Raw genomic sequence first — 115,343 nt, 5'->3', positions numbered from 1 at the left:
GACTGCCAGAGGGTGGTGAGCCGGGCCTCGAGCGCGGACCGGGGCGCCTGCTCCGGTGGGCTCTCCGCCAGGAGCGGACGCTGGGGCAGGTTGCGCAGCAGCGCCCGCCGGTCGATCTTCCCGTTGGAGGTGAGGGGCAGACGTTCCACGGAGATGAAGGTGACGGGGACCATGTACTCAGGGAGCTTGGCGGCCAAGCCGCGCTGAAGCTCCTCCGCGTCCAAGTGCGGCACACGGCTCACGACAAAGGCCGTGAGCTGCCGGTCTCCTCCGGCCAGCTCCACCACCGCGGTGGCGGCGGCCTGGACTCCTGGAAGCGACTCGAATGCCGCGTCGATCTCCTCCAGCTCGATGCGGTAGCCACGCACCTTCACCTGATTGTCGATGCGCCGCAGGAACTCGAGCGTCCCGTCCGGCAGCCAGCGCGCCAAGTCGCCGGTGCGGTATATGCGCGCCTCTGGACCCGCGAAGGGATCCGGGAGGAAGCGCTCGTTTGTGAGCTCCGGCCGGTGGAGATAGCCTGCGGCCACTCCGGGACCGCCGATGTAGATCTCTCCCGGTACCCCCAGGGGGGCTGGCTGCATCGATGGCTCCAGCACGTACAGGCGGACATTGGCGAGCGGGCGGCCGAGGATGGGCCGCGGCAGCTCCGGGCTGAGCTGGCAGCAGGTGGCGTCGACGGTGCACTCGGTGGGGCCGTAGACGTTGTAGACGGCGAGGCCCGGCACGCCGGAGAGCGTCTGCCACAGGGCCGCGGGTACCGGCTCGCCGCCCATCAGCACGATGGAGGGATGGGAGGTCGGCTGCTCCAGTTGGCCCGCCGCCACCAGGAGCTGCAGATGGCTCGGCGTGCAGTCGAGCACGTCGATGCGGTGGGTGGCGAGGAACGCCCGCAGCGCGGCCCCGTCACGCCGCACCTCGTCGGGGACGACGAACAGCGCGTGCCCGTCCAGCAGGAGCTGGAGTTGCTGCACCGAAGCATCGAACGCGAGCGGGGCGTTGAGCGTGGCCCGCAGCGGGCCGGGCCCCCGGTAGGCGAAGATGGCGTGCCGAAGTCCCTCGCGCAGGTGGAGCACGGAGCGGTGGCGCACCATCACGGCCTTGGGCTTGCCCGTGGAGCCGGAGGTGTAGATGGCGTAGGCGACGTCCTCGGGCCGACAGGGCGCCGGCGCGGGGGCCGGCCGTGACGCCAGCTCCTCGTCCGTGATGCAGAGCACCTCGCGGCCCGGGCCCGTGATGCGTTCTCGTCCGGCGTGGTCCGCCAGGATGAGGCGGATGCCCGAGTCCTCGAGCATGAACCCGAGCCGCTCCTCCGGGAGGGAGGGATCCAGCGGGACGTAGGCAGCGCCGGACTTGAGCACGCCCAGCACGGCCGCCACGCTCTCCGCAGAGCGCTGCACGCACACGCCGACGAAGCTGCCCGGGCGTGCGCCCCGCTCGCGCAGCAGCGCGGCGATGCGGCCGGCGCGCTCGTCGAGTTGGCGGAAGGTCCAGGAGCGCTCCCGTCCCTCCTGCCAGCCAGTGACGGCGAGGGCCTCGGGGGTGCGCTCCGCCTGTCGCGCGAAGAGCTGGGGGAGGGTGGCCTCCAGGTCGGCCTCCACCGCCGTCCCGTGAAGTCCCTGGGTGAGCAGCGCGTGCTCCTCGGGCGCCAGCATGTCGAGCCGGGAGATCGGCATCTCCGGGGCGCGAATCATTGACTCGAGCAACCTCCGGAAGTGCCCCTGCATCCGGCGGATCGTCGACTCCTCGAACAGGTCGGTGGAGTACTCGAAGGTGCCGGACAGCCCCGCCTGCTCGCGCATGAGGATGCAGGTGAGGTCGAACTTGGAGGTGTCCGTCGAGAGGTCCAGGCTACTCACCTCGAGGCCCGGGAGTTGGAAGCTGGACTGCGCGGCGTCCTGGAGTTCAAAGACCACCTGGACGAGCGGCGTCTGGCCGGGCACGCGCGCCGGACGCACCGCCTCGACGACCTGGTTGAAGGGCACGTCCTGATGGCTCTGGGCACCCAGGGCGACCTGACGCACGCGCTCAAGCAGCGTGCGGGTGCTCGGGTCCCCGGACAGGTCCGTGCGCAGCGCCAGGGTGTTCACGAAGAAGCCCATCACCCCTTCGAATTCAGTGCGGCTTCGGTTGGCGGTCCCCGTTCCGATCACCAGGTCGTCCTGGCGGCTATAGCGGTGCAGCAGGATGTTGAAGCCCGCCAGCAGCACCATGAAGGGGGTAAGCCCGTACTCACGCGCGAGGTTGTCGACCGACGCGAGCAGCCCGGCGGGCCAGATGAAGTGCTGGCGCCGTCCCCGGGTGCTCTGGCGTTCGGGCCGGGGGTGATCCATGGGGAGCATCAGGGGCTGGAGCCCCGTGCCGAGCTGTTGCTTCCAAAAGTCGAGTTGGCGGTCGAGGACGGCGCGGGTGAAGTGCTTGCTCTGCCAGCGGGCCACGTCGGCGTACTGGAGCTTGGGTTCGGGGAGTGGCGAGGAATGCCCCTGGCTCAGGGCCGTGTAGAGCGTCTTGAGTTCATGGGTGAAGATTCCCAGGGACCACCCATCCGTCACGATGTGATGGAAGGTGACGACGAGGACGTGCTCGTGCGCACCGAGCACCAGGAGCTTGAACCGGACGAGAGGGCCCGCGGAGAGATTGAAGGGCCGACGGATCTCCTCGATCACGGCCTGCTCCATTCGGGACTCGCGCTCTGCCTCCGGCACCTCCCGCAGGTCCTCCATCGGAATGTTGATGGGCTGAGCGGGCAGGATGGCCTGATAAGCCTTGTCGTTGACGGAGATGAAGATGGTCCGGAGGGCCTCGTGGCGGCGGATGATCTCCGTGAAGACCTTGTTCAGGACGCGGGCGTCCAACGCCCCCTTGATGCGGTACACCGCCGGCACATTGTAGGAAGTGTCGCTCGCTTCCAGCTGCATCAGGAACCACAGGCGTTGCTGGGCCAGAGACAGTGGGGGGAGTTGCGCCTCGAGGTGGGCGAGCTGTTCTGGGCTGAGCTTGGTGAGCTGCTCTGAGAGGTTCAGCATTGGAGGTGAGCGAAAGCGGTGCGTGGACGAGCTATCCACCCCTGGAAGGGCTCCCTGGGCGTGGAGGTGAGCAGACAACCTAATAGATGATTGCCTGGTTTGGATTTCCTTTGTTTTCCTACTTTCTCGCCCGCGCGGGCGCGAATCTACACTCTTGAGCCCAGAGATTCCTCCCGCACGCCGGGTGTGGTTCGAGGGGGGATGCGAAAGGCACGCACAGGCGGAGGGGGAGCTGCGGCAGGCCGGGCGGGCCGCGGCGAGCAGGAGGGCTGGCGCGTGCGGCGCGATGGCCCCCGCTTCCGGGCGCGGCAGGTGCTCACCGCGCTGCACGGCACGGGCGGCGAGCTGGCCGGGTTCGCCACGAAGTGCGGGAGAGCCACGTAACCGGCGCAAGCCCAGGCGTGTAGGCTACATGGCCCACCAGGTCATCCGCCGCTCGCTCTTCCAGGTCGCTCGAAACTGCGAAACTCGAACCTGGCCTCAGAGCGCGTACGTGGCGTAGCAGGTGCCCACCGGGCCGCTGCCGGTGGTGGGCACGCTCGAGGCGCCCTGCCACGCGCCCTCGGCGCCGCACTGGTACCAGAGCGAGTCCGAGCTCGCCTGCACGCACGTGCGCGTCGGCACGGACTTGCCCAGCGTGGCGGAGCTGCAATAGGGCCACGCGGCCGTGCAGTTGGTGGGCTTCGCCGTGGTGCCCGCCGTGAAGGTGCCGTCGGCCTGGCACTGCCGCCAGATGGCGTCCGAGGAGCTCTGCACGCACACGCCCACGGCCACGTTGGCGTCCACCGTGCCCGAGTAGCACGGGGTGCCGCCGGTGCCCCAGGCGTACTCGCTCTTGAACTGGTTGAACTTCACCGCCACCAGCGATGAGCCGCCGATGTCCGTGCGGCCGCATTGAATGGCATACGCGCCCACCCACGGCGTGTACGTGTAGAGCGCCGCGGTGGCCTTGGTGGCGGGCGTCACCGAGCACGGGTCCGAGGTGCTCTTCGCCACGCCCGGCTTCCACCCGGAGACGGTGGCCCGGCCCGCGTCCAGGTCGGGGAAGTAGCCGCGCATCTTCTTGGCCGAGCATTCAATCTGATTGCCGAAGCCCGCGTAGGACACGGTGCACCCGCCGCTGTCCGGGCAGCCGCAGCCGGTGGCCTTGGCGAGGTTGGCCGAGGTGCCGCTGGTGATGAGGCTCGACTCCGTCTGGATGCGCGCCAGCATGTAGAGCGGGCTGATGGTGTAGGCCTTGGAGCGCTCGACGATGAGCGCCGCCGCCGTCTTGTTGCTCCAGGCCGGGTCCTTGTACGTGGCCAGGTACGAGCCCTTCTGCTGCAGGAAGGCCTGCACCTGCGCGGTGGTGATCCACTGCCCGCCGGTGATGTCCGCGTCCTCGAGCAGCCGGTTCATGTCGTACTCGGTGGTGACGGGCTCGAGCACCTGGCCGGTGAGCTCGTCCACCACGGGCTCCTCCTCGGTCTGACCGCAGCCCACTACCGCCAGGGACAACGCCGGCAACAACAGCCACAGCGGGAAACGCAGCTTCATCACGTGCCTCGAAGAGGGCCGCGGAGCCCGGCGCGGAGAGCCCGGCCCCACGGCGGGGGGAGGCGTGTCATAGCATCCGGAAATGATGTAATCCCTGGATTTCTGGAATGTTGGAAATATCCAACACTCGCGCCGGGCTCCGAGGCAATCACCGAGCCGTGGCACGGATGGCTATCGTGCGGGGCACGCCGTAGCCACCGCCACGGGAGCGCCCATGAGCAGCCCCTCCACTCCTGGAGAGGAAGCCGGTGCGAACATCGACAGCCGCCTCCTCGAGGCGGAGCGCCAGTGCATGGAGAAGGCGCGGTCGAGGCGGCAGGGGGGCACGAAACAGGGCAAGGCGGGCTCCCGGGACGCCCGGCTCGTCAGCGCCCAGCGGGACTTGTGCGGGCTGGCCCTGTCGGGCGGAGGCATTCGCAGCGCGACGTTCAACCTGGGGCTGCTGCAGGGCCTGCACCAGCTGGGGTTGCTGGAGATGTTCGACTACCTCGCCACCGTCTCGGGCGGGGGGTACATCGGTGGCTTCTGGACGGCGTGGCGGCACTACCACGGCAAGCCGGCCGGGGAGGACGCGCCCCGGCTCTTTCCCAGCGACGCGCAGGGCTCTCGCGGGGCGAAGCTCTCCGAGGTCGGCCACCTGCGCGAGTTCAGCAACTTCCTCAACCCCCGGCTCGGCCTGATGAGCATGGACACGGGGCGGATGGTCGTCGCGGCGCTGAGCGCCGTCATCCCCGCGCTCATCTCGTCGCTCTCGCTCATCGTCCTGGCGCTGGTGTGCTGGTGGGGGCTCGCCGGGTGGGTGCTCGTCACGTGGCCCCTGGCCGGCGGCTTCCCTCGGGTGCAGCCGACCCTCTCGTATGCCCTGATGTTCCTGCTCACGTGCGGAGGGCTGTTCCTGGGCGAGTGGATGCTCTCCGTCCATGACCGGCAGATGAAGGAGTCGCGCGGGCTACCGCCTCCCAAGATGGAGGACGCCCAGGAGCTCGAGTTCAGGCGCTTCGGCTACTATCTGCCCACCACGCTGCTGGCCACGGGCGTGGTGATGGCGCTCTGGGTGTGGCTCCTCGGATACCACCCGTACTCCGGCTCCCCCGACGTGTGGCGGCAGGCGCTGGGCGCGAGCTCCCTGTTCGGCCCCCCGCCGCCCTCCATGCCCTTGAGGGAGCGGCTCTACATGTTCTTCCCCGCCCTGCCCTGGGTGGGGGCCGCCGGGGCCCTCGTGATGGTGCGGTGGTTGGGCTCGCGCTTCGTGACGGAATGGATGCAGCGCACACAGATGGCCGCGGTCGAGCGCGTCATCAGCCGCCTGTTGCTGCTGGCCCTGCTCTGGTCGGCCTTCGCGGGGTTCTGGCTCGCCGGGTGGCGCCTGCATGAGCTCATCACCGGCCATCAGCGCTGGGCGGCGGAGGCCTATACGGCCCTCGCGAGCATCGTGGCCGCGCTCACGGCCCTGCTCGCCAAGGCGCACCAGTTCCTCGGCCGGCGCACGAACAAGCCCGTCACACCCACCGCGAAGGACTGGCTCCGCGCGCACCTGCCCCAGTTCCTGGCGTACGTGACGTTGGGGTTGATCATCCTCGGAATGGTGCAGCTCATCCTCGTGGCGCAAGAGGCGGGTGGGCACGGGTTCCTCGGGCTGGTGGTGGGAGCGGCGGCCATCACCGTGCTCACCCTGTTCCTCTTCGATCCCAACCTCCTGGGCCTGCACGTCTTCTACCGCGGCCGCATCGCGCGCACGTTCATCGGCGCGGCCCACGGGGAGGCACCCGGCCAGACCGAGCCCCACACGAAGGATGACTTCCTGTTGCACCTGCTGAGGCCGCGGTCCGGGCCCGTGCACCTCCTCTGCTGCGCGGCGAATGATCTCTCGTCGGCGGACCCCATGGCCAACCTCTACCGGGGGGCGGACAGCGCGGTGCTCTCCAGCGTGGGCTTCTCCGTGGGCAAGGAGTGGAAGAGCTGGGAGGACATTCGCGCGAAGAAGGGCCGCGTGCCCACGCTGGCGGCGGCGATGACGGCCTCGGGAGCGGCCTTCAACTCGCACATGGGCTCCATGTCCATGAGGCTGGGGCCGGCCGTCACCTTCCTCATGACGGCGTTCAACCTCCGGCTGGGGCTGTGGGCCCCCCACCCGACCCGGGCCCACCGGCGCGGGTACGAGCGGGTGCTCGTGGGGCTGCCCTTCTACAAGGAGCTATTCGGACGCTCGCGGGCGCGCAGCCGGGACGTGCTGCTGTCGGACGGCGGCCACTTCGAGAACCTGGCCCTCTACGAGCTGGTGCGCCGCCACTGCCGCTTCATCCTCGTGTCCGATTGCGGCATGGACTCGGACGCCACGTTCGACGACTTCGCCAACGCCGTGCGGCGCGTGCGCGAGGACTTCGGGGTGGAGATCCGCATCGACCTGTCGCCCCTGCGCGCGGACGGGGAGAGCGGCCTGGCGCACCAGCCCATCGTGGTGGGGGACATCGAGTACCCGGACGGGGACACCGGCGTGCTGCTGTTGCTCAAGCCCACGCTGACGGGGAACGAGCCGCCCGACATCACCCAGTACCGGGCACGCAACGCGGACTTCCCCCACGAGACGACCGGGGACCAGTTCTACGACGAGGCGCAATGGGAGGCGTACCGCCGGCTGGGCGAGCACGTCGCGCTCACGGCCTTCCGGCCCCTGCGGGAGACCACGGAGCTGCTCGGGGATCGCGCGGCGCGGCTCTTCACCCGAGCCCGTTACGAGTGGCTGCCCGTGCCCACCGGTTACGAGGAGCGTTTCTCGCGCTTCGTGGCGCGCGCCGCCGAGCTCGACGCGCTGCTGCAGCGCCAGGGTGACGGCAGGCTGTTCCGCGAGGTCTTCAAGGAGCTCAACGAGCTGGACCGGGAGGCCAAGGACCAGGCCCGGATGCACGAGGGCATGCTGCGCAGGGTGTGGCCGAGGCACCCGGCGGGCAGCGGAGACGGCCACCCGGAGGAGCTCGACCCCAGTCCCCAGGAGCTGTCCGAGGCGCTCCACATCCTGCGGCTCGCCCTGCTCTTCATGGAGGAGGTGTTCCTCTCCGAGGAGCTCGCTACCCGCTACAACCATCCGGCCTACCAGGGGCTGATGAACTACTTCGCGCGCTGGGCCTACTCGACGCTCTTCCGCGCCTGGTGGCCGCTGCTGAAGACGCAGTACTCGCAGCGCTTCACCCACTTCCTCGAGCAGCGCTTCTCCCTGCCCCCGATGAGCGGGACGCGCGTCGGACGGCTGTCCACGGAGGAGCACGGCTTCGCCATGTCCTGCTGGAAGTACCAGGGAGGCCGGCCCGCCTGGGACGAGACCCCCGAGGGAGAACATCCCCCGGGCCAGCCGCCCATCGAGCGGCTCATCTCCTATCAGCTCAACCTGCCGTGTGAGGGAACGCCGCGGTACTACATCCAGGCCGCCCAGCTCATCGCGCGCACCCACCACCACGAGACCGGGAGGCCACTCATCTGGGATGAGGACGGCGGCGGGGGCAGGCAGGTGCTCGCGTGGCAGGGCGACAACTTCTACGTACCTCCCGGCCTGTTGGGCTCCGGCATCCGCGAGGACTTCCTGCGGCGGCTCACCTCGACGGACGAGCTGCTCAATCCGGAGATCTTCGGTGAGCAGAAGCGCGGGGAGCGGCACGCGAAGCAGCGTCAGGAGAGCCTCTTCTCGCGTGGGATGCTGCTGGTGGTGCGCATCTTCGTGGACCGGGAGGCCCAGGCCGCCCGGAGGAACGAGTGGGCGGAAGGCGTGCAGTTCTACCGCTCCCAAGGCTTCGAGGAACCCGGGCCCGAGCTCAAGCAGTGGCTGAACGCGAAGATCGGCGGGGAGCTCGATTGGAACCCCGCCCTCCCCTGGTCGCGGAGGGAAGACGAGCACTGGTTGCCGTTCTGGCTGGTGCGGACGTACGAGCCCTCGGAGCCGGCCCGGGAGGACGCGAGCCCCCCGGCCTCGTACGGCTCCGGGGCGCACGAGGGCCCGGCCCCTCACTGAGCCCGTCTCCGCCCGGCGTGCCTAGCGTCCGAGCCGGCGGCGGGCGCGCTCCCGAGCGGCCTCCAGCGCCGAGTCCACGCCGCTCTCCTTCGCGGGCTCCGCTCCTGGCTTCGCGGCTCCCGAGGCCTCGGCCGGAGCCTTGGGAGAGGGACTCGCGACAGAAGGCGCGGGCATGCCGGGCACCGCCACGGCCGCCGTCGTGGAGGGAGCCACCGCGCGCCGGGGCCTCGGGCCGGACAGGAAGCGGCGCACCGCCACCTCCGCCAGCAGCGCCGCCACCGCCAGCCCCACCAGCCACGGCGCGAGCGCCACGCGCCCCTCGGACTCGGGCGCCTGCGAGAAGAGGCCCGCCATGGACAGCCGCTCCACGCCGCCGCCCACCGCCGCCACCGCGTGCAGCACCGCCAGGCCCTCCTTCGCGTTGCCGGGCTCGAACTCGGGCGCGTAGGGCAGCGTCACCGGAGGAGCCCGCAGCACCCGCGCGCCCAGCTTCACCACCGGGTGCCACGAGCCGCTGCCCGGCAGCGTGTACTCGGCCGCCACCCGGTCCTCGTCCTCCCAGCGCATGGGCAGCTCCACCGGCGCGCCCCGCCCGTCTCCCGGCAACAGCACCAGCGAGGGCAGCGCTCCCGGCAACGCCTCGCCCGGCGCGAAGTCCAGCGTCACCCGCAGCTGGTTGCCCCGCCGCTCCGAGCGCGCCACCGCCTCGCCCGCCTCGCCCGCGCCGCCCATGGACCAGCGCACCATGCCCTCGAGCGCCGCGCGCAGGCCGCTCCACGCGCGCAACTCGCCCGTGTACTTGCCATCCACCTCCGCCATGAGGGCCACCACCCGCCCCGCCCCGCGCGGCCACAGCGCCAGCACCGGCGCCGCGTTGTCGTCCAGCGTGCGCATGGCGACGCTCGCGCGCGGCCGCAGGTACGTGAGGTTGTAGCCGCCCACCTGCGGCAGCCCCAGCGCCGGCAGCCGTCCGAGCAACGGCAGGTCCGCCGCCGCCTCCAGCGTGGCGGGCTCGTCCACGAAGGTGGCCCGCGCCACGGCGATGGTTTCCTGACTGAAGATGCGCGGCAGGCTCGTCGCGTCCTCGGCGAAGTAGATGCGGCCTCCGCCCCGGGCCGCTATCTCCTTGAGCAGCGCCGCGTCCGAATCCTTCTCCGTCCCCAGGCCGATGACGGACACCGTCACCTTCTCGCGCTTCAGCGCCTCCAGCGTCTTGAGGTAGTCGTCCGCCTCCTCCGAGTCCGCCGCGTCCGAGAAGAGCAGCACGTGCCGGGTAACCTTGTCGCTGCTGAGAATCTGCGACTTGCCCTCGCGCAGCGCCACGCCCACGTAGATGCCGCCGCCGCCGCTGAAGCCGCGCGACACCTCGTCCAGCGGCAGCCCCTTCTCCACCGGGCTCATCGGGAAGATTTCGTGCACCTCGGTGTCCACCATGGCCACGGACACCTCGTCCTTCTGGTTGAGCAGCGTGAGCGCGCCCACCACGCCCTCGGCGGCCACTTCCATCTTCGTGCGCCCGTCCGGCACCGTGGCGCCCATGGAGCAGCTGCAATCCATCAGCACGCTCATGGCCAGGGCCGTGCGGCGCTGCTCCTCGCGCATCTCCAGCGACACCGGCAGCAGCGGCTCCACCGGCGAGCGGCGGTAACCGCCCTCGCCGAAGCTCGAGCGGCCGCCCGTCATCACCAGTCCGCCGCCGGCCTGCTCCACGTAGGAGGCCAGCACGTTGAGCCCGGGCTCGCCGAGCCGGTTGGCGTCCACGTTCTCCAGCACCACCGTGCCCACGCCATCCAGCGCGTCGAGCGTCACCGGGAAGGGAGCGCGCACCTCGAGCGTCAGCCCCGCCGTGCGCAGGGCCTTGGCGAGCGTGCCCTCGGGCTGGTCGGTGAGCAGCAGCACGCGCGGCGGGCCCTCCACGCGCAGCACCGCCTGGCCCACGTCGTTCTCCACCACCCCGTCTCCCGAGGCCTCCACCGTCAGCCGGTAGGCCACGAGGCCCGGCTCTTCCACGAGGTCGCGGAAGGGCAGCAGGTTGGGCCCGGCGCGGAAGTCGAAGGGGCCCTTCACCAGCACGCGGCCGTTGCGCTCCAGGCGCACCGTGCCGGTGACGGGCGCCGTGGCCCGCACCACGCCGGAGAGCTGGAAGGGCTCGTGCGCCTTCACCACGGCGGGCACGTCCAGGGACAGGACGGCCAGGTCCAGCGGCGAGTCCTCGCGGGCCACATGGCGGAAGTCCACCGGAATGCCCCGGGCCGCCAGCCGCCGCGCCGCGCCCCTCGCGTCCGCGCCCGTGGCCCGCCCGTCGGACACCACCAGCACGCGGCCGGTGCGGCCCGGAGGAATGAGCGCCCCCGCCGCGTCCAGCGCCGCCGACACATCCGACGCCTCCGCGTCCACCGGCCGGGTGAAGCCGCCGAAGCGCCCCGCCTCCGACAGCGGCTGCTCGACACGGGCCTCGCGCCCGAAGGAGATGACGCCCACCCTGTCCCCGGGGCGCCGCTGCGACTCGAGCAGCCCCACCAGCTCCGAGGCCACGCGCCCCGCGTCGGCGGGCATGGAGCGCGAGCGGTCCACCACCACCACCACGTCGCTGCCCGCGTGGCGCAGCGACCACTCGGGGCCGGCGAGCGCGCCCACGACGAGCACCAGCAGCAGCCACCGCAAGGCCATGGGAGGGCCCGGACGCCGGCCGCGCTTCCACAGGAAGAGGCCCAGCGGGACGAGCAGCACCAGCGCCTGGGGCAGGGAGAAGCTCAAGGGTCACCCCATGCTACCCACCCGCCTGGGACCGTGAAAGGGGGGCGCCTCAGGCCCGCACGACGGTGACGCGGCGGCCCGCGGGCGTCGTGGCCTCCAAGGCGTGGGTCCGCTCGGCGATGGGCGGCTGCTCACTTCTCCGGTCGAAGATGACCAGCCATCCGCTCTCGAGCCCCAGTCCCGCCAGGTACCCATCGAGCTGTGCCAGTCCTTCGTCGAGCGGGTCCCTGGCGCCGTCCCTCCACACCTTCAGCTCCAGCGCCAGCGTGTCCGGCCCGTAGCGCAGGCACACGTCCATGCGCCCCGTTCCGATGGCGTACTCGCGCTCCAGCGTCCCGCCACCGTTGGCCACCCGGTGCAGGAAGGCCATGAGGACCAGATGGGGAGCGATCTCGTGGTAGGGCGCGGTGCCGAGCAACGGCTGACCGTGCTGGCGCCAGAAGGCGAGGAATGCCTCCATGAGGCGCCCGGTGTCCAGACGGCCATCGGCGCGCAGCCAGGTCGCGGCGAGCCGGGGCAGAGACGCCACCGCCGTGTACGCCAGGGTCCGGGGAATGATCTCCCGGTAGATGGGATTGGCGGTCTCCAAGCCGCCCGTTGCCGCCATGCGGACCAGGCCCAGGTCCTGGACGAAGCGCAGGTCATCCTCGGGCACATCCCCCAGGGACAGGCCGGCGAGCATAGGCTCCAGGATGCGCCGCACCCGAGGTTCGCGCAGACGCTCGGCGAGGCTGTCCAGGTGCGTCTCCCGGCGCTCGATGAGCAACCGCCTGGCGCGATCGATGTCCTCGCGACGGATGGTCTGGGAGGTGTCGGGGACGAGCTCCTCGACGGCCACCTTGGCCAGGGCGTTGACGAGCCAGGGCTGGCCCTGGGTGAGCTCGAAGGCGAGGGAGAGGGCCTCGGGCTCGAAGCGCTGGCCCGTCTCGGCGGTGTGCTGGGAATAGAGCTCGGCGACCTCGTCGGCGGTGAAATCGCGCAGGGTGAGCGAGCGCACCTTGATGTTGAAGGGGCTGGCGGTGCCCAGGTGGTCCCGCTCGTCCGAGGCCACCTTGTAGTCGCGCACGTCCCTCAGCCCGATGAGGGCCAGCGATACGGGGAAGTGCTCGGGGCGATTGCGGTAGCCGTCACGCAACTGGCGTAGCACGGACACCAGCACGCCATTGCGGAGTGCGTCGATTTCGTCCAGGAAGACGACGAGCGGCCCGGGGGAAGACTCAGCCCAGGCCGTCAGGGCCGAGCCGATGCGGCTGCCCGTGTGCGCCTCCGGGAAGGGCGGAGGGTGCAATTCGGGCGGGAGCTGGGCACGCAGCGCGTTGCGCCAGCTATCGAGCACGGCGAGCTCGGCGGCACCGATGTCGTGAGGGAAGGCGGCGCCCACTTCCATGGAGACGAGCGCGGCGACGTAATGGCCCTCGGTGGCAAGCTCCCGGGCCAGTGAGAGCAGGGCCGTCGTCTTGCCCACCTGCCGGGGAGCATGCACGACGAAATACCCCTTCTGCTCAATGAGCCGGCGCACCTCGGGCAGGCGCCTCATGGCCGGAAGCATGTAGTGGTCGGCCGGGTCGCACGGACCAGCGGTGTTGAACCAGCGGGGCATGGGCGGAAAGGTAACACCGCCCTTCCCCGAAGGCTCATTTCACCTCCGGACGCCGCGTGAGGTGGAAGTCCGCCAGCAGTGCCGCCAGCAGCAGCACCAGCGGCCAGCGCGCCCGGCCAGAAGTGGCGCCCCCCTCGTCGTCCGTGGCTCCCGCCTCCGCGGGCCTGTCGCCCTCACCGCGCCCGCGCAGGTCCGACTCGCGCGCATCCAGCGGCAGCACCTCCACCGCGTCCACCGGCTCGCCGTCGCGCTCCAGCGTGTAGCGGCCGGGCACCGCGGGCGCCGGCAGGCTCAAGTCTCCCGCGCCGAAGAGGGGACGCTCTCCCTCGGGTCCCTCCAGCGTGTAGCGCGCGCCCGAGCGCGTCACCACCGCCAGCGGCTCGCCGAGCGACAACTGCCGCCGGGGGAAGCCCTCCTGCGAGCGCCGCACCTCGCGCAGCAGGTTGCCCAGCAGCACCGGCCACGCGGGCGTGCGCTGCACGTTGGAGCGCGCGAGGTCCACGTTGAGGTGCACCCGGCCCTCCTCCTCGGAGAGCAGCACCACGTCACCCGCCGTCATCAGGGCCCGGCCCGGAGGGGCGTCACCGCCCGCGGCCCAGCGCACGCCCCCGAGTTGCACGTCGTCCAGCAGCGGGTGGCCCTTCTCCGCGAAGAAGGGGCCCACGAAGGTGCGCACGGCGCCGCCCGCCCCCACCGTCACCCGCGCGTCCGAGCCCCGGGGGCCCACGACGAGCGCTCCCTCTCCGGGCCCCAGCTCCAGGCCGGGCGCCACCGAGAGGAAACGCTCCAGTGCCGAGCGCGCCTGTGCATCCAGCCCCTCGGCGAGCGCCACGCGCACCCGGCGCTCTGGAGCGGGGGGCAGCCGGGCCTCGCCGTCCTCGGGCAGCGCGTCCGGGGGCAGCGACACCACCACCTCCCCCGCGTTCTCGAAGGTGAAGCGCAGCGTGGCCGCGCCCTCCTCGGGCAGCCGCACCCGCTCGCGCCGCTCGGTGCCCTCCTTCGCGCCGGGGCCGGGCCGAGCCACCGCGTGCACCTCCGTCTCCTCCGGCCCCGCGCCGAAGCGCGCCACCCGCACCGTCACCGTGGCCGTGGGGCCCTCGTCCCTTCGCCAGGCGGACACCAGCGCCACGTTGTCCCGAGGAGCGCCCAGCGCCGTCCACCGCACCGCCGGGGGCACCGTTACGCCCCGCGCCGGGGGAGCGTCGGTGAAGAAGTGCACGCGCCGGCCCGGGCCCGCCAGCTCCTGGGCCCACAGCAGCGTGGCCGCCGCGTCATGGTCCGCGCCGAGCGCCCGGAAGGACTCCAACGCGGCCAGCGCGCGCGAGGGCTCGGCCTCGGGGCCCGCGAGCACGCGCGGCACCGTGCCACTGGCCAGCACCGTCACGCGCGAGGCCTTCTCCTCCTCCACGCGCCGGGCCGCCTCGGCGCGCACCTTCTCCAGCACGGGGCGCCCGTCCGGGCCGCGCGCGGACAGTGAGAGGCTCCCGTCCACCACCAGCACCACGTGGCGCGTACGCGCGTCCTCGCCCAGCCGCACGTCCGCGAGGAAGAGGGCCGCGGCCACCACCGCCAGCGCCTCCAGCAGCAGCGAGGCCTCGCGGGTGAAGCGCTCGAAGCGCGGGCCGGCCTCGGCACGGGGACGGGGCGTGCGCCACAGGAAGAGGGCGCTCACCACCACCGGCTTCTGCTTGCGCCGCAGGAAGTACGCCGCCACCAGCGGCACCAGGGCGCCCAGTGCCAGCAGTCCCCAGGGGAAGCCGAAGCTCATGCCTCCGAGTATACGAGGGATTGTCCGTCCCGGGTCGGGGCGAGCCGCTCAGGGCCGCGGGGTCCCACCCGCGACCGTCCCGGGAGGGCCCTCTCGCAGGGCGAACGCCGCGCCCTGCGGATCATCACACACCGCGAGCCGCTCGCCGCCCGGCAGAACCATGGGGCCGATGACGAGGCCCCCCGAGGCGCGGACTTTGGCCAGCGCGGGCTCGAGCGCGGCGACGCGGAAATGGAAGAGCCAGTGCGGGTGGACGCCGGGCCGCTGGGTGATGTCGGCCATCGAGCCCACGTTCGCTCCGCCGGGAAGCCACGTGAAGGGGTGGAAGACGCCGAGCGCGCCGAGCTCGAGACGTTCCGTGAAATGCCAGCCGAACAGCTCGCGGTAGCTCGCGATGCAGCGCTCGAGGTCGCCCGTATTGAGCAGATGCCAGACCACGTCGTCGCGCACCGGCACTGGAGGCGGCGTCGCCAACGCGACCACGGCGCCTCCCGGGTCCCGAACGATCGCCACCTCCCCACCGCCGGAAGTGGGCCGCGTCGGACCCAACCGGGTCGCGCCGAGCTCGACGAACGCGCGCGCCGTGCGCTCCACCTCCTCGACGCCGAGGTGGCCGAGCCAGTGGGCCCGTGCGCCGCGCGCCGCCGCCTCCGCGGGCAACGGCACGATGTCCGCGCCCGCCTCGCCGAGGATCGACGCATAGAACGCGCGCGCCGCGGCGACATCGGTCGTACGAAGCTCGAAGCGGCAGAATCGCGTCATCCCGGGCATGGCTCCCTCTACCACCTCGAGGAGAGGAATCGGAGGCGGTGCCGGGAGCACGCTCCGGTGGCGAGCCCTTCTGGCCTCCGCCGCCCATGCCCATGAGGAAGGCCTTGCTGTCGGGGCGGAAGAAGCACCCCAGGGCCCGGGCAGTCAGGAGAGCCCCAAGCGGGAGTGGAACAACCTCTTCCTGCACGTGGTGAAGGGAGGGCCCGTGGGCGGCGGGTACTCGACCGTCGAGGACCTGTGGCGCTTCTCCCGGGCGCTCCAGGCGAACACGCTGCTCGAGGCCCCGTTCACCCAGCGGGTGACCACGGGCAAGGTGAAGCTGGGACCCGAGAGCGAGAACGAGACGTACGCCTACGGCTTCTTCGATGAGCAGGTGCAGGGCACCCACATCGTGGGCCACAGCGGTGGATTCCCGGGCATCAACAGCCAGCTCGATATCTATCTGGGCAAGGGCTACACCGTCGCGGTGATGTTGAACTACGCCCCCCCGGTGGCGCACCGCGTCACCCAGAGGGTCCGCGCCCTGCTGCTCCCGTGAACCGTCCGGCGCACGCCCCCGAGCGGATTTAATGCATCGTTTTTCCCCTCGCCGGCTCATTCAGATTTGGGGGGGAGGACGTGGCTGGCAACGTCCCCACGAGCGTCGTTACTGCCCGGGGGGGTCTGTACGACGCGTTCGTCAGGAAGTTCCACGTCCTCGAGTTGAGGGCGCGGGGGCCGCTCCAGGTCCGGAGCGGCCCCCGCAGCTTCATTTGGAGACGAGCTGCGCCCCGGGCAGGTCCCCCTCGATTCCCGGCGTCTCCCGTGGACAGACACTCCACCCACTACCGTGGAGAGAACGAGGCGCAGACGCGCACGCCGATCCTCGCGTCGCGCGCCGTTGGATCTCCAGGCGAGAGGCTCGCGCTGTACGCGGTGAAGGCGTCGTAGTACCAGGAGCCCCCCCGGAGCACGACGCGCCCGAACTCCGGCGTCGCGGAGCGGGTGAGCTCGTAGGCGTTGCCGGCCATGTCCTCCAGGCCGAACGGGCTCACCGACGCGGGGTGCGAGCCGACCATGTCCGGCCCGAAGGCCGTGGGCAGCCGGCCGTACGTCGCGTCGATGTTGGCATCGTCGCGCAGCAACTGGTCGCCGTGGGGAAAGTGCCGGCCGTCCGCACCCCGCGCGGCGTACTCCCACTCGTTCTGGCCACACAGGCGCGCCCCTGGCAGGCGCCCCGTCCGGTCCAGCCAGTAGAAGTAGCGCTGCAGGTCCACGGCGGACACGCCTGACAGGGGAAACTGGCGCCAATCGACGGTGTCCCGCCGGGTGCGTCCCGGATAGCGGAATGGCTCCCCCACTCCCGCCTTCAAGACGTCCTCCCGCGAGGTTTGAAACGAGAAGAGCCAGCCCTCGCCGGGTTGCCACCGCAGGCTCACGGCCCCCCCATCCCCAAAGCGCGGCTGCTCGAGGAGCCGTCTCGCGGGGTCCGTCGGGGGCAGGTCCTCCAGGTACGCCAGCCAGTCGCCGAACGTCACCTCCCGCCGTCCGATGAGGTAGCCCTCGGTGAGGCAGAAGCGGTGAAGCGGCGAGCTGTACATGAAGATTCGCACCAGCTCGGGCTCGGCGCTGCCCAGGAGGAAGCAGCCCGGCGGGATATAGGCATAGCCCTCGGGCACCGTGGTGGGGAGCGTGAGGCGGAGCTGCTGACGTTCGCCCTGCGCGAGGAGCAGCGGCAGGTCCACCGGTGCACGCCCCGGCCTCGTGACGTGGAGCAGATAGGAGTCCGCGGGCAGGACCACCTGGGCGAGGGGCGTGGGGCCCAACGAGCCGGCCTCCATGACGGGCTCGCGGCGCCGGACCCCCCTCACGTCGGTGTACCGGTAGAGCTCGACCCGAGCCCCCGGGGGCTCGGTCACGAGCTCGAGCCCGGCCGGGGCGCGGAGCCGACGCCGCCACTCCTTGCCCTCCTCCGAGGTGTCGACCATCTGCTCGAGGAGCCGCGTCCATTCGTCACGCTCGCGCTGTTGGTGGAAGCACTCGGCGAGGAGGACGCGCTCGTAGGTGACCTCCGCGAGGAGCCAGTGCGCGCCCGCGTGACCGCGATCCCGATCCAGAGCCTTCTCCAGGCTCTGGCTCGCGCGGGCGTAGGCCCCGTCGGCCTGCTCCCGCAGGGCGAGCACCTCGGTCCATCGCCGCTCGGCGGCGTCCCTCGTGGCATGGACGCCCGGCACGGTGCCGTCGAACAGCGCCAGCGCCTCCTCGCGGCCCTCACGGGCCTGCCGAGCGAAGTCGCGCCCCGCGGCGAGCGCCTCCCGCGCCGAGTCGAGCTGGGCCGAGATGAAGCGCGCGTCCTCCAGGTACGTCTGCAGGCGAAGCCCGCCATAGGAGGAGGCGACGGTGAGCGCGACGACGAGCACGGCGAGCCAACGGCCCCAGCGCTGGCGCGCCACCGCGCGGCGGGAGGCCAGGAGGAAGGCACGCTTGCGCGCCCCCAGGGAGGAGGGCTCGAGCGCACGCGCCTCGTCGAGCTGACGCTGTCCCCAGAGGGCCTCCCGGACACGCCCCAGGCGCTCCCACTCGGTGCTCGCCACCTCGAGCCGCTTGCGCACCACCCGGTGGCCGATGTCGTCGTCGAGCCAGTCGCGCAGCGTGCCCCAGCTCTGGATGAGCGAGTCGTGGGCAATCTCACAGCGCGGCTGGCCGCCCGTGGTGCGCGTGTGCAGCAGGCGGCCCTCGACGAGCGCGCGAAGGGCGGCGCGGGCGGCCTTGTCCGAGGCCTCGGCGAGCTCCTCTTCCCCCCGCTCCACGCGCGTGCCCTCCCCCGTCACGAGCTGGAGCAACAGGCGCCGCGCCGCCTCGCGCTCGGTGGGGCTCAGCCGGGCGAGCACCCCATCCGCATGCCGCGACAGCGCTCCGGCCACGCCGCCCATCTCGTCGAGCGCCCCCCGGGTAATCCGGCCCTGCGCCGGGGTGCACCGCTCCCACAGCTCCGCGAGCGCGAACTGGAGCAGCGGCAGGCTGCCCACGCCCTGCGCCGTGGACGCGACGAGCGTCTGGATGAGCTCGTGGGACTCGAAGGCCACGCCCCGGGCGCGCGCGGGACCGACAATGGCCTCGCGCACCCCTTCGGGCGACATGGGGCGGAGGATGTAGAGCGCGCGCTCGGCCTCCTCTCCCAGGCCGGGCAGCGCGCACAGGCGCGTGAGGAAGTCGCCGCGCACCGCCAGCAGCACGCGCACCCCCGCCGAGGGCAGGGCCAGCTCGCCCAACAGGCGGGCGAAGTGCGCGGCCTGGACTGGCTCGGAGAGGGTGAGGAGCTCCTCGAGCTGGTCGATGAAGAGCAGCAGGCCCCGGCCGTCCCCATGCGCCTCGCGCAACGCCTGCCCCAGCCAGGAGGGCGACTGCGCGAACGCGTGGACGCACTCCGCCTCCCGCTTCCCCAGCAGGGGCGCGAGCGCGGCGGCGAGGGCCTCGAGCGGACGGTGGCCGGGCCACAGCGTGAGGGTGAGCCACTCGCGGCTGTCGTCCAGGAAGCCCGCGGCCACCCGGGGCAACACGCCGGCGCGGCACAGCGAGGACTTGCCGGCCCCGGAGTCCCCCGCGACGAGCACCAGGGGCTGGTGGTGGAGCCGCTCGAGCACGGCGCGGATGTCGGCGTCGCGTCCGAAGAAGAGCGCCCGGTGCGCGGCCTCGAAGGGCTCCAGGCCGCGATAGGGATTGCCCTCCAACAGGGGCGTGTGCGCGAGGGGCCGCGCCAGACGTTCGAGCGCCTCGCACAGGGCCTCGGCCGAGGCGAAGCGCTCCAGTGGCTCCTGCGCGAGACACCGGGCGATGATCGCGGCGAAGTCCGGATCCATCCCCTGCGCCGCCTCGGCCCGCGGGGCCGCCTCCGCCCGGGGGGAGCGGGGAGTGCGCGGCAGCTCGCCCGTACACAGCTCGTGAAGCACGACGCCCAGGGAGTAGAGGTCACTGCGCGGCGTCGCCGGAGCCCGGTCCCACAGCTCGGGCGCGAGATAGGGCAGCGTGCCGGCGAACGAGGACGGAGCGGCGGGCGGCGCGTCCGCCCCGGGCTCGAAGCGCTCGGCCAGGCCGAAGTCGAGCAGCTTCACCTTGCCGTCCTGGGTGAGCAGGGCGTTGGACGGCTTGAGGTCGCGGTGGAGCACGCCCTGGCGATGGGCCGCCGCGAGCCCCCGGGCCAGCCCGACCCCGAGCGCCAGCACCCTGCGCCACGGCACCGGGAGCGGCAGCTCCGCGAGGCTCTGGCCCACGACGTACTCGGAGACGATGTACGGGTGCCCGTGGACCTGACCGACGCGGTACACGGTGACGACGTTCGGGTGTTGCAGACGGGCGATGGCGCGCGCCTCGGTCTCGAAGTAGGCGCGGACCCAGGGCTCGGGCTGACTCGAGGCGATGAACTTCACCGCCACGGACCGGCCCAGAGAGGTGTCCTGCGCCAGGTAGACGACGCCCATGCCGCCGCGGCCAATCATGCGCTCGAGGCGGAACTCGTCGAACACCTCGGGCGGTGTCCAGGCGCCTCCGCCCTCCTCCGCGCCGTGCGTCTCGGGAGCCCGCGGCTCCGCCTCCCCCCACGCTCCGTCCGGCGCCCCGCGAGCCACCGAGGCCAGGAGGCGCCGGCACTCGTCGCATCCGGCGGCGTGGTGGTGGGCACGGGCCAGCGCCTCGTCCGTCAACCGGCCATCGAGGAGATCGACGAGGAGCTCATCCGTCAGACAACCGGAGGCATCCGGTCCGGTATCGCTGGAGCTCAACGGAGACATGGAGTGGAGGTCCTCGGACCATGGGTTGGTTGCCATTCAATGGCCCCCATTGATGGTCTGACGAAGCGCATGGTACAGCGTTGAGCATGGACCCGGCGCCCAAGCTGGCCGCGATGTTTCTGGCGCATGCGAAGGTGCGCTTCGTTTCCCCCGTGGATGCCGCCGCGCTCGAACGCCTGCTGGTCCAGGCGTGGGAGACCTCCCGCGCGAAGTGGCCTGGCGTGGCGCTCCCCGCCGAGCTGTTCGTGACGCACCTCGCCGAGCGGCTGCCCGAAGCGGCTGCCTCCAACGCCCTCGAGCCGCTCCTCGCCTCGCTGTCGCTGGCGGAGCTCTACCTGGCGTGCGCGTGTCTGCATGGGGTGGAGGCCGCCCTGGAGCTCTTCGAGCACCACTACCTCGCGAAGCTCCCGGGAGCGCTCCAGAATCCCAAACACTCCAATGCGATGCTCGAGGACATCTGCCAGCTCGCACGCATGAAGCTCCTCGTGCCCACGCCCGAGGGCCGCCCGAAGATCGCCGAATACACGGGACGCGGCGCGCTGCAGAGCTGGGTGCGGGTCACCACCACGCGCATCGCCATCAAGCTGCAATCCACCCAGAAGCCGGCGCCCGAAGAGGACGCGGAGACCCTCTTGTCGGCGCTGCCGGCCCCGGGAGTGGACCCGGAGCTGGACGCCATCAAGCGGCGCCACCAGGCCGACCTGCGTCTGGCCATGCGCGAGGCCTTCTCCACACTGTCGTCCGAGGATCGCCACCTGCTCCGCCTCTATTTCGTCGACCAGCTCTCGATGTACGAGCTGGCGACGCTCTTTCGTGTCACCCAGCCCACCATCTCCCGCTGGCTGAAGAGCACACGGGAGACGGTCTACAAGGAGACCCGGCGCCACCTGCAGGCACGCCTGGGCCTTTCCCAGCGAGACTTCCAGAGCTTCCTGGCCCTGCTCGACAGCCAGCTCGAGCTGAGCATCAGCCAACTGCTGGGAGCGGAGGACGCCCCGCCCCGGCCGTCCGAGCGGGACTGACCTCCAGGCCCTCTACCGTCCGCCGCCGGAGGTGGCTCCCGCCGCGGCCCCGTACGACCGATTGCGCAACAGGGCCGTGCCCGGGTTCACGTCCGTGCGTTGCACCTCGCACCGGTCCCCCTGCCCCAGCTCCGTCACGCTCGCCGCGCTGAAACGCTGGGGGCACTCCTGGAGGATGGACGCGAGCGCACGGCCATCCCGGGTATGTCCCAGGCAGGTGGCCCCATCGGGCGCCCAGGCCGCCTCGAACGAGCCCCTCGCCGGATCCCAATCCGCCGAGACCTCGGTGGCCCGCTCGATGACGCCGAGCCGATCGTACATGTCGATGGTGGTGTCCTCGTGCGTGTGGTTGCGGCCATTGCCGCAGTAATCGGCGCGCGCCATGCGCGTGCAGGCCTGGTGGAGGTCCGTCAGCGACTGTCCCTCACGGCTCGCCCAGGGCTTGTAGCCCCAGCCGATGCACTTGGAGATGGCGCCGTTCTCACACGCGAAGGTGAGCTTGCCCGGGACGTCCCGCCGTGCCCCACTCACGTCCCAGACGCCGCTCACCGCGAGTGCCCGCGGGTCGGGCACGCGGTCCAGGGCGATGCAGGGATTCTCCCATTCCTGGGCCAGCGCGTTCCAGGCCTCGATGCGGTACCACACCATGCTGGGATCCTCGGGCGAGGGCTCGGCGCCGCAGATGGCCACCTCCACGGGCCTGCCATCACTGGCGGTGCCTTGGAGCACGGTGCCGACAACGCCACCGGAGGAGGGCTCGGCCACCAGGTGCCCGCCCTCGAGGCGCAGGGCCTTCACCGGGGCATCCGCCCGCCGAGGGGGAGCGAGGTCGGCCGAGACGAGCACACTGCCGCGCTCGTCCGCGACCTTCTCGGTGTCCCAGTCCCGCCGGGTGCCCCAGAGCATCGTGCCCTGGGGACGGGCGATGCGGTGGGCCGCCTGGGACTGGCACCGCCGCGAGTAACGCTCCGCGTCGGACGCTCCGGTGGCCGCGCTCACGGACCGGGGACGTGCGGTCTTCTCGACGACTGGAGCAGCGGCATGCGCCAGCGCGGAGAGCAGAAGAACCACGCAGGCAAGCAGACATTCTTTCATGGCGATCACGGCGTTCTCTCCGTTGCGTTCGCATCGCGAGGCCTGAACCACTGGCCCGCAACGGTAGGAGCCGGGGAACCCGGGAATGATGCAGAGAATCCACCCGACAAAGGTGTCCCAACAAAGGTGTCAGACTCGACGGGGGGGTCGAACGCCACGCCGACGGCCGCGGTGACGTCGCGCTCGCGGACCCGCAGGCGCGAGTTGGCCCGCCACGTGCTTCCGGCGCCGCTCGCCATGCCGGGACCCCATGATCTCTTCGCTCGCTTCACCTTCGGCCACCCCGAGCGGGCCGCGGCGGAATTGCGCGCCGCCCTCCCCTCACACCTCGTCTCCGAGGTGGACTGGTCATCCCTGCGGCGGGAGTCCAGCTCCGTCGTGGACCCGGAGCTGCGGGAGACCGAGAGCGATCTGCTCTTCACCGCCCGCCTGCACGAGGGCCGCTCGCTGCTGCTCTACGTATTGCTCGAACACCAGTCCTCGGTGGACCGGTGGATGGCGCTGCGCATGCTGCGCTACGTGGTGCGCCAGGTGGAGCACTGGCGCCAGCAGCATCCGGAGAGCCCGGTGCTCCCGGTCATCATCCCGCTCGTCATGTCCCACGGGCCGGACGGAGCCTGGTCGGCACCCCGCCGGGTGGAAGAGCTCTTCGACCTGCCGGGTGAAGGTGAGCAGCGCGAGCGTTGGCGAGCGTTGGTGCCGCGCTTCGAGTACCTGCTGGATGACCTGACGGCCGAGCGGGCTGAAGCGTTGATGGCGCGTCCGGGTCCACCGCTGGCCCGGCTGGCGTGGCTCGTTCTGCGTTATGGACGCACTGCGGAGCTGGCCAACCGTCTCCCAGAGTGGACGGTCTTGTTCGCACAAATGCGGGCTGGCCCCGATGGCTCCGAGTATCTGGTGGTGGTCATCCGTTACCTCCTCTCGATCGGGGACAAGCGCACCCGTGCGGCAGCGAGGCAGGTGCTACATTCGGTGATGGATGCACGGCAAGCGGAGGCGCTGATGTGGGAATGGGGCGAGGAGATGATTGAGCGGGGTCGCCAGCAGGGACTGGAGCAGGGGCGGGAGCAGGGGCGCGAACAGGGACTGGAGCAGGGGCGGGAGCAGGGGCTGCTCCGAGGGCGTGCCGAGGCGGTGCTTCGGATTCTTTCCAGTCGGGGCGTACAGGTCGGTGAGGAGGCCCAGCAGCGCATCCTCGCGTGCACGGACATGGCCATCCTGGACCGCTGGTTCGACAAGTCCCTGAACGCCACCCGCCTCGCCGACGTGCTGGAGGATCTGGCGAGCTGAAACCCTCCGCGGCCGAACGTCACGGCGACGGCCGCGGGAGAGGCGGGCCTCGGCGAGCCGCCTGCCCTGGCTTCACCTCGCGCGCGTGCTTCAGGTCCTCCAGGAAGAAGGCCTCCATCCGCCGCGCGGCCTCGCCGTCCTGGAGCACCAGCGAGCCTTCCTCGAGCATGTTGAAGGACAGCGCGTCGTAGTTGATGGAGCCCACCAACACGAGCCGGTCATCCACCAGCATCGTCTTGGCGTGCATCATCGACGGCTGGTACTCCCAGATGCGCACGCCCGCGGCCCTCAAGGTGTCGTAGGTGGCGCGCTGGGCCACGGTGATGGAGGTGTGGTCGTTCTTGTCCCCAGGCGCGAGCACCCGCACGTCCACGCCCGCGCGCGCCCGCTCCACCAGCAGCGCGGTGAGGGCCTCGTTGGGCGTGAAGTACGCCTGGGCAATCCACAGCCGCTTGCGCGCGGCGCGCACCATCAATTGCGTGAGGCGCTCGGCGCGCGTGAGCTCGGGATTCGCGGTGCTGCCAACGAAGGCCGCCCAGCCCTCCCCCGCCTCGTCCAATCCCGGCTGTGGAGCGTCGAGCCCGGGAAAGTCGCTCGCGGGCAGCAGCTCGCCCGTCGTCTCCTGCCAGTTCTCCGCGAAGGCCTGCTGGAGCTGCGCCACCACCGGGCCCTCCACCCGCGCGTTCGTGTCGCGCCACTCCTTCTCGTTGCGCGCCTCGCCCAGCCACTCGTCCTGGATGGCCACGCCGCCGGTGATGGCCACCCGTCCGTCCACCACGACCACCTTGCGGTGGTTGCGCGCGAGGTTCTCGTCCGCTGGCAGCGGGCGGAACAGGTGGGCCTTGCACCCGGCCGCTTCGAGCCTCGGCTTCACCTCCTTCTCGAAGGGGGTGCTGCCCAGGGGATCCACGAGCACCCGGCAGGTGACACCCGCCCGGGCGCGCTCGGTGATGACGGAGAGCAACCGCTCGGAGGCGGCGCCCGGGTGCCAGATGAAGAGGACGATGTTCATCGAGGAGCGAGCGCGGGACAGCTCCTCGGCCATCACGTCGAAGACGGCGCCGTTGTTGGCCCAGCGCAGGCGGTTGCCCGGCACCATGCGCACGCCCACCGTCTGGTAGAGCGCCGTGGCGAACCCCGAGCCCCGTGAGTCCACGTCTCCGCGCAACTGGAAGGGTTTGGAGGCCTCCTTCGCGGTGAATACGGAGCACCCCGACATCACGGTGGCCGCCGCCACCACCATCGCCCACCTTCGTCCCCACCCCTTGTGCACGCCCGAACCTCCCGAGGCGGGAAGTTAGGCATGCGCCCGGGCCCGTCATCCCCGGGTACAGGTCGACAGACGGAAGGCCCTACTCGGCCGCCTGGTGGGGCGCGTCTCCCACTCGCGGCCCCATCCGCACACCGCCGCGAACGGCAACACTGTCAGCAACCCGTATCAGGCCCCTCCCGCCGGGAGGAAGAGGGGCCGCAGCGGACCCGTCACCAGGGCGCGCAGGGCCTGGGGCGCGGGGGCCACCAGGTGCGCCGCCCGGGCCCTCATCGCCGCGGCCGAGAGGGACTTCTGGTGCTCGGTGAAGCGCCTCGTGTACGCCGCCAGCACGTCCTCGGTGAGGAGCTCCTCCAGCGCCGCGCCGCTCTCCGCGTCCACCAGCCGCGCGCCCTCGCCGCCCGTGGGCTCCAAATCCTCCGCGTCCAGCACCTGCACCAGGAAGAGCGCCGAGGCCCCCTGCGCCAGCCGCGACACCAACGTGGGCAGCGGAGCCTCGAAGAGGAAGTCGCTCACCACCACGCGCAATCCACACGGGCGCAGCGGCGGCAGGCGCCCGAGGGCCGCGTGCAAATCATCCTTCGCGTCGAAGGTGGCGGCGCGCAGGGCCGAGCGGCACACCTGTCCCTGCACGCGCTCGGGACGCGAGCCGCCCACCCATAGCGTGGGACTGAGTCCCTGCTGCGCGCCCACCTCCGTGGCCAGCAGCGCCAGCTCGCGCGCGCACCCGGCCTTGCGCGGCGACAGCGCCATGCTGCTCGAGCCATCCAGCAGCACCTCCAGGCGCGGGGACACCTCATCCTGGCGCACGCGCAGAATCAGCTCACCGGTGCGCGCCACCGCGTTCCAGTCCATCTGCCGCAGGTCGTCTCCCGGCTGGTAGGCGCGGAAGTCGTGCAGCTCCAGCGAGGCGCCGGCCGAGGCCGCGCGGACCTCGCCCGTCCGGCCGCGCTGGGGCGTGCGGGGCAGCGCGAGCGCCAGGCCCGGGGCCAGCCGCGCCACCTCCGCCTCGTCGAAGTCCAGCGCGAGGCTCATGAGAGGTGGGCCCGGCGCTCGCGCTCGACGAGGGAGCGGTCCGCGGCGAAGGCGGCGAGCACGGCCACCCCCCACACGCAGGCGGCCAGCGCCAGGCTCATCTTCGCCCCGCTCGAGGAGTAGTCGTAGTCGCTGAAGTTCTCCAGGCCGACGAAGGGGTTGAGCAGGTTGAAGAGCGGATCATCCGCGTGCTGGTCGAAGAGGACGGCCACCAGCGGAGGCAGGGAGCCCGCCACGCCCGCGAGCGCGAAGAAGAGGACGCGCACCACCGCCGGGGCGGCGAGCCGGTCCGAGCGCGGCATGCGCCCCACCAGCAGCGCCAGCGAGAGGAAGAGGAGCGCGTAGGCCGGCGCGACGAACAGCGTGAGGAAGTGGGCCTCGGAGTTGCTGCGGTCATCCGACAGGAAGAAGAGGGCGCAGGACACGCCCAGCCAGACGAGCAGCAGCAGCAGGACGAGCCGGAAGCCGCGCACGGCGCCGGGGCGCAGCAGGGACCAGGGGCGGGTGGCGGCGCGCAGGGCGCGGGCCTGGCCGTCCACATCCGAGGCCACGAAGATGCCGGTGAGGGCCACGCACAGGCACCCGGCGACGCCCACCGCCATGGCCGCGCTCGTGGTGGGCTCCCGCACCACCCATACGACAGCCAGGAGGGCGCCGGAGAGCAGCACCTGGAGGACGAACGCCAGCCGCGGGCCCCGGGAGTAGTTCTCCGTGGGCAGCGACAGGCGGGCGGCGGCCGTCTCGAAGAGCAGCCACCCGTAGGTGAGCATGGCCCAGAGGAAGGCGCAGGCGAAGGTGGAGAGGTCCTTCTCGCGGGTGAGGAAGCGGTAGCCCTGCTCGCTCAGCACGAAGGCCGAGGTCAGCCCGTACATCACCGCCAGGCCGAGCAGCGCCAGCAGCACGAGGTGCACGAAAGCGCGCCCCATGCGCCCATCGGCGAGCGTGGCCGCACCCACCGCCACCACGGTGAGGAAGACGAGCCAGCAGAGGCCCAGCACGAGCACCACGAGGATGGTCGGCAGGTCGATGCCATTGAGGTAGTAGCTGAAGAGGAGGAAGGGCCCCACGGCGGAGGCGTACAGCCCGGCCTGCACCAGGAAGGAGGCCACCTTGCCGCGCAGGATGCGGCGGGGCCCCAGGCCGGTGAGGATGAGCAGCACCCACGTCTCGTCCTCGCGCTCGCGAGCCAGGGAGCGGTAGGCGCTGTAGGGGATGATGAAGAAGTGCACCACGCCCAGGCAGACGAAGAAGCCGAAGAAGAAGCCCTGTCCCTGGGTGGTGAGGCCCGAGTCCCGCGAGGAGGCATACGCCACCATCGACAGGATGAGGCAGGAGAGCAGCATCAACCCGAAGCTCGCCCAGAAGACGCGCGAGCGCACGCCCTGGCGCACCTCCTTCACCACGAGCGGGTTGAGCCTGTCGCCCCAGCGCTCCATCCATCCGGGCGGGGCTGCCTCGCGCGGGGCGGTGCCCGCGGTGTCCGTGGCCGTCGCGCTCACGCCACCCTCCCCTTCGTCACGTGCATGAAGGCATCCTCCAGGTTGCGCTCGCGGTGGCTGAAGGCGCACACGGGCACGCCCCCGCCCACCAGCGCCGCCAGCAGCCGCGCCGCCGCTTCGTCCACCCACGGGCCGGCCGCCGGGCCCCCCTCGTGCTCCAACCGGACGCGCAGCGCGTCTCCCTCGCGCGCCACCTGCTTCACCCGGGGCTGCTCCAGCAGCAGCCGCTCGGCGCGCGTCCACACCGCCTCGCCCTCGCTGCCCGGGAAGAGGCGCACCACCAGCTCCGCCACCGCCGTCCCGCTCGCCTGCGCGAGGATGTCCGCCACCCTACCCGTGGCCAGCAGCCGGCCCTGCTCGATGATGGCGCACGCGTCGCAGATTTCGGCCAGCTCCGTGAGGATGTGGCTGGAGATGAGCACCGCCTTGCCCTGGTCCGCGAGCGCGCGCAGCAGCTCGCGCAGCTCAATGCGGGCGCGCGGGTCCAGGCCGTCCGCCGGCTCGTCGAGGATGAGCAGCTTCGGGTCGTGCAGCAGCGTGCGTCCGAGCGCCACGCGCTGCTTCATGCCCTTGGAGAGCGCGCTGGTGAGCTTGTCCCCGAGCGGCAGCAGCCCGGTGAACTCCATCACCGACTCGACGCGCTTCGTCCGGGCGCGGCCCTGGAGGCCATAGGCGCGCGCGAAGAAGTCGAGGAACTCGAGCACGGTGACGTCGTCGTAGGTGCCGTAGCGGTCCGGCATGTAGCCGATGAGCGGCCGGGCCTTGTCCGGGGTGTCCACCACCGAGTGCCCATCCAGCGTCACCACGCCCGCGGTGGGCGTATCCAGCGTGGCGATGATGCGCATGGTGGTGCTCTTGCCGGCGCCGTTGGGCCCGATGAAGCCCAGGATGGTGCCCGCCTCCACCTCGAAGGACACGTCGTCCACCGCGCGCAGGGCGCCGTAGTCGCGCCGCAGCCCCTTCACCTCCAGCAGGCTCATGGTCCGTCCACCCTTCCGCGCACGAGGTGCAGGCCCTGGTGCAGCTCCACCGGGAGCACCGCCGTGGGCAGCATTCCCGGGCCCTCCACCCGCGCGAGGAAGCCGCCTTCCTGCAGCGGCTTGTCGAGCTCGCTCCAGGACACATTCTTGAAGCGGCGCTCCGGGGCGCCGAAGAAGCTCGCGAGCTGCGGGGCCGTTTTCCGAGAGGTGGAGTCGGACCCGGACGTGAGCGCCGCCTCCGCGCCATCGGCGAGCGCCGGCAATTCCCACACCTTGCCCCCGAGCCGCACATAGCCCTCGGCGAGCGGCGCGCCGAGCGCGTTCTGCACCCGCCACTCCTTGCCCTCGCGCCGCACGACGAGCCGGGCCCGCGTGGGCACCACCGCCAGCTCCCCCCACTCGCGGTAGGTGCGCGAGGGCAGGAAGCCGCCCGTCACCGCCATGCCATTGCTCCAGTCGGCCTCCACGGCCTGCGCGTCCCAATCCACGTCCGGCCCGAGCAGCGCGGCCAGGGCGGGCACGTGGATGCCGTCTGGCTCCAGGTTGGCGTAGTAGCCGGAGATGCCGACCGTCAGCGCCCTATCGCGTGGCCGGTCCAGCCAGGTGAGGCTGTAGCGGGAGGCGTGGACGGAGAAGCCATCGACGAGCACGGACCAGACGACGATGGCCAGACACGTGACGAGCGCCACCGAGGGCACGGCGATGAGCAGCGCCACGGGCCCCTTGCGCCGGGCGAGCGCGAGGCCTCCGGGCCCCACCGCCAGCACGAAGAGGGTGATGAGCAGCAGGAAGCGGCCCACGGGCGCCTGGACGCCGGGCAGCAGCGGCTGCTCGCCATCGTTCAGCATGTAGCTGTGGCGCTGCCAGCTCGGCGGAGGCCCCACGGGCGAGATGACACCTGCTTGGGCCTTGTCCGGCTCGCCCATCGCGGTCGCGTCGGCGAGGAGCGCGGCACCGCACGCCTCCGCCATGCCGCACAGCCGCACCTTGCCGAAACCATACGGGTGCACGCCTCCGGAGGTGGTGCCCGAGAGCAGCGGCAGACGCGTGTTCACGTCTCGCGGTGGGCGCAGCAGGACGAGCGTGCCACCGGTGGAGGCATAGGCCTCGAGCGCGCTCCAGGCATCCGCCGGAATCGCGGTGACGTCCCCGGCCACCACGACGAAGGCATGGCCCACGTACGCGGCGAGCTCGCGCGGCGCGTCCTCCAGCCCGACGAAGCGCGCCGACAGCTTCGGCCCGTTGTCCACACGCTTCAGCTGGGTACCGGCCTTGAAGGCCTTCTCCGAGCCCAGCACCAGCACCGGCTGGCCCACCGGGTCCATCGAGTAGAAGGAGAAGATGCGGAAGCCGAGCCCGGGGCTCTGCACGCGCACGGAGCCCCCGTGCGCGGCGACCGGTACGGGCAGCCAGACAGTGAGCAGCTGGCGGGGGCCCACCTCCACCTGACGCGAGGCGAGCTCGGCGCGGCCCACCCCATTGGAGTCGATGCTGATGCGCACCACCCGCGGCGCGCTGCCCGAGTTGTGCACCATCACCTGCAAGGGAATGTAGCCGCGCAAGGGGCGCAGCACGGCGCTGCCCACGGAGATGCGCAGGTCGCCATCGGCCTCGCTCTCCATGTGCGTCTGCACTTCCTGGTAACCCGTGGAGGCCGCCCAGCCCATATGGCCCTGGACGGCCTCGGGCTCCGCCTCCTCGTCGGCCTCCGCGTCCTCACCGGCAGCCGCAGCGGGGTCCGCTTCGGCGGGAGCGGCGACCGGAGCCTGGGGCGCCTCGGCCTCCTGCGCCCACACGGGGCCCGCGCACACGAGGAGGGCGAGGAGCACGGCGGCCAGGCGCTCATCCACGGGGCACCTCGGGGATGGACTGGAGCAGGGCGCGCACCACGTCGATCGAGGCCACCTTCTCCAGCGAGGCCTCGTAGGCGAGCACCAGGCGGTGGTTGAGAACGGCGGGAGCGGCGGCCACCACCTCGTCGAAGCCCACGTTGGGCTTGCCCCGCATGAGCGCGAGCGCCCGTCCCGACGAGGCCAGCGCCAGGGCGGCGCGGGGGCTGGCGCCGTAGCGCACGAAGCGGCGCACCGGCTCGGGAGCGCTGGAACTGCGCGGATCACTCGCCTCCACCAGCCGGCCGATGAAGTCCGCCACCGGCACGGGCAGGTGCACCCGGTCCACCGTGGCGAAGAGCGAGGCGAGGCCCTCGGCGTCCGTCACGGCGGGCAGCACCGGCGGGGTGCCGCGCACGCGCGTGGTGAGCAGCGTGGTGAGCGTCTTCGCGCCCACGGGCGGCACCTGGACGCGGAAGAGGAAACGGTCGAGCTGCGCCTCGGGCAGGGGGTAGGTGCCCTCCAGCTCGATGGGGTTCTGCGTGGCGAGCACGAAGAAGGGCTCGGGCAGCGGGCGCGTGTGGCCGAGCACCGTCACGCTGCGCTCCTGCATGGCCTCCAGCAGCGCCGCCTGCGTCTTGGGGCTGGAGCGGTTGATTTCGTCCGCGAGCACCACGTTGGCGAAGAGGGGACCCTCTCGGAAGGTGAACTCGCGGCGGCCCTCGCCCTCGAGCACGTAGGTGCCGGTGATGTCGCCGGGCAGCAGATCCGGCGTGAACTGGATGCGGCGGAAGGGCAGCCCGAGCAGCCGCGCGAGCGCCTTGCACAGCTCCGTCTTGCCCAGGCCCGGCAAGCCCTCGAGCAGCAGGTGGCCGCGCGCGAGCACCGCCGCCGCCACCTGCTCCACCACCTGCGTCTGATCGAGCAGCACCTGGTTCAGCCCCTTCTGGAGCTGCGCCACCCTCTCCGCCGCGCCCTGCACCTCCGCGGGGCTCAACAGTTCCGACACGGACGACTCCTCACTAGGGTTCCCCCCCGAAATACCGCTTCACCAGGTCCCGATTGCGAGGCAGCAGCGGCCCCGCCGAATGTCCCGCTTCCGCGTCGCCCTGGGCGCTCGTCCCCTGCCCGCCGCCGCCCCCACCGCCCTCGCGCTTCTCCGGGTCCGCGGCCTTCAGGCCCCACAGGCCCTGCGCCTCGCCGCCCTGTCCCCGCGGCAGCGGCTTGAAGGCGAGCCGCTCCGGCTCCATCTCCGCCTTCTCGCCGAAGACGAGCGGCTGGCTCTCCCCGCCGCGCCCGGCTCCCGCGCCCTTCCCGCCCTTCCCCACCTGGCGGCTCGCATGGCCGCCACGCTGTCCCTGCCCCTCGCCCTCCCCTTCTCCCTGGCCCTCGCCGCGCCGCGGGCTCTTGCCGTTGCCCTGGCCGAAGCGCTGCTCCAGCTCACGCTGGCGGCGCTCGAGCGTCTCGCGCAGGTTGGCCACCTCGTCGCGCGAGCCGCGTGCCCCACTCCGGCCGGAGCCGCTGCCCTGCTGCGATTGAGCGGAGCCGGTGCCCCCATCCCGCGCCCCCGCGCCCGCGCTGCCCTGGCCGCCCGGCTCGTCGCCCTCCTGGCCCTGGCCGTGAGGGGACTGCGTGGCGTTGTCATGGCCCAGCGCCATCAACGCGTTCTCGAGCGCCTCGCGCTCCCGGGCGGCGGCCTCGGCTCCGGAGGCGGCGTCGAGGGACTCCTCCAACTCCCGAGCGGCCTCGGACGCTGCGGCCAGCTCGGCGGCGGCCTTCGCGGCCCGGGCCTCGAGCGACTTCTCCACGCTGTCGGCGGCCTCCCAGTCGGCGGCGTCGAAGCGGCCCTGGGCCACCTCCGCGGACAGCCGGCGCAGCTCCTCTTCCAGGGGGGCGCCCAGCGGCTCCTCGCGCGCGAGTGCCTCGGCCTTGGCCTGCACGGCGGCCACCTTCGCCGCGGCGGCCGCGGTGGCCGGGCGCGAGGGGAGCGCGGGCAGCGGCAGGAGGAAGCCCACCGCGAGGAAGGTGAGCGCCGCGAGCAACGTCCCGGCCGGGCGCTTCCACTGCACGGGAGGCATCCGCACCGCGCGGGCGTACTGGTTGGCGGAGAGCTCCCACTCGCCCACGGGGCGCTCCAGCCGGGTGAGCAGCAGCCCGCCCGCGCCGGCCGAGCGGTCCGCCATCACCGCCGCCTGCGTCAGCGACACGCTCCGGACGCGGGCCCGGAGCAGCCACCAGGCGCCCGAGGCGAGCAGCGGCACGGGGAGCACCCAGGGGGCGGCGTCACGCAAGAGCAGGCGCGCGAGCACGCATCCGGTGGCGGCGGCCCACACGGGAGCCACGCCCGCCTCGGCCCAGAGGACGGCATTGAGGCGCCCCTGCACGCGCCGGACGGGCGCGAGGATGAGGGCCTGCAGGCGGCGTTCGTCGCTGGCGGGCATGGAGGCTCCGAGTCTCGGACAGTCGGGCGGCTTTCCACAAGCCGGGGAGGCCCTGCTGAGACACGGAGCGGGAGGGTGGGGTTCCCTCCCGGTGCCGGGTGGCGCCTACTTCAGGGAGAAGGCGAAGAACATGTTGTTGGGCGTCCCCATGCCGAAGCGCCCATAACCCGAGCCCCAGTACACGGAGCCCTCGACCACGGAGGCCCCGGCGTTGACGGAGCCCCCGGTCGCGTGGCTCCAGAGAATCTTCCCCGAGCCCGCGTCCAGGGCATACATGTGGCCCCGCGCGTCCATGGAGCCGGCGTAGACGACGCCATTGGCCACCGTCACGGGCCCCATGGCCAGGGACTGCCCCGGGTCGGAGGTCTGCCAGAGGATGGCGCCGGTGGCGGGATCCAACGCGCTCCAGGCGCCCCAGGTCATCTGCTCGCCCGAGATGAGCGTCTGGGGCTGATGGTTCCAGTTGGCGTTCCCCACGTAGATGCGTGTGCCGTCGGTGGCCGAGCCCCACATGATGCCGCCCGAGGAGCCGCCCGGGCCCACCAGGGTGCTCCAGACGACAGCGCCGGTGTCCGGGTCCAGCGCCCAGAAGATGCCGCTCTTCTGCCCGGCGCCGATCAGGTCCTGCTTGCCGCCCTGCCCCTGGGCGGTGAAGAGCATGACGCCCTGGCCGAAGTCGTAGTCGGGGCCGATGGGAGACGGGCACCAATCCCGCGGATGGAGCGAGCAGGCGAAGTTCCACGCGTCGAAGCCCTGCAGCCGCCGCCCCCACTTGATGGCGCCCGAGTCGATATCCAGCGCCACGAACGCGTCGATGTAGTCGTCGGGGGCGAGGCAGCTCTCGGCGGACTCCGCGGGGGTGGACTCGATGCAGGCCTCCACCGCGTCGGGGACCTCGTAGTTGTTGCCGGTGGTGACGTAGAGGCTGTGGCGCTTCGTGTCCACCACGAGGGTGTTGCTCCACACGGCGCCGCCGCTGTAGCCCTCGGGCACCATGTGCGTCTTCCACTCGAGCGCACCCGTCTCGAGATTCACGGACACCACGCTGCCGCGGAAGGAGCAGCACACGTACGAGGGGTCCGCGGTGAAGGCCTCCTCCATGGAGGAGACGCCCACGTAGACGTGCTCGCCGAAGACGATGGGCGACTGGGTGACGACGGCCGCCGGGTGCGAGTCCACCTGGGTCTTCCACAGGAGCTCGCCGCTGTGCTTGTCCAGGGCCAGGAGGTAGCCACCCTCCTGGGAGCCGAGGAGGAGGCGGTTGCCCACCACCGCCGGCGTCGTGCGCGAGACGGAGCCCGGCACGCCCGTGTAATCGGAGATGGAGCGCGACCAGAGCACCCGGCCCGTGCCCGCCTCCAGCTTCCACAGCTTGCCGCTCCAGTCGGGGAAGTAGACGGCACCGGACTCCACCGCCGCGGTGGCCGAGATGTCGCCCTCCGCCGAGAAACTCCACCGGGGCTCGAGCCCGGACACGTTGCCCACGTTCAGCCGGGACTCCGCGTCCTGGTGGCGCGTGTTGGACAGGTTCTGCCCCGCCACGCTCCACTCCGCCTTCTTCGAGGTGTCGTCGCACGCCGCCAGGACAGCGAGGCACAACAGTACCGGCATTCCCTTGAGACAATGACGGACCCGCACGGCTCCCCCAGGTGGGATGTCCAACCGCTCTGAAAACCACTGTGACGAGCGGCCGCAGCGAATTCAACCGGCGCCCCGTCAGGACGCGCTTCGCACGGCGTCTGTCTTCAGCGAGCGATTCGAGGGACTCCTTGGACGCTCGATGAGGCTCGTTCCGCCCGGGGCGGCGGCGGTCTGCAAAACCGTCTGTTGCCGGGTTCGACTCCCGGACGAGCCTCCACATGCCCCGTTCGTCTATCGGCGCAGGACACCGCGGTCTCAACGCGGGAAGGCGGGTTCGACTCCCGCACGGGGTACTTCACGTCCTTCAGGGAGGTGCCCGGAAAGCAGCAGGGCCCCAGTCTTCCTCTCGGAGACCGGAGCCCCTGGGACACGCGCCCTGTCGCGCGGCCCCTACTGCCGCGGCTGCTCGCCCTGGCCGCCACTCGAGTCCGTCGAGCCGCCCAGGTCCTGGCTGCCGCCGGTGCCCTGACCGCTGCTCGTCACGTCCACGCGCAGCGCCGTCGGCTCACCGCCCACGTCCTGGTACGAGGCGCGCACCTGGCTGCCCTCGGCGACGTCCGCGATGGAGCCCTGACGCCCGTTCACCATCACCTGCGTCTGTTGATTCACCTGCAGGCGGATCTGCGGCTGTCCTGGAGCTCCCGCGCTGCTGAGCAGCAGCTCATCCGGGCTCGAGCTCACCACCCGGCCCGTCACCATCTGCTGCTGCTTGCCCGACGGCTGCTGCTGGGCCGTCTGCTGCTGGGTGCGAGCCATCTGCTCCTGCTGCTGGGCGGCCTGTTGCTGCGACTGCGCCATCTGCTGCTGCTGCTGGCGCTGGGCCTCGGCGGCCTGCTGCTGGGACTGCTGGACCTCGGCCTGGGCCTGCTGCGCCTGGTTGTTCGCCTGCTGCTGGGCCGTCTGCGCCTCCTGGGACTCCTGCTGCGCCTTGGCCTGCGCCTGCTGGAGATCCTCCTGGGCCTTCTGCACGTCCTGACGCGCGTCGGCCACGTCCGTCTGCTCATCGCGCGCCTTGGCCTGCGCGTCCTCGGCGTGCTTCAGCGCCTGCTCCGAGTGCTCCTGCGCCGTCTCCACCTGGGCGCGCGCATCCCCCTGGACGTCCTGCTGCTGCTGCTGTCCCTGCTGCTTGCAGCCGGCGGTGAATAGCAACGCGGCCGCTCCGGCGGTCAACCACCACGAACCCCTGGGCATGAGCCCCTCCTGTCGAATGCGAGACAGGCCAAAGATGGAGCCCGTGTGCGGGACGCCAACCCGGCCGCCCTCGGAGGCGGCTCCTCCGTCTGGCTGCCCTCCAGCCCTGGGCCCGGGCCAGAACGGCTCACGGCGCCAGCGCGCGGACGAGCGACAAGCGGCCCACCCACGCCGAGCCCGCCTGCACCTCCGCGGACAGGCCCCAGCGCTCGGTGAGGAGCACGCGCCCGCGCAGCCCGAAGTACCCCAGCGGCACGCGGCCCGCGCTCTTCACCGCGCCGGGGAAGTCGTCCTTGCGGTGGTCGTAGTAGAGCATCGCCTCGCCGCGCAGGGGCCCGCCGCGTCCCAGGTACACGCCGTAGCCGGCGGTGAAGAGCAGCTCATCCTCGAGGCCGTCCTCGGCGCCGAGGCCCACGAAGGACAGACGCTGCAGGGCCAGCCCCAGGCCCAGCTCCGCGAAGGAGCCAGCGAGGCGCGGGCTCACGCGCGCCAGGGCGTAGCGGCCCCGCAGAAACACCTCCCCGCCGCCGAGCGTGTAGCCCTCCGAGGGAAAGCGGTGCACGAGCGCCGCGGCCTCCACGTCGAGCGCGGTGCCATCCGCGGCCCCGAGCGCGCCCTCGGGAGCGCCCAGCCACCGGTACGCACCCCCTGCGCGCACGCGCAGGTTGCCATCGCCCGGAGACACGCGGGCCCCGGCCTCCCACCGCACGCGCTCCACGCGCGCCACCGCGCCCAGCGACACGAAGGCCTGGCGACGGGGGAAGCTCGCATCCACCACGTGCTGATAACCCGCCTCCACTTCCAGACGCGGCAGGCGCAGCGGCGCCACGCCCGGAGGAAACGCGGGCCCCAGCGCCACGTACAGGTTGGCCAGCGCGGAGACGGAGAAGAGCCCCGCGCCCGTCAGGGCCAGCGCGTACAGCGGCCCGGCCAGCTGCCGCGTCTGCCCCGACAGGTAGATGGGCGCTCCGGCCCCCACGAGCAGCACCAGCCCCGTGCCCTCCACCACGAAGAGCGTCTTCGCCAGGGGCACGTCTCCCGCGATCAGCGGCCCGAGCCCGTGCAGCACCAGTCCGGGGGCCACGGAGATCGCCGCGGGCAGCACCTCGAACACGGGTTGTTTCGCGGAAACGGGCGCGTCGGGGGCCCCGGGAGCGTCGGCTGCCTGCCCCATCGCCAGGGCCGGCACCAGCGCCAGCAGCAACCCCCAGCGGGGCAGTTTGCGACCATCACCCGAAAATTGCCGCCCCATCGGAAACAGAGACCCCATCATACACACTTTTCCGTTCTATGGGCGACGTTGACTGTGCGGACCCTGACCACACACGATCCGCGGTCAACGGCGTCCCGTCAGAGGGGGCCGCTCAATCCGCAGCATCTAGAGGTGAAGAGCGAATGACGCTGAAACAGGCGTTGCTTTCGGGGTGCGCAGTCGCGCTCCTCTCCGTCGAAGCCAGGGCCCAGGATCAGGGCACGGAGCCGCAGCCCGCGGCGCCGCAACAGCCGGCCGCCACCGCGATTCCCGCGCCGGCCGACACGCGCAAGATTTCCGGCAAGGTGCTGGATGCGCTCACCAATGATGGGCTGCCGCTCACGCGCGTCATCATCAAGGGCACCACCAAGGGCGTGGAGACGGAGCTGGACGGCACCTTCTCGCTGGACGTGCCCAAGGGTCCGGTGACGCTGCTGTTCTCCAGCCAGGACCACAAGGACCGCGAGGTCACCGTCGGCGCCACCCGCAACGACGTGACGGTGGCGCTGGACGCCACCTTCGTCGAGGAGATGGTGGTGGTGGGCCGCGCCAGTGAGCTCGCCCGCAAGCACATGGCCAACTCGGTGGCCTCGGTGGACTCCGAGGAGCTCACCCGCGCTCCGGCCGCCACGGTGGACCAGGCGCTGCAGGGCAAGGTGGCCGGCGCCAACATCCAGAGCAACTCGGGCGCTCCGGGCGGCGGCATGCAGCTGAAGCTGCGTGGCGTCTCCACCATCAGCGGCTCCAACGCGGTGCTCTACGTGGTGGACGGCGTCCTCATCAGCGACGTGGCCATCGCCTCGGGCGTCTACCAGCTCACCGAGTCGGTGCGTGGCTCCAACCCCTCGGCCACCCAGGACAACCAGGTCAACCGCATCGCGGACCTCAACCCCAACGACATCGAGAGCATCGAGGTCCTCAAGGGCGCCTCCGCCGCCGCCATCTACGGCTCCAAGGCCAGCAACGGCGTCGTCATCATCACCACCAAGAAGGGCAAGGCCGGCGCGCCCCGGGTGGACGTCACCCAGCGCCTGGGCATGTACTCGCTCTCCAACACCCTGGGCTCGCGCCCCTTCGCCACTCGCGAGGACGTGGTGGCGCGCTACGGCGAGGACGTGGCGGCCCAGTACTGGACCGGCAAGACCTTCAATCAGGAGGAACTGCTGGCCAGCCGCAGGGACCTGTCCTACGAGACGCTCGCCAGCGTGAGCGGCACCGCCGGGGACACCCGCTACTTCGCCTCGGCCATGGTGAAGGACGACAAGGGCATCATCCAGAACACCGGCTACCAGAAGCAGTCCTTCCGCCTCAACCTGGGACAGAAGCTGGGCAGTGCCGTCGAGGTGAACGCCACCGCCAACCTCATCCACAGCCTGGGCAACCGCGGCCTCACCAACAACGACAACACCAACATCACCTACTACATGGCGCTGGCGTCCACGCCCAGCTTCGTGGACCTGCGCTCCAACAGCGCCGGCATCTACCCCAGCAACCCCTTCGTCTCCAGCACCGCCAACCCGCTGCAGACGGCCGCCCTCATGAAGAACGACGAGGACGTGTGGCGCCTGCTGGGCTCGGCCGACACGGTGTGGAACGCGTACAAGACCGAGACGCAGAGCTTCAAGGTGCTCGCCAACCTCGGCGTGGACCGCTTCCAACAGAAGAACAGCCTGTTCTCGCCCAGCACGCTCGCCTTCGAGCTGCCGCTGGACAACCTGCCGGGCACCTCGCTGCTCGGTAACAGCGAGGTCCTCAATCTCAACACCGGCGTCAACCTGGTGCACAACTACCGGCCCGCCAGCGGCGCCGTGAACGCCACCACCTCCGCCGGCTTCCAGTACGAGCAGAGCGGCGTGGACACGCTCTACGTGCGCAGCGCCGGGCAGATCGCCGACCAGGAGAACGTCAGCTCCGGCACCCAGCTGACCGTGCGCCAGAACCGCCAGCTCGTACGCGACCGCGGCATCTACCTACAGGAGGAGATGCTGCTGCTCGACGAGCACCTCACCCTGGTGGGCGCCGTGCGCGGCGAGCAGAGCAGCGCCAACGGTAACCCCGACCAGCTCTTCTTCTTCCCCAAGGTCGCCGGCGCCTACCGCTTCCAGCCCTTCCACCCGGCGGTGAACGAGTTCAAGGTGCGCCTGGCCTACGGTGAGACAGGCAACCGGCCCACCTACTTCCAGAAGTACCGGTCCCTGGCCTCCAACAACAACATCGACGGCCTGCCCGCCATCATCGGCACCGGCGTCGCCGGCTCCAAGGACATCCACCCCGAGCGCCAGCGGGAGATCGAGGCCGGCGTGGACGCGATGCTCTTCAACGGCAACGCCGTGGTGGAGCTCAGCGTCTACCAGCGCACCATCTCCGACCTGCTGCTGCAGCGCCCCCTGGCCGGCTCCACGGGCTTCACCACCGAGTTCGCCAACGGCGGTGAGCTGCGCAACCGCGGCGTGGAGGCGGTGCTCCAAGTCACCCCGGTGCGCAACACCGACTGGGACTGGACGTCCACCGCCACCTTCACCCTCAACCGCAGCCAGGTCACCTCGCTGCCCGGCGGCCCCGTCACCGTTCCCGTCTTCGGCACCAGCCTGGGCGAGTTCCGCCTCGAGGAGGGCTCCAGCGCCACGCAGATCGTCGGCGACGTGGTGGGACCCGACGGCACCACGGTGCTCAAGAAGCTCGGCGACACGGAGCCGGACTTCCGCGTGGGCTTCACCAATAAGGTGAAGTACCGCGACTTCAGCCTGTCCTTCCTGCTCGACTGGCAGCAGGGCAGCGACGTCATCAACCTCACCCGCTTCCTCTACGACGCCAACAAGAACTCGGCGGACTACCTGACGCGCGGGGCCGCGCGCCAGAAGGAGTGGCTGACCAACGCTGGCGTGTACATCGAGGATGCTTCGTTCCTCAAACTGCGCGAGGTGACGTTCAGCTACAACGTGCCTCAGTCCTGGCTGTCCAGCGCCCCCGTGGTGAAGACGGCCCGCCTGAGCATCAGCGGCCGCAACCTGCTCACCTTCACCAGGTACTCAGGGCTGGACCCCGAGGTGAGCAACTTCGGCAACCAGGCCATTGCCCGTAACGTCGATGTGGCCCCCTTCCCGCCCAGCCGCAGCTTCTGGACGTCGCTCGATGTGGGGTTCTAGGACCATGAGGACTCGCGACAACATGAAGAACATGAAGAAGGTGGTCCTGGCGCTGTGCGCCACGGTGGGGCTCGGCGGGTGCGGTGACTTGACGGTTCCGGACCTCAACAACCCGAGCATCGAGTCGTTCCAGGAGACCCCGACGCGCACGGCCGTGCTCAACGCGGCCACCGGTCTGCTCATCGGCACGCGCGCGGGCATGACCAACCAGAACGGGTACGTGGCCCTGCTGGGCGTGCTCGGCCGCGAGGGCATCGTGCTGGACTCGGCCGATCCCCGCTACATCGGCGAGATGCTGCAGGGGTCCGCGCTCAACGCCGGCAGCCCCGCCTTCGGCGGCAACTTCTGGAACGCCCCCTACGCCAACATCCGCAACGCCAACACCCTGCTCAACGCCCTGGAGAAGGTGGACGGCGTGAGCGAGGCGGAGAAGAGCGCCATCCGGGGCTTCGCCAAGACGATCCAGGCCCTGGACTTCCTGGTCATCGTCAACACCCACGACACCAACGGCGCGCCCATCGACGTCAACCGCCCGTTCGGCAGCGAGCTGGCTCCCATCGTGAGCAAGGACGAGGTGCTCGCGCACATCGCCCAGCTGCTCGACGAGGCCAAGACGGATCTGCAGGGCGGCGGCACGGCGTTCCCCTTCCCGCTGAGCAAGGGGTTCACCAACTTCGAGCTGGGCCCGGACGGCAAGCCGTTCGACATGACGGTGCGCAACTTCATCAAGGTCAACCGCGCCCTCAAGGCCCGCGTGGACGTGTACCGCGAGCACTGGGACGAGACGCTGGCGGACCTGGAACAGTCGTTCATCACCACCAGCCCGGTCAGCCTCAACCTCAACCTGGGCGTGTACCACTCCTTCAGCGCCGGCTCCGGTGACGTGAAGAACACGCTCAACGGCCCCAACATCTTCGCCAACCCCATCCTCCTGGCGGACGCGGACAAGCAGCTGGATGGGCAGAACGACGCCCGCGTGCTGCGCAAGGTGAAGGCCGCGAAGAACCCCGGTGAGCTGCCGGGGGTCATCACGAAGTTCTCGCTCGCCTTCAAGCAGTACGAGGCGGACGACTCGCCCATCCCCATCATCCGCAACGAGGAGCTCATCCTCCTGCGCGCCGAGGCCCACATCCGGCTGGAGCAGTACGAGGCCGCCATGGAGGACCTCAACCTCATCCGCACCTACTCGGGCAACGTGGCCGCGATTCCCGAGGTGTTGACGGGGGAGGGCGCCACGAACGAGCTGCTCAAGCAGCGCCGCTACTCGCTGCTCTTCGAGGGTGGGCACCGGTGGATCGACATGCGCCGCTACGGGAAGCTGGAGGAGCTGCACCGGGAGGATCCCGAGGGCATGCAGTTCAACGTCCACCTGCGCTTCCCCATCCCGAACACGGAAATGGACGCGCGTCAGTAGTCGCATGAAGAAGCCCCGGGCCGCGGCTTGCTGAGGCCGCGGCTCCGGGGCTCTGTGTTTCAACCCGGGGTGGGCAAGCTCACCCCGTCACCGCGAGGGCTAGTAGGTGCCCTTCATCGTCGTCGAGCTGTACGCGCTGTAGGCGTACGAGCAGGCGTACCAGGTGCCGGCGCTCGGAGCGCTGATGGTGCAGCTCTCGGCGTTGCCGGAGAGGTACGGACGGCAGTTGTAGGTGCTCGTCGTCGGCTGCGAGCCGAAGCGCACGTACATGTCCGCGTCACCCGTGCCACCCGCCTGGTTGAAGACCACCGAGCTCACGCCGCTCGGGATGACCAGCGTGTTGCAGGTCCACGTGCCCGTGGCGCCCGAGTACGGGGCCGTCGCCACGCCGTTGGTCAGCGTGCCGGTGCCACCGCCCGTGCCGCCGCCCGTCGGGGGCGGGGTGTTGCCCGTCGTCGCGCCCTTGGCCACTTCACCCATGAAGGCCACGCCGAGCTTGGCGAACTTCACCGAGTTGTTCGCCGTGCCGCCCGTGTAGGTCAGCGTGTCGCCCGCGGTGTGGATCTGCGGGTTGTCCGTGGTCATCGTCGCCTCGAAGGGCATCGTGGCCGGGTAACCCGCGCTGTTCCACGAGGCGTGGTCCGAGCAGGCGTAACCGCAGGTGATGTTGGTGTACGTCGTGCCCGGCAGGTACGTGGGCAGGAGGCTGCCGGTGACGAAGGCGTTCAGCGTGGCGTTGGTGTTGTCCGTCACCATGCCGAAGTCGTAGCTGGAGCCCTTGTAGTTGGTCATGTCCAGCTGGAGCACGCCCACCACGTTGGTGCCGGCGCTCGCGAACGAGTTGGCGATGGCGTTGGAGCCGTAGAGGCCCACCTCCTCGCCCGCGTAGGCCATGAACTTCACCGTGCGCGCCGGCTTGTAGCCATTGGCGATGGCGGTGCGGAACACCTCGGTGATGGAGGCCACGCCCGAGGCGTCGTCATCCGCGCCCGGCGCCACGCCCGTGGAGCTGCTCTGGTTGATGGAGTCCAGGTGGCCACCGAGCACCACCACCTCGTTGGGCAGCGTGGTGCCGGTGATGGTGGCGATGACGGAGGGCTGCGTCCAGGTGTGCGTATAGAGCGCCACCGAGACGTCGGTGCGGCCGTTGGCGATGGTGGTCCACTGCGTCTTCAGCCAGTTGGCCGCGTCCGCGCCCGTCTGCACGTTGTAGCGGCGCGTGGTCCAGTTGGTGGACAGCGAGTTGATGGTGTTGCGGATGTTGAGCTCCTGCACGCCACCCAGCATCGCGTTGACGGACGGGCCGTTGTTGACGTTGAAGGCAATGAGCGTGGCCAGCGACTGCGGCGCCGTGCTGGCGGTGGCGTTGCGCTCCACCTCGGCCAGGGCCTGGGTCTCCGTGTCGTGGGCGATGAAGCCCGCGCACCGGTTGAGCTTGTCGTGCATCACGCCCGCGACCTTGTCGATCTGCGACTCGCGGATACGCAGCGCCGTCACGCCGCCCTTCTCGCGCGCCGCGGCCGGCAGCTCCACGCCCTGCTCCTTCAACGACGCGCGCACCGTGGGCAGCGCGTCCGAGCCGATGGTGATCCACACCTCCTTGTCCTGCTGGGGGGCCGCCGCGAGCGCGGGCGCCGCACACGCGAGCCACACGATGACCGTTCCGAACTTGCTCATCCGCATACGCTTCTCCTGGGGCAGGTACTGCCTCATGGGGGGAAATCCTCGAACCGGACCTCTCCGATTCATTGGAAAGGCAGACTTATCCGCCAACACGGGAACTTATTGCACTCCAGGTCGGGTGGGAAATAACCTGCGATGTAGGATTCCCGACGTTCCCTGTAGGAGCCTGGAACGGGGGCATTCGTGGTAGCTAGGGCCCCGCGGGCCGGGCCGCGCAGGACTCTTCCCCCGGCACTGGGACAGGGTTTCAAGGATGCAGGCAGGTGAGTCGCTCTTCGTTCATCCGGGGCTGAAGATCCGACCGTGCGAGTGGGGTTACGGCGTCTTCACGGACGAGCGCATCCCCGAGGGCACCATCATCGAGGAGTGCCACTACCTCAAGGTGCCCTTCCGCTCGGTGCGCACCTCGGCGCTCTCGGACTACGTGTTCAACATCGAGTGGGGCCCGCACGAGGAGGACCGGGGCGGCGAGTGGGTGGCGATCGTGATGGGGTCCGGGATGATCTACAACCACTCGCAGGAGCCCAACGTGTCGTACTACCGGGGCTACCAGAAGGGGGAGGCGCCCAAGGACGTCTTCACCTTCTACGCGCTGCGCGACATCGAGCCCGGCGAGCAGCTGTGCATCAGCTACGGCGAGAACTGGTGGAAGACGCGCGGTCAGGACATGCCCTGAGGCAGGCCCTCCTGGAGGCCTCGCGGGCCGGAGGGCTCGGCTTGTCGCTGCCTCGGAGCCCGTGACATAAAACAGCGCATGCGCATCCCTCTGGGTCGTCTCGGTTTGCTGGGTCTGGCCATGCTGGTGGCCGCGTGCGATGAGCAGAAGCCGGAGGAGCAGCCGCCGGCGAAGTTCCACGTGGGAGGCACGCTCAGCGGGCTCTCCGGGAGCATCACCCTGCGGCTCAACGGGCAGGAGGACCTCACCCGTGACGCCAACGGGCCCTTCTCGTTCCAGACCCAGGTGCAGGACCAGGGCGACTACGCGGTGACGGTGGCCACGCCGCCCCCGGAGCAGGACTGCACCGTGGAGGGCGGCACGGGCCAGGTGGCCGGCGCGGACGTGGACTCGGTACGGGTGCGCTGCGCGACGCGGACGTACTCCGTCGGCGGCACGGTGGAGGGCCTGGACGGGACGCTCGAGCTGAGCCTCGGCGGCGAGACGCTGCGCATCACCACCAACGGCCCCTTCACCTTCGCGGCGAAGCTGCCCCGGGGCGGCACGTACGCGGTGGCCGTGGCCTCGCGGCCCTCGAATCAGCGCTGCACCGTGGCCAACGGCGGCGGCACGGTGGCGGGCAACGTGACGGGCATCTCCGTGCAGTGCGTCCACGTGTACACGCTGGACACCTTCCAGACGGCCAGCGTGGTGCTCGGCCAGGCCGACTTCACCAGCAAGGCCCCGGACCGGGGGGGGAGCTCCAACGCGGGCACGCTGAACAACCCCCTGGGCAATCCGGCGCTCGCGGGCGGGCGGCTCTACGTCCCGGACACGGGCGCCAACCGCGTCCTCGGCTTCGCCGGCGTGCCCGCAGCCAACGGCGCGAGCGCGGACCTCGTCCTCGGGCAGACGGACTTCGGGGGTTTCGAGCCCGGCAGCGGGCAGGAGGGCCTCGGCAACCCGGAGGGCCTCTCCAGCGACGGCACCCGGCTGGCCGTGGCGGACGTGCGCAACAGCCGCGTCCTGCTCTACTCCGCGCTCCCCGCCAGTACCGGGGCCACGCCCGCGCTGGTGCTCGGGCAGCCGGACTTCGGCCCCACCTCCACCTCGGCCGGGTGCGCGCGCACCTCGCTGGGCTTCCCGGAGGACGTGTTCCTCGGCCGCGGCAAGCTGCTCGTGGCGGACAGCGCCAACAACCGCGTCCTGGTGTGGAACACCCTTCCCACCTCGAATGGGGCACCGCCCGACCTCGTCCTCGGCCAGTCCTCGTTCACCACCTGCGTCGAGAACGACGCGGACGGCAACGGCACGCGGGACAGCACCTCCGGTGCCTCCACGCTCTGGAATCCCACCGGGGTCTGGACGGACGGCACCCGCCTCGCCGTGGCCGACAGCTACAACAACCGGATCCTCCTGTGGAACGCGTTCCCCACCCGGAGCGGGCAGCCCGCGGACGTCGTCCTCGGCCAGCCGGACTTCACCGCACGTGCGCCGGGCCTCTCCTCCACCGGGATGAACACGCCCTACACCCTCGCCTCCACCGGGCAGCAGCTCTTCGTGACCGACAGCCAGAACCACCGCGTGCTGGTGTGGAACGCGTTCCCCGCCGCCAACGGCACCCCGGCGGACGCCGTCCTCGGCCAGCCGGACTTCACCCACGCCAGTCCGTTTGATCCTCCCACCGGAACCACCCCGAGCGGGCGCAGCCTCAACCAGCCCGGGGGCGTGCTCCTGGCGTGGCCCCACGTCGTGGTGTCGGACTACGGCAACCACCGGCTGCTCGTCTTCGAGAGCCGCTGATACAGCCCTGTCGTTCACACGCCTGCCCGCCTGCCCCTCTCCTGGGTAGCTCGGGCAGGTACGTCCACACGACCCTACCTGAAGTCGGCTGCCCTTCGCGGAGCAGACGGCCTGCCCTGGGAGTCACGTACTATCGGTTCTTTCCGGCACGTGTATGATCACCAACAGTGGTGGGAAAAAAGGGGGGTGGCACCAGAAAGTCCGCAGTCCGGAATGTCTTGCGGCGCCGCCTCCTACGTAGCTCCCCCGCTTCGTGAACGCTTCGTAGGGGAAGTGGCCGGCCATGAAGAAGAACGAAGCAGCTGCCCTGAGTTGGACACCTTCCGATCTCGATGATCGGACGCAGGCCGCGGACGTGGAGTCCCTCTTCGGCACGCCCGTGGAGGTCGAGACGCCGTCGCGCGAGGCGTACTCGAACTCGCAGAACTCGCAGCGCTCGTCGTCCACGTGGGATGGGCCGTCGGGAGACACGGGTCCGGGAGGGGCGGCGCAGAGCCTCAAGCCGGGCATGCGCCTGCAGCACTACGAGCTCATCCGCGAGCTGGGCAGCGGCGGCATGGGCACCGTCTTCCTGGCGCGCGACACGCGGCTGGGCCGGCGCGTGGCCATCAAGTTCCTGCACACCGGGGACTCGGACCTCACCAAGCGCTTCATCCTCGAGGCCCGCGCCACGGCGCGCTGCAGCCACGAGAACATCGTCATCATCTACGAGGTGGGCGAGCACCAGGACAGCCCCTTCATGGTGCTGGAGTTCCTCCAGGGCCAGCCGCTGACGAAGTCGCTGGGCAGCCAGCGCCTGCCTCCGGCCCGCGCGGTGGAGCTGATGGTGCCGGTGGTGAAGGCGCTCGCGTGCGCGCACGAGCAGGGGATTGTGCACCGCGACCTCAAGCCCGAGAACATCGTGGTGACGGACTCGGGCAGCATCAAGGTGCTCGACTTCGGCATCGCCAAGGTGCTCCAGGGCGACGACGTGGCGGAGGCGATGGGAGCTCCCGTCATCCCGGGCCAGCAGCCGAGCCTGCACGACGTGCAGGACATGGGCGAGGACGTGTCCAACCTCACCCGCCGCGGCGCCATCATGGGCACCATGGCGTACATGTCCCCGGAGCAGTGGGGCATCGGCGTCACCATCGACAACCGCACGGACATCTGGGCCGTGGGCATCATGCTGTTCCGCATGATCGCCGGGAAGCACCCGTTGGATCCGCTGCGCGGCCCGCAGCTGATGGTGACGGGCATGCTCGACGAGCCCATGCCGCGGCTGCAGAGCATGGTGCCGGACGTGCCGCCGGACCTGGCGGCCGTCATCGACCGCTGCCTGCTCAAGAAAAAGGAGGAGCGCTTCCCGGATGCGAACTCGCTCCTGCGCGCGCTGGAGCCCTTCCTGCCCGGGCGCTACAGCCGCGAGCTGCGCATCGACGAGAGCCCCTACGCGGGCCTGAGCTCCTTCCAGGAAGCGGACGCGGACCGCTTCTTCGGCCGCACGCGTGAAATCGCGGCCCTGGTGAACCGCATCAACGACCGGCCGCTGCTGGCCGTCGTGGGTCCCTCCGGTACGGGCAAGTCCTCGTTCGTGCGCGCGGGCCTGGTGCCCGTGCTCAAGCGCTCGGGCACGGCGTGGGAGGCGCTCGTCATCCGCCCCGGCCGCAACCCGCTCGGCTCGCTGGCCAGCATCGTCGCGCCGCTGATGAGCTCCTCCACCACCGTCGAGGAGGACATCCAGGAGCAGCAGCGGCTCGTGGAGCGCCTGCGCAACGAGCCCGGTTACGTGGGCAGCGTGCTGCGCAGCCGCGCCCGGCGCGAGAAGCGCAAGATTCTCCTCTTCATCGACCAGTTCGAGGAGCTCTACACGCTGGTGCCGGACGTGCAGGAGCGCCTGGCCTTCACCGCGTGCCTGTCGGGCATCGCCGACGACGCCACCTCGCCCATCCGCGTCATCCTCTCCATCCGCTCGGACTTCCTGGACCGGGTGCCCGAGGACGAGCGCTTCATGGGCGAGCTGAGCCAGGGCCTCTACTTCCTCACCTCGCCCACGCGCGACGGCCTGCGCGACGCGCTGGTGCAGCCCGCCGAGATGGCCGGCTACCAGTTCGAGACGCCGGCCATGGTGGACAGCATGCTGGAGCACCTGGACGCCACCCAGGGCGCGCTGCCGCTGCTCCAGTTCGCCGCCACCCAGCTGTGGGAGGCGCGCGACCCCAAGCGCCGGCTGCTCACCGAGAGCGCCTACCAGTCCATCGGCGGCATCGCCGGCGCACTGGCCAGCCACGCCGACAACGTGGTGGCGGGCCTGTCCACGCAGGAGCGCACCCTGGTGCGCGCGCTCTGCCTGCGCCTCGTCACCCCCGAGCGCACGCGCGCCATCGTCTCCGCGGACGAGCTGCGCGAGCTGACGAAGGACACGGGCGAGATGCAGCGCCTCATCGACCACCTGGTGCAGGCGCGCCTGCTGGTGGTGCAGACGGGAGGCGGCGCCACGGGCGCGACGGTGGAAATCGTCCACGAGTCGCTCATCCACAGCTGGCCCACGCTGCGCCGCTGGCTGGACGAGGGCCAGGAGGACGCGGGCTTCCTCGAGCAGCTGCGCAACGCGGCCCGGCAGTGGCAGGCGAAGAACTTCGACACCAACCTGCTGTGGCGCGGCGAGATGGTGGAGGAGGCGCTGCGCTTCCAGCGGCGCTACCGCGGCGAGCTGCCCCAGCTACAGCACGACTTCCTCGGGGCCGTCTTCGCGCAGGCGAAGAAGGGCCGGACGCTGAGGCGTGCGCTGCTCATCGGCTCCACGGCCTTCCTGGGCCTGCTCGTCATCGCGGCGGTGGTGGCGCTCGTCATCATCAGCAACTCGCAGAAGGAGGCCGAGCGCCAGGCGGCGGCGGCCCAGGCGGCCGAGGCCGTGGCGCGCAAGGCCGAGGTGGGAGCGCGCGAGGCGGAGACGGAGGCCAAGCAGCGTCTGGCCGAGGTGCAGGCCAAGGAGCTGGAGCGCCAGAAGGCGCAGCAGGCCGCGGAGCTGGCCAACGCGCAGGTGGCGCTCACCAACCAGGAGCTGCTCTCCAAGAACGACGAGCTCATCTCCGCGTTGGAGCGGGCCCAGGAGGCGCAGCTGCGCGCCAGGTTCGCCAAGAAGCGCGCCGAGAACAGCGCTCAGGCGGCGCGGCAGGCCAAGGAAGACGCCATCCGCGCGGCCAAGGAGCTCTCCACGCTGCTGCACCGCGAGCAGGAGCGCGCCCAACGTCTGCAGTCCCAGCTCGGCAGTCCGGTCATCGAGGTCCTGAAGTGAGAAGCGCCGTGAGAATGGTGATGAACAGGTCCAGGGTCGCCCTCGCCGTGTCGGCCGTGCTGCTGTCTCTGTGGGCGCTGCCCGCCGAGGCCCAGCCGGCCAACGCCCGGCAGACGTCCGCCTCCAAGAAGCTGCCCGCCGCCCGGAAGCCGGCCCCCTTCAAGCTGCCGGCCCTCACCCAGAAGCCCCCGGGGGCCAGGAAGGGCACCAAGGCCGGGCTCCGGGGCAAGCAGAGGCCCGGCACCGCGCCAGAGCCCGGTACCGGCACCGGCGAGCAGCCCCTCGCCGAGCCCATGCGGCCCGCCGCCGACGCTCCGGTCGCGGCGCAGCCTCCCGCCTCCGCCCAGCAGCAGACCCTCTCCGCGCAGCCGACGAACACCCCGGCCGGTCCGCAGGCCGAGCGCCCGTGGGCCAAGGGCGTCTCGAAGCAGGACCAGGACACCGCGCTCGAGCTGTTCCGCGCGGCCAACGTCCTGGTGAAGGAATCCATCTTCGTGGTGGCCGTGGAGAAGTACCGCAAGGCGCTGGAGCTGTGGGACCACCCGGCCATCCACTACAACCTCGCGCTCGCGCTGATGAACCTCGACCAGCCCATCGAGGTGCACGAGCACCTGGTGGCGGCGCTGCGCTACGGCCCGGAGCCGCTGGAGAACGAGAAGTTCGAGTACGCCCGCAACTACAAGACGCTCGTGGAGAAGCAGCTGGCCCGGGTGGACATCACCTGCAACACGCCCGGCGCCACCGTGACGATGGACGGGCAGACGCTCTTCGTGGCCCCCGGCCGCTACGCGGGGCTGGTGCGCCCCGGCGCGCACAGCATCGTCGCGACGCTTCAGGGCTACCTGCCCACCGACCAGAGCCGCACCGTGCTCCCCGGCGAGACGACCCAGCTGGACATGAAGATGTTCACCTCCGAGGACCTCGTCCGCTACAAGCGCCGCTGGCCCGCCGCCATTCCCTGGCTGGTGATGGGCGCGGGTCTGGCCGTGGCCGGCGGCGGCAGCTGGCTGCACCTGCAGGCGCGCGACGACTTCAGCGCCTTCGAGGCGGGCATCACCGAGTGCGGCGGCTGCGTGCCGGCGGCGGAGCTCGCCTCCCGCCGCTCCCAGGGCAACCTGATGCAGAACGCCGCCATCGGCGGGTACGCCGTGGGCGGTGCCGCCGTCATCACCGGCGCGGTGCTCGCCTTCATCAACCAACCCCAGGCCTACCGCATCGACCCCGGCCAGGCCTCCCAGGACTCCGTGAGCATCACCCCCCTGCTCGGTGGTGACTCGAATGGCGTCCTGGCGACGTTCCGCTTCTGAGGTGACCGAATGACACGAGAGCCTCTCTCCCCCTCCTCCCGCTGTCACGGCGCCGCGCTCGTCCTCGCGCTGCTGACGCTGCCGCTGCTCTCCGCGTGCTTCACGCCCGACACCGTGGACTGCCCCTCGGGGCTGGTCTGCCCCTCCGGTCAGAAGTGCGCCACCAAGCAGGACATCTGCATCAAGACGGACTGCGGCGACGGCATCATCCAGCTCGGCGAGGTGTGTGACGACGGCAACATCCTCGACGGCGACGGCTGCAGCCGCACCTGCACGTCGAAGGAAATCTGCGGCAACGGCCTCGTGGACACCGCGGCCCTCGAGGTGTGTGACGACGGCAACAACACCAACGGCGACGGCTGCAGCGCCAACTGCAAGTCCAGCGAGCTGTGCGGCAACGGCATCCTCGACACCGGCGTGGGCGAGAAGTGCGACGACGGCAACACGCGCTCGGGCGACGGCTGCAGCGCCGACTGCCAGTCGCTGGAGATCTGCGGCAACGGCTACCCGGACGTCTCCCGCGGCGAGAAGTGCGACGACGGCAACAACGAGAGCGGTGACGGCTGCAGCGGCGACTGCAAGTCCCTCGAGGTGTGCGGCAACGGCCTCGTGGACGCGGCGCGCGGCGAGGCCTGCGACGACGCCAACACCACCAGCGGCGACGGCTGCAGCTCCGACTGCAAGTCCAACGAGACGTGCGGCAACGGCATCAAGGACACCGCCATCGGCGAGGTGTGCGACGACGGCAACAACGCACCCAATGACGGGTGCAGCTCCGACTGCCGCTCCGGCGAGGGCTGCGGCAACGGCGTGCGCGACCTCGACGAGGAGTGCGACGACGGCAACACCTCCAACACCGACAACTGCCTCACCACCTGCAAGCTGGCCTACTGCGGTGACACCTACCTGGACCGCGAGCTGCCGCGCACCGAGGCGTGCGACACCGGCGGCGAGTCGAAGACGTGCAACGCCAACTGCACGGTGCGCGCGTGCGGCGACGGCATCGTGAACGTCACCGCCGGCGAGCAGTGCGACAACGCCGGCGCCACCGACAGCACCAGCTGCGACAGCGACTGCACCATCGCCTTCTGCGGCGACTCCCACGTCAACCCCGCCCGCGGCGAGCAGTGCGACACCGGCACCACCACGAAGACGTGCGACTCGGACTGCACCGCGCCCGCCTGCGGCGACAACTTCCTCAACACCGAGGCCGGCGAGCAGTGCGACACCGGCGGCAACTCGCGCTACTGCGACAGCGACTGCACCCCGCCCACCTGCGGTGACGGCTTCTACAACAACCAGGCCGGCGAGAACTGCGACGACGGCAACACCAGCGACGGCGACGACTGCCTCAACACCTGCAACCCCAACATCTGCGGCGACGGCCGGGTGAACGTCTCCGGCCCCAAGCGCGTCGAGTCCTGCGACGACGGCAACACCCTCAACGAGACCGAGTGCGCCTACGGCACCCGCACCTGCACCACCTGCAACTCCACCTGCTCGGCCCCGCTCAACCTCACCGGCAAGTACTGCGGTGACGGCTCCAAGAACGACGTGAGCGAGAAGTGCGACGACGGCAACACCACCACCGAGACCGAGTGCGCCTACGGCACGCCCTCCTGCTCGGCGTGTGACGCGGCCTGCTCCGCCGTGCTCAGCCTCACCGGCCCCTACTGCGGCGACAACGCCAGGAACGGCTCCGAAGCCTGCGACGACGGCAACAAGGTCACCGAGACCGCCTGCCCCTACGGCAGCCCCACCTGCACCCTGTGCAACGCCAGCTGCTCGGCCCCCGTGGACCTCGCCGGCCCCTACTGCGGCGACAACACCAAGAACGGCCCCGAGACGTGCGACGACGGCAACGCCGTCACCGAGACCGCCTGCCCCTACGGCACGCCCAGCTGCACCGCGTGCAACGCCAGCTGCTCGGGCAACGTGAGCCTGTCCGGCCCCTACTGCGGCGACAACGCCAAGAACGGCCCCGAGGTCTGCGACGACGGCAACAAGGTCACCGAGACCGCCTGCCCCTACGGCAGCCCCACCTGCACCACGTGCAACGCCGGCTGCTCGGCCACGGTGGACCTCACCGGCCCCTACTGCGGCGATGGCTCCAAGAACGGCCCCGAGACGTGCGACGACGGCAACACCGTCAGCGAGAGCGCCTGCCCCTACGGCAACGCCACCTGCACCACGTGCAACGCGGGCTGCTCGGGCACGCTCAGCCTCACCGGCCCCTACTGCGGCGACAAGGCCGTCACCGACGGGGAGCACTGCGACGACGGCAACAAGGTCACCGAGACCGCGTGCCCCTACGGCATCGCCACCTGCACCCTGTGCGACTCCACCTGCTCGACGGACCTGCCCCTCACCGGCACCTACTGCGGCGACGGGGTCAAGAACGGCCCCGAGGTGTGCGACGACGGCAACAACGTCAGCGAGACCACCTGCCCCTACGGCACGCCCAACTGCACCCGGTGCAACGCCACCTGCACGGCCACCCTCACCCTCACCGGCCCCCACTGCGGCGATGGCGTGAAGAACGACCCGAGCGAGGTGTGCGACGACGGCAACACCCTCAACGAGTCCGAGTGCCCCTACGGCAGCGCCACCTGCGTCACGTGCAACTCCACCTGCACGGCCCCCCTCTCGCTCACGGGCCGCTACTGCGGTGACGGCTCCAAGAACGACGTGAGCGAGGCGTGCGACGACGGCAACACCACCTCCGAGACCGAGAGCCCCTACGGCACGCCCAACTGCACCACGTGCAACGCCACCTGCAAGGCCACGCTCACCCTCACCGGCCGCTACTGCGGTGACGGCTCCAAGAACGACCCGAGCGAGGTGTGCGACGACGGCAACACCATCAACGAGACCTCGTGCCCCTACGGCAACGCCACCTGCACCACGTGCAACGCCACCTGCAAGTCCACGCTCAGCCTCACCGGCCCCTACTGCGGTGACGGAGTCAAGAACGGCACCGAGGTCTGCGACGACAACAACACCAATGCCTGCGGCACCTGCAACAACACGTGCTCGAAGCTCCAGCTCTCCAACGCCACCGGCACCATCAGCATCCGGAGCACCTCGGTGGGCGGCAAGGACTTCGTCGAGGGTGACACCTTCACCATCAGCGATGGCCTCAACACCCCGGTGACCTTCGAGTTCGACAGGAATGGCACCCCCGTCGTCGCCGGACGGGTGCTCGTCAGCATCAGCAACCTCTACACGCAGTCCCAGGTCGCCTCGGCCATCAACTCGGCCATCATGGGCGTCTCCGGCACCGCCCTCGACATCACGTCCACGGTCTCCTCGACCGTCGTGAGCCTCACGCACAAGCAGGCGGGCGCGTTCGGCAACCAGACCATCATCAAGCCGGCGTCGAACAACACCACCACGAACACCAACCTCCAGGTGTCCGGCATGTCCGGCGGCGCCGGCTTCGACTGCCCGGCGGGCGTCGAGTGCGCCAGGGACCAGGACTGCGACCCCAGCCTGGTGTGCCAGCCCGACGGCACCTGCGGGTAGGCAAGCCGTCCCCTGAAACCCAAGCCGCCGGCGCCAGGACGGGCCGGCGGTTTCGTTTTTCAGTTGCCGGGCAGCTCGCACTGCTTCGCGGCAGGCCGCGCTTCAGGGTCACGAGCTGCTCCACCTTCTCCGGCTCACCCAGCAGCGAGGGCAGCGCGATGCTCCGCGGCGCGCGGCCGAAGTCGCCACAGCCCCCGGCGAAGCTCGCCGTCTCCGAGAGCAGGTCCACCCCGCCCCCGCCCTCGGGCAGGCTCAGCGCGTACGCCAACGCCTCGTCCCCGCTCCTGGGGACGTCCTTCAGCAGGCGCCAGTCCGGCGAGACGCACGCGTCGAACCGCCGGGCGTCCTCCGCCTCCAGCTCACAGCCCACGGACTGAATCCGCTCGAGTTCGCGCGCGGCCCGCTGCTCGAGCGTCGCGCCCTGCTTCACCCGCTCGGAGAAGGACGTCTGGCCCTCCCGCGCCGCCGCCGGAAGCGCGCGGCCTCCGAGAACAGCGGCGCGAGGGCCGGAAACCGCGCGGAGAACGCCGGCTCACAGGCGGGCGGTGGAGGCTCCGCCGGTGCGGCGCAGAGGACGAGGGACACGGCCAGGGAGGCGCTCAGCAGCATGCGGCCTTCTGCGCCGTGGCCGCCCGGGCCCCCAAAAAGACGACGCCCGGGGGCCATGGGGCTCCCGGGCGTCAGGACTTCAGGGCTTCAACGCGAGGGCTTAGTACGTGCCCTTCATCGTCGTCGAGCTGTACGTGGTGTAGCCGTACGAGCAGGCGTACCAGGTACCGGCGGCCGGAGCGCTGATGGTGCAGCTCTCCGCGTTGCCGGAGAGGTACGGACGGCAGTTGTAGGTGGCCGTCGTCGGAGCGGCGCCGAAGCGCACGTACATGTCCGCGTCACCCGTGCCACCCGCCTGGGCGAACACCACCGAGCTCACGCCGCTCGGGATGACCAGCGTGTTGCAGGTCCACGAGCCCGTGGCGCCCGAGTACGCCGCCGTCGCCACGCCGTTGGTCAGCGTGCCACCGGTGCCGCCACCGCCCGTGGAGTACGAGCCCTTGAGGCTCATGCCCGAGGCGGCCGAGTAGCCGTAGATCTTCACGTAGTAGGTGCCGACGCTCGGGGTGGCGAAGGTGCAGGTCTCCGCGTTGCCACCGAGGTAGGGACGGCAGTCGTAGGTGGTGGAGGTCGGCGCGGCGCCGAACTTCACGTACATGTCGCCGTCACCCGTGCCGCCGCTCAGGGCGAAGGACAGGTTGGTGGCGCCCGAGGGCACGGCCAGGGTGTAGGTGCAGCCCCAGTCGTTGGCGGGAGAGGAGATGTTGGTCAGCGTCACGCCGTTGGAGAGCGCGATGGTCGAGGTGCAGCTCGGGGGAGGCGTCGTGCCGCTGCCCACACCCACCGCCTGCCAGGCCTGCGTCACGGAGGCGACCTCGGTCGTGTAGCCGAGCGCCGTCGCGGCATTCTCGGTGTACGTCTTCGCCTGGGCGAAGGTGGTGGAGGCCGTCATCAGGTTCGCGTTGGCGTAGTAGAAGATGGCGCCGGCCTTCTGCACGCCGATGCCCGTCACCGCCACGGTGCTCTTGCCGCGCGGGTGCGTGCCGCCCTTGGAGAGCAGCGTGAAGGCCAGGTTGGCGATACCGGAGCTGTAGTGCACGTCCTTGCTGCCGGCGGTGCTCGTCCAGTAGTCGAGCGAGACGCCGTCCGCGGCCGGGTCGTACATGTAACGGAGCGCGTCACCGGGGGTGGCGGGCGTCCAGATGTCGTCGCCGACCATGAACACCGCGTTGGTGGTGGCCCAGGTGCCCGAGGCGTAGCTCTCGCAGTAGGCGCCGAAGATGTCGCTCATCGCCTCGTTGAGGCCGCCGGACTCACCCGAGTAGGTGAGGTTGGACTCGTTCTCGGTGACGGCGTGGGTGAGCTCGTGCGTGGTCACGTCCGCGGACAGGCCCAGCATGCCCGACTGCACGCCGTCCGCATCGCCGTACACCATCTGGGTGCCGTCCCAGTAGGCGTTCACGTAGTTGGTGCTGTAGTGCACCGAGCTGATGAGCGTGGCGCCCGCGTTGTTGATGGAGTCGCGGCCGAAGTTGTTCTTGTAGCAGTCGTACGTGCCACCCAGCTTGGTGTAGTTGCCGTCGACGTGCGCGTCACCCGTGGCGGCGCCGCCCTCGGAGCGCTTGAGCGTGCCCGGGGTGGTGGTGCCGTTGTTGGCGCTGTACACCTTGCGGTTGAGCACGGTGCGGATGTCCGTGGTGCGGCCGAGGATGGAGCCATCCTTGGCGCTCACGTAGACGTGGTCACGCACGGGCAGCTCGAGGCCCTCGCCCGTCACCGTCACCTCGTAGGCCAGGGCGAGGTGGCCCAGGGCGTCGCGGTGGTAGACGAGCTGCGCGCTGTCGGCCTTCAGGGCAGTGCCCGAGGTGCCGCGCAGGGCGGAGGTGGTGGCGGCCTCGCGCGAGATGCGCGCGGTGGCCGGGACGTTCTCACCGTCGCGGGCGGTGCCGTTCACCGCGTAGACGCGGCCGGAGGCATCCACGTGCACGACGAGCTCGTCCGCCACCACCGGCAGGCCGTTCTTCGTCTGGGCGAAGCGGATGTGGGTGTTGCCCTGCTCGTCCACGCGCGAGCGCAGCGCCACGAGATCGGAGGCCTTCAGGCGGAAGATGGGGGCGATGCGGGTGAGGGAGTCACCCAGCTGGGCGCTCGCCGCACCGGCGGACAGGCCGCGCAGCGACTGGCCCACGGTGCCGAAGTCACCGCGCACCATGAAGGGCACCACACCGTCCTCGTGCTTACCGAGCACCTCGACGCCGGGGATGACACTCAGGGCGGCCTTCACGTCCGCCGAGGAGAGGGTACCGACGTCGCTGGTGTTCTCGGCCTGCGACTCGTCCGAGTCCTGAACACCGCACGCCGCGAGGGGAAGCGCCAGGAGCGCGGCCAGAATGCGATTACGAACCAAGGGGGGGAACCTCCTGCTGGCCGGTAGCGAAGGTGCCACCGCAGCCGGGCGGGAGCTTCAGCAGGATGCGTGCCATTCCAACTAATCGGGACCTTCCCTCTGATGGCCGTTTGCTGGGAGGACGCGACTGGAGTGGAGATGCTCCATACCGCGGGTGCAGGTTGTAATGAGCCCTGACAATCGGACCGCCAACTTCGTGAAAAGATTGGACCTCACACCTTCTGAGCGCCTGTCTTTTTTTCGGACACTCTGGCGGAGGTGGGTCAGGAGATACCCGGCCTTCCGCTCGGGAAGCGGACGTCCGGCGCTCAACACCGTGCCTTCCTAACAATTCCTGAGCTCCTGCACAAACGCGCATCCCAGCGGACGGGGGGGCAAGCGCCAAGCTGGCTGATTCATTTGACTTTCCGGAGCTTGGGGAAGAATGGTCGCGGTGCGTCGTTAGCCGGGGCGCTTCACCGTCCCCCCTCCTCTTTTTTCCAGGTCTCCATGATGTCCTTCGTCCTCCTGGCCCAGATGGGCAATGAGCAGGTCGGCTGGCTCAGCCGCAAGCTGCTCGGCGTGACGCTCACCAGCGCCGAGTGGGTGCTCTGGGTGCTCGTCGTCCTCTCCGTGCTGTCCATCGCGCTGATGCTGGAGCGGGCCGTGTACTTCGCCACGCACCGGCTGCCCAACTCCGAGGAGCTGGCCCTGCGGCTGGCCCGGGGTGACTTCGACGCGGTGCGCGCCGCGGTGTCCAAGGCCAAGGGGATGGAGGCCGCCGTGTTGCGCGAGGGCCTCGCCGCCATGGAGCTGGGCGCCGACACGGTGGAGGAGGTGATTGCCTCCACGGTGGCGCGCGAGCGTCCCCAGTACGAGCGCTACCTGTCCTTCCTGGGCACGCTGGGCAACAACGCGCCCTTCATCGGCCTGTTCGGCACGGTGCTCGGCATCATCAAGGCCTTCCACGACCTGGGGAACATGGGCGCCAAGGGCGCCGCCATCCAGCAGACGGTGATGGCGGGCGTCTCCGAGGCGCTGGTGGCCACGGCGATGGGCCTGGCGGTGGCCATCCCCGCGGTGGTCGCCTTCAACGTCTTCAACCGCCAGCTCAAGACGCTCACCTCGCGTACCACCGCGCTGGGCCATGCGCTCGTGGGCAGCCTGCGCGCCGAGCGCAGCCCGAGCACTCCGCGCGCCGTGGCGTCCGGGGAGGCGCGTTAGGCCATGGCCGGCGGCGCCCAGGACAACGACGAGGAGATTACGGGCATCAACGTCACGCCGCTGGTGGACGTGGTGCTGGTGCTGCTCATCATCTTCATGGTGACGGCCAACTTCATCGTCCGCGAGACGGTGGAGGTGGACCTGCCGCGCGCCGCCAACGGGGGCGAGACGGTGCAGGGGCTCGTCAACGTGGTGCTCGACAAGGAGGGCAAGCTCTTCTTCGACGGCGCGCAGGTGAGCGAGGACGAGCTGCTGCGCCGCGTGGCACAGGCGCTGGAGAAGGACAAGGAGACGCGCGCCATCATCAGCGCGGACCAGAGCCTGGCGTACGGCCGGGTGATGCGGCTCATCGACGTGGTGAAGGGCCAGGGCATCGCCAAGTTCGCCCTCAACATCGAGAAGGACGTGGCGCCCGCGGCTGCACCCGCGGCGCCGTGAGGGGTATCCCAGGGCCATGAGCCAGGCCGCGCTCGACACTCCCCTGCCCGTCCGCCGCGATCGCTCGTCGCGGGCGGTGCTGCTCTTCCTGCTCGTGTCCCTCGGGGTGCACGGCGTGGGCTTCGTGCTGCTCTCGCGCATGGCGGAGCGCCCCTCCCCCGTGGTGCAGCGCCCCGTGGAGCTGGTGATGGTGGAGGTGCAGAAGCCGCCCCCGCCCCCGCCGCCCCAGGAGGAGCCCAAGCCGCCTCCGCCCAAGCCGAAGGCGGCCCCCAAGCCGCCCCCGGTGAAGGTGGCCCAGGCCGAGAAGCCTCCTCCTCCGCCTCCGCCGGACGCGGCGCCGCCTCCGCCCAACGACACGCCTCCGCCCCAGCCGTCCTCCAAGCCCGTGCCGCTGGTGGTGGGCATCTCCATGTCCTCCACCACGAGCGCCGGAGGCTTCGCCGCCCCGGTGGGCAACACCGTCTACGGAAAGACGGGCGACAAGGCGGCGGACCCCAAGGACGTGAAGGCCTACTCGGCGCCCAGGTACGTGCCGGTGTACCAGGTGGACTCGGAGCCCACCGTGGCCGCCGAGGTGAAGATTCCCTACCCGGACGAGGCCCGGCGCGCCGGTATCGAGGGCACGGTGACGCTCTCCATCACCATCGACCACGAGGGCCACGTGGTGAAGGCCGTCGTCGTCAAGGGCCTGGGCTACGGCTGCGACGAGGCGGCGCGCAACGCCCTGCTGCGCTTCCGCTTCAAGCCCGCCGTCAAGAATGGCGAGTCCGTGTCCACGGAGATGAAGTACTCGTACACCTTCGTGCTGGACTGAGCCCGGGCCGCGCGGTTTGCGGCCAGCACGTCAGAGGTCCTCCCGGACCTGGGCCAGGGTGTACTCGTGGTGGTTGGGAAGGAACGGGCCCTTCCTCTCCACCAGCCACGCGGGGGCGCCCTCCGGGAGATAGAAGTCCTCCTCGAAGGGCGACAGCCCCAGATGGCGCAGGTACTCCTTGAGCAGGTCGAAGGTGAACCGGTCCCTCACCCGGCGTGCCTGGTAATGCTCGCGCTTCTCGAAGGGGAAGGGCTCGCCGGATTCATCGAAGACCCAGCGGCCCCCATCATTGGACGCTCCCAATGCGCGCACGTAGTTGAGCCAGTGCGTCTGGTGTGGGCCGTACATCTCGAGCATCACGGCCCCATAGCGGCCCTTGTCCTTCTGGATGGTGTTGGGCACCGCGACCACCCGCAAGCCCCGGCAGCCCAATCTCTCGGCCATGTATGACACGGGGCCAAAGACATCGGTCCCCCTCCACCCGTTGTCGACGTACGCCGTCCAGGCACTGCGCGTCGGTATGAAGAGGTACCGCCGCCTCTCGGCATCGGTCAGGGGCAGCAGAGCGGAAAGAGCCTGCTCCAAAGAACCTGATACCGGGCGCACCTCGGCGGAGATGCCACGGGACACGAACAGCCCTCCCTGCCACGCCGCGAAGGCACGGGCAGCATGCTCCGCACCTGCCTCCAAGAATCCCAGCTCCGAAGTGACAGGCGCCCAGCGGTCCTCCAGGAGCAGTCCCTTCATGTTCTCGGTCATCAGGTGAACCTCGCCGCTCAGGGCACAGTGATGAGGATGATCTCCGCGTCCGGGTCGTTGGACGTGGTGCGAGACTGATGGCCCGGGCCACGACCCGACGTGGGCGTGTCGTATTCCACGTGGTAGCGGCGGCCTTCATAGTCGAATTGCAAATCCGGTCGATTGATTCCCACACGCTGGCTGTTGCGCACCGTGACCTGCTGCTGGTTCACCCGAATGTTCTCGGCGCCAAGGGTCCGCAGATACTGGATGTCCGCCTGGACCTGCGCGTTCTGGGTGGGGCTGTGGCCAACGGGACGGTCCGGCCTACGCACCTTGGGCACCTTCGGGTTGACCACGACATCCTGGGGAAGGCGCGGGCCAGCGGCCACCGGCCGTGTCGGGTTGTTGCCCGCGAGCGCCTGGACCAAACCCGGCGATGGCGCGGGTGAGCCCGGCGCGGGAGTGGGTGCTGCTGGCGCGGGAGCGGGTTCTGGAGCGGGTGCGGTGGAGCGCGACACCGGCTGGCGCGGCGACGAAGCTTCGCCCCCGGATCCCTCCTCCCGAAGGAACGGACGGGGTGCTGGCTCCTCCGCGCTCAACCGCACCACACGCGAGAAGACTCCTTGCAGTACCCGGGTGCCCGTCAGGCCCAACAACAGCACCTTCAGCTCGCGCTGAACCGTTTCACTCAGCTCCCGCCGCACCTCGAGCATCGTCCGGGCAATGCGAGGTGTGGTGGCCGGAGAGAAGACGGTGGGCACGATGAGTGCCCCTCCCCCTCCCCGGTACCAGGCGTACCTCGCGCGTCCCGACGCGGGCACACGGGCCACCATGTCCGCCAGGGCCGCTTCCCGGTCCGGATAGAGGGAGGCGCTGAGCGGCTCCGCACTCGTGAGCCCCAGGTCCACCTGGGACTCGGGGACGAGCACGGGCAAAGGCACTCCCTCGCAGTAGAGGAGATACCCTCCGGCGGTGATGCCAAAGCCCACGGCTGTGACACGGGCATCGACGAAATCCCGATGTGCTCGGGGGTCTCCCAACCCCTGGGAGCTCCGAGGCAACTGGACGCCTCGCGGGTGCAGTTCCTCTGCCCGCTGGGGCGTGAGGACCTCGAAGTCCACCTCGACGGCCTGCTGCCCGCCTCCCGCCCCACCCGGGAAATCCCGAGCCGCGACAGGACCGGTCTGCCCATACAACTGAGGGCCCCCCGAGGAGGGCATCGCGGCACAGCCCGTGAGAAGCAACAGGAGCGCGAGCCCACTCAACCCCTGGAGGCTCCGCGCTCTGGGATGACAAGAAGTCGCAAGGGGCATGAGGCGCTTTCCGTTCGAGGCACTTTCACCGGGCATTCGGTAAGTCGCACGAAGCCACGATGCAGGCGCCGCCTGGAACACAGAAGGACACGAGAAGGAGCTGGCAGCGGCCCCGCCAGGGGTGGTGGGTGCGCCGGGGCATGAATCCGGTGGAACCCGGCCTCGGGGAACCGCACCCCACACCCCGGGTGAGTCGTCCACCCCTGGACGCCCGCGCCCCGTGCCTTCCTTGCGGCTCCCGCCCCCGGTGTAGAGTTCTCCCCCTCCCCCGCCAAGGAAGACGGATGACGCTCTCCGCAGAGGACCGCTTCAACATCGAGGTCATCAAGCTGCTGCTCCAGGTCGCCTGGGTCGACCGCGAAATCACCAACGCCGAGCGGATGATTGTCCTGGGCCTGGGCCGCAGCTGGAGCGTGCCCGAGGCGGAGCTGCACTCGCTGATGGACAAGTTCAAGGCCGGCGGCACCCTGCCCGAGCCCGACCTCGAGGTGCTGCGCACCCGCCCGGACGACGTGATGGAGGCCGCGCGCGCCATGTGCGTCGCCGACGGCAAGCTGGCCGAGGGCGAGAAGGTCATGCTCGAGCGCATCAGCACCCGCCTGGGCGTGACGCCGCAGGGCTGAGCTGCCGGGGGCCCCCCTGGCCAGGCGCCCCCACACCCGGAGTACGCTCCCCGGCACCACCCGGGAGCCCTCCATGAGCGCCGCCACCCAGCCCGCCACCGCCTCGCAGGACTTCACCCACCGCCACGTCCCCGCCTTCGGCAAGCGGGTGCACCGCCTGGGCCTCGCCGGCAACTACGGCATCGACGAGGCCGGCCTGGGCGCCGCCCTGGAGCGCGGGCTCAACTACATCTTCTGGACCCCGCGCATGGGCCGCTTCACGCGCGTGCTGCGCGAGGCCCTCAAGCGCGACCGCGAGCGCTTCGTCGTCGCCACCGGCCCCAGCTTCGGCTGGTTCCCCGGCCAGGTGCGCCGCGGCGCCGAGCGCGCCCTCAAGGTGCTCGGCACCGACTACCTGGACCTCTACCAGCTCTTCTGGCTCAGCAAGGTGAGCGCCTGGACCGAGGGCACCGTCGAGGAGCTCCTCGAGCTCAAGCAGGAGGGCAAGGTGCGCGCCCTCGGCGTCTCCATCCACGACCGGCCGCGCGCGGGGAAGCTCGCCGAGGACTCGCCGCTGGACGCGTTGATGATCCGCTACAACGCCGCGCACCCGGGCGCCGAGCGCGACATCTTCCCGCACCTGGAGAAGCGCAAGCCCGCCGTCGTGGCCTACACCGCCACCAACTGGCGCCGCCTGCTCAAGCGCCCCCGCGGCTGGGACGGGCCCGTGCCCACCGCGGGCGACTGCTACCGCTTCTGCCTCTCCAACCCGCACGTGGACGTGGTGCTCACCGGCCCCGGCAGCCTCGCGCAACTGGAGGAGAACCTCGCCTCGCTGGAGCGGGGCCCGCTCTCCTCCGAGGAGCTGGAGTGGATGCGGCGCTTCGGCCAGGCCGTCCACGGCTGACGCGCACCGCGGACGCGGCGGGGACGCGAGGGGCGCTCAGGCCACCGCCGGCTTGCCGCTCGGCGCCAGGTGCACGGTGAGGTTCTGCGCGCCCGTGAGGCCCAGGAACGTCTCCGCGCCGCCCTTGCCGCCCGGCTCGAAGGTGATGACCTGCTCGCGCGAGCCGAACTTCGCCTTCACCGTCAGCTTGTTGCCGCCCGCGGTGTACGTGGCCTCCGACGAGCGCGAGCCATTGAGGCCAACCTCGGCCTTGCCGTCCTCGTGCAGCTTGAGCGTGAGCGACAGCTCGCCCTTGTAGAAGACCGTGTCGATCTTCCCCTTGAAGGCGGCCTGGGTGGGGCCAATGTCGATGAACTCACCGCTGCCCACGTTCACGAAGAAGACGACCTGCGCGAGGATGCTCAGCGGGGTGCCCGCCGCGGTGCCACGTCCGATGAAGTTACGGAAGTCGACCATGTTCTCCCTGCCCGATGTCGAGGTGGACGCATCGTAGCAGCGCGGGCGGGAACGGGGCTGAACACCTGGGACGCCACCGCGCTCAGTTGCTCTTCTGGCCGTTGCCCAGCACCACGGTGCGCGGCCGGGTGAAGTCGGCCACCGAGACGCCCGGGATGTAGTTCATCGTGGTGTTGACGAGCATCAGCGACATCAGCGCCGCCTTCTCGCCGAGCGGCCGCTCCATCAGCGGCGCCGGGAAGGACACCTGCACCACGTCCACGGGGCCCCCGCAGATGCGCCGGCCCATGTAGCCCTCCCCCTCCCGGTGCAGGGCGTAGCCGCAGCCGCCCACGCTGCCGTAGAGCCACTCGCCGGCCAGGATGAGGTCCACCGGCATGCCGCCAAAGGAGCCCGACAGCCGGGTGTCATCGCCCTCGGCGAGCTCCATCTTCGTCTCGTACGCGCCCACCGCGCCCGTGAGACGCTGGAAGTTCCACTCCAGCGACACCGGCGCGTCGCGGTAGCGGCCGTGCATGCCGCTGTCGGAGATGACGAGCGAGGACGACGGGCCGGTGATGGCCGAGCCCCGCACCAGCAGCGGCTCTCCCGCGGGCTCTCCCAGGGACAACGCCGGCTCCCCGGCCCGGCTGTTGGCCTGAGAACCCGCGCACCCCACTCCGAGCAGCATGAGACCCGACATCACAAGCAGACGCGACATGACAGCCCCCTGTGGATTGACAGTACGTCCCAGGGAACGACCGGCAACTGGATGGCATATCGGCCGCTTGGTTTTCGCCGCGTCAGCGCCGCCGCTCGTTACGCACCGCGCCGCGCGCCGCGAGCTGTCCCCCGGTGGCACCGGCCACCCACACGAGCCCCCAGACGAACAACAGCTTGAGGGCGAGGAAGACGGAGCTCGCGCGCAGCAGCAGCCCCATCACCGTGAGCCCCATGCCAGCGGAGGCCAACTTGGACACGGCGTGCAGCCGGCTGAGCGCATCGGGAAAGCGCACCAGCGCCACCGCGCCCACGGCGAAGAAGCACGCGCCCAGCACCACCAGCAGGACGGAGAGCAACTGCAACGGGCTCATCGCGCACGCTCCCGGGCGGCCGCGGTCCGGGGACGCGAGGCGAACGAGGACAGGGCCACCGCGCCGAGCACCGCGAGCACGAGCGCCACGTCGTCCAGCAGCGGCACCTTCGCGGCCACCGCCGCCAGCAGCAGCAGCGCCAGGAACAGCACCCCGCACAGGCCGAGCGCCAGCATCCGGTCCACCGGCGTGGCCGCGCCCACCACCACCCCCAGCACCCCCATCAAGGTGAGGAACAGGAACACCGCGGCTCCGGCATCGATGCGGCTCACCTCGAAGTGACTCATGGCAGCCCTCGCGGCGGTGGGGGAAGCCCGAAGACGCGCGCCACCCGCGCCTCCAGGTCTCGCAACCGCGCGAGCGCGGCGGCCCTCGACTTGGGACTCACGTCCAACAGGTGCAGGGTGAGCGTGTCGCCCTCCTCCTCCACCGCGAGCGTGCCGGGCACGAGGCTCACCACGCTGGTGAGGAAGAAGCGCGCCGGGCCCCTCGGCAACCGGCTGCGCGCCTGGAGGCGGCCCGGAGACAGGGGCAACTGGGGTTGCAGCGCGCGCCGGGCCACGTCGAGCCCGCCTTCCAGGGCGCGCCACACACAAAAGGGAAGGAAGCGTAGCAGGGCCAGCGGGCGCGGACGCACGCGGCCGGGGGGCTCGAGCACCAGACTGCCCCACGCCGCCAGCGGCAGCGCCAGCAGCCCCAGGGCGAGTCCCCGGGGGTTGCCCTCGACGAGGGTGGCCCACAACACGGACAGCACGGCCAGGCGCACGGCCAGCGCCGCGGCGCGGCCTCCCAGGGGTAGACGGGTTGCGCGAGCGCTCGACATGGAACGGCGCCTCGGTGGGGGTAGAGGGTATGAGTCGGTATTGGACGCAGGCGCGGCCATCGCCCCCGAGTGAGGGGGCTCCGTCCACTGCCCGTCAGTGCCTCGCGCGCAGCCGCACCTTCACCCCGTGCTTGGGGCGCAGGGTGATGGACGCCAACAGCTCCACCTCGTCGCCGGGCACCCGCTCGAAACGGAAGCGCTGGGCCACCATGGCCAGCACCAGCCGCGACTCCATCAACGCGAAGCTCGAGCCGATGCACAGCCTCGGGCCTCCGCCGAAGGGGAACCACGCGAAACGCGGCAGGCGCTGCTCCAACCCTCCCGCCCAGCGCTCGGGACGGAAGGCCTCCGGCTCCTCGAACAGACGCGCGTCCCGGTGCACCGTCCACGGGTTCATCACCACCATCGCCCCCGCGGGGACCCTCCAACCGGCGATTTCATCCTCATCCAGCGCCTCGCGGCTGATCGACCACGCGGGCGGATAGAGCCGCAGCGACTCCTTCACCACGGACTCGGTGTAGTGCAGCGCGGACAGGTCCTCCACCGTGGGCTCCCGCCCTCCCAGCACCGCGTCCAGCTCCCGGTGCAGCGCCGCCTCGGCCTCCGGGTGGCTCGCCAGCAGGTGGAAGCAGAAGGCCAGGTTGATGGACGTGGTCTCGTGCCCCGCGAGCGCCAGCGTCAGCACCTCGTCGCGAATCCGCTCGTCGCTCATCCGGCTCCCGTCCTCGTACCGGGCCTCGAGCAGCAGCGACAGCAGGTCTCCCGTGTCTCCACCCACCTCGCGCCGCCGCCGCACCAGCCCGGAGACGAACGCATCCAGCCTCGCCACCGCCGCCCGGTAACGGCGGGCCGACGGCGTGGGTACCCAGTCGGGGAGCACCAGCGACTGCAACTTCGTGAAGTGCTCCATCACCTGCCCGAGCGCCGGCCCCACCACTCCCCCCTCGCCCTCCAGCTCCAGGCCGAACAGGCTCTGGATGACGATGCCGAGCGTGAGCCGCGTCATGTCCGCGTACAGGTCGCGGACCTCGCCGTCCTTCCAGGACGCGAGCTGGCGCCGGGCCTGATCCACCATCACCCGCGAGTAGGCGGCGAGGCGCTGGCGGTGGAAGGCCGGCTGCATGAGCCGGCGCTGGTGCAACCAGTCCTCGCCTTCGCTGGTGAGCAGGCCGTTGCCCAGCAGGCGACCTCCCAGCAGCCGGCGCTGCACCCGGTCCTTGATGTAATGCTGATGACGGGTGACCAGGACATGCTCGATGTCCTCGGGGCGTTGCAGCGTGAACGTGGGCTGGCCCAGGAACTCGACGTACACCACGTCGCCGTACTCGCGGACACACCGCTCGAGGAAGCCGAGCGGGTCCTTCGCGTAGTAGTACACGGACCCGAGCACGGGCAGGGCCCGGGGTCCGGGAGGATGCGGGGCGCTCGCGGGGCTCATGTCCCCAGGGTGGGTGCCAGCGCGGCCCGGGGCAAGGGGAGCGCTCCGGCCACGAGCGCCCGGCCCGAGGCTCCCCTGCCCTCACGTCCAGGTGCTACTGCGCCGGGATGACGAAGTCCTTGATGACGGCCATGTGCTGCATGTTGGTGGCGCCGCTGTCGGTGCTCAGCGCCGGGGAAATCTCGGAGATGGGCGAGTACACGCGCGTGTCCGCCACCAGGCCCGCGCTGAACGAGCTGCCGCCGATGACCGTGGCCACCTGGTAGGGGCGCAGGTCCGGGTCCACCAGCACATGGTCATAGGGGCTGGCGCGGCTGGCGTTGGTGTTGGTGTTGCCGTTGCGGTCCGCCGGGTAGGGGCTCGCCGTGGTCACCACCTGCGAGAAGGTGGTGAGGCAGGCCTCGGTGCGGCTGCCGGTGTTGAAGTCACCGCCGATGACCAGGTAGTCGCCGGTGGGGATGTTGGCCTTGATGAGGTTGACTAGGTTGGTGGCCTCGGTGTTGCGCGTGGTGCTGCTCGAGGTGAGCAGGTGCACGCTCACCACCCAGAGGTCCTTGGGGCCCGGCACGTCGATGCGCGCCCACGCGAAGTCCCGGTTGGTCACCTGCGTGTCGTCCCACTCGCCCGAGGCGATGATGGGGTAGCGGCTGATGATGCCGTTGGGAATCTGCGCTCCGCCCTCGCGGTAGTAGGAGAAGCTCGTGCCGAAGGCGGTGTTGACGAAGTTGCGGATGGCCGTCGCCGAGTTGTCCCCGTAGTTGAACTCCTGGATCATCACCACGTCGGGCTTGATGCCCTTGAAGATGCGGATGCCCTCGCCCGGGTCGTAGCTCTGCAGGTTGCCGCTGGTGATATTGGCGGCCATCAGACGCAGCGGCGCGGTGAGCGCAGCCTCGGTGGTGACGGTCTCGAGGCCCTGCTCGGGCCCGGCGTCCGTGTCCACGCCGCAAGCGGCGAGCGAGAGGGTGAAGAGGGAGAACAGCAGCTTGGAGCCAAAGTGCGTCTTCTTCGTCATGGGGGGGCTCATCGTGTCCATCCAGTCCGCGGGATTGCGGAGGGATGGAAAGGCTACGCGCACCGCCTGACAAGCCAAAGCCGTGTGTCATTTGCTTGGGGCCGCACGGATGAGCAATCCGGCGGCCCCTCGCGCGCGCGGCTCAGTTGGCGTCGGAAGCGGGCTCGGGCTCCGGAGCGAAGCCGTGGCAGTCGCGACGCACCGCATCGAGACGGCCGTACAGGCCATGCTCCTCGTCCTCAGGGCCCGCCGTGAAGAACAGCGTGTCGGTGGGCTGGTTCTGCACGCCATTGCCGAAGCTCAGGCCCCACAGGCCATCGATGCGCACCGGCGAGCCATCGGGACGCTCCAGCCGGCCCTCGCAGTGGCCGTTCTGCGGATCGTAGACGTTGATGATGCCGTCACCGAAGTTGCCCACCAGGAGCTTGTTGCCGAACTTCCCGAAGCTCGCGGGCGCCAGGGCCAGGCCCCAGGGCGCGTTCAGCTTGCCGCGCGAGACGAGCCGCTTCACCAGCCGCCCATTGGTGTCGAAGATGTCGACGTAGCCGAGCCCCTTGCCGGCGACGTCGTCCTCGCGGTCCGCGTCCTGCTTCGCGTAGGTGACGTAGAGGCTGCCGTTGATGTTCTGGATGCCGAAGGGCGCGAAGCCCCTGGGAATGAACGGGTCCTCGAACGAGCCCGGGAGCGAGACGGGCGCGAAGGTGTTGTCGAAGACGTCGATCTTCCCGTTGTGGAAGTCCGTCGCGTACAGCAGGAGCCTCGTGCCATCGCCCGAGAACGCCAGGCCCTTGTAGATGGCCTCGGAGCGGGAGTTGTCCGCGACGGTGATGGCATGGGTGAAGTCGATGGCCGGAAACCAGCCGGCGATCGTCCCGTTCTCGGTCGCGAAGATGAAGATGGCGTTACCGGTGACCCCGTCCCGCGTCATGACGAACTGGTTGGAGCCGTTGAAGATGATGCCGGTGGGCTTGCCCAGGCCCGTGTCTCCCGGAGCCGACGGGATGGACACGACGAGCGAATTGGGAACGCCGTTGCCGTCATAGAGCGTCGAGACGCCCATCTTGTTGTCGGAGACCCACACGAGGCCAAACGGGTTGAAGGCGATACCCCAGGCATTGACCAGATTTGGATCCACGTGCTCGGCCATCCCCGCCCTGTCGGAGACGAGGTTGCGCTGCGCGTAGGCATTGGGCTGCTTGCACGAGTTCTCGGCGAAGCCGGCCGCGGGCACCAGGGAAGCGGCGAGCGCCAGCGCCAGCGCATGGCTCCGCCACGTCCCGAATTGGAATGAAGTCTTCATCTGTCCCCCCTCCCATGGCCACCAGGAGGGCGGCCACGTTGGACGGGAACCTGGGGGTATCCACGAGGGACGGCAACCCACCCTGGTGGCCGCGCCTCACCCGGAAATGCCTCCCGCCCCACCCGCCGGGGAGGGCAGGCGGGGGGGCATCCCTCCCGCAGCCGTGTTGCGATATGTCTGGGCCACGCCATGCCGCACCGTGCCGCCGTCCTGTTCCTCGTCCTGCTCCTCGCCGTGCCCGCCGGAGCCCAGGACGCCCCCGCCCCGGGCACGCCCACCGGCGTCCTCACGAAGCCGCCCGCGCTCCTGAAACAGGTGGAGGCGAGCTTCCCCCCGGAGGCCCAGGCCCAGGGGCTGGCCGGCACGGTGGTGATGGAGGTGGACATTGGCCCGGACGGGAGGGTGATGGACGCGCGGGTGGTGCAGCCCGCGGGGCACGGCTTCGACGAGGCCGCGCTGGAGGCGGTGCGCCAGTTCGAGTTCTCCCCGGCGGAGGTGGACGGCCAGCCCGCGCCGGTGCGCATCCAGTACGCCTACGAGTTCCTCTACCGGCCGCAGGTGGTGGAGGCCCCGCCCGCGCCGAAGGAGGAGGTGGTGAACTTCTCCGGCACGCTGCTCGAGCGGGGCACGCGCAACCCGCTGGCCGGGGCCACCGTGGTGGTGGACGCCGGGGGAGAGGTGCGCGAGGCCACGTCCGGCGCGGACGGGCGCTTCGAGCTGAAGGGAGTCCCCCCGGGCAGCTGGCCAGTGGTGGTGACGGGCCAGGACTACAACCGCTACGAGGTGACGGAGACGTTCACCGAGGGCCAGCGCACCGAGGTGACGTACCACGTGCGGCGCAAGCAGTACGGGGGCATGGAGACGGTGGTGCGCGGCAAGGCCGAGCGCAAGGAGGTGGCCCAGGTCTCGCTGCGCCAGGAGGAGGTGAAGCTGATTCCGGGCACGCAGGGTGACGCGCTGAAGGTGGTGCAGAACCTGCCGGGCGTGGCGCGCTCGCCCTTCGGCATCGGCCTGCTGGTGGTGCGCGGCGGCAAGCCGTGGGACACGCGCGTGTACGTGGACGAGGAGCTCGTCCCCCTGCTCTTCCACTTCGGCGGGCTGTACGCCACCTTCAACTCCAACCTCCTGGAGGACATCGCCTTCCAGCCCGGCAACTTCGGCGCCGAGCACGGCCGCAGCATCGGCGGCATGGTGCGCGCCGCCACCCGCACCCCCTCGAAGGCGGGCATCCACGGCTACGTGGACATCAATGTCATCGACACCTCGCTGCTCGTGGAGGGCCCGCTCGGTGACGACTGGTCCTTCGCGGCCGCCGGGCGCCGCAGCTACGTGGACGTGGTGCTGCCCTGGGCCCTGCGCACCTTCGTCCCCGAGGCCAATGCCCTCAACTTCACCGTCGCCCCGCGCTACTTCGACTACCAGCTCAAGCTCGAGCGCCACCCCAAGGGCAGCCGCGAGCGGCTCTCGCTCACCCTCTTCGGCAGCGATGACGAGCTGTCGCTCGTGCTCTCCAACCCCGCCTTCGACTCCGAGGGCCGCGGCAACATCGACACGCTCCAGGCCTACCACCGGCTCGCCTTCCGCTGGGACAAGCCGCTCGGGCCGAACCTCACCATGCTCACCCGCGCGAGCATCGGCGTGGACCGCAACGACCTCGGGGCGGGCGCGGACATCTACGTGCGCTCCACGCAGTTCCCCGTCTCGCTGCGCCATGGGTACTCGCTGGAGCTGCCCGAGCAGAAGCTCCAGGTGAACGCGGGCCTGGACGTGCTCGTCGTCCCCTTCATCCAGGAGGTGCAGGCGCCTCCGCCCTTCAAGCTGAACCAGCTTCCGGACCCCTTCGTGTCCCGGCGGCTGCTGCGCGAGGACGCCACGCGCGTGCCCTGGGAGCCGGCCGCGTACCTGGAGGCGGTGTGGCAGCCGCTGCCGGGCCTGAAGGTGGTACCGGGCCTGCGCGCGGACTACGAGTCCACGCTGCGGCGCACGTGGGTGGATCCGCGGCTCGCGGCCTTCTGGCAGCTGGGCGAGCGCACCACGCTCAAGGCCGCCGCGGGCCTCTACCACCAGCCTCCCGACTACCGGCGGGGCCTCCTGTCGCCCACCTTCGGCAATCCCAACCTGCTGCCCGAGGGCGCCCGGCACTACGCGGTGGGCGTGGAGCGGCAATTCACCGACGCGCTCAGCCTCGATGTGCAGGTCTATTACAAGGACCTCTTCGACCAGGCCGAGTCGGTGCCCGCGAGCTCCAATCCGGACGCGGACGCGTCGCTGCCCTTGTACGCGAGCACCGGCAAGGGGCGCGGCTACGGCGTGGAGCTGCTGCTGCGCCACCAGCTCACGAAGAACTTCTTCGGGTGGATCGCCTATTCGCTGTCGCGCACGGAGTACCTCGACTCGGGCACGGGGAAGATGCGGCACGGACCGTTGGACCAGCCGCACAACCTGGTGGCGGTGGCCAGCTACAAGCTGCCCCATGACTTCATCGCGGGCGTGCGGCTGCGCTACTCGAGCGGCCCGCTGGACACGCCCATCCAGGGCGCCATCTACGACGCCAACGCCAACTACTACTTCCCGCTCGCCTCCGAGCCCTTCAGCCGCCGGCTGCCCGCCTTCTTCCAGACGGACGTGCGGCTCGACAAGCGCTTCGTCTACGACAACTGGATGCTGGCCCTCTACGTGGACGTGCAGAACGTCACCAACCGCCAGAACGTGGAGGGCACGTTGAACAACTTCGACTACACGCAGGAGCGTTTCCTCTACGGCCTGCCCATCATCCCGGCCCTTGGCGTGCGGGGGGAGTTCTGATGCGACGGCATACGTTGATGGCCCTCATGATGGCCCTCGTGGGGCTCGTGCTGCTGAGCGCCTGCGACGAGGAATTCAAGCCGGAGACGGAAGTGGCCGGCCTGCGCGTGCTCGGCCTGCGCGCCAGCCCCGCCGAGCTGGCCCCGGGACAGACCGCGGCCCTCTCCGCCCTGGTGGTGGACCCGGCGCGCCCGGGACAGAAGAACACCCTGCTGTGGATCGGCTGCGATCCCGATCCGCTCGGCCTGGGACGCAGCGCGTGCTCGGACACGAGCGTGCTGGGAGACCCCACGAAGCTGGTGCCCGCCGGCGACGAGACGCCGCAGCTGCCGCCCGGGGTGAGCGTCATCGGCTTCAACGAGCAGGCGGCGTACACGGTGCCAGCGGACCTCTTCGCGCAGCTCGCGGCGACCGACGCGCGCCGGAAGACGGGCACGGTGGGCCAGGTGCTGCTGTTCGCCATTGGCGCCGAGGTGAATCCGCTCGCGCCCCGCGAGGAATTGGACGCCCTCCTCGACAAGGTGCGCAGCCGCGAGATTCCGAGCGTCATCACGCTCTTCCGCCTGCGCGTGAGCGAGGACCTGCCCCCGAATACGAATCCGGAGCTGGGGGAGCTGCTCGTAAACGGTGAGCCGCTCGCGCCCGGAGCCACGCTGCGGCTGGCGAGCGACAAGCCGACGCCGCTGGAGCTGACGGCACCGGACCCGGCCTTCGAGACGTACACCCAGGTGGCGCCGGACGGCACGGTGGAGACGAAGACGGAGCAGCTCATCTCGGCGTGGTACTCGACCTCGGGGCGCTTCGAGCCCGAGCGGGTGGTGCTGCGCACGGGGACGCCGCTGGAGTTCCGGCCGCCGGATGGGACGAAGCTCCAGCCCTTCCCGGAGAACCGCGGGGGCACGCTCTGGACGGTGGTGCGGGACACGCGCGGCGCGCAGAGCTGGAAGGAGGTGCCCTTCTACCTGTGCGACGAGCGCCTGCCCGCTCCGAAGGTGACCTCCATCGAGACGCAGTCCGAGGGACTCGTGGTGCTTCACGGAGAGAACCTGTCGAGCGTGCTGGACGTGGTCGTCGGAGGCCGCGCGCTGGAGCGGGGTGCGTACTCTCCTGTACGCGGCACATACGAGGCGCTGCTGCCGACGGGGACGCCCTCGGGCGAGTACGAGGTGGTCGTGCGAGGCAAGCACTGCCGCGACGAGACGCTGGCCCAGCGGTACACCGTGCCCGAGTCCTGAGCGTCCTGACTCTCAGTCCACTCACCTCTCACCCGCGGCCCCAACGAGCAAGCTCGAGTCCCCCGAGGATTCTCCGCTGTCGTGTGTTCAAGACCCGCTGACCGCCTGCCCCATCAGGGCAGCGCGGTACGAGCACCTGGGTGTTGAGTGGCCCTCACCGAACTCCATACTCCACGGGCAAATACACCGGCCTTCCGCGCACGGTGTATCACGGGGTGCCCGCGTCTCTCACGCTAGAGGACTCTTCGTGCACGCTACAGCTCTGACTCCTAGCGGAATCCCCGCGATTGGCGACATCCCCTGGGGAAGCCACTTCTGCAACTTCTACTCGACCGCGGAGGACCTGGCCGACTCGCTCGTGCCGTTCTTCAAGGCCGGCCTCGAGCACAACGAGCAGTGCATGTGGGTGACCTCCGAGCCCTTCTGCGTGGAGGATGCCACGGCCGCGCTGCGCACCGCGGTGCCCCGGTTGGAGCAGTACATCCAGAAGGGGAGCATCGAGATCATCGACCACCGCGAGTGGTACCAGCGCTCCGGCGGCAAGACCGACGCGAGCGAGGTGCTCCAGCGATGGATCGACCGCAAGGCCCAGGCCATGACCCGGGGCCGCACCGGGCTGCGCCTCACGGGCAACACCTTCTGGCTCGAGCTGCGGGATTGGAAGAACTTCGCCGACTACGAAGAGCGGGTGAACCACACCTTCCATCAGCATGAGATCGTCGCCCTGTGCAGCTACTGCCTGGAGCGCTGCGAGCCGGTGGGCATCCTCGACGTGGTGCGCAACCACCAGTTCGCCGTCGCCCGGCGCGAGGGACGGTGGGAGGTGCTGGAGAGTGCCTCGCTGAAGATCGCCAAGCAGGAGCTGCGCCGGCTCAACCAGGAGCTCGAGCAGCGCGTGCGCGAGCGCACCGCCGCGCTCGAGGCCGCGCTCCTGGAGCGGCAGCGCGCCGAGCAGGAGGCACTCGCCGCGGTGCGCGCCCGGGACGAGTTCCTCTCCATGGCGTCGCATGAGTTCAGGACGCCGCTCACCTCGCTCAAGCTGCAGCTCGGCCTGGTGAAGACGGCGCTGCCCCAGACCCGGGACGAGGCGCTGAACCAGCGGCTGATGCCCAAGCTCCAGACCATGGAGCGGCAGCTGCAGCGGCTCAACGCGCTCACCGGCAGCCTGTTGGACGTGACCTCCATGGACAATGGGCGGCTGCACCTGGACTTCCAGTGGGTGGACCTGGAGGCGCTCCTGAGCGACGCGGTGGAGCGGCTCGGGCCGGACCTGCTGCGCTCGGGCAGCGAGGTGCGGGTGACGGTGGAGGGGGAGACGCGCGGGTGGTGGGATGCCCTGCGGGTGGATCAGATCGTCGTCAACCTGCTGTCCAATGCCATCAAGTTCGGGCAGGGCAAGCCCCTCGAGCTCCGGCTCCAGCGGAGCGGGGACGAGGTGCTGCTCTCGGTGAAGGACCAGGGCATCGGCATCACCCCCGAGGCGCGGGCGCGGTTGTTCCGCAAGTACGAGCGCGCGGTGCCCACGCAGCACTACGGCGGCCTGGGCCTGGGGCTCTACATCAGCCGCACGCTCGCGGAGGCCATGGGCGGCACCATCGAGGTGGACTCCCAGCCGGGCCTGGGCTCCACCTTCACCGTCTCGCTCCCCTACGAGCCGGAGCTCGGCTAGCAACGACCGCCGGTCTCCGCTCGTGCGCTCTCCCCGCTCGTCCTCCAGGCAGGCGGGCGAAGCGCCTCGCTTGAAGCTCTGTACCCCAGTGCACATCTCCTGAGGCGTTGACGGCTGCGCATGGGGGTGGCGGATCCACTCCCGCCCGCGGCCCGTTCGGGGGAGCAACGAGCGATGCGTAAGGGAATCGTGGGCGCGGGGTTGCTGCTGGGGCTGGCCGGCTGCGCGGGAGGACCGCAAGTCGTCGTGCCGCCCGAGCAGCTCGTGAACTCGGAGGTCACCATCCGCCGGGCCGAGGAGGCCGGGGCCCAACAGGTGCCGGACGCGGCGCAGCACCTGCAATGGGCCCGCGAGCAGACGCACCAGGCCCGCGCGCTGCTCGAGAGGAACCAGCGGGACCAGGCCGCCCTCTACCTCCAGCGCGCCGAGGCGGACGCTGAGCTGGCCCTCGCCCTCGCGCGCGAGGCCCCCGCACGGGCCGAGGCCGATCGGGTGCTGCAGCAGGTCCAGCAGCTCCAGCAGAACCCCAACACGAACACGGTGCAGTAGCCACCACACGCAACGCGCGTCGAGCGCTCGATGCCGGAGGAGAAGGTCATGCGGGGATGGAAGCGTCTGACGTGGGGAGTGCTCGGGGCCGCCGTGGCCGCGGGCTGCGCGGCCAGCACACCGCGCGAGCTGTTGGATGCGCGCTATGCCTATCAGCGGGCCTCCTCGGGTCCCGCGGCGCAGTACAGCCCGGACGTGCTCGCCGAGGCACGTGAGGCCCTCAACGCCGCCAACCACTCCTTCGAGCGCGAGCGGGACTCGGAGCACACGCGCACGCTGGCGTACGTGGCGCTGCGCAAGGCGCAGCTCGCCGAGTCTCTCACCCGGTCCGCCGTCGCCGAGCAGGAACGGCAGCAAGCCGAGCAGCAGCTCGCCATGGTGCAGTCCTCCGAGTCCGAGCACATGCGGCAGGAGCTCGACAAGGCGCGCGCGGAGCTCGCCGAGGCCCAGCGCCTGCGCACGGAGGCGGAGCAGCATCAGGCCCAGCTCGCCCAGCAGCAGCAGAAGGCCGCCCAGCAACAGGCGGCGCAGCAGCAGGCCGAGCAGGCCCGTCATGAGGAGGAGGCCCGCCAGGCCCAGCTCAACGAGGCCCAGGCGCGCATGGATCAGCTCAACGCGCAGCTCGAGCAGGAGCGCCAGGCCCGCCTCCAGGCCGAGCAACGCGCCGCCCAGGCCGAGGCCGAGGCTCGCGCCCAGGCCGAGGTGGCCAATGAGCTGCGCAACATCCGGCAGCTCAAGGTGACGGAGGAGCCGCGCGGACTGGTGCTCACGCTCTCGGGGAGCGTGCTCTTCCGCTCGGGCAGCGCGGACCTGCTGCCGTCGGCGAAGCGGCGCCTCAACGAGGTGGCCGAGGCCCTGAAGAAGACGCAGAGCCCGCTCGTCATCGAAGGCCACACGGACAGCCAGGGCCCCGCGGAGCTCAACGAGGAGCTCTCCTACCAGCGCGCCGAGTCCGTCCGGGACTACCTCGCCGAACAGGGCGTGGACAGCTCGCGCGTCCGCACCGAGGGCCGCGGCGAGGACCAGCCCGTCGCCTCCAACAAGAGCCCCGAGGGCCGCGCGAACAACCGCCGCGTGGAGATCGTCATCGAGCGCGGCATCGGCGGCGGCGGCCAGCAGCAGCAGCAGGACGGCGATACGGGCGGCACGGGTCCGCAGCAGCAACAGCAGCAGCAACAGCAGCAGCAACAGCAGCAGCAACAGCAGCAGCCTCCCAAGGCGCCCGCGCCCGCGCAGCCTCCGCCGCCGTCGCAGCCCGGGCAGGGCCCCGGAGCGATGCCCGCGCCCCTGCCGACTCCGTAGCGCGCCCGCACCGGGCGGAGGTCAGAGCTCGACCCAGCGGCGCTCCTCATGGGAGCGCCGTGCCGCGTCCAGCACGAGCTGATTGCGCCACCCGTCCTCGAAGGTGGCCGCGCCCTCCACGGACGTGCGCCCGTCGCGCAGGGCCTCCACCAGGGCCCGGGCGAAGAGCAGGAAGCCCCGGGCCCATTCGTTGTCCGGCAGCCCGGCCGGGAGCGCCTCCAGCGCGGGCAACTCCACCGGCTCCCACGTCCGCGAGCCCACCGCCGAGCGCCAGAGCCGATGGCGCTCGACGCGCAGCGCGCCCCGGGCGCCAAAGACTTCCACCAGGTGCACGGGCTCGCCCGCCTCCACCGAGGACAGCTCCACGGTGGCGGTGACGTCCGGCGCGAAGCGCAGCAGCACGGTGGCCTCCTCGTCCGCCGTGACGGGCCGCGAGACTCCACTGCCCTCCTCCACCCGCTTCGCCGTGTGCGCCTTCAGTGAGCCCAGCACCTCCGAGGGCTCGCGCCCGAGCAGGAACCGCAGCGCATCCACCGCGTGCGAGCCGAGCGCCCCCAGCACGCCCCCGCCCTGGCTGGCATCGGACCACCAGTCCCAGGGCCTCGAGGAGGGCGCGCGGTTGTCACTGCGATACGCCACGCGCGCATGCCGCGGGGCCCCGAGCTCGCCCCGCAGGATGAGCTCCCGGGCCCGCTGCCGCGCGGGCAGGAAACGCAGCTCGTGGTCGAGCAGCGCGAGCACCCCGCGCGCACGGGCCTCGATGAACATGGCCTCGGCCTCGGCGGCATCCAGGGCGGTGGGCTTCTCGCACAGCACCGCCTTGCCCGCCGCGAGCGCCTCCAGGGCCATCTGCCGGTGCAGGGCGGGCGGCGTCGAGATGCACACGAGGTCCACGCCCGGGTGGGCCAGCACCTCGCGCCAGTCCGCGGTGGCGTGGGGAATGCCGAGCTCGCGAGCCACGGTGGCGGCCTTCTCCCGGTGCGCGCTGGCGATGCAGAGGACTTCCACGCCCGGACAGGCGCGGAGCGCGGGCACCTGCGTCGAGCGGGCGAAACCCGCGCCGATGAAGCCCACTCCGACACGCACCTCGCGAGTCATTCGCGTCCTCCCGAGTCTGGCTCATCCCCCCGGAACCTGAAGGCTTCCGCCGGAAATGAAAAGGCCCCGCCGCCTCGGGGGCAGCGGGGCCGATCACTACCGACCAGAACGGGTGTTACGGCCTGGCCGGAGCGGCGGTCTGTGTGGGGCTCGTGGGCACCTGAATCTCCCCGGAGATGACCTTGGCGCGCAGCTCCTCGACCTTCTGGAGGGCCTCGGCCTTGCCCGGGAAGTCCACGCGCACGGGGGCGTAGGCGACGCCGCCCTCCTTCAGGCCCAGCATCATGTCCCCGCCCGTGAACTTGCCCTCGGCCAGGTCACGCACGGCCTCGTAGACGCCCAGGTCCACGCGCTTGAGCATGGAGGTGAGCACCGCCTCGGGAGCCAGGTGCGACTGGTCCGAGTCCACGCCGATGACGAACACGGGCTTGCCCGCGGCGCGCGCCTCCTTCACCGCCTGGATGACGCCCAGGCCGTCCGAGCCGGCCGCGTGGTAGACGACGTCCGCGCCCTTCGCCACCAGGTCCTGGCCCACCTGCTTGCCGGCGGACACGTTGTCGAAGCTGCCCGTGTAGTTCACCAGCACGGTGGCCTTGGGGTGGGTGGCGGCCACGCCCGCGCGGAAGCCCGCCTCGAACTTCTTGATGAGGGGCACCTCCATGCCGCCCACGAAGCCCACCTTGTTCGTCTTCGTCGTCAGGCCAGCCAGCGCGCCTACCAGGAAGCTGCCCTGCTCCTCGCGGAACATGACGGTGCGCACGTTGGGCAGCGTGTAGGGCTTGCCGTCCGCGGACACCAGCTGGCTGTCGATGAGCAGGAACTTCGCGTCCGGATTGCGCCTGGCCACCGTCTCCACGGCGTTCTCGAGCATGAAGCCCACGCCCACCGCCATGCTCACGCCCTGGTCCACCAGCAGCTGCAGGTTGGGCTCGTAGTCCTCGGGCACCTTGCTCTGCAGCACCACGGGGGTGATGGCCACCGGGGCGATGTCGTGCGAGGCCAGGTCCGGCGGGAGCGACGCCTTCAGCTCCTCGGGGGGGGCGTTCTTGTAGCTACCGCTCTCCAGCTTCTTGCCCGCGCCCCACAGCTCCAGGCCTCGCAGCGCCGAGTCGTTGAAGGACTGGTCTCCCCGGCCGCCCACGTCCGTCACCAGGCCCACCTTCAGCGCCTTCTGCTTCGGAGCGGCGGCCTGGGTGGCCTCCGCGGCAGTGGCCTCCGGCTTCGTCTCCTCCTGCTTCTTGCAGGCGGACACGAGCACCAGGGCGGACAGCAGGGACAGTCGCAGCAGATGGCGGGCAGAGCGCATGGCGCGGCGCTTAGCAGAGCCCGCGCGCCCCCTCAAGCCAGGAGGGCCGCGCCGATGAGTCCGCTGTCGTCGCCCAGCTCGGCGTCGGTGATGATCAACCCCTCGCGCGAGGTGGTGGAGGCATACGCCTGCACACCCTCGAGCACGCGCCGGTGCATGCCCGGGCAGTGCGCCAGCACGCCGCCGCCCAGAATCAGCCGCGCCGGGTTGAGCACCGTCACCTGGTTGGCGATGGCGATGGCCAGCATGAGGCTGGCGCGCTCGTAGATTTCACGTGCCTCGGCATCGCCCGCTTCCGCCGCCTGCTCCAGCGTCACCGGCGACACCCGGGCCGGGTCTCCGCCCGTCAGCTCCATCAGCACGTGCGAGCGGCCCGTGGCCAGCAGCTCGCGCGTCTGCGCGATGAGGTTGTGCCCGCCCGCGTACGCCTCCAGGCAGCCCAGCTCACCGCAGCCGCAGCGGCGCCCGTTGGGCACCACCTTGATGTGGCCCAGCTCGCCCGCCACGCCGCCACCGCCATGCACCAGCCTGCTGCCGGCGATGATGGCGCTGCCCACGCCCGAGCCCACGAACACCGTGTACATGTCCTGGGCACCGCGCCCCGCTCCGGCGTTGAGCTCGCCCCAGGCCGCGGCCGACAGGTCGTTCACCACCTTCACGCCATAGCCGAGCCGCGTGCGGAGCAGCTCCCCCAGCGGCACGTTGCGCCAGCCGAGGTTGGGCGCCACCGCCAGCACGCCCGAGTCCCCATGAATCTGTCCGGCCGCGCCCACGCCGCAGGCGCTCACGGGCGTGCCCGCCGCGTCCACGGCCGCCTTGGCCGCATGGGCGATGGACTCCACCACGGCCGAGGGGCTGCGCTCACCGAGCGCCATCTTCGCCGAGGCGACAATCTTTCCCTGCGCATCCACCACCGCCGCGCGGGCGAAGGTGCCTCCCAGGTCGATTCCGAGCGTGGGCATCCGAGTCCTCCAGTCGGGCAATCAGCCCTTGAGCCGGGTGACGAGCGTCGTCACGAGCGCCGCCACTTCCTTGCGCCGCGCCTCGTCCTTGAGGCTCCCATCCGCGTTGAAGGCCTCCATGGCGCGAGGCATGTGCACCTGGGCGGGCAGCACGTGCACCCCCACCTGAGCCAGCACCTGGCGCAGGTGCGGCTGCATGCGCGCGGTGCCGAACACGCCCGGCGAGGCCCCCATCACCGCCGCCCACTTCTCCTGGAAGAGGCGCTCGGGCGGACGCGACACCCAGTCGATGAGGTTCTTCAACCCGCCCGGGATGGACGAGTTGTACTCGGGGCTGGCGATGAGCAGGCCGTTGGCGCGCCCCAGCCTGTCGCGCAGCTCCTTCACCAGCGGCGGCCATCCCTTGGCCTCCACATCCTGGTCGTAGAGGGGCAGCTGCCCGAGCGACTTCGGCTCCACGACGTCGACCTCGGCGCCCTGCGAGCGCGCCTCGGCCACCGCGAGATCCAACAGCTTCTTGTTGAAACCCCCCGAGCGGAGGCTGCCGCACAGGGCCAGGATGTAGGGAGTTGCCATGGTGGCCTCCTGTCTAGCTCAGGTACCGACCTCGCGCTGCATCTTCGCCACCGTGCCCTCGATGAGCTGACGGATCTCCTCCAGCCGCTCGGGGGTGCGGGCCTCGAAGCGCAGCACCAGGATGGGCTGGGTGTTGGAGGCGCGGATGAGGCCCCAGCCGTCCGGGAACGTCACGCGCACGCCGTCCACGTCCACCAGCGCGTGGCCCGCCTGGCGCAGCCACTCGGTGGCGCGCCGGACGATTTCGAACTTCTTCTCCTCCACCGTGTCCACGCGCAGCTCGGGCGAGGCGTACGTCTTGGGCACGTCCGCGAGCAGCCCGGACAGCGTCTCCTTCTCGTGGGTGAGGATCTCGAGCAGGCGCGCCGAGGAGTAGATGGCGTCGTCGAAGCCGAAGTAGCGGTTCTTGAAGAAGATGTGGCCGCTCATCTCGCCGGCCAGCTCCGCCTGCTCCTCCTTCATCTTCGCCTTGATGAGCGAGTGGCCCGCCTTCCACATCACCGGCTTGCCGCCCTTCTGCGCGATGTCGTCGTAGAGCGTGTAGGAGCACTTCACCTCGCCCACGATGGCCGCGCCCGGGCTCTCCTTCAGCACGTAGCGGCTGAAGAGGATCATGATCTGATCGCCCCAGAGGATGTTGCCCTGGTCGTCCACCACGCCGATGCGGTCGCTGTCGCCGTCATAGGCGATGCCCACCTCGGCCTTCTCGCGCTTCACCGCCGCGATGAGGTCCTGCATGTTCTCCACCACCGTGGGGTCCGGGTGGTGGTTGGGGAAGCGCGCGTCCATGTCACAGAAGAGCGGGACGACGTCGAAGCCCATGCTCTCGAAGAGCGGCACGGCCACCGCGCCGCCGGTGCCGTTGCCCGCGTCGATGACGATCTTCATCCCCTTGCGGCCCACCTTCACCGTCTGACGGACGAAGTGGTAGTAGGGCGTGTGGATGTCGAAGGGGCTGACGGTGCCCGGGGTGGCGGCCTGCTCGAAGTCGCGCGCCTCGATGAGCTTGCGCAGCGCTTGAATCTCATGGCCGTGGAAGGTCGTCTTGCCCGCGCCAATCTTGAAGCCGTTGTACTCGGGCGGGTTGTGGCTGCCCGTGATCATCGCCAGGCCGTCCACCGGCAGGGTGTTGGCGGCGAAGTAGGTCAGCGGCGTGGGGACCACGCCCACGTCGAGCACGTTGAGACCGGTGGAGGTGAGGCCACGGCAGAGGGCGTCGCGGAAGCGCGTGGAGGACTCGCGGCAGTCGCGGCCGACCACGATGGAGCGTCCACCCTTGCGCCGCACCACGGTGCCGAGTCCCTTGCCCAGCAGTTCCACCACCTCGACGGTGAGGTCCTTGTCCACCAGGCCACGGATGTCGTACTCGCGGAAGATATGCGCGTTCATGAGGCTGTTTCCTGAAGCCCTCGAGGGGGGCGGGTTCGAGGGCGGCGCACTGTACACAAGCGCGGACCGGGGGGGTATCCAAGTAGGGGCGGCTCAGGCCCTGGGCGTTTCGGCTCCTATCAGCCCGGGCGATGGAGGGCCCCTCCGCCCGGCTGCACGGCGGGTGTAAACGGCCGGGACGCCGAGGAAATCTCAGCGCGAGGCCGGGGGTACCTGCTCGCGGTCATAGTCCACGAGCGCCCGGACGATGTGCTCCCGCGAATCGGTGAGCAGCAGGTAGCGCGCGTACTCGTGTCCCCGGGCGAGCTGCTCCAGGAGCGGAAAGACGGGCCGCGTGCGCGTCCAGAACTCCTGGCCCAGGAAGATCATCGGGCTGACCACGCCCACGGTCTTGTAGTGGTTCTGGCAGGCGTCCTGGAAGATTTCCTGCACGGTGCCCGCGCTGCCCGGGGAGTAGATGACACCGCCCTTCGCGATGGTGAGCAGGCCGTCCTCGCGCACGCTGTTGGCGAAGTACTTGGCGAGGTGCGTGGCGAAGGGGTTGGGCGGCTCGTGGCCATAGTGCCAGGTGGGAATGCCGAGGCTCTCGCTCACCACGCGGTCCGCGTCCCTCAGGGGCCAGGTGGCACGCACCTCGAAGGCGCGCGAGAGCCACTCCCGGTCCTTGTAGCTCGGCGCCCGGGCGAGGACCTCGAGCGCGGCGGACAGCTCCGCCTCGGAGCGCCCGGCGAACCAGGCCCCCACGTGCGTGGCCTCCATGGCGCCCGGCCCGCCACCGCTCACCAGGAAGAAGCCGAGCCGCGCCAGCTCCCGGGCCAGCTCCGCCACGGAGCGGTAGTCGGGCTGCCCCCGGAGCATCGAGTGGCCGCCCATGATGGCCACCACCTTGCGCGGCCGGCCCTGGCTCTGGAGGGCGAGCACCTCCTCCATGGCATCGGTGATGGCGTGGTCATGGAGCCGCTGCGCCAGCGTGTCGAGCAGGACGGGCGGATGGGCCCCGCCTCGCGAGTGCCAGTGGGCGTAGATGCGGGCGTCGGGCGTGTCCGCGTAGCTCTCGGGGTGCGCGGGGTCGAAGCCCGCGTAGAGCTCCTCCGGCGTGTAGAGGCTCCCCCGGTAGGACGAGTAGGGCAGCCCCGAGAAGGGCGGGAAGACCAGGGCCCCCTGCGCGAGCACGGCCTGGAGCGCCTCCTTCTCGAGCACGCAGCCCAGGAAGACGGTGCCGGTGAGGTCCGCGCTGCGCAGCGTGCGCGTCTGTCCCGTCAGGTCCAGCCCCTGGAGGATGACGTTGGCGAGGCTCCTACCGCTCGACAGGTGCTGCTCGAATGCCGTGAGGCTCTCGATCTCGACCAAACGGACCTCCGGAAGGGACAGGGGCCGACGAAGGTATCAAGTCAGCGCTCCCAGAGGGGTCCCAGTTCCAGGGCGAGGGACTCGAACGGCTCGGCGTGGACGGTGGCGTCTCCCAGGTGCGCACCCAGCCGCAACCAGCCGCCCTCCTCCAGCCGGTACACCTCCAGTGTCCGCGAGCCCGGATCCACGAGCCACAGATGCCGCACCCCCTCGCGGGCGTACGAGCCCATCTTCCGGACACGATCCAGCGCCTCCGTGGAGGGCGACAACACCTCGCATACCCAGTCGGGAGCGAGCGTCAGCGCGGGGACATCCGGCAGCTCGGGCATCCGCTCGCGCCTCCACCCGGCCAGATCCGGTATCAGCGCCTCGTTCCCCAGGTGCAGCTCGGGCTCGAAGAGGAGCACCCAACCCCCAGGCCCCTGCCCTGCCGGGTTCCGGTCGAAGGACCCCAGCGCATTGCACAGCCGGTAGGCGGCCCGGGCATGCACCGTTCTGGGCCGCGGGCTCACGTACAGCTCGCCTCCGACGATCTCCCCGACGAAGTTGGAGGGAACCCGCTCCAGGTCTTCGTACGTGGCTTCGCGTGGCGGCGGCTTGTCGCTCATGCCTCCAGGATGCAGTCCCGCCCCCGTCGTCGCAACCTGCTCGCCCCACTGCCCATGGAGGTGCTCGCTCATGAGCCCAGCATGCACTTGACCTCTGACATCCTGCCGGGTGACCTTACGGCTCCGGTTGGCCGTTCTCGCTCCGTGCCATGGCCAGCGGGCTGGAGGTTTCGACCCATGCTTTCAAGCGCGCTGTCTCTCGCGTTGACGCTCCTCTCCGCAGCTCCGGCGACGGCTGTCGCGAGCGCCCCGGAGCAGCAGGTCCGCTCCGTCTCGATGCCCTCTGACGGGGAGCCCGTCGATGTGCTGGTGGGGGTGTTCGTCGAGCAGGTCGCGTACAACACCACCACGGCCGTGGTCTTGCCGGCTTCGGTCAAGAGTGTCGAAGCGGATGCGGACGCACTGGTGAAGCCGGAGATGAGCGAGCGGGAAGGAGATGGATGGGGGAATCGTCTCCGGGTGGCCGCTCTTCGCCCGGTGGTGACGGGCCCCGGGTTGGACGTGCGCATCACACTCGCGGACGAGGCCCGCGTCACCTTGCGGCTCGTCACCCGCCCCAACATCCGGGACATCGTGCTGAACATCCGGGAACGCCCGGCCATCGGGCCCGAGGACAGTGCACGCCTCGCTCGAGAGCGGCTGTTCCGTCCCCTGTCGTTGGGGGCGCTCGTTTCCGACAAGACCCGGCTCATCGCCGAGCGAGGCTCCGAGGCGGTCATCAATCGGACCCCGGGCCATGGTTCCTCGTTCAAGCAGACCAGCCTGCTCTCGGTTTCCTTTGTCGAGGTCGTTCACGACGCGGGAATCTCGTACACCACCTTGCGCATCGCGAATCGCTCGGATTCCGACTGGCCGGTCGACCTGGAGCGAATCAACCTGGTGGATTCAGCGGGCGGCAAGGTGCGGCTCATCTCTCGTGCATCCGAGCGCGCGGTGATTCCCCAGGGGAAGAATTCACGCATTGTCCTGGCCTATGAGACGCCTGCGTCCGCCTCCGAGCTCCTGGCCACTGTGAACGAGCCCGGGACGGACCTTCCCAGTTTGCTGGTGACGGTGATTCCATGACCCCACGGCTCGTCCACGTGGTCCTCACGCTCGTCCTGGCCGCTGGCACCGAGGAGTATCGGAAGAACGACCCGCCACGGGCCCACGCCCGAGCAACCCGTGGCAGCGTGACGGACACAGCGAATCCTCGCAAAAGCCAGAAGGGAAAGGTCATGAACGAATCGATGAAGCCCCCATCACGTCGCTCCCCTGAGTGTAGTGGCCTGTCGAGAGTCCTGGTGGCCATGACCGGAACCTGCCTGATCGCCGGTTGCGCGGGTGTTCGCGTGCTCCCGGATGGGACAGCGGCCTGCTCTCCAGAAGCCATCGCTGAAACCCAGCGCATGCACATCCCTCAGACCTCCTATTTCTCCGTGGAGGTCCTCGGGTTGCCTGGAAGCGTCGGCGATGTGGCCCTCATCCAAGAAGGTCCCATCGAGGTACGTCTCACGAGCCCTGTCCACGACTACGTTCCCTTCGAAATCGCCAACTCTCCGCTCTGCACTGATCATCCAGCGAACTGGGTCGTTCCCTCAGACTGCAAGGGGAAGACACTCGTCACCGACACGGCGCTGCTATACGGAGAGGCCAGTTTCAAGGATGACCGCGTCCAGATCCGTCTCCACCAGCTGCGGGATCTCGGGAGGATCGGCCCGTTCTGCGGTGTCATCGCGCAGCGACGCTCGCTCTCGATGGTAGGGCTGCAGAAGAATCCACCCGAGGCGTTGAGGATGCTGGGACTCGAGCAGCCGCCACCAGGAACCGTGGCCGTCTGGTCCGACGCCGAAGTGCTGATCGTCGAGGATGAATCGCAGAAGCCCAAGCTGGAATGAGGAGCCTCCCCCACCGGGCTACCTCCCTGGTGTGGAGGCCCCGGAGGGGGTCAGTGGGACCCGAGGCCTCTCGGCCCCCGGTCGATGACGAGCACCCCGCTCCCGAGTGATTCGACGTCGCGGATGTGGAGGAACTGGCCGGGGATACCAAAAGACTCAGATCGCACGAGTCACCTCGGCCCGTGCGCGAGCCAGTAACACTCCGACTCCCAGTCGCTCGGCCCAGGTATCCATGTACCGCGTGTCGAGCTGCTCTCCCGACACGCGAAGGATCTGGACGATGTCGCGCCACTGCGTGGTGGAGACCTCTCCGCCTTGCTGGAACCACAGCAGCTTGCGAAGCACCGAGTCCTCGGGACTCTTGACGTATAGAGCCCTGCCGTCCGGGGTCAGCACCATGCGGTGACGTCGCGAGAACTCACTTTGGTCGAAGGGACTCGTACGCAGCACGAAGAGGTCCACCTTGATGAGCGTCGGCAGGTGGTAGATGTTCCAGGAGCTTTTGCGAGCAGCCGCTTCCTTCAGCGACTCCACGTCGACGTCGAAATCTCCGCCAAGGACCCGCGTCAGTGGCTCTACCTGGGAGGGGTGGAGGTCCACCACGAAGTCGATGTCGTTGGTGGACCTCGGCTCGCCCTGCAACGAGCTGGCCAGGCTGCCTCCAAGAAAGTAGCCGATACCTCCCTGCTCGAATGCTTCGGCGCATTGCAGGGCAATCAGGAGGACACGAGGCAGACTCATGGCACCAGGGCCGGGTGATTGCCAAAGAGGCGGCATGCCACCAGCCGGCCATAGAGGAGCTCAGCGAGCCGTACCCTCACCTCCAGCTCGTCTGCCTCCGGGTGGCGCTGCCGGATGCCCAACAACGCCAGATGGCGCACCGCATCCGTCAGCTCTCCGGCCTGACGCAGCCGCTCCGCAGGCGGCTGGGCGCGCAGCAACTCGACATACCGGGCGAGTTGCCGTGGATCGGTGTCCTGGTACATGCCACCGAACATAGCGCACCCATCTCTAACGGACATCGCCTTGTCGAGGGAGCAGGCTCCAGGCGGGGCATCAGGCGGCCCACGGCTCGCTCCGTTTACGCTCGAGTTTCCCCTCAAGGGCCTCACGGCCCGGCCTGGCTCCCGAAGGACTCGGCGCCACGCGGCTGCCGCCCGTAGGCCTCGCCCGGCTCGAGCGGTGCCAGCCACAGCAAGTCGAGCGCCGTCTTCCCGTCCGCCGCGAAGAGCGACACCTCGGGGTGCTTGGGGTCCATCGTCGCCCCCAGTGCCTCCGGCCCGGCCGCGCCCTGGCGGAAGGTGACGGCCTGTCCGGGCTGCACGGTGAGGGCGGGCAACGTCCACTGCCCGGGCACCCGCGTGTGGCCCGAGAGCCGCAGTCCCCCCAGCGCCACCGGCGTGGAGCCCCGGTTGTACAGCTGCACCCAGAAAGCTCCCGAGGCGTCCCGGCCCACGCGGTCGATGACGAGCGCCCCGCTCCCGAGTGCTTCGAGCTCGCGGATGTGGCGCTGCAACCACTCGCGGCGCTCGTGCACGAAGCGGTGGAGGTACTCGGCGCTGCCCGCGGCGTGCTCGGGGCTGACGTACGGGTCCACCGTCTTGCCGTCCTTGCCGGGCAGGATGTACGGGGCGAGCAGCGTGTGCATGGCGTCCACGCGCGCCCCGAGGTTCTTGTCGGTGAACCACGTGTCGAGCAACTGGCGCAGCCGGGCCACGTACCGGGCGCGCAGCCCCGGGTCATCGTAGATGCGCGTGGAGAGCGTGCTCCACGCCGGCTTCATGTCCTGCATGTCCGGGAAGGTGCGGCGGAACTCGGCGAGCTCGTACACGTGCGGGTCGTACGCCGTGAAGCTGAACAACGGATGGTCATCCTTCACGCCCTGGAGGACCGGGTTGGTGCGGTTGTAGAGCGACAGCGCGTTGTTGAGGTCCCACGGCACATACGTCCACCGCCCCGTCCCGCGGTCGAGCACGAGGTAGCTGCGCGAGTCACCCTGCAAGTCATTGGCGAGGAACGTCTCCAGCGCCAGCCAGGTGAGGTAGTCCTCCAGCTCCAGCCGCTCCTGCGCGAAGGCGGAGAAGCGGTGCGACGGCGTGCGGTTGACGCCCTCGAGGAAGCTCCACAGGGCATCCAATGGCTCCTTCTCGTTCGTCTTCTTGTCCCAGGCCTCCTGGTACTGCTCCTGGGGCGGCTGGCGCATTTCACAGTCGTGCATGCCGCAGCGGTAGAGGTCCCCGTCCTCGTCGAAGCCGTGGGCCGCGAGGAAGTCCTTGTTGAGGGACTCCAGCTCGGTGAAGACGCCCTCGTACCGCGTGATGACGGTGCCATCGGCCTGGACGAGGCGGAGCTTCACGTGGACGTAGCGCGCTCGCGGCACTCGCAGGCCCACGCTCGCGGCCAGGTCGTACCAGAGCTTCTCGGTGAGGTAGCCCGCGTCCTTCCACTCCGCGAGCAGCTCGAGGTTCTTCTTCCCCTCGAAGCGGTTGTCCTTGTCGAAGCGCACGTCCCAGGACTTCTTCACGATGCGCGGGTCCGTCTTCGTCGAGCGCCCGCGGAAGCTCAGCTCCGTGGGGTACGCGCGGCCCTCGTGGGTGAACTGGCCCTTCACCGAGAAGTCCTTCGAGGGCGGGTCCAGCAGATGGTCGTAGAGCGCCTGGTAGTCCTGCTGCGAGAGCGTCAGCTCGTAGGTGGAAATGGACGTCTGCAGCGCCGGCCACTGCGGCTTCGAGGGCGAGGGCCGCGAGCCCGTCTGGCCGCCCCCATCCGGTGTGCCCGCGTCCGGTGGCGTCCCGGCGTCCGGTGTCGTCCCGGCGTCCGGTGTGCCCGCGTCCGGCGTCCCCGCATCGGCACGTGCCCCGGCATCGGTTTGCTCGGGAACGGTGACGTCCGAGGAACCATCGCACGTGCCGGCCAGGTCTCTCTGACCGTCACACGCCCCCAATACGAGAAGAATCCCGGTGAGCAGCGCGATTCGCATTCACTCCACCCTGGAGCAAGTGGTGCGCCAGGGCCGAAACGCTGTCCGCGCGAGGAAAGAGGGAAGCCCGCGGGTACATGTGGAGAAGTGAGCTACCCAGGGCGGGTGCGGCGAGGCCCTGGGGAGGGCACTCACATGGACGCGGAGGCGTGCGCCGGAGCCTGGGTGGTTGCCGTGCGCATCCGCTGCACGAGCGACTGGTAGTAGCGGTGCAGCGAGATGTTGAGCGGATCCATCCGGAGCGCCTCGGCGTAGCGCGACAGTGCGCCGTCGAGCACGTTCTGCGCCTCCAGGATGATGCCCTCGTCGAAGACAGCACGCGCCCGGTCCTCGGCGTCCGGACGGGTGGCGAGGAAGGCCTGGCGCAGACGCTCCAGCGCGCTCGGCTGCATGCCCGTGGCCATGCAGCGGGCCACGCCGCGGAAGTTGCCCCGCGACGCATCGAAGCGCGCGCGCGCCATCGGCTCGCCGAGCGTCCGCCGCGCCATCTCCAGCTTGTTGCGGAGAGCCTCGAGCGCCTGGCGCTGCTCGGCCGGCAGGGGCCGCTGCCAGAAGGGCTCCAGACGGCGCTCGGCCTGCGTCACCCGCTGGAGCACCTCCGGGAAGTCCGCATGCGGGTGGACGGACAGCAGCGTGTACGGGTCCTTGCTGCACGCGGCGGCGCGCGACAGCAGTTGGGCGAGCTCCGCGTCCGGCTGCGGCTCGGCCGGGGGCGGCGCCAGCGCCTGGGCAATGAGGCGGCGCACGTCCTCGGAGGGCTCGGCGAAGTGCAGGATGTAGCCCTGGCGGCCGCCCCAGGTGCGCGCCTCCTGCGCGGGCAGCAGGCGCACCACGTCACACGCGCACTCGAGCGCCCAGCCATTCAGCGACAGCTCCGCCTGCAGGCGCGCGCCGAGCCGCGGCAGCGTCCCATCACACGCGATGCGCAGGCCCTCCTCGCTCACGTCGTTCACGAAGACGGGCTGGAGGCCCAGGCCCTCGGGGTCCTCGAGCCGCACGCGGAAGGCCGGAGGCGCCATGCACCCGAAGGCGGGCCGGTGCATGGCCTCGAGCAGCGCGGCGCGGAAGGAGCGGGCGCTGAAGAAGCGGTCATCCGGACGCAGCGACATGGCCTGCATCAGCACCGCGGAGAGCGCCTGCGGCACGCGATCCTCGATGAGGTGGGGCGGCAGCGGCCGGGTGGGCTTGTGCACGAGCAGCATCTCGCCCATGCGCCCGCCACCGCCGAAGGGCAGCCGGCCGGTGAGCAGCCGGTAGCCCAGCACCGCGAGCGCGTACAGGTCCGCGCGGCCATCCGGCTCGGCGCGCACCCACAGCTCGGGCGCGAGGTAGGCCGGGCTGCCCACCACCATGCCGGCGGAGAGCTCCTCCTCGGAGAGGGCCGTGCTCAGGGTGGCCGACATGCCGAAGTCGAGAATCTTCACGCGCCGCTCGCCCTCGCGGTCCGTGGTGAGGACGAGGTTCTCCGGCTTGAGGTCGCGGTGGACGGCGCCACAGGCGTGCGCGGCCTCGAGCCCCTCCAGCACCTGCGAGAGCAGGAACACGGCCTCCGCGGGCGGCAGCGGCAACGGCAGCTGCGACAGCGGGGTGCCGTCGGCGTACTCCATCAGCAGGCAGTGGTGGCCGCTGGGCGCCTGGCGCACGTCGAGCACCCGCGCCACGCTCGGGTGGATGAGGTGCTGAAGCGAGCGCCCCTCCACGTAGAAGCGGTGCAGCACCGCCGGATTGGCGGCCAGGTGCGAGTGGAGCACCTTCACGGCGAAGCGCGCGCCGCTCGACGGGTGCTCGGCCTGGTACACGGTTCCCAGCGCTCCCGCGCCCAGCTTGCGCACGAGGACCAGCGGTCCATGACCCATGCCGGACAGCGCCTCGCTGTCACACGGCGAACCCTCGAGCCGGGTGCAGGGAACATTCATCGGATGCTCGGTGAAACAGTGTGTGCAGCCCATCGCCGCCCCCCAATGCGATGAAGCTTTGCAACCTCCATGCACCCTTGCTTCGTCACGCAGCCAACGGGGCAAGGGGCAGCAGCGCCGTTGACAGCTCGCTCGGCGCTGGCGCCGACCGGTAATTCCTGCAAACGAATCCCTGAAAAAACAGACGTCCCTCTCTTCTCCCGAGAGAAGAGAATGACTGGCGGGCCTCACCCGCCCTGTACGCGAGGGCTGTGCGTCACCACACCCCGGGTGTCGGACTCGAGTGCGATTGCGTCGTTCCGTCGCCGGGCTGGCCGGAGGCATTGTCGCCCGGTGCCCATTGCAGCGGACCCGGGGGCGGCGTGCCTCACCCCGGGCCGCGTGCTTCACGAAGGGCTACAGATACTTCTCGCGCTTGCGGGCCTTGAGGGCCTCCACCACCTTGCGCACGTCCTGGCTCTTGTCCTTGGGCACCACGAGCACCGCGTCGCCCGAGTCCACCACCACCATGTCGGTGAGGCCCACCACCGTCAGCGGGCGCTTGTCGGCGAGCACCACGCAGCCCTTGCAGTCCACCACCACCGCCTCGGCGCCGGAGACGACGTTGCCGTGCTCGTCCGCGGGGCGCACCTCGGGGATGGCGGCGAAGGAGCCCACGTCCGACCAGCCGAAGTCACCGGGCAGCACCGCGATGTTGGTGGCCTTCTCCATCACGCCGTAGTCGATGGAGATGGAGGGCAGCTTGGGGAACACGCGCTTGAGCACCGACGCGAAGGTGCGCTTGCCGGCCGCCTTGCGCAGCGCGTCCAGCCCCTTCTTCATCTCCGGCATGTGCTGGTCGAACGCCTTCAGGATGACGTCCGCCCGGAAGACGAAGATGCCCGCGTTCCACAGGTACTCGCCCGACTCCACGTAGCGCCGCGCCGTCTCCGTGTCCGGCTTCTCGCGGAAGGCCTTCACCTGACGGCCACCGCCCTGCATCGCCCCGCCCACCTGGATGTAGCCGTAGCCCGTCTCCGGGCGGTTGGGCTTGATGCCCAGCGTGACGAGGTGCCCCTGCGCGGCCACCCGCGCCGCCTCCTCGATGGTCTTCTTGAAGCCCGGCACGTCCGCCACGTGGTGGTCCGAGGGCAGCACGACGAGGATGCCCTCGGGGTCCCTCGCCGCCACCTGCACCGCGGCCAGGGCGATGGCCGGCGCCGTGTTGCGCGCCACCGGCTCCACCAGGAGGTTCTTCTTCGGCAGGCCCTTCACCAGCTTCGCCGCCTGCTTCGCGTGCAGGGGACCGCAGACGATGAGGGTGTCCTTCACCGAGGCCAGGCCCTTGAGGCGCGAGGCGGTGTCGGTGATGAGCGGATTCTTCGAGGCCAGGGGGAGGAACTGCTTGGGCCGCGCCCTGCGGGACAGGGGCCAGAAGCGGGTGCCGGAACCACCGGCCATGATGACGGGATGGAGGGTCATGGGCGGCGCACCATAGCGCCTCGCATGCCGACCGCCAGAGGCTCGCCCGCCCGGCTGCCCCACGAACGTGAGCAGGAGTTTTGACCCCGTCCCGAAAAGCCAGTCTCATGCCGGGCGCGTTGGAGTCCAAGCACACATCGGTGTTGTTGACGCTCGCCGTCACGCTGGCGCTCGCGGTCGGGCTGTCCCTGGCCCCGCTGCCGGAGGCGTGGCGCCCCATTCCCAGCCTCGCGCAGGGGCCGGTGGTGCCGCAGCTCGTCGCGCTCGTCACCACCTCCAGCGCCGCCTCCAAGCGCAAGGCCGTGGGCGTGGAGCCCGACACCGGCCGGGGCTCGCCGCAGATTCCCGCCCTCCCCGAGGAGGAGGTGCCCGAGGAGGAGGTGGCGCAGGCCGATGGCACCGACGCGGGCACCGGCACCGCCGCCGAGGAGCCTCCGCCCACCCTCGCCGTCTCCGACTCGCTGGGGCTCGCGGGCCTGGGCCCCGCCATGCACGACAACGCGCTGCGCATGGAGGCCCTGCGCGAGAAGATGGGCGCCCTGCACGTGGACCTCGAGCCCGGCTGCCGCCGCATGGGCACCTCGGGGTGCGAGGAGAGCGGACTGGCCCCCTTCTTCGACGCGCTGCAGGCCCTGCACGACGGCATCCGGACGCAGCCCGTGCGCGTGGAGCACCTGGGCGACTCGCTGATCGCCTCGGACCACATCACCGACGTGGCGCGCGTGCGGCTGCAGGACCGCCACGGCTCGGGCGGCAAGGGCTTCCTCTACATCGACCGCCCCACCCGCTCGGGCCGCGGCGTGCGCGCCGGCGTGGCCTCCGAGGGCTGGGAGTTCACCCGCATCATCGACCGCGCGCCGCCCAAGGACCGGCTGCCCTTCACCGGCGTGGCCTTCGCCGCGGGCAACGCGGGCCCCCAGGACGTGCGCTTCGCTGTCGAGGACGCGCATACGGCGGAAATCTTCTTCCTCGCCCAGCCGGGTGGCGGCTCCGTGCAGGTGTCCGCGGACGGCAAGCCACTGCAGAAGGTGCAGACGCGCTGGACGCCGGCCGAGGTGGCCTACGCGAAGGTGAAGCTGCCCGAGGGCGCCAAGACGCTGACGCTCAAGACGAAGGGCAAGGTGGAGCTGCACGGCGTCTCGCTGGAGAACGGCAACCCGGGCGTGGTGTACGACACCATCGGCCTGCCGGGCGCGTACGCGGGCGTCTTCCTGCGCACGCACCGGCCCTTCTTCCGCTCGCAGCTGCGCCAGCGCAAGCCGTCGCTGGTGGTGCTCATGTTCGGCGGCAACGAGGCCTTCCGGCTCTCGCGCGACTGGACGAAGCCCGAGGAAATCAAGCAGGAGGCCGAGTCGCTGGTGAAGCTGGTGCGCGAGTCCGTGCCGGACGCCGCGTGCCTCGTCTGGTCGCCCATCGACGCGGCCGTGCGCACCATGGGCGGCGAGCTGATTCCGCGCCGGGGCTCGCGCATGGTGGCGGACATCTTCCGCGAGGTGGCGAAGGAGGGCGGCTGCGCCTACTGGGACGCGCTCAACGCCATGGGCGGAGAGGGCGCGGCCATCCGCTGGCTGTCGGCCGGCATGCTCAACGAGGACCTCATCCACCCGCGCTCGAAGGGCTCGGACCTGCTGGGGCACCTCTTCGACCTGGCCATCCAGCGCGCCTATGCCGCGAGCCACCCGCCGCGCACCGCCCTGGACGCCGCGGGCCTGCAGAACGGAGAGAAGACGCTCACCGGCACCTTCTCGCGCCTGGCCTCGCTGGAGAAGGGCGAGAACACGCGGGTGGGCTTCCTCCAGCTGGGCGCCTCGCACACGGCCTCGCACTTCTTCACGGACGCGGTGCGCAACGCGATGACGAAGCGCTTCGGTGACGCCGGGCGCGGCTTCATCGCCGCGGGCAAGGCGTCGGACCGGCTGAAGCCCGCGGGCGTGGTGCGCGAGCTGGTGGGTGAGTGGACGGTGGAGGACGCGCTACAGGCCACCACGCCGGGACAGGCCTGGGGCCTGAGTGGCATCCGCGCGGTGGGTGCGCCCGGGGCCTCGCTGCGCATCCGCTACTGCGATGGTTGCACCGCCGCCGCCACACCTCCCGCGCGGCTCTCGCTCTACTGGCTGGACGGGCCCGGCTCCGGGAAGATGGAGCTGAAGGTGGACGGCAGCCCCGTGCCTCCCGAGCCGCCTCCGCCCGAGCCCTTCGCCACGCCCACGGTGCGCATCCGCTCCTTCCCCGTCACCGGCCCCGCCCACGAGGTGGAGGTGCTCAACCAGGGCGGGGGCTCGCTCACCGTGCTCGGCGCGGCGTTGGACCTCGAGCAGAAGGGCATCGCCTACGACGCCGCGGGCCTGCCGGGCTCCACCGCCGCCACGCTCGCCAGCGAGGATCCGGTGGCACTCGCCGCGCAGCTCTCCTCGCGCAAGCCGCAACTGCTCGTCTTCTGGTACGGCACCAACGAGAGCGCCCTGGCGGACCTGGACGCGGACAAGCTGCGCACCGAGTACGGCGCCCTCATCGCCCGCCTGAAGAAGGACGCGGGCGGCGCCGAGTGCCTCCTCATCGGCACCACCGACCGGATGCAGCAGCGTCCGGACGGCACGTGGGAGGAAGCGCCCGCGCTCGCCCGCGTGGTGAAGGCGCTGCCCGAGGTGGCGAAGGCCCAGGGCTGCGCGTACTGGTCCGCGCGGGCGGCCATGGGCGCGGGCGGCATGACGCGTTGGCAGCACGAGGGGCTGGGCCACACGGACGGCACCCACCTGACGCCCGAGGGCTACGAGAAGCTCGCGGGCATGTTCCTCTCTGATCTGCTGGCGGCCTACGAGTCCTTCAAGGCCCAGCCACCGGAGCTCGCCTCGGAAGGCCGCTGACGTGTACTTCCACAGCCTCCAGTTCGTCTTCTTCCTCACCGTCACGCTCGCCCTGTACTGGTCGGTGCACCGCCACAAGTGGGCGCGGCTGGGCGTGTTGATGGTGGCGAGCATCATCTTCTATTCGATGTGGACGCCGTGGCCGCTGCTGCTCTTCTTCGGGGCCACGGCCATCAATCACCTGTGCATCAAGGGCTTCGGGCGCTTGCAGTCGCCCGGGGCGCGCAAGGCGCTGCTCACGGTGTCCATCGTCAGCACGCTCGGGGTGCTGGTCGTCTTCAAGTACGCGGACATGTTCCGCGAGACGGCGGTATCGCTGCTCGGCCCGCTGGGCGTGCACGTGCGCACCGAGCCCTTCAAGCTGCTGCTGCCGGTGGGCCTGTCCTTCTTCACCTTCCAGGCGCTCAGCTACGTGCTGGACAGCTACCGCGGGCAGATTGCGAAGGAGCGCACCTTCTTCGAGCACCTGCTCTACCTGCTCTTCTTCCCGCACCTGGTGGCGGGCCCCATCGTGCGCGCCTCGCACCTCATCGAGCGCTTCGACGAGGTGCCCTCCATCACGGCCGAGCAGGGCGGCCAGGGCCTGTACCGCATTGCGGTGGGACTGGCGAAGAAGCTGGTCATCGCGGACGTGCTGGGCAGTGGCCTGGTGGATCCGGTGTTCGCCACGCCCTCGGCGTACACGTCGGCCGAGTGCTTCGTGGCGGCGGTGGCCTACAGCTTCGAGCTCTACTTCGACTTCTCGGCGTACTCGGACATCGCCATCGGCACGGCGGCGCTCTTCGGCTTCAAGTTCGAGGAGAACTTCAACCGTCCCTACCTGGCGACGAACCTCTTCGACTTCTGGAGCCGCTGGCACATCAGCCTGTCCCACTGGCTGCGCGACTACCTCTACCGGCCGCTGGGCGGCAACCGCGTCTCCAAGCCGAGGGCACTGCTCAACCTGATGATCACCATGGGGTTGGGCGGCCTGTGGCATGGAGCGGACTGGCGCTTCGTCATCTGGGGCCTCGCGCACGGAGTGATGGAGTGCATCATCCGCGTGTGGTGGTGGGTGACGGGGAAGCCGCCGACGGAGGGCCCGGTGGCGAAGGTGCGCGCGGGGATTGGCTGGGTGGCCACGTTCCTGGTGGTGGTGCTCACGCGCATCGTCTTCCGCTCGCCGACGCTGGGGCGTGCGGGGGAGATGTTCGGGCGCCTCTTCGAGGGCACGCTGGGGCTGGCCAACGTGAGCACGCTCGTGTGGTCGATCCTCGCGGTGGCGGCGGTGAGCCATATGACGCCGCTGCGCTGGTTCCACAAGGCGGGCGACATCTTCGTGCGGCTGCCGGTGCCGGTGCGCGCCGTGGTGCTGGTGCTGGTGGGACTCGGAGTGCGCCACCTGACGTCGGTGGAGACGCGCCCGTACGTCTACTTCCAGTTCTGAGTCACGCCGCCCAGCGGCGCACGATGCGGTCCGTGACCTCGGCCTGGGCGGAGTCCGAGCGCACTTCCATGCCCACGCCGCGGCCTGCCAGCCGGTACACCGGCCCGCTCCCGGAAGCCGTGCCCGGACGCACCTCGTCCGCGAACCACAGCTCCCCACCGCTGGCCGCCACGACCTGCCGCATGCGCACGTCGAAGTCGGCCTCGGGCAGCAGCCGCAGCTGCTCCACCAGCAGTTCCATCGTCACGTCCGCGTCGGGGCTCGGCGCGTCCGGGCCCGCGAGCAGGCGGAACACCTCGGCATAGCGGTGGGCCGGCAGGAAGGCGGCGTAGTCGGGCCGCAGCACCGCCACCCCGGGCTCCGCCCGCTGTCCGGTCCGCGAGCGCTCCGGGGCGCTCATCGCCGGAAGCACGGACACCTCGCGCACCCGCGGCGTGCCATCCACCTCGCCGAGGAAGGGCGAGCGGCGGTGCAGGTCCAGCAGCGCGGCCAACACCCCGGCCCGGCCCGCATGGCGCACCGTGAGCACCCGGTCCCCCTCCACACGTACCGTGCCCCACGCCGGCAGCGCGGTGATGCCTCCGGGCGCGATGGACTCGAGCGACACCTGCACCGGCTCGCCGACGCGCGGCTGCCACATCAGCCGCTTCGAGGTGAGCCAGAACCGCCCCGAGCACCGCAGGTGGAAGTAGAGCGCCAGGGCGCCGCCCACGACGAGCAGCGGCGCCGGATTGCCGTGCCGCTCCAGCCCGTGGCGGTTGGTGATGACGAACAGCGCCAACACCCACGAGCCCGGCCAGGACAGCACCTGGCGCCAGCCCTGGGTGCCCTCGAGCAGCACGGGCTCGTCGTGCCCGGGGGGCTGAGGCAGGGGCTCGCGCAGCAGCGTCTCCATCCGGCCGAGCACCTCGAGCAGCGACGTGCCCTGCCGCCGGGTGAAGTGGGCCAGCCGCTTGCGCGCCAGCGCCTCCAACCGCTTGCGCTGCAGGCGCAGCAACCCGTGGGAACCCCCGTCCTCCAGCAGCTCGCGCACATCGGCCTCGAGCTCCCGCGCCTCCCGCAGCCGGTCCGGGTGCGTGCGCAGCAGCCGCTTCCAACGCGGCGAGCGCAGCATCCGCAGCAGTCCGGTGTAGCAGGCCAGCGCCCGGGTCAGGACCTCCCAGGCGTGGCGTGCTTCGGACTCGGCACTCCCCTCGTTCAGGGAGGAAACCGCGTTGGGGGGTACGCCGTGGGGGGAGGCCAGGAGCATTCCGCGAGTCCTCTCGACAGGGTCCCCTCCAAACGGCCTGGACCTGGGGGGTTAATCCAAGTCACGTCTTTTTACCGGGCGTGAAACGCCGGAGGGCACACGGGCGAGCATAGCCTCCCCTGCCCGCCCTCCGCCAACCCCGGGCCGCGTCAGACCGGGCGCCGCCGCATGCCCCCGTCCGTGGACGGCTCGTACGCGAGCACCGGCACGAGCGGCAGGCGCAACCGGAAGCACGTGCCCTGGCCCAGCTCGCTCTCCACCTCGACGCGGCCGCCGTGGGACTTCACGATGCCGTGCACCACCGACAGCCCCAGCCCCGTGCCCTCTCCGGCGGGCTTGGTGGTGAAGAAGGGCTCGAAGAGGTGGCGCTTCGTCTCCTCCGTCATGCCCGAGCCGGTGTCACGCACCTCCACGTGGATGGACTCGCCCTCGCGCCGCGTGGTGACGCTCACCCGCCCTCCGGACGCGGTGGCCTGCCCCGCGTTCACCAGCAGGTTCACCAGCACCTGGACGATCTGCCGCGGACGGCCCACCACCACCCCCACCCCGCCCAGCGCCTTCTCCACCCGCACGTGGCCCAGCTGGCCGTGCGCGATTCTCAGCGCCGTCTCCACCTCGGCGTCGAAGTCGTAGCTGCTGTGGGCCTCGGGGTCCCCGCGCGCGAAGCGGCGCAGGTCCGCGACGATGGAGTTCACCCGCCGGATGCCGTCCAGCGTGGCCGGGAGCACGTCGTCCCGGTACTCCTGCATCAGCGCCGACAGGTTCTGCTCGTCGCGGATGTCCCGGAGCATCGAGTTGACGTTGCTCGTCACGAAGCTCATCGGGTTGTTGATTTCGTGCGCCACGCCCGCCGCCAGCATGCCCAGGCTGGAGAGCCGCTCGCGCTCGAGCGCCCGCTGGTGCATCTGCTGCAGCTCCTGGTGCGTCTTCTCCAGCTCCTCGCGCTGCCGCGCCGCCTTCTCCAGCATCTCGCGCAGCAGCAGGGCCCGCCGCTCCGACACCAGGTAGGCCGACACGCAGAACACGTCACAGGCCAGGGCCAGCGCCAGGTCGCCGCCGGTGCTCAACGCCACCGCGTTCACCCCCACCAGGTAGAGCGCCATGCGCGGGCGCACCCACCGGTCCCCCCCGTGGAACCAGAGCATGTTGAGCGGCACCGCGAGCCACACCATCGGCGGCCAATCGGTGAGCACGCCCCCCAGTGCGATGCCTCCCCCGTTGACCAATATCCGCGCCGACTCGGCCACGGAGCGGCCGAAGCGCTGGGCGAGCCGCTCGACGGCGAACACGAGGAACAGGGTGCCGCCCGCGAAGAGGGCCGTCAGCCCGAGCACCACGTCCCACTGGCCCCAGAACCACACGAGGAGCAGGAGGTTGAGCATCAGCGGGCCCACGCCCACCAGCGGTTGGATGCCCTGGTGGACCCGCTCGGGGTCCGCGTCCACCGTGGCCTGATTCGCTTCCGCTTCCATTCGGATGGGACGGGGGCCCGCTCAGGGTCCCGAGGAGACGGAGCCCTGGCCGCCGAGGAGCGCGCGGACGTCGGCGATGAGCCGGTCATCGTCCCACGGCTTGCTGATGAAATGGGAGATGACCCCGGGCTGCCCGCCGCCGGTGGATAGATCCGCGTGGCCGGAGATGAGCACCCGGACGGCCTTGGGCGCGAGGCGCACCACCTGCCCGAGCAACTCCAGCCCGTTCATCCCCCGCATGCGGAAGTCGGAGATGACGACGTCCGCCGGGAAGGAGGCGAGCTTCTCGATGGCTTCCTCGCCATTGAGCGCCACCTCGATGGAGAAGCCCTCGCGCCGCAACAGGCGGCGGAGGGCTCCGACGACATGCACTTCATCATCGACGATGAGAATCCTGGCCATGGGGGCTCCGAGCCACACCGGCACGTGGCCCCACCCTACCACCAGCGGGTGGGCATTCCTCGTGCCTGGACACACCTGGGACAGGCGAACGAGCGCTCAGCAGACGGTTGGGTGGAGGAACGGATGCGGAAGCATGGAAATCTCGTTGGGACGAGACTCCGGGAATCATACCAAAGACCCCTCCACCCCGCTCGCCACCCTTCAGCGGGAGGGGGGAGGAGAGGACAGTTCGGCGGCCAGCCGCAGCAGGTCGCGCAGAATCCGGCCGGTGGCGCCCCAGATGACGTGGGTGCCGTAGGTATAGAAGTCCACGTCGTACTCCATGCCCCGCACGGCGCGACGCTCGGTGCGGCGGATGGCCGGCTCCATCAGGTGCGGGAGCGGCACCTCGAGGACGAACTCCACCTCGTCCGGGTTGGGCCGGTACTCCAGGCCCTGGGGGATGACGCCCACGAAGGGTTGGATGCGGAACTCGGTGAGCGTGGGCACCTCGTCCAGGGCGCCGAGCACGCGCACCCCGGAGACATCAATCCCCAGCTCCTCGCGCGTCTCGCGCAGCGCGGTGTGCAGCGGCGTGGTGTCCTCCGGGTCCCTCGAGCCACCGGGGAAGGAGTACTGGCCGGCGTGGTGGCGCAGCGTGGTGGGACGCTTGGTGAAGACGATGTGCGGGGTGCCCTCGCGCAGGAGCAGGGGCACCAGCACCGCGGCCTCGCGCAGCACGAGCCCGGGCAGGTGGAGGGCCCGGGGAGCCCGGGAGGCGAGGTGGTTCTCGAGGGCGTCGAAGAGGGGATTCACGGCTACTCCGTCAGCTGCTTCTCCACGGGGACCTTCAGGGGCTTCGCCGGGGTGTCCGTGTTCTCCAGCCCGGAGCCCGGGTGCAGCACGCCGTTGTGCAGCAGCACCAACAGCACCACGCCCAGCACCACCCGGTAGCCGATGAAGACGAGCGTGGAGCGCTTGCGCAGATAGCTCAACAACCAGGAGATGGCGGCCATGCCCGAGCCGAAGGCCACCAGCGTGCCCACCCAGAGGGCCGCGGCCGAGGGGCGCTCCGTGGCCTCCAGCAGGTGCTTGAGCTCGAAGATGCCGGCCAGGGTGGTGGCGGGGATGGAGAGCAGGAAGGAATAACGTGCCGCGTCCTCGCGCCGTAGCCCCAATGACAGGCCCCCGGTGAGCGTGGTGCCCGAGCGCGAGGAGCCGGGGATGAGGGCCAGCGCCTGCCACAGCCCGACGATGAGGCCATCGCGCCAGCGCATGTCGTCCACGGTGCGCTTGTGCGAGGCGAGGCGCTCGACGACGAAGAGCACCCCGGCCAGCACGATGAGGCTGGCGGAGATGACGTAGAGCGAGCGCAGGTCCGATTCAATCCGCTTCTTGAAGGCCAGCCCCAGGATGCCGATGGGCAGCGTGCCGATGAGCACGAACCAGGCGAGGCGCGAGTCGGTGGTGCCGAAGGGCTCGCGTTTCACCAGGCCCTGGAAGAAGGCACGGGTGAGCGAGACGAGATCCTGGCGGAAGTAGATGAGCACGGCGGCCACGGTGCCCAGCTGGATGACGGCCGAGTAGGCCGCTCCCGGGTCCGGCCAGCCGAACAGCTCCGGGACGATGCGCAGGTGCGCGGTGGAGCTGATGGGCAGGAACTCGGTCAACCCCTGCACCAGCCCGAGGACGATGGCTTGAAGGAGACTCATATGTGTGGGGAACCGGATGTATGCGCTACCCTGCGGGGCAGCAAGGGCCTTCGCAGGGCCCGTGTCGTCCAGGAACCGCCCATGCCCCCCGTCCCCCTCTGTCCCTGCTCCTCCGGCGTGCGCTACAGCCAGTGCTGTGCCAGATACCACCGCGGCCAGGCCGAGGCCCCCGATGCCGAGGTCCTCATGCGCTCGCGCTACAGTGCCTTCGCCAGGCGCGAGGTGGAATACCTCTGGCGCACGCTGCACCCGGAGCACCCGGACCGCGCCCGGAGCCATGACGAAATCGTGCGCGAGCTGCGCGCCGTGGCCGGCTCCCACCAGTACCCGGGGCTGCGGATATTGGACCGGCGGCTGACGGACGAGAAGGGCACGTCCCTGGTGCTCTTCCACGCCCGCGTCTTCCAGCTGGGCAGGAACCTCTCCTTCGTCGAGTGCTCCTCGTTCCGCCACGACGGCACGGGCTGGCGCTACTTCTCTGGAGAAGCGCTCGCGCCCGGCTCGCTCTCCAAGCCGATGGAGGCCCTCACCCTGGCGGATTTTCCGACTGCCGCAGGGGCAGGAGAATCGTGAAGCGGGTGCCAACGCCCGGCTCCGACTCGACCGAGATGGAGCCATGGTGCTTCTCCGCCACCTTGCGGCACAACGACAGCCCGATGCCGACGCCCGGGGTGCTCGGATCCAACTTCCTCAGCACCTCGAAGACGTAGTCGCGGTACTTGTTGTCGAAACCCCTACCGTTGTCCGCGAAGACGATGCGGACGAAGTCCGTGTAGCGGTACCGGTCCTTCATGCTCCGGAAGCTGTTTTGCTGGATGAGCTGACACTCGAGCTCTATCCGCGGGAAGGCCTCGGGCTTGCGGAACTTCGTCGCGTTGTCGAACAGCTGGTAGAACAACATCATCAGCTGGCGGCGCCGGCCCTGGATGACGGGCAACGTCGCGCACCGCAGCGTCACCGACCCGGGTCCGTTCATCTCGGTCACCCGCTGCCGGGCATTTTCCACCACCTCGAGCAGCTCCACCTCCTCGAGGGGCTCTTCCGACACGTCCAGCACCACGAGCTGATGGAGCGCCAGGACGAGCTGCTCCAGCTTCGCGCTGACGGTCTTGATGCGCTCGAGTGAGCGCTGGCCCGTCAGCGACAGCCCCTCGCGATCCTCGCGGGTGAAGAGGCACGCGAACATGGAGAGCTTGCGCACCGGCTCGCGCAGGTCATGGGAGAGGATGTAGCTCGCCCGGGAGAGCTCCCGGTTGTGCTGCTCCAGCTCGGTGAGCTTCTGATCGAGCTCCCGTGCATGCTCCTCCAGCTCCTGCCGGGCCCGGTTCAGCGCCTCGTTGCCGCGCAGCGCTTCTTCCGCCACGCGCCGGGCCTTGAGCAGCTCGTCCTCGAACTTCTCGCGCCCACGCACCGGCATGAAGGCGCAGTGGTTGACGAGCCCCTGCTCACGCTCCTTGCGCACGGCGTTGATGAGCACGGGAACGGACGCGCCGCCCTGGGTGCGCAACGAGAGGTAGAGCTCCTCCACCTTCCCGTGCAGCCGCAGCAGCGGGAAGAAGTGCGTCTGGAAGAACATGCGGCTCGCCAGCGTCAGGAACGAGTCCACCGGACGGCCCAGCAACTGCTCGCGGGAGTAGCCGAGCACCTCGCTCAGCGTGTCGTTGACGGCCACGAGGACGCCGTCATCGGTGAACGAGAAGAGCCCGCAAGGCGCGAAGCTCAACAGGTCGTCCATGGGACTGGTGGCCATGGGCCTAAGCGGGGTGCAGGTATTCGCGGATGAGCCCACGGGTCTCCTCGGGAGCGCTCATGTGGGGGCAGTGGCCCTTCGCCTTCATGACGCGCAGGGTGCTGCGGGCCAGGTGGCGGTGGAGGTACTCGCCCACCGCCGTGGGGGCGATCACGTCCTCCGAGCACTGGAGGATGAGCGAGGGGACCGTCAGCTTGGGCAGGTCGCCCCGGTTGTCCGAGAAGAACGTCACCTCGGCGAAACGCCGGGCGATGGTGGGGTCCGTGGAGCAGAAGCTCTCGGTGAGCTCCGTGGTGAGCTCCGGCCGGTCCGGGTTCTTCATCACCCTGGGCGCCAGGAAGTCCGCCCAGCCGATGTAGTTCTTGTCCATCGTCTCGAGCAGCTCCTGGATGTCGCGGTGCTCGAAGCCGCCCACGTAACCGGCGTCGTTGATGTAGCGCGGCGAGGGGCTCACGAGCACGAGGCGCTGGAAGCGCCGGGGCTGCTGGATGGCTGCCAGCACGCCGATCATCCCGCTCACCGAGTGCCCGACGAAGATGACGTCCTCCAGCTCGAGCGCCTCGCAGATGTCGAGGACATCCTGCGCGTAGCCATTCAGGCTGGAGTAGCGCTCGGCGTTGTACGCGCCGAGGTCCGAGCGGCCGGAGCCGACATAGTCGAACAGGGCGACGCGGTAGTCGTCCTCGAACGCGGGAGCCACGAAGCGCCACATGTTCTGATCACAGCCGAAGCCGTGCGCGAACAGGATGGGCTGGGTTCCCCTTCCCGAGACTTTGACGTTGTTCCTGCGGAGGATGTTCTGGGCCATGGCCTACGGGGGGTCTGGCACGCCGTGGTGAGCGCGCAATGGGGTTGCTTTTGTGGCCCGTTCGAGGCGGATGGAGAAGAGGCGATGTGGGGAGGCTGTCGGTTAGAGACCACTTCGCCCGGGCCCTCTCACTTGGAAGGTGAGAGGGCCTGGACCGTGGATCACTTGCCTTCGGGAATCGTGAGGGCGCGCAGCAGCCGGTTGTCGCCCATCTGGATGCGCAGCAGCAGCACGGAGCCGGGCTTCTGGGCGCGGACAACTTGAGCGAACTCGCGCGGGCTCTTCACCGGCTTGCCCGCGGCCTCGACGACGACCATGCCGGGCTGCAGGCCCGCGCGATCCGCGGGCGAGCCGGGGTCCACGTCGATGATCATCGCGCCCTGTTTGACTCCCGGCGCCAGGCGGGGATCCACCTCCTGCAGGCGCAGCCCCAGCTTGCGGCCGGTGTCCTCCTCGTGGCTGCCCTCGGGCGCCGTGGAGACGCCCTCCAGGTCCGGGCGCTCGCCGAGCTTCACCTGCATCTCCTGCTGCTTGCCGTTGCGGAAGACGGTGAGCTTCACGGTGTCCCCGGGCGAGCGGAAGCCGATGTCGCGGGTGAGGCCGCGCGAGGACTCGAGGGCCGTGCCGTTGATGGCGGTGATGACGTCATCCTGCTTGAGGCCGGCCCGGGCCGAGGGAGTGTCGGCCTGCACATCGGTGACGATGGCACCCTTGCGCGCCGGCACGTTGAGCGCCTGGGCGAGCTCCGGCGTCAGGTCCTGCACCGACACGCCCAGCCAGCCGCGGCGGATCTTCCCCTTCTCCAGCTGGGACAGCATCGCCTTGGCCATGTTGGAGGGCACGGCGAAGCCGATGCCCGTGCCCCCGCCGACGATGGCGGTGTTGATGCCAATCACCTCGCCGCGCATGTTGAAGAGCGGTCCGCCCGAGTTGCCTGGATTGATGGCGGCGTCCGTCTGCAGGAAGTTGTCGTAGGGCCCCGCCTGGATGTCGCGCGCACGCGCCGAGAGGATGCCGGCGCTGACGCTGGAGGTGAGGCCGAACGGGTTGCCGATGGCCACCACCGCGTCGCCCACGCGGATGTCATCCGAGTTGCCGAGCCGCACCGACGGCAGGTTCTTCGCGTCGCCCTGCAGCTTCACGAGGGCCAGATCGGTGAGCGGATCCCTCCCGAGCACCTTGCCGTCGAACTCGCGGCCGTCGTTGAGGCGGACCCGGATGTCGATGGCGTTCTCCACCACGTGGTTGTTGGTGAGGACGAGCCCGTTCGGGTCGATGATGAAGCCCGAGCCCTCGCCCTGCTGGATGCGCTCATGCGGCTCGGGGAAGCCCTGCCCGCCCTGCCCGCCCTGCCCGCCCTGCTCGCCCGGTGCGCCCTGGCCTCCGAAGAAGCGCTCGAAGAGATCGCTCGGCATGCCTTCCGAGGCGGGCGCGCGGGCCTGGACATCCACGTTGACGACCGCGTCCTTCACCGCGTCCACCAGGTCCGCGATGGACATCGTCTGCCCGGAGCCTCCCGTCGCCGCCTCATGCGCCGGAGGCTGGGGCGCTTGTGTCCGCGGCTGCTGCGAGCCGGTGCCGCCCGTGCCAGGCCCCTGGTCCTTCGGAGCGGCAGCTGGAGGCGAGCCCTGCTCCGCTTGCTTGCTCGAATCCGCTTGAGCCTGGGCCACGCGCTGCTGCTGCCAGGGTGGCTGGGATTGCCCATGCTCCCGGGTGCGCGCCTCACACCCGGTGGCGACCAACAGCGCGAGGGCATTGACCAGAAGGAATTGCTGCAGGAAGAGCGAGCGGGCGAGCTTCATTGAGGGACATCCTCCCTGGGTGGGAAGATGCGGACCCCGCGTCGACAGACAACCACACCGAGGGAGGTGGAGGACGAGCCGGAGAAGGCTCGCCCGCCTCCCTCCCCTCCTCTACAGCCCGTCCATGTCGTAGCTGGAGGGCACGTCCACGTGGAAGACGAGGTCCACGGAGCGCTGCTCGGCGGGGGCGAGCGTCAGCTTCCAGGTGGCGATGCCATCCATGGAGTCGAGCGCGTAGCCCCCGGTGGTCTTCCCGGTGTCCAGCTCCACCTTCACGTCGTCGAGCTCGGAGACGGGGAGGTGCTCGGCCACCTCCACCACCTCGGGGCGCTGGCGGTAGTTGGCCAGGTTGAAGCGGTAGGCGTAGTGGAAGCGGCGCCGGCCGCCGAAGAGGCCCTCGTCGCGGGCGATCTCCTGCACCACCACGCGCTCGGCGCGCAGCGACTCCTCGAGGCCGAAGGTGAGCTGGAAGGCGCCGCCCTGGGGCACCTGCTCCAGCGGCTGGCGGCCGATGAAGCCCGAGCCACGGAACAGGTCCACCGGCCCCGGCAGCAGCGGGAAGGGCGCGCCATTGGTGAGGCTCGCCACGCGGAACACCACCGGGTGCAGCTTGGGCACGGCGCGCCAGACGAAGGAGGACTTCAGCTTCGTGCGCGCCACGCGCAGCCGCACGGCCGTGCCGTCACCGGACACCTGCGCCAGCTCGGGCACCAGCAGCTGCACGGAGATGCCCTGCGAGGCCGTGCGCAACCCGCCCTCCGTCTCCCCCGGCGTCTGCCCTCCGGCCTGGGCGTGCTGCTGCTCCTCGTCGCGGCGCACCAGCACCTTGCGCTCGGCGCGCCGCTCCCAGGCGTTCAGCGTCAGGGGCGTCAGCTCCGGCGGCGTCGCGTTGGCGCGCGGCCGGGCGGTGGAGAGCGCCAGCCGCACCCCGCTCCAGTCCTCGCCGGTGGCCTGGTGCACGGTGGCGAAGGTGGACAGCTCCACCTGGCCGGCCGCCTCGTCGGCACGCGCCTCGTAGGCGGGAGCCCACCCCGCGCCGCCCACCACGTACTGCAACTCCACGCGGGCGCGGCCCTCGGAGGGACACGTCAGCCGCACCTCCACCCGCCGCTCCAGGCGCTCGGCCGAGGCGGTGAGGAACGACTCGCGCTCGCTCAGCGAGTCCAGCTCGCGTTGCACCTCGCGCATGCGGGCCGAGCGGGCGGAGACCTCGGAGGCCGCGCGCAGCCGGGCGTCCAGCGCGGTGTCGAGGGCCTGCGTCCAGGCGCGAGTATCCGGCCGGGGCTCGGTGAGCTCGCGCGCCACCCGCTTCACGGCCACATCGGTGAGGCTCTCACCGAGCTGCTGCAGGGACTGGGCGCGCGCGCGGGCATCCACCAGCTCCGCCATGTCGCGCTCCAGGGCCTCGCGCTTCTTGCGCAGCGCCTCGAGCCCGGGGCCGAAGCTGCCTCGCAGGGAGCGCTCCTCGGCGACGAGGCTCTCCACGGTGGCGTCCTCGGAGCGGGCGCGGAAGCTGGAGGGGTCCGCGGCGGGCGGCACGGACTCGAAGAGGGCGAGCGCGCGGCCGGAGCACGCCACCGTCTCCACCCGCGTCACCAGGGCGCGGTCCGGATAGACGACGACGGAGGACACCTTCGCGGGGGCGACGAGCGCCAGCATCATCAGGGGCAGGGTGTGCATGGCGGCTCCTCAGTTGGACTGGGACTGCTCGAGGCGCCAGCCCTTGGGGTGGCGGACGGTGTACAGGAAGGACACCCCCTGCTTCTCCGAGGGCGGCACCGACAGGCGCCACTCCAGCGTGCCCTGGGCCGGGTCCTGCTCGGCATGGGGCTCGGTGCGCACGAGCTTCACCTCCAGTTCCTGGCTGCGCGACAGCGGCCACTGGTCGTGGATGCGCACGGGCAGGGGGAAGGGGTACGGGTTGGCCACCTCGATGGTGACGAGGTACTCGGTGAGCTCGTCCTTGCCGATGAGGCCCTTCTCGCTCGTCACAAGCTTCACGTTGCGCACCGGGCGCACCGCCGAGTCGATGCCGAGCGGCAGGGTGAAGGGCTCGCCCGGAGACACCAGCGAGAGCCGCGCCTGGCCCGAGGGGTCCGCCCCGACGAAGAGCTGCGCCTCGCCGCCGGGCATGACCTGCTTGGACGGGCTGCGCAGCTCCGCCACGAGGAAGGCATTGGACGTGAGCGCGGGGTAGAGCTTGCGCTCCACCTGCACCGGCCACGTCTCGGTGAAGAGGGGCACGCGCCGCTCGCCCTTGCCGCTGCGCACCGTCTCGCGCCGCTGCGCGGGGAAGGCCAGGGCATAGCCGCCCGCGAGCGAGGCGGGCAGGTTCGGGTCCAACACGGGCGGCCTCCAGCTCTCCGGCGGCGCGAGGCCCACGGGCACCGCCCCTCCACTCGCGGCCACCGAGGTGGACTCGGGCGTGGCCAGCTCCTCGGAGGAACGCGCCGCGCCCGGCCTGTTGCTCGGGACACGCCGGGTGAAGTCCTGGTCCACGTTGACGCCCGCGCTGGTCGAGCCGATATCGATGGTCGGTGGCTTCCCCGCGACGACGATCTCCTCGGAGCCAGCCTCCGGCGGCTGGGACTCCCCGGTCGGCGTTGACGTAGGTGGGGGAGCATTCGCGTTGGCGCCGCTGCTGAGCGAGAGGAGTCTGTCTCGCAGCCGCGCGTCCTCATCGGGCGCCTCGAGGGGCGGGGGCGGAGCGGGCGGCGGGGCACGCCAGGAGTCGGCGAGCGGCGCGGGCGTGGGAATGAAGCGCTCGCGCTGGCCGATCTTCCAGGTGGCGAGCCGCGGTGCGACGGTGGTGGTGGCGGGCAGGGCGGTGCTGAGCGTGAGCGCCGAGTCCTCCCAGTCCTCGCCGGTCTCCTGGCTGACGCGCCCGGAGACGGCCACCTGCACGCGGTTGGACTCGGGCTCGAGCCGCAGCTCGTAGGAGGGGTACCAGCGCGCGCCCGTGGTGACGTAGGTGAGCGTGAGCGTCGCGGAGCCCTGGCCCGACAGCGTGGGGACGACCTCCAGGCCCGAGCGCGAGGGCACGCCGCCGAGCTGCCGCGCTTCCCGCACCCGCCGCGCGAGCTCTCTATCCAACGCCTCCTCGCGCTGGGTCACCTCGCGCAGCTTCGCCTGGAAACGGGCGGTGGCCTCCACCACGAAGTCGGCGGCGGCGCGCCAGCCGGAGGCATCGAGCCGGGAAGTCTCCTGCCGGGGCCCCTTCGCGTTGGCGGGAGCGGGCACGGGGGCATCGCCCTGCTCGGAGACGGTGGGCCGCACCTCGGCGAGCGCGGAGAGCTGGGCGGTATAGGCCTCGCGCTCGGCGCGGACCTGGGCGAGCTGGTCATCGAGCCGCTCCAGCTCGGTGACGAGCTTGCGGGCCGCGGTGGCGGGCAGGGCATCGGACCGCACCGGGCGGAGGTCCACCCGGGTCACCTCGGCGCCCTGGGCCTCGACGCGGATGCTGGCGGGGTCCACCGAGCCATACAGCAGGGGCAACTCCACGCGCTGGGAGCCGGAGAGGCTCACCCGGGCCGTGCGCACCACGCGAGCACGGTCGCTGTAGACGGTGACCGAGGTGACGGGCGCATCCACCGCCGCGAGCCAGAGCGCGCTCAGGGCCGAAAGTCCGAAGACGGGCATCCCCGGGTTGTAGCGTCCCCCCTCCCTCGCGTCATCTCCCCCTGGCCGGATGCACCCGGAGTGCGGGCGGGGCGCTCAGGACCCCAGGTCGAACGCGAAGGACATCAAGAGGGAGTCATGGCGCGCATTGAAGCACGAAGCCACGCGAGCGGATGAAGGCTCGGGGTGCTCTGAGCGAGCCGGGCCACGGAGGGCCCTTCCGTCGTACCGGACGGCTCGCATAGCGTCCGGGGCATGGCGGATTTCGATCTGGTGGTGATTGGTTCGGGCCCTGCGGGCGAGAAGGGCGCGGTGCACGCGGCGCTGCACGGCAAGCGGGTGGCGGTGGTGGAGCGTGAGCCGGTGCCCGGTGGCACGGCGGCCAACACCGGCACCCTGCCCTCCAAGACGCTGCGCGAGACGGCGCTGTACCTCTCGGGCTTCCGCCAGCGCGGCCTGTACGGTGTGGAGACGACGCTGCGCCACGAGGCCACCGTCTCGGACTTCCTCTACCGCGAGCGCCGGGTGAAGGGCATCGAGCGCGAGCGCATCCTCGAGAACCTGAAGCGCCATGGGGTGGAGCTGGTGTACGGCCGGGGCTCGCTGGCGGACGCGCACACGGTGGTGGTGCGGAGCGAGGGTGAGCCGGAGCGGCGGCTGACGGCGGACGTCATCCTGGTGGCCACCGGCTCCGCGCCCTACCGGCCACCGCTGTACCCCTTCGAGGACGCGCGCATCCACGACTCGGACGAGCTGCTGGAGATCTCCGGGCTGCCGCGGACGCTGGTGGTGGTGGGCGCGGGCGTCATCGGCTGCGAGTACGCGTGCATGTTCGCCGCGCTCGGCATTCAGGTGACGTTGGTGGACCCGAAGGCGGAGCTGCTGCCCTTCCTGGACGACGAGCTCTCCGCGCTGTTGCGGCGGCGCATGGAGTCGCTCGGGGTGCGGATGCGGCTGGGGCACACGGTGGAGGCGGTGGAGGTGCCCCCCGAGCCCACGGCCCCCATCCGGCTGACGCTGAAGGATGGCGAGCAGCTGGAGGTGGAGCAGGTGCTGGTGGCCGCGGGGCGCTCGGCGAACACGGCGGGGCTGGGCCTGGAGGCGGTGGGCGTGAAGCTGGGCCAGCGCGGCCAGGTGGAGGTGGGGCCCGAGTACCAGACGGCGGTGCCCGGCATCTACGCGGCGGGGGACGTCATCGGCTTCCCCGCGCTGGCGTCCACGTCGATGGAGCAGGCGCGCATCGCGGTGATGCACGCCTTCGAGCTCGAGGAGCCGAACCGGATGGCGCCGGTGCTGCCCTACGGCATCTACACCATCCCCGAGGTGTCCATGGCGGGCGAGACGGAGGAGTCGCTCAAGGCCCGGGACATCCCCTACGTGGTGGGCCGGGCCGCCTTCTCCACCAACGCGCGCGGTCAAATCATCGGCGAGTCCGAGGGCCTGCTGAAGCTGCTCTTCCGGCGCGAGGACCTGCGGCTGCTCGGCGTGCACGTGCTGGGCGAGCAGGCCTCGGAGCTGGTGCACGTGGGGCTGGTGGCGCTGATGACGGGCGCCAGCGCGCGCCTCTTCGTGGAGACGTGCTTCAACTACCCCACGCTCTCCGAGGCCTACAAGACCGCCACCTACGACGCGATGGAGCGGGAAAAGAAAACGCGCGTGAGCCCCTGAGGACCCACGCGCGTTTCGAACTTCACCGGCTCGCTAGAGTCAGACGGCCTTCAGGCGGGCGGCGGCGGGACCGACCGCCTCACGCAGGGCGTCCTTCTTGTCGGTGCGCTCCCAGGTGAACTCCTTCTCGGCGCGGCCGAAGTGACCGTACGCGGCGGTCTTCTGGTAGATGGGCCGCAGCAGGTCCAGGTGCTCGGTGATTTCGCGCGGCTTGAGGCCGAACGTCGCCTTGATGGCCGCGACGATCTTCTCCTCGGGGACGGTGGCCGTGCCGAAGGTCTCCACCAGCACGCTCACGGGGTCCGCCACGCCGATGGCGTAGGACACCTGCACCTCGCAGCGGCGCGCGAGGCCCGCGGCCACCACGTTCTTGGCGATGTAGCGGCCCATGTACGCGGCCGAGCGGTCCACCTTGGACGGGTCCTTGCCCGAGAACGCGCCGCCACCGTGACGGCCCATGCCGCCGTAGGTGTCGACGATGATCTTCCGGCCCGTCACGCCCGAGTCACCCATGGGGCCGCCGATGACGAAGCGCCCGGTGGGGTTGATGTAGATCTTCGTCTTGGCGTCGATGAGCTTCTTGGGCAGCGCCTTGGCGATGACGTCCTCGCGGATCGCCTCGTGGATGCGCTTGTTGGAGATGTCGTCCGAGTGCTGCGTGGACACCACCACCGCGTCGATGCGCACCGGGCGGCCGTTGCGGTACTCGACGGTGACCTGGCTCTTGCCGTCCGGGCGCAGCCAGTCGTGCGTCTTGCGGCGCACGTCGGCCAGGCGCCTGGTGAGCGCGTGGGCGTAGTGGATGGGGGCCGGCATGAACTCCGGCGTCTCGTCGCAGGCGAAGCCGAACATCATGCCCTGGTCGCCGGCGCCCTGCTCCTTCTTGTTGTCCACGCCCCGGGCGATGTCCTGGCTCTGGCCCTCGATGGCCACCATGACGCCGCACGTGTGGCCGTCATAGCCCATGGAGCTGTCGGTGTAGCCGATGCGGCAGATGGTGCTGCGGACGATCTTGGGGATGTCGACGTAACAGTTGGTGGTCACCTCGCCAGCGACGATGGCCAGGCCCGTCTTCACCAGGGTCTCCACGGCCACGCGGCCCTGGGGATCCTTGGAGAGGATGGCGTCCAGCACGCCGTCGGAGATCTGGTCAGCGATCTTGTCCGGGTGCCCTTCGGTGACGGATTCGGAGGTGAACAGGTAGTCGGTCGGCATGTCTTCTTCGAGGTACGGCTTTGGGGAGGTACTGCGCGCCGCGTCGGCGTGAAACGCGGGCACACTAGACGTTGAGCTCTAGAGGAGTCAAACCCAGAAGACCCCTCGGGAATTGCACCGTGGACCCACCTGGCGGGCGAGCCGCCCCCCGCATCCTCCACCGGGGTGCGGCGTGAATTTCGCGCGCGCCCGGCCGTTGCTCTGGGTTACAGAAACCGTCATTCCCCCAGGAAGGACTTGAATGAACCTCCGCCTCCGCTCCCTTGCCCTGCTGGCCACCCTCTCGCTCGCGATGCCGGCGCTCGCCGCCCCCAACGAGCCCATCGCCAAGCCGGTGAAGACCGTCGTCCAGTCCGTGCGCTACAGCAAGGACGACCTCGCCCTCAAGCAGCTCGCCAACGAGGCCCAGGGCCGCTTCCTGCTCGGTGACGAGTGGGACAAGGGCACCGACGCCCAGCGCAAGGAGTTCACCCGGCTCTTCAACAGCCTCTTCTCCAAGATTGCCTTCCCCAAGGTGCGCGAGAACTTCAAGAACCTCGCCTCCATCACCTACGAGGACCCGGCCATCGAGGGCGAGAAGGCGCAGGTGAAGTCCACCGTCGTCATCGAGCACCCGCTGAAGAAGCAGGAGATGAAGCTGCAGTACTCGGTGGTGAAGGAGCAGGGCACCTGGAAGGTGCTGGACGTGTCGGTGCTCGGCGACTCGATGCTCACCGGCATCCGCGATGACCAGATCCGGCCCATCATGGCGCAGGGCGGCTGGGACAACCTGCTGAAGCTCATGCGCGCGAAGGAAGCCGAGATCAACGGCAAGTAGTCGTCGCGCAGCGGTCCTCCACCGCGCTCCGGGGCCGAGCGGACGGGCGCCCGGAGGCGAAGTCGGTTTGAGGCGGGCGCGCGGGAACGTACCCTGTGCGCCCCCCTCGCCGAGAGACTGGCCGATGTCCGCTCCCCTCCCCCAGCCAGCCCCCGTCCGTGAAGGGCGTTCCTCCCGCGAGGTGGACGCCTTCTGCGTCGAGTTCGCCCCGCGTGCCCCGGGCCACCCCGCCGTGCGCGACCTCCAGCGGCTGCTGGCCGATGTGCCCGAGGAGGGCCTGGAAGCCCGCCTGGAGTGGGTGGAGCGATGCGTCGCCTGGCTGCGCGAGCCCCGGCCCGCACTCGGCTTGAGGGCGCCCGACGAGCCCGAAGCCCCCGGGGTGGTGACGCGGCTCGCACTGCTCGTGCGCGTACTGGAAGCGCGGGCCACGTCCCGCGAGCCCGTGGCCGCCCTGGTGCGCGAGGTGATGGCCGGCACGAGCGGGTTGAAGCTCTTCTCGCAGGTGGGCCTGCCCGCCGGACTGGGCTTCCTCGGCGAGGTGTCGGATCGGCTCGCGCGGCACCTGCTCCCCTCCCCGCCCGCGGACCATCAGCTCTCCGAGTTGCTGCTGCGCCTCTTTCCGGTGCCCGAGGACGCGGACTGGTGGGAAGCGCTGCCGCCCGCGCTGCTGGCCCGCCTCTCCACGCTGGTGAGCGGCGAGGCCCCCCCTCCCGCGCGAGCACCGGAGCAGGTGGTGCGCACGGACCTGGTGGACGCGCTGGGCCTGCTGTCGGTGCAGACGGCGGCGCTTGGCCTGGCGGAGGACGTGAGGGAGCGCTGTCCGGAGGTGTCCTTCCGCGCCTCGCCCTTCCTGAAGCTGCGCCGGGTGTGCGAGGGCGTGCAGGCGCGCGACGCGGCGCCGGACTCGCTGCGGGAGCTGGGCGACGTGGTGGAGGAGTGCCGGCAGGTGGTGGCCATCGTCTCCAGCCACCTCGAGCAGTACGGGGTGAGCGTGGACCTGGTGTACCGGCTGGAGCGCATCCGCCGGAGCCTCGAGCGCATGGAGGCCATCGCCCGGGTGCTGGGCGCGGCGCCCGGTGAGGCGCGCTGGCGCGAGGGGCTCGCCCTGGTGGCGGACCTGCTGCGCCGGGCCCACGCGGACCGCTCGGTGCGGGCGCTGCTGGCGAGTGACGCGCGGCTGCTGGCGCGCAAGGTGATTGAACGCGCGGGCCACTCGGGCGAGCACTACATCACCACCACGCGGGACGAGTACCACCGCATGGTGCACGCGGCCGCGGGCGGCGGGCTCATCACCGCCGTCACCGCCATCCTCAAGCTGTACGCGGCCACGCTGGCGCTCGCTCCCTTCTTCTTCGGGCTGGCGCTCGCGGGCACCTATGTCGCCAGCTTCCTCGTCATGCAGGCGACGGGCTCGGCGCTGGCCACCAAGCAGCCGTCCATGACGGCGGCCACGCTGGGCAGTGCCATCGGCCAGCGGGGCACGGCCGGGCGGCTGTCACACCTCATGGAGCTGATTCCGCGCATCGTCCGCTCGCAGCTCGCCACGGCGCTGGGGAACATGGGCACCGTGTTGCCGGCGGCGGTGGGGCTGTCCCTGGCCTTCGCGTGGTGGAAGGGGCGCCCGCTGCTCAACGAGGCCCAGGCGCACTACGTGGTGGACGCGCTCCACCCCTGGCACAGCGGCACCATCTTCTACGCGGCGCTCACGGGCGCGCTGCTGTGGCTCTCCAGTCTCGTGGCCGGGTGGCTGGAGAACTGGGCGGTGTACCGCCGCCTCCCCGAGGCACTCGCGCACCACCGCGTGCTTCGGCGGGCGTTGGGCGAGGCCCGGGCGAAGAAGCTCTCGGACGTCTTCGCGCACCACATCGCCGGGCTGGGCGGCAACGTGAGCATCGGCGTGCTGCTGGCGCTGCCGCCGGTGGTGGGCGCCTTCTTCGGGCTGCCGCTGGACGTGCGGCACGTGACGCTGTCCTTCGGGCAGCTGTGCCTGGCCGGCTTCGCGCTGGGGGCCGAGGGCGTGCTGCGGCCGGACTTCCTCGCGGCCGTGGCCGGCATCGGCATCACCCTCGTCATCAACTTCGGGGTGTCCTTCTCGCTCGCCCTCGCGGTGGCCCTGCGCGCCCGGGACGTGCCCGTGTCGGAGGTGCTGCGGCTGGTGCGGCTCATGGGTGCTCGCCTGCTGCGCGAGCCCCTTGCCTTCCTGCTTCCCCCTCGGGCGTGAGTCCTTTCCCGTGGGGCCGGGACAGGCCGTGAATCCACCCTGACTGAAAACATGGGCGGACGGGCAGCCGAGGGCTCTCGCCGCGCTTCTGATGGGGTCCGTTCTCCGGTAGGGTCCGCGGCCGAATGAGTGACTCCTCTCACAAGCCGCCGCGCCTTGCTCTCGCCTATGCCGGCCTGCTGGTCCGCAGGCCTGGGCTCGTCCTCCTCGCGATCCTCGCACTGTTCGGCGTGTCGCTTTGGGGCACCACGAAGCTGACCATCAACTCCAACCAGCTCGACCTCATCTCGCAGGACCTGCCCGAGGTGAAGGAGGTCAAGCGCGTCATCGACATGGTCGGTGGCAGCGGCTACCTCATGCTGGCCTTCCGCGCCGACAGCGAGACCACGCTCAAGAAGGTCGCCGACGACATCGCCGCGAAGCTGCAGGCGGACAAGGAGCACGTCCGCTTCATCACCTACAAGGTGCCGGTCGAGTTCGTGCAGCAGAACATGGTCCTCTTCGTGAAGACCGAGGACCTCAAGGAGGTCCGCAAGCGCGTCAACGCGTACTTGAAGGACCAGCTGCGCCGGAACAACCCGTTCTACGTCGAGATCCGC

At 70.4% G+C, this 115,343-nt stretch carries 81 protein-coding genes, 2 tRNA genes and 2 pseudogenes (1 of these 85 running past the window's edge); 32 read left to right on the top strand and 53 right to left on the bottom strand.

Annotated elements, in window-relative coordinates; all coding sequences use genetic code 11:
- Positions 1–3,026: the 5' portion of a non-ribosomal peptide synthetase gene (locus ACJ8AN_RS34130; protein ID WP_407759738.1), read on the bottom strand. The gene continues 1,036 nt to the left of window position 1, outside the view; the window shows 3,026 of its 4,062 coding nt (coding positions 1–3,026); it begins with the start codon at positions 3,024–3,026; its stop codon lies beyond the left edge, outside the window.
- 480 nt (positions 3,027–3,506) lie between these two features.
- Positions 3,507–4,562, bottom strand: coding sequence for a hypothetical protein (locus ACJ8AN_RS34125; RefSeq protein ID WP_407759737.1), 1,056 nt, complete (start codon positions 4,560–4,562; stop codon positions 3,507–3,509).
- A gap of 214 nt (positions 4,563–4,776) precedes the next feature.
- On the opposite strand from ACJ8AN_RS34125, the gene ACJ8AN_RS34120 reads away from it, so the two are divergent.
- On the top strand, positions 4,777–8,562 hold the full coding sequence (locus tag ACJ8AN_RS34120; protein WP_407759736.1) for a hypothetical protein: 3,786 nt from the start codon (positions 4,777–4,779) through the stop codon (positions 8,560–8,562).
- A 21-nt stretch (positions 8,563–8,583) separates the two neighbouring features.
- On the opposite strand, the gene ACJ8AN_RS34115 is transcribed toward ACJ8AN_RS34120, so the two are convergent.
- The 4 genes from ACJ8AN_RS34115 to ACJ8AN_RS34100 are packed head-to-tail and all read right to left on the bottom strand — an operon-like array spanning position 8,584 to position 15,449.
- Positions 8,584–11,319 carry a VWA domain-containing protein gene (locus tag ACJ8AN_RS34115; RefSeq protein ID WP_407759735.1) on the bottom strand — a complete coding sequence of 912 codons (2,736 nt, stop codon included), beginning with the start codon at positions 11,317–11,319 and terminating at the stop codon, positions 8,584–8,586.
- Positions 11,320–11,368: 49 nt separating this feature from the next.
- The gene (locus tag ACJ8AN_RS34110; protein ID WP_407759734.1) at positions 11,369–12,919 is read right to left on the bottom strand and encodes an AAA family ATPase; all 1,551 of its coding nucleotides are present in this window, start codon (positions 12,917–12,919) and stop codon (positions 11,369–11,371) included.
- A gap of 34 nt (positions 12,920–12,953) precedes the next feature.
- Complete coding sequence (locus tag ACJ8AN_RS34105; protein ID WP_407759733.1) at positions 12,954–14,687, bottom strand: BatA domain-containing protein; 1,734 nt, start codon at positions 14,685–14,687, stop codon at positions 12,954–12,956.
- A gap of 48 nt (positions 14,688–14,735) precedes the next feature.
- A complete protein-coding gene (locus ACJ8AN_RS34100) occupies positions 14,736–15,449 on the bottom strand; it encodes a VOC family protein (RefSeq protein ID WP_407759732.1) in 714 nt (237 codons plus the stop codon).
- A gap of 7 nt (positions 15,450–15,456) precedes the next feature.
- On the opposite strand from ACJ8AN_RS34100, the gene ACJ8AN_RS34095 reads away from it, so the two are divergent.
- Positions 15,457–15,996 carry a serine hydrolase gene (locus ACJ8AN_RS34095; protein WP_407759731.1) on the top strand — a complete coding sequence of 180 codons (540 nt, stop codon included), beginning with the start codon at positions 15,457–15,459 and terminating at the stop codon, positions 15,994–15,996.
- 286 nt (positions 15,997–16,282) lie between these two features.
- Here ACJ8AN_RS34095 and ACJ8AN_RS34090 read toward each other — a convergent pair whose 3' ends face one another.
- Positions 16,283–20,224 carry a protein kinase domain-containing protein gene (locus ACJ8AN_RS34090; RefSeq protein ID WP_407759743.1) on the bottom strand — a complete coding sequence of 1,314 codons (3,942 nt, stop codon included), beginning with the start codon at positions 20,222–20,224 and terminating at the stop codon, positions 16,283–16,285.
- 86 nt (positions 20,225–20,310) lie between these two features.
- On the opposite strand from ACJ8AN_RS34090, the gene ACJ8AN_RS34085 reads away from it, so the two are divergent.
- Positions 20,311–21,246: a sigma-70 family RNA polymerase sigma factor gene (locus ACJ8AN_RS34085; RefSeq protein WP_407759730.1), complete on the top strand. Its 936-nt coding sequence runs from the start codon at positions 20,311–20,313 to the stop codon at positions 21,244–21,246.
- 12 nt (positions 21,247–21,258) lie between these two features.
- Here ACJ8AN_RS34085 and ACJ8AN_RS34080 read toward each other — a convergent pair whose 3' ends face one another.
- Positions 21,259–22,341, bottom strand: coding sequence for an ADYC domain-containing protein (locus tag ACJ8AN_RS34080; RefSeq protein WP_407759729.1), 1,083 nt, complete (start codon positions 22,339–22,341; stop codon positions 21,259–21,261).
- 237 nt (positions 22,342–22,578) lie between these two features.
- Between ACJ8AN_RS34080 and ACJ8AN_RS34075 the strand changes: the two genes are divergently transcribed.
- A complete protein-coding gene (locus ACJ8AN_RS34075; RefSeq protein ID WP_407759728.1) occupies positions 22,579–23,631 on the top strand; it encodes an Rpn family recombination-promoting nuclease/putative transposase in 1,053 nt (350 codons plus the stop codon).
- A 19-nt stretch (positions 23,632–23,650) separates the two neighbouring features.
- Here ACJ8AN_RS34075 and ACJ8AN_RS34070 read toward each other — a convergent pair whose 3' ends face one another.
- The 8 genes from ACJ8AN_RS34070 to ACJ8AN_RS34035 form a co-directional block, all read right to left on the bottom strand.
- Entirely contained in the window at positions 23,651–24,904 is a 1,254-nt protein-coding gene (locus ACJ8AN_RS34070) for a phospholipase D-like domain-containing protein (RefSeq protein ID WP_407759727.1), read from the bottom strand.
- A 165-nt stretch (positions 24,905–25,069) separates the two neighbouring features.
- Positions 25,070–25,936, bottom strand: a complete 867-nt coding sequence (locus ACJ8AN_RS34065; protein ID WP_407759726.1) for a DUF58 domain-containing protein — start codon at positions 25,934–25,936, stop codon at positions 25,070–25,072.
- Positions 25,933–27,435 carry an ABC transporter permease gene (locus ACJ8AN_RS34060; protein ID WP_407759725.1) on the bottom strand — a complete coding sequence of 501 codons (1,503 nt, stop codon included), beginning with the start codon at positions 27,433–27,435 and terminating at the stop codon, positions 25,933–25,935. Before ACJ8AN_RS34060 ends, ACJ8AN_RS34065 begins: the two co-directional genes overlap by 4 nt.
- The gene (locus ACJ8AN_RS34055) at positions 27,432–28,415 is read right to left on the bottom strand and encodes an ABC transporter ATP-binding protein (protein WP_407759724.1); all 984 of its coding nucleotides are present in this window, start codon (positions 28,413–28,415) and stop codon (positions 27,432–27,434) included. The genes ACJ8AN_RS34060 and ACJ8AN_RS34055 overlap by 4 nt, the downstream gene beginning before the upstream one ends.
- The gene (locus ACJ8AN_RS34050) at positions 28,412–30,265 is read right to left on the bottom strand and encodes a hypothetical protein (protein WP_407759723.1); all 1,854 of its coding nucleotides are present in this window, start codon (positions 30,263–30,265) and stop codon (positions 28,412–28,414) included. The genes ACJ8AN_RS34055 and ACJ8AN_RS34050 overlap by 4 nt, the downstream gene beginning before the upstream one ends.
- The gene (locus tag ACJ8AN_RS34045; protein WP_407759722.1) at positions 30,258–31,253 is read right to left on the bottom strand and encodes an AAA family ATPase; all 996 of its coding nucleotides are present in this window, start codon (positions 31,251–31,253) and stop codon (positions 30,258–30,260) included. Before ACJ8AN_RS34045 ends, ACJ8AN_RS34050 begins: the two co-directional genes overlap by 8 nt.
- Positions 31,254–31,266: 13 nt before the next feature.
- On the bottom strand, positions 31,267–32,685 hold the full coding sequence (locus ACJ8AN_RS34040; protein ID WP_407759721.1) for a hypothetical protein: 1,419 nt from the start codon (positions 32,683–32,685) through the stop codon (positions 31,267–31,269).
- 105 nt (positions 32,686–32,790) lie between these two features.
- Positions 32,791–34,284, bottom strand: a complete 1,494-nt coding sequence (locus ACJ8AN_RS34035; RefSeq protein ID WP_407759720.1) for a PQQ-binding-like beta-propeller repeat protein — start codon at positions 34,282–34,284, stop codon at positions 32,791–32,793.
- A gap of 185 nt (positions 34,285–34,469) precedes the next feature.
- Between ACJ8AN_RS34035 and ACJ8AN_RS34030 the strand changes: the two genes are divergently transcribed.
- Positions 34,470–34,543: transfer RNA gene (locus ACJ8AN_RS34030), tRNA-Cys, on the top strand.
- 3 nt (positions 34,544–34,546) lie between these two features.
- A tRNA-Glu gene (locus ACJ8AN_RS34025) sits at positions 34,547–34,619 on the top strand.
- Positions 34,620–34,716: 97 nt separating this feature from the next.
- Here the strand turns inward: ACJ8AN_RS34025 and ACJ8AN_RS34020 are convergent.
- Together ACJ8AN_RS34020 and ACJ8AN_RS34015 are read right to left on the bottom strand one after the other, a co-directional pair.
- The gene (locus tag ACJ8AN_RS34020; protein WP_407759719.1) at positions 34,717–35,517 is read right to left on the bottom strand and encodes a hypothetical protein; all 801 of its coding nucleotides are present in this window, start codon (positions 35,515–35,517) and stop codon (positions 34,717–34,719) included.
- Positions 35,518–35,644: 127 nt separating this feature from the next.
- The gene (locus ACJ8AN_RS34015) at positions 35,645–36,769 is read right to left on the bottom strand and encodes a hypothetical protein (RefSeq protein ID WP_407759718.1); all 1,125 of its coding nucleotides are present in this window, start codon (positions 36,767–36,769) and stop codon (positions 35,645–35,647) included.
- A gap of 143 nt (positions 36,770–36,912) precedes the next feature.
- Between ACJ8AN_RS34015 and ACJ8AN_RS34010 the strand changes: the two genes are divergently transcribed.
- Together ACJ8AN_RS34010 and ACJ8AN_RS34005 are read left to right on the top strand one after the other, a co-directional pair.
- Positions 36,913–39,915, top strand: a complete 3,003-nt coding sequence (locus ACJ8AN_RS34010) for a SusC/RagA family TonB-linked outer membrane protein (RefSeq protein ID WP_407759717.1) — start codon at positions 36,913–36,915, stop codon at positions 39,913–39,915.
- Between the two features lie 22 nt (positions 39,916–39,937).
- Positions 39,938–41,329 carry a RagB/SusD family nutrient uptake outer membrane protein gene (locus ACJ8AN_RS34005; protein ID WP_407759716.1) on the top strand — a complete coding sequence of 464 codons (1,392 nt, stop codon included), beginning with the start codon at positions 39,938–39,940 and terminating at the stop codon, positions 41,327–41,329.
- Positions 41,330–41,428: 99 nt separating this feature from the next.
- On the opposite strand, the gene ACJ8AN_RS34000 is transcribed toward ACJ8AN_RS34005, so the two are convergent.
- Positions 41,429–43,006 (bottom strand): M20/M25/M40 family metallo-hydrolase, encoded by a 1,578-nt coding sequence (locus tag ACJ8AN_RS34000; protein WP_407759715.1) that lies wholly within the window; start codon positions 43,004–43,006, stop codon positions 41,429–41,431.
- A 259-nt stretch (positions 43,007–43,265) separates the two neighbouring features.
- Between ACJ8AN_RS34000 and ACJ8AN_RS33995 the strand changes: the two genes are divergently transcribed.
- The 5 genes from ACJ8AN_RS33995 to ACJ8AN_RS33975 all read left to right on the top strand — a co-directional run bounded on the left by ACJ8AN_RS33995 (position 43,266) and on the right by ACJ8AN_RS33975 (position 53,579).
- The gene (locus ACJ8AN_RS33995) at positions 43,266–43,688 is read left to right on the top strand and encodes an SET domain-containing protein-lysine N-methyltransferase (RefSeq protein WP_407759714.1); all 423 of its coding nucleotides are present in this window, start codon (positions 43,266–43,268) and stop codon (positions 43,686–43,688) included.
- Between the two features lie 78 nt (positions 43,689–43,766).
- Positions 43,767–45,470, top strand: a complete 1,704-nt coding sequence (locus ACJ8AN_RS33990) for an NHL repeat-containing protein (protein ID WP_407759713.1) — start codon at positions 43,767–43,769, stop codon at positions 45,468–45,470.
- Positions 45,471–45,978: 508 nt separating this feature from the next.
- A complete protein-coding gene (locus ACJ8AN_RS33985) occupies positions 45,979–48,747 on the top strand; it encodes a protein kinase domain-containing protein (RefSeq protein ID WP_407759742.1) in 2,769 nt (922 codons plus the stop codon).
- 20 nt (positions 48,748–48,767) lie between these two features.
- Positions 48,768–50,054, top strand: coding sequence for a hypothetical protein (locus ACJ8AN_RS33980; RefSeq protein WP_407759712.1), 1,287 nt, complete (start codon positions 48,768–48,770; stop codon positions 50,052–50,054).
- Between the two features lie 9 nt (positions 50,055–50,063).
- On the top strand, positions 50,064–53,579 hold the full coding sequence (locus ACJ8AN_RS33975; protein WP_407759711.1) for a DUF4215 domain-containing protein: 3,516 nt from the start codon (positions 50,064–50,066) through the stop codon (positions 53,577–53,579).
- A gap of 709 nt (positions 53,580–54,288) precedes the next feature.
- Here the strand turns inward: ACJ8AN_RS33975 and ACJ8AN_RS33970 are convergent.
- On the bottom strand, positions 54,289–56,535 hold the full coding sequence (locus ACJ8AN_RS33970) for a M4 family metallopeptidase (protein WP_407759710.1): 2,247 nt from the start codon (positions 56,533–56,535) through the stop codon (positions 54,289–54,291).
- A gap of 489 nt (positions 56,536–57,024) precedes the next feature.
- Here ACJ8AN_RS33970 and ACJ8AN_RS33965 point away from each other — a divergent pair, with 489 nt between their 5' ends.
- From ACJ8AN_RS33965 to ACJ8AN_RS33955, 3 genes are read left to right on the top strand one after another with little or no spacing between them, the layout of a single operon-like run.
- Complete coding sequence (locus tag ACJ8AN_RS33965) at positions 57,025–57,738, top strand: MotA/TolQ/ExbB proton channel family protein (RefSeq protein ID WP_407759709.1); 714 nt, start codon at positions 57,025–57,027, stop codon at positions 57,736–57,738.
- Positions 57,739–57,741: 3 nt separating this feature from the next.
- Entirely contained in the window at positions 57,742–58,176 is a 435-nt protein-coding gene (locus ACJ8AN_RS33960; RefSeq protein ID WP_407759708.1) for an ExbD/TolR family protein, read from the top strand.
- 16 nt (positions 58,177–58,192) lie between these two features.
- A complete protein-coding gene (locus ACJ8AN_RS33955) occupies positions 58,193–58,990 on the top strand; it encodes an energy transducer TonB (RefSeq protein WP_407759707.1) in 798 nt (265 codons plus the stop codon).
- 30 nt (positions 58,991–59,020) lie between these two features.
- Here ACJ8AN_RS33955 and ACJ8AN_RS33950 read toward each other — a convergent pair whose 3' ends face one another.
- Both ACJ8AN_RS33950 and ACJ8AN_RS33945 read right to left on the bottom strand, forming a co-directional pair.
- Positions 59,021–59,434: a hypothetical protein gene (locus tag ACJ8AN_RS33950; protein ID WP_407759706.1), complete on the bottom strand. Its 414-nt coding sequence runs from the start codon at positions 59,432–59,434 to the stop codon at positions 59,021–59,023.
- Positions 59,435–59,766: 332 nt separating this feature from the next.
- Positions 59,767–60,666: a hypothetical protein gene (locus ACJ8AN_RS33945; protein ID WP_407759705.1), complete on the bottom strand. Its 900-nt coding sequence runs from the start codon at positions 60,664–60,666 to the stop codon at positions 59,767–59,769.
- A 662-nt stretch (positions 60,667–61,328) separates the two neighbouring features.
- Between ACJ8AN_RS33945 and ACJ8AN_RS33940 the strand changes: the two genes are divergently transcribed.
- Both ACJ8AN_RS33940 and ACJ8AN_RS33935 read left to right on the top strand, forming a co-directional pair.
- The gene (locus tag ACJ8AN_RS33940; protein ID WP_407759704.1) at positions 61,329–61,667 is read left to right on the top strand and encodes a TerB family tellurite resistance protein; all 339 of its coding nucleotides are present in this window, start codon (positions 61,329–61,331) and stop codon (positions 61,665–61,667) included.
- A gap of 73 nt (positions 61,668–61,740) precedes the next feature.
- Complete coding sequence (locus tag ACJ8AN_RS33935; RefSeq protein ID WP_407759703.1) at positions 61,741–62,553, top strand: aldo/keto reductase; 813 nt, start codon at positions 61,741–61,743, stop codon at positions 62,551–62,553.
- 36 nt (positions 62,554–62,589) lie between these two features.
- On the opposite strand, the gene ACJ8AN_RS33930 is transcribed toward ACJ8AN_RS33935, so the two are convergent.
- The 8 genes and pseudogenes from ACJ8AN_RS33930 to ACJ8AN_RS33895 form a co-directional block, all read right to left on the bottom strand.
- Positions 62,590–63,009 (bottom strand): hypothetical protein, encoded by a 420-nt coding sequence (locus ACJ8AN_RS33930; protein ID WP_407759702.1) that lies wholly within the window; start codon positions 63,007–63,009, stop codon positions 62,590–62,592.
- Positions 63,010–63,091: 82 nt separating this feature from the next.
- On the bottom strand, positions 63,092–63,709 hold the full coding sequence (locus ACJ8AN_RS33925; protein WP_407759701.1) for a hypothetical protein: 618 nt from the start codon (positions 63,707–63,709) through the stop codon (positions 63,092–63,094).
- Positions 63,710–63,791: 82 nt separating this feature from the next.
- Positions 63,792–64,082: a cation:proton antiporter gene (locus tag ACJ8AN_RS33920; protein ID WP_407759700.1), complete on the bottom strand. Its 291-nt coding sequence runs from the start codon at positions 64,080–64,082 to the stop codon at positions 63,792–63,794.
- Positions 64,079–64,369, bottom strand: coding sequence for a monovalent cation/H+ antiporter complex subunit F (locus ACJ8AN_RS33915; RefSeq protein WP_407759699.1), 291 nt, complete (start codon positions 64,367–64,369; stop codon positions 64,079–64,081). The genes ACJ8AN_RS33920 and ACJ8AN_RS33915 overlap by 4 nt, the downstream gene beginning before the upstream one ends.
- Positions 64,366–64,905 carry a Na+/H+ antiporter subunit E gene (locus ACJ8AN_RS33910; protein WP_407759698.1) on the bottom strand — a complete coding sequence of 180 codons (540 nt, stop codon included), beginning with the start codon at positions 64,903–64,905 and terminating at the stop codon, positions 64,366–64,368. Before ACJ8AN_RS33910 ends, ACJ8AN_RS33915 begins: the two co-directional genes overlap by 4 nt.
- A 94-nt stretch (positions 64,906–64,999) precedes the next feature.
- On the bottom strand, positions 65,000–66,343 hold the full coding sequence (locus ACJ8AN_RS33905; protein WP_407759697.1) for a cytochrome P450: 1,344 nt from the start codon (positions 66,341–66,343) through the stop codon (positions 65,000–65,002).
- 103 nt (positions 66,344–66,446) lie between these two features.
- Positions 66,447–67,358: pseudogene (locus ACJ8AN_RS33900) on the bottom strand (endonuclease/exonuclease/phosphatase family protein); the annotation flags it as partial.
- A 142-nt stretch (positions 67,359–67,500) separates the two neighbouring features.
- Complete coding sequence (locus ACJ8AN_RS33895; RefSeq protein WP_407759696.1) at positions 67,501–68,658, bottom strand: TIGR03118 family protein; 1,158 nt, start codon at positions 68,656–68,658, stop codon at positions 67,501–67,503.
- Between the two features lie 189 nt (positions 68,659–68,847).
- Here ACJ8AN_RS33895 and ACJ8AN_RS33890 point away from each other — a divergent pair, with 189 nt between their 5' ends.
- From ACJ8AN_RS33890 to ACJ8AN_RS33870, 5 genes are all read left to right on the top strand, one after another.
- Positions 68,848–71,463, top strand: coding sequence for a TonB-dependent receptor domain-containing protein (locus tag ACJ8AN_RS33890; RefSeq protein WP_407759695.1), 2,616 nt, complete (start codon positions 68,848–68,850; stop codon positions 71,461–71,463).
- A complete protein-coding gene (locus tag ACJ8AN_RS33885) occupies positions 71,463–72,698 on the top strand; it encodes a hypothetical protein (RefSeq protein WP_407759694.1) in 1,236 nt (411 codons plus the stop codon). The genes ACJ8AN_RS33890 and ACJ8AN_RS33885 overlap by 1 nt, the downstream gene beginning before the upstream one ends.
- A 247-nt stretch (positions 72,699–72,945) precedes the next feature.
- A complete protein-coding gene (locus tag ACJ8AN_RS33880) occupies positions 72,946–74,367 on the top strand; it encodes an MEDS domain-containing protein (protein WP_407759693.1) in 1,422 nt (473 codons plus the stop codon).
- Positions 74,368–74,541: 174 nt separating this feature from the next.
- Positions 74,542–74,916, top strand: coding sequence for a DUF4398 domain-containing protein (locus ACJ8AN_RS33875; protein ID WP_407759692.1), 375 nt, complete (start codon positions 74,542–74,544; stop codon positions 74,914–74,916).
- Between the two features lie 48 nt (positions 74,917–74,964).
- Positions 74,965–76,218 carry an OmpA family protein gene (locus tag ACJ8AN_RS33870; protein ID WP_407759691.1) on the top strand — a complete coding sequence of 418 codons (1,254 nt, stop codon included), beginning with the start codon at positions 74,965–74,967 and terminating at the stop codon, positions 76,216–76,218.
- 21 nt (positions 76,219–76,239) lie between these two features.
- Here the strand turns inward: ACJ8AN_RS33870 and ACJ8AN_RS33865 are convergent, their stop codons facing one another.
- The 7 genes from ACJ8AN_RS33865 to ACJ8AN_RS33835 all read right to left on the bottom strand — a co-directional run bounded on the left by ACJ8AN_RS33865 (position 76,240) and on the right by ACJ8AN_RS33835 (position 83,507).
- Positions 76,240–77,316: a Gfo/Idh/MocA family protein gene (locus ACJ8AN_RS33865; RefSeq protein ID WP_407759690.1), complete on the bottom strand. Its 1,077-nt coding sequence runs from the start codon at positions 77,314–77,316 to the stop codon at positions 76,240–76,242.
- Between the two features lie 115 nt (positions 77,317–77,431).
- Positions 77,432–78,622 (bottom strand): BMP family protein, encoded by a 1,191-nt coding sequence (locus ACJ8AN_RS33860; RefSeq protein WP_407759689.1) that lies wholly within the window; start codon positions 78,620–78,622, stop codon positions 77,432–77,434.
- A 32-nt stretch (positions 78,623–78,654) separates the two neighbouring features.
- Positions 78,655–79,584 (bottom strand): ROK family protein, encoded by a 930-nt coding sequence (locus ACJ8AN_RS33855; protein WP_407759688.1) that lies wholly within the window; start codon positions 79,582–79,584, stop codon positions 78,655–78,657.
- A 21-nt stretch (positions 79,585–79,605) separates the two neighbouring features.
- Positions 79,606–80,160, bottom strand: a complete 555-nt coding sequence (locus tag ACJ8AN_RS33850) for an NADPH-dependent FMN reductase (RefSeq protein ID WP_407759687.1) — start codon at positions 80,158–80,160, stop codon at positions 79,606–79,608.
- 18 nt (positions 80,161–80,178) lie between these two features.
- Complete coding sequence (locus ACJ8AN_RS33845) at positions 80,179–81,549, bottom strand: phosphomannomutase/phosphoglucomutase (RefSeq protein WP_407759686.1); 1,371 nt, start codon at positions 81,547–81,549, stop codon at positions 80,179–80,181.
- Between the two features lie 192 nt (positions 81,550–81,741).
- Positions 81,742–82,899: an LOG family protein gene (locus tag ACJ8AN_RS33840; RefSeq protein ID WP_407759685.1), complete on the bottom strand. Its 1,158-nt coding sequence runs from the start codon at positions 82,897–82,899 to the stop codon at positions 81,742–81,744.
- A 41-nt stretch (positions 82,900–82,940) separates the two neighbouring features.
- On the bottom strand, positions 82,941–83,507 hold the full coding sequence (locus ACJ8AN_RS33835; protein WP_407759741.1) for a Uma2 family endonuclease: 567 nt from the start codon (positions 83,505–83,507) through the stop codon (positions 82,941–82,943).
- A gap of 204 nt (positions 83,508–83,711) precedes the next feature.
- Between ACJ8AN_RS33835 and ACJ8AN_RS33830 the strand changes: the two genes are divergently transcribed.
- Together ACJ8AN_RS33830 and ACJ8AN_RS33825 are read left to right on the top strand one after the other, a co-directional pair.
- Positions 83,712–84,572 carry a DUF2381 family protein gene (locus tag ACJ8AN_RS33830; protein ID WP_407759684.1) on the top strand — a complete coding sequence of 287 codons (861 nt, stop codon included), beginning with the start codon at positions 83,712–83,714 and terminating at the stop codon, positions 84,570–84,572.
- On the top strand, positions 84,569–85,384 hold the full coding sequence (locus ACJ8AN_RS33825; protein WP_407759683.1) for a hypothetical protein: 816 nt from the start codon (positions 84,569–84,571) through the stop codon (positions 85,382–85,384). Before ACJ8AN_RS33830 ends, ACJ8AN_RS33825 begins: the two co-directional genes overlap by 4 nt.
- Before the next feature lie 156 nt (positions 85,385–85,540).
- Here the strand turns inward: ACJ8AN_RS33825 and ACJ8AN_RS33820 are convergent, their stop codons facing one another.
- The 5 genes from ACJ8AN_RS33820 to ACJ8AN_RS33800 all read right to left on the bottom strand — a co-directional run bounded on the left by ACJ8AN_RS33820 (position 85,541) and on the right by ACJ8AN_RS33800 (position 91,741).
- A complete protein-coding gene (locus tag ACJ8AN_RS33820; RefSeq protein ID WP_407759682.1) occupies positions 85,541–86,125 on the bottom strand; it encodes a hypothetical protein in 585 nt (194 codons plus the stop codon).
- Positions 86,122–86,382 carry a hypothetical protein gene (locus ACJ8AN_RS33815; RefSeq protein ID WP_407759681.1) on the bottom strand — a complete coding sequence of 87 codons (261 nt, stop codon included), beginning with the start codon at positions 86,380–86,382 and terminating at the stop codon, positions 86,122–86,124. Before ACJ8AN_RS33815 ends, ACJ8AN_RS33820 begins: the two co-directional genes overlap by 4 nt.
- A gap of 110 nt (positions 86,383–86,492) precedes the next feature.
- Positions 86,493–88,364 (bottom strand): CotH kinase family protein, encoded by a 1,872-nt coding sequence (locus tag ACJ8AN_RS33810; protein WP_407759680.1) that lies wholly within the window; start codon positions 88,362–88,364, stop codon positions 86,493–86,495.
- Positions 88,365–88,495: 131 nt separating this feature from the next.
- On the bottom strand, positions 88,496–90,280 hold the full coding sequence (locus ACJ8AN_RS33805) for a protein kinase domain-containing protein (RefSeq protein WP_407759679.1): 1,785 nt from the start codon (positions 90,278–90,280) through the stop codon (positions 88,496–88,498).
- A 396-nt stretch (positions 90,281–90,676) separates the two neighbouring features.
- Entirely contained in the window at positions 90,677–91,741 is a 1,065-nt protein-coding gene (locus tag ACJ8AN_RS33800) for a mannose-1-phosphate guanylyltransferase (protein ID WP_407759678.1), read from the bottom strand.
- 107 nt (positions 91,742–91,848) lie between these two features.
- On the opposite strand from ACJ8AN_RS33800, the gene ACJ8AN_RS33795 reads away from it, so the two are divergent.
- Positions 91,849–94,605: a GDSL-type esterase/lipase family protein gene (locus tag ACJ8AN_RS33795; RefSeq protein WP_407759677.1), complete on the top strand. Its 2,757-nt coding sequence runs from the start codon at positions 91,849–91,851 to the stop codon at positions 94,603–94,605.
- 1 nt (position 94,606) lies between these two features.
- Positions 94,607–96,031, top strand: a complete 1,425-nt coding sequence (locus tag ACJ8AN_RS33790) for an MBOAT family O-acyltransferase (RefSeq protein WP_407759676.1) — start codon at positions 94,607–94,609, stop codon at positions 96,029–96,031.
- A 1-nt stretch (position 96,032) separates the two neighbouring features.
- Here ACJ8AN_RS33790 and ACJ8AN_RS33785 read toward each other — a convergent pair whose 3' ends face one another.
- The 5 genes from ACJ8AN_RS33785 to ACJ8AN_RS33765 form a co-directional block, all read right to left on the bottom strand.
- Positions 96,033–97,280, bottom strand: coding sequence for a hypothetical protein (locus ACJ8AN_RS33785; protein WP_407759675.1), 1,248 nt, complete (start codon positions 97,278–97,280; stop codon positions 96,033–96,035).
- 149 nt (positions 97,281–97,429) lie between these two features.
- Complete coding sequence (locus ACJ8AN_RS33780) at positions 97,430–98,752, bottom strand: sensor histidine kinase (protein WP_407759674.1); 1,323 nt, start codon at positions 98,750–98,752, stop codon at positions 97,430–97,432.
- Between the two features lie 21 nt (positions 98,753–98,773).
- Entirely contained in the window at positions 98,774–99,154 is a 381-nt protein-coding gene (locus ACJ8AN_RS33775) for a response regulator (RefSeq protein ID WP_407759673.1), read from the bottom strand.
- Positions 99,155–99,355: 201 nt separating this feature from the next.
- Entirely contained in the window at positions 99,356–99,949 is a 594-nt protein-coding gene (locus tag ACJ8AN_RS33770) for a CoA pyrophosphatase (RefSeq protein WP_407759672.1), read from the bottom strand.
- A 2-nt stretch (positions 99,950–99,951) separates the two neighbouring features.
- Entirely contained in the window at positions 99,952–100,845 is an 894-nt protein-coding gene (locus ACJ8AN_RS33765) for an undecaprenyl-diphosphate phosphatase (RefSeq protein ID WP_407759671.1), read from the bottom strand.
- Between the two features lie 81 nt (positions 100,846–100,926).
- On the opposite strand from ACJ8AN_RS33765, the gene ACJ8AN_RS33760 reads away from it, so the two are divergent.
- Positions 100,927–101,418, top strand: a complete 492-nt coding sequence (locus tag ACJ8AN_RS33760; protein WP_407759670.1) for a YchJ family protein — start codon at positions 100,927–100,929, stop codon at positions 101,416–101,418.
- Here the strand turns inward: ACJ8AN_RS33760 and ACJ8AN_RS33755 are convergent.
- The 5 genes from ACJ8AN_RS33755 to ACJ8AN_RS33735 all read right to left on the bottom strand — a co-directional run bounded on the left by ACJ8AN_RS33755 (position 101,372) and on the right by ACJ8AN_RS33735 (position 108,844).
- Positions 101,372–102,595, bottom strand: a complete 1,224-nt coding sequence (locus ACJ8AN_RS33755; RefSeq protein WP_407759669.1) for a sensor histidine kinase — start codon at positions 102,593–102,595, stop codon at positions 101,372–101,374. The genes ACJ8AN_RS33760 and ACJ8AN_RS33755 overlap by 47 nt on opposite strands.
- A gap of 4 nt (positions 102,596–102,599) precedes the next feature.
- Positions 102,600–103,403, bottom strand: a complete 804-nt coding sequence (locus ACJ8AN_RS33750; RefSeq protein ID WP_407759668.1) for an alpha/beta fold hydrolase — start codon at positions 103,401–103,403, stop codon at positions 102,600–102,602.
- Between the two features lie 161 nt (positions 103,404–103,564).
- Entirely contained in the window at positions 103,565–105,205 is a 1,641-nt protein-coding gene (locus ACJ8AN_RS33745) for a Do family serine endopeptidase (protein WP_407759667.1), read from the bottom strand.
- A 111-nt stretch (positions 105,206–105,316) separates the two neighbouring features.
- The gene (locus ACJ8AN_RS33740) at positions 105,317–106,885 is read right to left on the bottom strand and encodes a mucoidy inhibitor MuiA family protein (RefSeq protein WP_407759666.1); all 1,569 of its coding nucleotides are present in this window, start codon (positions 106,883–106,885) and stop codon (positions 105,317–105,319) included.
- A gap of 9 nt (positions 106,886–106,894) precedes the next feature.
- Positions 106,895–108,844 (bottom strand): mucoidy inhibitor MuiA family protein, encoded by a 1,950-nt coding sequence (locus tag ACJ8AN_RS33735; RefSeq protein ID WP_407759665.1) that lies wholly within the window; start codon positions 108,842–108,844, stop codon positions 106,895–106,897.
- A gap of 234 nt (positions 108,845–109,078) precedes the next feature.
- Here ACJ8AN_RS33735 and sthA point away from each other — a divergent pair, with 234 nt between their 5' ends.
- Positions 109,079–110,491, top strand: coding sequence for a Si-specific NAD(P)(+) transhydrogenase (gene sthA / locus ACJ8AN_RS33730; RefSeq protein WP_407759664.1), 1,413 nt, complete (start codon positions 109,079–109,081; stop codon positions 110,489–110,491).
- A gap of 39 nt (positions 110,492–110,530) precedes the next feature.
- Here the strand turns inward: sthA and metK are convergent, their stop codons facing one another.
- Complete coding sequence (gene metK / locus ACJ8AN_RS33725; protein WP_407759663.1) at positions 110,531–111,706, bottom strand: methionine adenosyltransferase; 1,176 nt, start codon at positions 111,704–111,706, stop codon at positions 110,531–110,533.
- Positions 111,707–111,947: 241 nt separating this feature from the next.
- Between metK and ACJ8AN_RS33720 the strand changes: the two genes are divergently transcribed.
- From ACJ8AN_RS33720 to ACJ8AN_RS33710, 3 genes and pseudogenes are all read left to right on the top strand, one after another.
- On the top strand, positions 111,948–112,523 hold the full coding sequence (locus tag ACJ8AN_RS33720; RefSeq protein WP_407759662.1) for an ABC transporter substrate-binding protein: 576 nt from the start codon (positions 111,948–111,950) through the stop codon (positions 112,521–112,523).
- Between the two features lie 124 nt (positions 112,524–112,647).
- The gene (locus ACJ8AN_RS33715) at positions 112,648–114,744 is read left to right on the top strand and encodes a site-specific recombinase (protein ID WP_407759661.1); all 2,097 of its coding nucleotides are present in this window, start codon (positions 112,648–112,650) and stop codon (positions 114,742–114,744) included.
- A gap of 125 nt (positions 114,745–114,869) precedes the next feature.
- A pseudogene (locus ACJ8AN_RS33710) lies at positions 114,870–115,343 on the top strand (export protein); the annotation flags it as partial.

Source organism: Archangium sp., assembly GCF_045802675.1.
GTDB lineage: Bacteria > Myxococcota > Myxococcia > Myxococcales > Myxococcaceae > Archangium.
This window is presented reverse-complemented; position numbering and strand designations above follow the sequence as displayed.

Excerpts from the sequence above, each read along its gene's own strand:
- ACJ8AN_RS34125 (WP_407759737.1), bottom strand. The coding sequence starts at position 4,562 with ATGAAGCTGCGTTTCCCGCTGTGGCTGTTGTTGCCGGCGTTGTCCCTG.
- ACJ8AN_RS34120 (WP_407759736.1), top strand. The coding sequence starts at position 4,777 with ATGAGCAGCCCCTCCACTCCTGGAGAGGAAGCCGGTGCGAACATCGAC.
- ACJ8AN_RS34110 (WP_407759734.1), bottom strand. The coding sequence starts at position 12,919 with ATGCCCCGCTGGTTCAACACCGCTGGTCCGTGCGACCCGGCCGACCAC.
- ACJ8AN_RS34105 (WP_407759733.1), bottom strand. The coding sequence starts at position 14,687 with ATGAGCTTCGGCTTCCCCTGGGGACTGCTGGCACTGGGCGCCCTGGTG.
- ACJ8AN_RS34100 (WP_407759732.1), bottom strand. The coding sequence starts at position 15,449 with ATGACGCGATTCTGCCGCTTCGAGCTTCGTACGACCGATGTCGCCGCG.
- ACJ8AN_RS34095 (WP_407759731.1), top strand. The coding sequence starts at position 15,457 with ATGGCTCCCTCTACCACCTCGAGGAGAGGAATCGGAGGCGGTGCCGGG.
- ACJ8AN_RS34090 (WP_407759743.1), bottom strand. The coding sequence starts at position 20,224 with ATGTCTCCGTTGAGCTCCAGCGATACCGGACCGGATGCCTCCGGTTGT.
- ACJ8AN_RS34085 (WP_407759730.1), top strand. The coding sequence starts at position 20,311 with ATGGACCCGGCGCCCAAGCTGGCCGCGATGTTTCTGGCGCATGCGAAG.
- ACJ8AN_RS34080 (WP_407759729.1), bottom strand. The coding sequence starts at position 22,341 with ATGAAAGAATGTCTGCTTGCCTGCGTGGTTCTTCTGCTCTCCGCGCTG.
- ACJ8AN_RS34075 (WP_407759728.1), top strand. The coding sequence starts at position 22,579 with ATGCCGGGACCCCATGATCTCTTCGCTCGCTTCACCTTCGGCCACCCC.
- ACJ8AN_RS34065 (WP_407759726.1), bottom strand. The coding sequence starts at position 25,936 with ATGAGCCTCGCGCTGGACTTCGACGAGGCGGAGGTGGCGCGGCTGGCC.
- ACJ8AN_RS34055 (WP_407759724.1), bottom strand. The coding sequence starts at position 28,415 with ATGAGCCTGCTGGAGGTGAAGGGGCTGCGGCGCGACTACGGCGCCCTG.
- ACJ8AN_RS34040 (WP_407759721.1), bottom strand. The coding sequence starts at position 32,685 with ATGCCCGCCAGCGACGAACGCCGCCTGCAGGCCCTCATCCTCGCGCCC.
- ACJ8AN_RS34020 (WP_407759719.1), bottom strand. The coding sequence starts at position 35,517 with ATGCCCAGGGGTTCGTGGTGGTTGACCGCCGGAGCGGCCGCGTTGCTA.
- ACJ8AN_RS34015 (WP_407759718.1), bottom strand. The coding sequence starts at position 36,769 with ATGGGGCGGCAATTTTCGGGTGATGGTCGCAAACTGCCCCGCTGGGGG.
- ACJ8AN_RS34010 (WP_407759717.1), top strand. The coding sequence starts at position 36,913 with ATGACGCTGAAACAGGCGTTGCTTTCGGGGTGCGCAGTCGCGCTCCTC.
- ACJ8AN_RS34005 (WP_407759716.1), top strand. The coding sequence starts at position 39,938 with ATGAAGAACATGAAGAAGGTGGTCCTGGCGCTGTGCGCCACGGTGGGG.
- ACJ8AN_RS34000 (WP_407759715.1), bottom strand. The coding sequence starts at position 43,006 with ATGAGCAAGTTCGGAACGGTCATCGTGTGGCTCGCGTGTGCGGCGCCC.
- ACJ8AN_RS33995 (WP_407759714.1), top strand. The coding sequence starts at position 43,266 with ATGCAGGCAGGTGAGTCGCTCTTCGTTCATCCGGGGCTGAAGATCCGA.
- ACJ8AN_RS33990 (WP_407759713.1), top strand. The coding sequence starts at position 43,767 with ATGCGCATCCCTCTGGGTCGTCTCGGTTTGCTGGGTCTGGCCATGCTG.
- ACJ8AN_RS33985 (WP_407759742.1), top strand. The coding sequence starts at position 45,979 with ATGCGCCTGCAGCACTACGAGCTCATCCGCGAGCTGGGCAGCGGCGGC.
- ACJ8AN_RS33980 (WP_407759712.1), top strand. The coding sequence starts at position 48,768 with ATGAACAGGTCCAGGGTCGCCCTCGCCGTGTCGGCCGTGCTGCTGTCT.
- ACJ8AN_RS33975 (WP_407759711.1), top strand. The coding sequence starts at position 50,064 with ATGACACGAGAGCCTCTCTCCCCCTCCTCCCGCTGTCACGGCGCCGCG.
- ACJ8AN_RS33965 (WP_407759709.1), top strand. The coding sequence starts at position 57,025 with ATGATGTCCTTCGTCCTCCTGGCCCAGATGGGCAATGAGCAGGTCGGC.
- ACJ8AN_RS33960 (WP_407759708.1), top strand. The coding sequence starts at position 57,742 with ATGGCCGGCGGCGCCCAGGACAACGACGAGGAGATTACGGGCATCAAC.
- ACJ8AN_RS33955 (WP_407759707.1), top strand. The coding sequence starts at position 58,193 with ATGAGCCAGGCCGCGCTCGACACTCCCCTGCCCGTCCGCCGCGATCGC.
- ACJ8AN_RS33950 (WP_407759706.1), bottom strand. The coding sequence starts at position 59,434 with ATGGCCGAGAGATTGGGCTGCCGGGGCTTGCGGGTGGTCGCGGTGCCC.
- ACJ8AN_RS33940 (WP_407759704.1), top strand. The coding sequence starts at position 61,329 with ATGACGCTCTCCGCAGAGGACCGCTTCAACATCGAGGTCATCAAGCTG.
- ACJ8AN_RS33935 (WP_407759703.1), top strand. The coding sequence starts at position 61,741 with ATGAGCGCCGCCACCCAGCCCGCCACCGCCTCGCAGGACTTCACCCAC.
- ACJ8AN_RS33930 (WP_407759702.1), bottom strand. The coding sequence starts at position 63,009 with ATGGTCGACTTCCGTAACTTCATCGGACGTGGCACCGCGGCGGGCACC.
- ACJ8AN_RS33925 (WP_407759701.1), bottom strand. The coding sequence starts at position 63,709 with ATGTCGCGTCTGCTTGTGATGTCGGGTCTCATGCTGCTCGGAGTGGGG.
- ACJ8AN_RS33920 (WP_407759700.1), bottom strand. The coding sequence starts at position 64,082 with ATGAGCCCGTTGCAGTTGCTCTCCGTCCTGCTGGTGGTGCTGGGCGCG.
- ACJ8AN_RS33915 (WP_407759699.1), bottom strand. The coding sequence starts at position 64,369 with ATGAGTCACTTCGAGGTGAGCCGCATCGATGCCGGAGCCGCGGTGTTC.
- ACJ8AN_RS33910 (WP_407759698.1), bottom strand. The coding sequence starts at position 64,905 with ATGTCGAGCGCTCGCGCAACCCGTCTACCCCTGGGAGGCCGCGCCGCG.
- ACJ8AN_RS33905 (WP_407759697.1), bottom strand. The coding sequence starts at position 66,343 with ATGAGCCCCGCGAGCGCCCCGCATCCTCCCGGACCCCGGGCCCTGCCC.
- ACJ8AN_RS33895 (WP_407759696.1), bottom strand. The coding sequence starts at position 68,658 with ATGAAGACTTCATTCCAATTCGGGACGTGGCGGAGCCATGCGCTGGCG.
- ACJ8AN_RS33890 (WP_407759695.1), top strand. The coding sequence starts at position 68,848 with ATGCCGCACCGTGCCGCCGTCCTGTTCCTCGTCCTGCTCCTCGCCGTG.
- ACJ8AN_RS33885 (WP_407759694.1), top strand. The coding sequence starts at position 71,463 with ATGCGACGGCATACGTTGATGGCCCTCATGATGGCCCTCGTGGGGCTC.
- ACJ8AN_RS33875 (WP_407759692.1), top strand. The coding sequence starts at position 74,542 with ATGCGTAAGGGAATCGTGGGCGCGGGGTTGCTGCTGGGGCTGGCCGGC.
- ACJ8AN_RS33870 (WP_407759691.1), top strand. The coding sequence starts at position 74,965 with ATGCGGGGATGGAAGCGTCTGACGTGGGGAGTGCTCGGGGCCGCCGTG.
- ACJ8AN_RS33865 (WP_407759690.1), bottom strand. The coding sequence starts at position 77,316 with ATGACTCGCGAGGTGCGTGTCGGAGTGGGCTTCATCGGCGCGGGTTTC.
- ACJ8AN_RS33860 (WP_407759689.1), bottom strand. The coding sequence starts at position 78,622 with ATGCGCTCTGCCCGCCATCTGCTGCGACTGTCCCTGCTGTCCGCCCTG.
- ACJ8AN_RS33855 (WP_407759688.1), bottom strand. The coding sequence starts at position 79,584 with ATGCCCACGCTCGGAATCGACCTGGGAGGCACCTTCGCCCGCGCGGCG.
- ACJ8AN_RS33850 (WP_407759687.1), bottom strand. The coding sequence starts at position 80,160 with ATGGCAACTCCCTACATCCTGGCCCTGTGCGGCAGCCTCCGCTCGGGG.
- ACJ8AN_RS33845 (WP_407759686.1), bottom strand. The coding sequence starts at position 81,549 with ATGAACGCGCATATCTTCCGCGAGTACGACATCCGTGGCCTGGTGGAC.
- ACJ8AN_RS33835 (WP_407759741.1), bottom strand. The coding sequence starts at position 83,507 with ATGAGCGACAAGCCGCCGCCACGCGAAGCCACGTACGAAGACCTGGAG.
- ACJ8AN_RS33825 (WP_407759683.1), top strand. The coding sequence starts at position 84,569 with ATGACCCCACGGCTCGTCCACGTGGTCCTCACGCTCGTCCTGGCCGCT.
- ACJ8AN_RS33820 (WP_407759682.1), bottom strand. The coding sequence starts at position 86,125 with ATGAGTCTGCCTCGTGTCCTCCTGATTGCCCTGCAATGCGCCGAAGCA.
- ACJ8AN_RS33815 (WP_407759681.1), bottom strand. The coding sequence starts at position 86,382 with ATGTTCGGTGGCATGTACCAGGACACCGATCCACGGCAACTCGCCCGG.
- ACJ8AN_RS33810 (WP_407759680.1), bottom strand. The coding sequence starts at position 88,364 with ATGCGAATCGCGCTGCTCACCGGGATTCTTCTCGTATTGGGGGCGTGT.
- ACJ8AN_RS33805 (WP_407759679.1), bottom strand. The coding sequence starts at position 90,280 with ATGAATGTTCCCTGCACCCGGCTCGAGGGTTCGCCGTGTGACAGCGAG.
- ACJ8AN_RS33800 (WP_407759678.1), bottom strand. The coding sequence starts at position 91,741 with ATGACCCTCCATCCCGTCATCATGGCCGGTGGTTCCGGCACCCGCTTC.
- ACJ8AN_RS33795 (WP_407759677.1), top strand. The coding sequence starts at position 91,849 with ATGCCGGGCGCGTTGGAGTCCAAGCACACATCGGTGTTGTTGACGCTC.
- ACJ8AN_RS33785 (WP_407759675.1), bottom strand. The coding sequence starts at position 97,280 with ATGCTCCTGGCCTCCCCCCACGGCGTACCCCCCAACGCGGTTTCCTCC.
- ACJ8AN_RS33780 (WP_407759674.1), bottom strand. The coding sequence starts at position 98,752 with ATGGAAGCGGAAGCGAATCAGGCCACGGTGGACGCGGACCCCGAGCGG.
- ACJ8AN_RS33775 (WP_407759673.1), bottom strand. The coding sequence starts at position 99,154 with ATGGCCAGGATTCTCATCGTCGATGATGAAGTGCATGTCGTCGGAGCC.
- ACJ8AN_RS33765 (WP_407759671.1), bottom strand. The coding sequence starts at position 100,845 with ATGAGTCTCCTTCAAGCCATCGTCCTCGGGCTGGTGCAGGGGTTGACC.
- ACJ8AN_RS33760 (WP_407759670.1), top strand. The coding sequence starts at position 100,927 with ATGCCCCCCGTCCCCCTCTGTCCCTGCTCCTCCGGCGTGCGCTACAGC.
- ACJ8AN_RS33755 (WP_407759669.1), bottom strand. The coding sequence starts at position 102,595 with ATGGCCACCAGTCCCATGGACGACCTGTTGAGCTTCGCGCCTTGCGGG.
- ACJ8AN_RS33750 (WP_407759668.1), bottom strand. The coding sequence starts at position 103,403 with ATGGCCCAGAACATCCTCCGCAGGAACAACGTCAAAGTCTCGGGAAGG.
- ACJ8AN_RS33745 (WP_407759667.1), bottom strand. The coding sequence starts at position 105,205 with ATGAAGCTCGCCCGCTCGCTCTTCCTGCAGCAATTCCTTCTGGTCAAT.
- ACJ8AN_RS33740 (WP_407759666.1), bottom strand. The coding sequence starts at position 106,885 with ATGCACACCCTGCCCCTGATGATGCTGGCGCTCGTCGCCCCCGCGAAG.
- ACJ8AN_RS33735 (WP_407759665.1), bottom strand. The coding sequence starts at position 108,844 with ATGCCCGTCTTCGGACTTTCGGCCCTGAGCGCGCTCTGGCTCGCGGCG.
- sthA (WP_407759664.1), top strand. The coding sequence starts at position 109,079 with ATGGCGGATTTCGATCTGGTGGTGATTGGTTCGGGCCCTGCGGGCGAG.
- metK (WP_407759663.1), bottom strand. The coding sequence starts at position 111,706 with ATGCCGACCGACTACCTGTTCACCTCCGAATCCGTCACCGAAGGGCAC.
- ACJ8AN_RS33720 (WP_407759662.1), top strand. The coding sequence starts at position 111,948 with ATGAACCTCCGCCTCCGCTCCCTTGCCCTGCTGGCCACCCTCTCGCTC.
- ACJ8AN_RS33715 (WP_407759661.1), top strand. The coding sequence starts at position 112,648 with ATGTCCGCTCCCCTCCCCCAGCCAGCCCCCGTCCGTGAAGGGCGTTCC.